Source organism: Parvimonas sp. oral taxon 393 str. F0440, from assembly GCA_000223315.2.
GTDB lineage: Bacteria > Bacillota > Clostridia > Tissierellales > Peptoniphilaceae > Parvimonas.
In genome coordinates this window covers 346,029-461,371 of sequence record AFUS01000004.1, presented here as the reverse complement: position 1 = coordinate 461,371, position 115,343 = coordinate 346,029, and the positions used below count along the sequence as shown (strand labels likewise).

136 protein-coding genes, 1 tRNA gene, 1 other RNA gene and 5 pseudogenes (2 of these 143 cut by a window edge) are annotated in these 115,343 nt (G+C 27.8%); 22 read left to right on the top strand and 121 right to left on the bottom strand.

The genetic code is table 11. The features are described 5' to 3' along the window. The 5 genes in view from HMPREF9127_RS03215 to trkA are tightly spaced (at most 20 nt apart) and all read right to left on the bottom strand, a layout consistent with a single transcriptional unit that may run on beyond the window. Positions 1–761, bottom strand: the 5' portion of a protein-coding gene (locus HMPREF9127_RS03215) for an L-threonylcarbamoyladenylate synthase (protein ID WP_009448374.1). It extends 265 nt beyond the left edge of the window; only the first 761 of its 1,026 coding nucleotides appear in the window; its start codon is at positions 759–761; its stop codon lies off the left edge, out of view. A gap of 3 nt (positions 762–764) precedes the next feature. Then, positions 765–1,385 carry a ribonuclease H1 domain-containing protein gene (locus tag HMPREF9127_RS03210; RefSeq protein WP_009448371.1) on the bottom strand — a complete coding sequence of 207 codons (621 nt, stop codon included), beginning with the start codon at positions 1,383–1,385 and terminating at the stop codon, positions 765–767. A 12-nt stretch (positions 1,386–1,397) separates the two neighbouring features. Further along, positions 1,398–2,696 carry a TrkH family potassium uptake protein gene (locus HMPREF9127_RS03205; protein WP_255261678.1) on the bottom strand — a complete coding sequence of 433 codons (1,299 nt, stop codon included), beginning with the start codon at positions 2,694–2,696 and terminating at the stop codon, positions 1,398–1,400. Between the two features lie 20 nt (positions 2,697–2,716). Continuing rightward, positions 2,717–2,842 carry a hypothetical protein gene (locus tag HMPREF9127_RS08935; protein ID WP_255261677.1) on the bottom strand — a complete coding sequence of 42 codons (126 nt, stop codon included), beginning with the start codon at positions 2,840–2,842 and terminating at the stop codon, positions 2,717–2,719. 7 nt (positions 2,843–2,849) lie between these two features. Further along, positions 2,850–4,205 (bottom strand): Trk system potassium transporter TrkA, encoded by a 1,356-nt coding sequence (trkA, locus tag HMPREF9127_RS03200; RefSeq protein ID WP_009447903.1) that lies wholly within the window; start codon positions 4,203–4,205, stop codon positions 2,850–2,852. A 177-nt stretch (positions 4,206–4,382) separates the two neighbouring features. Between trkA and HMPREF9127_RS03195 the strand changes: the two genes are divergently transcribed. Then, entirely contained in the window at positions 4,383–5,027 is a 645-nt protein-coding gene (locus HMPREF9127_RS03195) for a superoxide dismutase (RefSeq protein WP_009448216.1), read from the top strand. Between the two features lie 146 nt (positions 5,028–5,173). On the opposite strand, the gene HMPREF9127_RS03190 is transcribed toward HMPREF9127_RS03195, so the two are convergent. Continuing rightward, positions 5,174–5,647 (bottom strand): flavodoxin, encoded by a 474-nt coding sequence (locus tag HMPREF9127_RS03190; protein ID WP_009448465.1) that lies wholly within the window; start codon positions 5,645–5,647, stop codon positions 5,174–5,176. A gap of 19 nt (positions 5,648–5,666) precedes the next feature. Then, positions 5,667–7,373 (bottom strand): 1-deoxy-D-xylulose-5-phosphate synthase, encoded by a 1,707-nt coding sequence (locus HMPREF9127_RS03185; protein ID WP_255261702.1) that lies wholly within the window; start codon positions 7,371–7,373, stop codon positions 5,667–5,669. Between the two features lie 177 nt (positions 7,374–7,550). On the opposite strand from HMPREF9127_RS03185, the gene HMPREF9127_RS03180 reads away from it, so the two are divergent. From HMPREF9127_RS03180 to HMPREF9127_RS03170, 3 genes are all read left to right on the top strand, one after another. Further along, on the top strand, positions 7,551–8,180 hold the full coding sequence (locus tag HMPREF9127_RS03180; protein ID WP_009448286.1) for a thiamine diphosphokinase: 630 nt from the start codon (positions 7,551–7,553) through the stop codon (positions 8,178–8,180). 97 nt (positions 8,181–8,277) lie between these two features. Further along, the gene (gene pdxS, locus HMPREF9127_RS03175; protein WP_009448132.1) at positions 8,278–9,135 is read left to right on the top strand and encodes a pyridoxal 5'-phosphate synthase lyase subunit PdxS; all 858 of its coding nucleotides are present in this window, start codon (positions 8,278–8,280) and stop codon (positions 9,133–9,135) included. A 148-nt stretch (positions 9,136–9,283) separates the two neighbouring features. Further along, a complete protein-coding gene (locus HMPREF9127_RS03170; RefSeq protein WP_039849419.1) occupies positions 9,284–10,783 on the top strand; it encodes a C69 family dipeptidase in 1,500 nt (499 codons plus the stop codon). Positions 10,784–10,886: 103 nt separating this feature from the next. Here the strand turns inward: HMPREF9127_RS03170 and HMPREF9127_RS03165 are convergent, their stop codons facing one another. Next, positions 10,887–11,087 (bottom strand): hypothetical protein, encoded by a 201-nt coding sequence (locus tag HMPREF9127_RS03165; protein WP_009448043.1) that lies wholly within the window; start codon positions 11,085–11,087, stop codon positions 10,887–10,889. A 129-nt stretch (positions 11,088–11,216) separates the two neighbouring features. On the opposite strand from HMPREF9127_RS03165, the gene HMPREF9127_RS03160 reads away from it, so the two are divergent. Beyond that, entirely contained in the window at positions 11,217–12,242 is a 1,026-nt protein-coding gene (locus HMPREF9127_RS03160) for a M42 family metallopeptidase (protein ID WP_009447949.1), read from the top strand. 50 nt (positions 12,243–12,292) lie between these two features. Here HMPREF9127_RS03160 and HMPREF9127_RS03155 read toward each other — a convergent pair whose 3' ends face one another. The 15 genes and pseudogenes from HMPREF9127_RS03155 to dltD (HMPREF9127_RS03090) all read right to left on the bottom strand — a co-directional run bounded on the left by HMPREF9127_RS03155 (position 12,293) and on the right by dltD (HMPREF9127_RS03090) (position 24,381). Next, positions 12,293–13,327: an ABC transporter substrate-binding protein gene (locus HMPREF9127_RS03155; protein WP_009447899.1), complete on the bottom strand. Its 1,035-nt coding sequence runs from the start codon at positions 13,325–13,327 to the stop codon at positions 12,293–12,295. Continuing rightward, complete coding sequence (locus HMPREF9127_RS03150) at positions 13,320–14,096, bottom strand: ABC transporter permease (protein ID WP_009447791.1); 777 nt, start codon at positions 14,094–14,096, stop codon at positions 13,320–13,322. Before HMPREF9127_RS03150 ends, HMPREF9127_RS03155 begins: the two co-directional genes overlap by 8 nt. Next, positions 14,086–14,913, bottom strand: coding sequence for an ABC transporter permease (locus HMPREF9127_RS03145; RefSeq protein ID WP_009448183.1), 828 nt, complete (start codon positions 14,911–14,913; stop codon positions 14,086–14,088). Before HMPREF9127_RS03145 ends, HMPREF9127_RS03150 begins: the two co-directional genes overlap by 11 nt. After that, positions 14,914–15,963 carry a spermidine/putrescine ABC transporter ATP-binding protein gene (gene potA, locus HMPREF9127_RS03140; protein ID WP_009447861.1) on the bottom strand — a complete coding sequence of 350 codons (1,050 nt, stop codon included), beginning with the start codon at positions 15,961–15,963 and terminating at the stop codon, positions 14,914–14,916. 9 nt (positions 15,964–15,972) lie between these two features. Beyond that, a complete protein-coding gene (locus HMPREF9127_RS03135; RefSeq protein WP_039849361.1) occupies positions 15,973–16,515 on the bottom strand; it encodes an XRE family transcriptional regulator in 543 nt (180 codons plus the stop codon). 186 nt (positions 16,516–16,701) lie between these two features. After that, a pseudogene (locus HMPREF9127_RS03130) lies at positions 16,702–17,576 on the bottom strand (DNA-3-methyladenine glycosylase family protein). Between the two features lie 136 nt (positions 17,577–17,712). Further along, positions 17,713–18,051 (bottom strand): hypothetical protein, encoded by a 339-nt coding sequence (locus HMPREF9127_RS03125; protein ID WP_009448240.1) that lies wholly within the window; start codon positions 18,049–18,051, stop codon positions 17,713–17,715. Positions 18,052–18,095: 44 nt separating this feature from the next. Further along, positions 18,096–20,030: an ATP-dependent zinc metalloprotease FtsH gene (ftsH, locus tag HMPREF9127_RS03120; RefSeq protein ID WP_009448401.1), complete on the bottom strand. Its 1,935-nt coding sequence runs from the start codon at positions 20,028–20,030 to the stop codon at positions 18,096–18,098. Between the two features lie 18 nt (positions 20,031–20,048). Then, positions 20,049–20,609, bottom strand: coding sequence for a hypoxanthine phosphoribosyltransferase (gene hpt, locus HMPREF9127_RS03115; RefSeq protein ID WP_009448302.1), 561 nt, complete (start codon positions 20,607–20,609; stop codon positions 20,049–20,051). After that, on the bottom strand, positions 20,597–20,743 hold the full coding sequence (locus HMPREF9127_RS08930) for a hypothetical protein (protein ID WP_009447806.1): 147 nt from the start codon (positions 20,741–20,743) through the stop codon (positions 20,597–20,599). The genes hpt and HMPREF9127_RS08930 overlap by 13 nt, the downstream gene beginning before the upstream one ends. A 35-nt stretch (positions 20,744–20,778) precedes the next feature. Further along, a complete protein-coding gene (gene tilS / locus HMPREF9127_RS03110; protein WP_009447755.1) occupies positions 20,779–21,969 on the bottom strand; it encodes a tRNA lysidine(34) synthetase TilS in 1,191 nt (396 codons plus the stop codon). A 51-nt stretch (positions 21,970–22,020) separates the two neighbouring features. After that, on the bottom strand, positions 22,021–22,308 hold the full coding sequence (locus HMPREF9127_RS03105; RefSeq protein WP_009447698.1) for an FtsB family cell division protein: 288 nt from the start codon (positions 22,306–22,308) through the stop codon (positions 22,021–22,023). Positions 22,309–22,368: 60 nt separating this feature from the next. Then, entirely contained in the window at positions 22,369–22,608 is a 240-nt protein-coding gene (locus HMPREF9127_RS03100; RefSeq protein WP_009447707.1) for an RNA-binding S4 domain-containing protein, read from the bottom strand. Then, a complete protein-coding gene (locus HMPREF9127_RS03095; protein ID WP_009447829.1) occupies positions 22,608–23,126 on the bottom strand; it encodes an adenine phosphoribosyltransferase in 519 nt (172 codons plus the stop codon). The genes HMPREF9127_RS03100 and HMPREF9127_RS03095 overlap by 1 nt, the downstream gene beginning before the upstream one ends. Before the next feature lie 97 nt (positions 23,127–23,223). Beyond that, positions 23,224–24,381, bottom strand: coding sequence for a D-alanyl-lipoteichoic acid biosynthesis protein DltD (dltD, locus tag HMPREF9127_RS03090; protein WP_009448313.1), 1,158 nt, complete (start codon positions 24,379–24,381; stop codon positions 23,224–23,226). 531 nt (positions 24,382–24,912) lie between these two features. On the opposite strand from dltD (HMPREF9127_RS03090), the pseudogene dltD (HMPREF9127_RS03085) reads away from it, so the two are divergent. Further along, positions 24,913–26,054: pseudogene (dltD, locus tag HMPREF9127_RS03085) on the top strand (D-alanyl-lipoteichoic acid biosynthesis protein DltD). 362 nt (positions 26,055–26,416) lie between these two features. Here dltD (HMPREF9127_RS03085) and dltB read toward each other — a convergent pair. The 25 genes and pseudogenes from dltB to uvrB all read right to left on the bottom strand — a co-directional run bounded on the left by dltB (position 26,417) and on the right by uvrB (position 50,398). Beyond that, positions 26,417–27,589, bottom strand: coding sequence for a D-alanyl-lipoteichoic acid biosynthesis protein DltB (dltB, locus tag HMPREF9127_RS03080; protein ID WP_009448193.1), 1,173 nt, complete (start codon positions 27,587–27,589; stop codon positions 26,417–26,419). Positions 27,590–27,591: 2 nt separating this feature from the next. Further along, complete coding sequence (gene dltC / locus HMPREF9127_RS03075) at positions 27,592–27,819, bottom strand: D-alanine--poly(phosphoribitol) ligase subunit DltC (protein WP_009448002.1); 228 nt, start codon at positions 27,817–27,819, stop codon at positions 27,592–27,594. 81 nt (positions 27,820–27,900) lie between these two features. Next, positions 27,901–29,343 (bottom strand): D-alanine--poly(phosphoribitol) ligase subunit DltA, encoded by a 1,443-nt coding sequence (gene dltA / locus HMPREF9127_RS03070; RefSeq protein WP_009447909.1) that lies wholly within the window; start codon positions 29,341–29,343, stop codon positions 27,901–27,903. Between the two features lie 347 nt (positions 29,344–29,690). After that, positions 29,691–30,062, bottom strand: coding sequence for a RidA family protein (locus tag HMPREF9127_RS03065; RefSeq protein ID WP_009447837.1), 372 nt, complete (start codon positions 30,060–30,062; stop codon positions 29,691–29,693). A gap of 16 nt (positions 30,063–30,078) precedes the next feature. After that, a complete protein-coding gene (rsfS, locus tag HMPREF9127_RS03060; RefSeq protein WP_009447725.1) occupies positions 30,079–30,387 on the bottom strand; it encodes a ribosome silencing factor in 309 nt (102 codons plus the stop codon). A gap of 18 nt (positions 30,388–30,405) precedes the next feature. Then, complete coding sequence (gene yqeK, locus HMPREF9127_RS07710) at positions 30,406–30,939, bottom strand: bis(5'-nucleosyl)-tetraphosphatase (symmetrical) YqeK (protein ID WP_255261700.1); 534 nt, start codon at positions 30,937–30,939, stop codon at positions 30,406–30,408. A 68-nt stretch (positions 30,940–31,007) separates the two neighbouring features. After that, a complete protein-coding gene (gene nadD / locus HMPREF9127_RS03050) occupies positions 31,008–31,535 on the bottom strand; it encodes a nicotinate (nicotinamide) nucleotide adenylyltransferase (protein WP_009448157.1) in 528 nt (175 codons plus the stop codon). Between the two features lies 1 nt (position 31,536). Beyond that, positions 31,537–31,830 carry a ribosome assembly RNA-binding protein YhbY gene (gene yhbY, locus HMPREF9127_RS03045; protein ID WP_009447733.1) on the bottom strand — a complete coding sequence of 98 codons (294 nt, stop codon included), beginning with the start codon at positions 31,828–31,830 and terminating at the stop codon, positions 31,537–31,539. Positions 31,831–31,842: 12 nt separating this feature from the next. After that, positions 31,843–33,108, bottom strand: coding sequence for a GTPase ObgE (gene obgE, locus HMPREF9127_RS03040; RefSeq protein ID WP_009447900.1), 1,266 nt, complete (start codon positions 33,106–33,108; stop codon positions 31,843–31,845). Positions 33,109–33,177: 69 nt separating this feature from the next. Next, positions 33,178–33,835: pseudogene (gene rpe, locus HMPREF9127_RS03035) on the bottom strand (ribulose-phosphate 3-epimerase). After that, the gene (rsgA, locus tag HMPREF9127_RS03030; RefSeq protein ID WP_009448145.1) at positions 33,836–34,711 is read right to left on the bottom strand and encodes a ribosome small subunit-dependent GTPase A; all 876 of its coding nucleotides are present in this window, start codon (positions 34,709–34,711) and stop codon (positions 33,836–33,838) included. 1 nt (position 34,712) lies between these two features. Then, entirely contained in the window at positions 34,713–35,321 is a 609-nt protein-coding gene (locus tag HMPREF9127_RS08925) for a PASTA domain-containing protein (protein ID WP_255261676.1), read from the bottom strand. Positions 35,322–35,365: 44 nt separating this feature from the next. Beyond that, positions 35,366–36,652 (bottom strand): Stk1 family PASTA domain-containing Ser/Thr kinase, encoded by a 1,287-nt coding sequence (gene pknB, locus HMPREF9127_RS03025; protein ID WP_009448396.1) that lies wholly within the window; start codon positions 36,650–36,652, stop codon positions 35,366–35,368. Continuing rightward, on the bottom strand, positions 36,646–37,398 hold the full coding sequence (locus HMPREF9127_RS03020) for a PP2C family protein-serine/threonine phosphatase (RefSeq protein ID WP_009447742.1): 753 nt from the start codon (positions 37,396–37,398) through the stop codon (positions 36,646–36,648). The genes pknB and HMPREF9127_RS03020 overlap by 7 nt, the downstream gene beginning before the upstream one ends. Before the next feature lie 278 nt (positions 37,399–37,676). Next, positions 37,677–38,834 (bottom strand): S41 family peptidase, encoded by a 1,158-nt coding sequence (locus tag HMPREF9127_RS03015; protein ID WP_009447957.1) that lies wholly within the window; start codon positions 38,832–38,834, stop codon positions 37,677–37,679. A gap of 50 nt (positions 38,835–38,884) precedes the next feature. Beyond that, the gene (locus HMPREF9127_RS08920; protein ID WP_009447754.1) at positions 38,885–39,520 is read right to left on the bottom strand and encodes a M23 family metallopeptidase; all 636 of its coding nucleotides are present in this window, start codon (positions 39,518–39,520) and stop codon (positions 38,885–38,887) included. A 59-nt stretch (positions 39,521–39,579) separates the two neighbouring features. Further along, entirely contained in the window at positions 39,580–40,080 is a 501-nt protein-coding gene (locus tag HMPREF9127_RS08915; protein WP_009448451.1) for a murein hydrolase activator EnvC family protein, read from the bottom strand. A gap of 10 nt (positions 40,081–40,090) precedes the next feature. Next, the gene (ftsX, locus tag HMPREF9127_RS03000; protein ID WP_009447823.1) at positions 40,091–40,987 is read right to left on the bottom strand and encodes a permease-like cell division protein FtsX; all 897 of its coding nucleotides are present in this window, start codon (positions 40,985–40,987) and stop codon (positions 40,091–40,093) included. After that, positions 40,974–41,663, bottom strand: coding sequence for a cell division ATP-binding protein FtsE (ftsE, locus tag HMPREF9127_RS02995; protein ID WP_009447864.1), 690 nt, complete (start codon positions 41,661–41,663; stop codon positions 40,974–40,976). The genes ftsX and ftsE overlap by 14 nt, the downstream gene beginning before the upstream one ends. 136 nt (positions 41,664–41,799) lie before the next feature. Continuing rightward, positions 41,800–43,464, bottom strand: a complete 1,665-nt coding sequence (gene ptsP, locus HMPREF9127_RS02990; protein WP_009448055.1) for a phosphoenolpyruvate--protein phosphotransferase — start codon at positions 43,462–43,464, stop codon at positions 41,800–41,802. A gap of 46 nt (positions 43,465–43,510) precedes the next feature. Next, positions 43,511–43,771, bottom strand: a complete 261-nt coding sequence (locus HMPREF9127_RS02985) for an HPr family phosphocarrier protein (RefSeq protein WP_009447970.1) — start codon at positions 43,769–43,771, stop codon at positions 43,511–43,513. Between the two features lie 202 nt (positions 43,772–43,973). Beyond that, a complete protein-coding gene (gene rlmN, locus HMPREF9127_RS02980) occupies positions 43,974–45,023 on the bottom strand; it encodes a dual-specificity RNA methyltransferase RlmN (RefSeq protein ID WP_009448282.1) in 1,050 nt (349 codons plus the stop codon). Then, positions 45,013–45,603, bottom strand: coding sequence for a DJ-1 family glyoxalase III (locus HMPREF9127_RS02975; protein WP_009448153.1), 591 nt, complete (start codon positions 45,601–45,603; stop codon positions 45,013–45,015). The genes rlmN and HMPREF9127_RS02975 overlap by 11 nt, the downstream gene beginning before the upstream one ends. Continuing rightward, a pseudogene (gene uvrA / locus HMPREF9127_RS02970) lies at positions 45,596–48,432 on the bottom strand (excinuclease ABC subunit UvrA). Before uvrA ends, HMPREF9127_RS02975 begins: the two are co-directional and overlap by 8 nt. Beyond that, complete coding sequence (gene uvrB, locus HMPREF9127_RS02965) at positions 48,425–50,398, bottom strand: excinuclease ABC subunit UvrB (RefSeq protein ID WP_009448254.1); 1,974 nt, start codon at positions 50,396–50,398, stop codon at positions 48,425–48,427. Before uvrB ends, uvrA begins: the two are co-directional and overlap by 8 nt. Positions 50,399–50,617: 219 nt before the next feature. On the opposite strand from uvrB, the gene HMPREF9127_RS02960 reads away from it, so the two are divergent. The 4 genes from HMPREF9127_RS02960 (at position 50,618) to HMPREF9127_RS02950 (ending at position 54,490) form a co-directional block, all read left to right on the top strand. After that, positions 50,618–51,316: an ABC transporter ATP-binding protein gene (locus HMPREF9127_RS02960; protein ID WP_009448377.1), complete on the top strand. Its 699-nt coding sequence runs from the start codon at positions 50,618–50,620 to the stop codon at positions 51,314–51,316. Position 51,317: 1 nt separating this feature from the next. Next, positions 51,318–53,027, top strand: coding sequence for an ABC transporter permease (locus HMPREF9127_RS02955; protein WP_009448438.1), 1,710 nt, complete (start codon positions 51,318–51,320; stop codon positions 53,025–53,027). A gap of 113 nt (positions 53,028–53,140) precedes the next feature. Further along, positions 53,141–53,626 (top strand): FtsX-like permease family protein, encoded by a 486-nt coding sequence (locus HMPREF9127_RS08910; protein ID WP_009448187.1) that lies wholly within the window; start codon positions 53,141–53,143, stop codon positions 53,624–53,626. A 186-nt stretch (positions 53,627–53,812) separates the two neighbouring features. Beyond that, a complete protein-coding gene (locus HMPREF9127_RS02950; RefSeq protein ID WP_009448234.1) occupies positions 53,813–54,490 on the top strand; it encodes a PSP1 domain-containing protein in 678 nt (225 codons plus the stop codon). 264 nt (positions 54,491–54,754) lie between these two features. Here the strand turns inward: HMPREF9127_RS02950 and HMPREF9127_RS02945 are convergent, their stop codons facing one another. The 7 genes and pseudogenes from HMPREF9127_RS02945 to HMPREF9127_RS02910 all read right to left on the bottom strand — a co-directional run bounded on the left by HMPREF9127_RS02945 (position 54,755) and on the right by HMPREF9127_RS02910 (position 59,793). Then, a complete protein-coding gene (locus HMPREF9127_RS02945) occupies positions 54,755–55,180 on the bottom strand; it encodes a deoxycytidylate deaminase (RefSeq protein ID WP_009447952.1) in 426 nt (141 codons plus the stop codon). A gap of 14 nt (positions 55,181–55,194) precedes the next feature. Continuing rightward, positions 55,195–55,983: a DpnI domain-containing protein gene (locus HMPREF9127_RS02940; protein ID WP_218015491.1), complete on the bottom strand. Its 789-nt coding sequence runs from the start codon at positions 55,981–55,983 to the stop codon at positions 55,195–55,197. Then, positions 55,973–56,224 carry an NYN domain-containing protein gene (locus HMPREF9127_RS02935; RefSeq protein ID WP_083814272.1) on the bottom strand — a complete coding sequence of 84 codons (252 nt, stop codon included), beginning with the start codon at positions 56,222–56,224 and terminating at the stop codon, positions 55,973–55,975. The genes HMPREF9127_RS02940 and HMPREF9127_RS02935 overlap by 11 nt, the downstream gene beginning before the upstream one ends. After that, positions 56,212–56,493, bottom strand: a complete 282-nt coding sequence (locus HMPREF9127_RS02930) for an NYN domain-containing protein (protein WP_009447906.1) — start codon at positions 56,491–56,493, stop codon at positions 56,212–56,214. Before HMPREF9127_RS02930 ends, HMPREF9127_RS02935 begins: the two co-directional genes overlap by 13 nt. Continuing rightward, the gene (gene rlmB / locus HMPREF9127_RS02925) at positions 56,483–57,220 is read right to left on the bottom strand and encodes a 23S rRNA (guanosine(2251)-2'-O)-methyltransferase RlmB (protein ID WP_009447766.1); all 738 of its coding nucleotides are present in this window, start codon (positions 57,218–57,220) and stop codon (positions 56,483–56,485) included. Before rlmB ends, HMPREF9127_RS02930 begins: the two co-directional genes overlap by 11 nt. Before the next feature lies 1 nt (position 57,221). Beyond that, positions 57,222–58,606, bottom strand: a pseudogene (gene cysS / locus HMPREF9127_RS02920) (cysteine--tRNA ligase). Positions 58,607–58,896: 290 nt separating this feature from the next. Further along, positions 58,897–59,793, bottom strand: coding sequence for a glycerophosphodiester phosphodiesterase family protein (locus HMPREF9127_RS02910; protein WP_009447798.1), 897 nt, complete (start codon positions 59,791–59,793; stop codon positions 58,897–58,899). 151 nt (positions 59,794–59,944) lie between these two features. Between HMPREF9127_RS02910 and HMPREF9127_RS02905 the strand changes: the two genes are divergently transcribed. Genes HMPREF9127_RS02905 through HMPREF9127_RS08345 form a run of 5 tightly spaced genes read left to right on the top strand, consistent with a single transcriptional unit; the run spans position 59,945 to position 63,014 of the window. Then, positions 59,945–60,811, top strand: coding sequence for a YitT family protein (locus tag HMPREF9127_RS02905; protein WP_009448423.1), 867 nt, complete (start codon positions 59,945–59,947; stop codon positions 60,809–60,811). A 12-nt stretch (positions 60,812–60,823) separates the two neighbouring features. After that, complete coding sequence (locus HMPREF9127_RS02900; RefSeq protein ID WP_009448352.1) at positions 60,824–61,654, top strand: aminoglycoside 6-adenylyltransferase; 831 nt, start codon at positions 60,824–60,826, stop codon at positions 61,652–61,654. 32 nt (positions 61,655–61,686) lie between these two features. Next, positions 61,687–62,115, top strand: a complete 429-nt coding sequence (locus HMPREF9127_RS02895; protein WP_009448267.1) for a GNAT family N-acetyltransferase — start codon at positions 61,687–61,689, stop codon at positions 62,113–62,115. A gap of 54 nt (positions 62,116–62,169) precedes the next feature. After that, positions 62,170–62,862 (top strand): amidohydrolase family protein, encoded by a 693-nt coding sequence (locus HMPREF9127_RS07425; RefSeq protein WP_009448185.1) that lies wholly within the window; start codon positions 62,170–62,172, stop codon positions 62,860–62,862. Then, positions 62,850–63,014 carry an amidohydrolase family protein gene (locus HMPREF9127_RS08345; protein ID WP_009447737.1) on the top strand — a complete coding sequence of 55 codons (165 nt, stop codon included), beginning with the start codon at positions 62,850–62,852 and terminating at the stop codon, positions 63,012–63,014. The genes HMPREF9127_RS07425 and HMPREF9127_RS08345 overlap by 13 nt, the downstream gene beginning before the upstream one ends. 1,369 nt (positions 63,015–64,383) lie before the next feature. On the opposite strand, the gene HMPREF9127_RS02880 is transcribed toward HMPREF9127_RS08345, so the two are convergent. From HMPREF9127_RS02880 to HMPREF9127_RS02735, 32 genes are all read right to left on the bottom strand, one after another. Next, positions 64,384–64,842 carry a methylated-DNA--[protein]-cysteine S-methyltransferase gene (locus tag HMPREF9127_RS02880; RefSeq protein WP_009448040.1) on the bottom strand — a complete coding sequence of 153 codons (459 nt, stop codon included), beginning with the start codon at positions 64,840–64,842 and terminating at the stop codon, positions 64,384–64,386. A gap of 7 nt (positions 64,843–64,849) precedes the next feature. Next, entirely contained in the window at positions 64,850–65,431 is a 582-nt protein-coding gene (locus HMPREF9127_RS02875; protein ID WP_009448422.1) for an HD domain-containing protein, read from the bottom strand. Between the two features lie 40 nt (positions 65,432–65,471). Next, positions 65,472–66,566 (bottom strand): DNA-processing protein DprA, encoded by a 1,095-nt coding sequence (gene dprA / locus HMPREF9127_RS02870; protein ID WP_009448198.1) that lies wholly within the window; start codon positions 66,564–66,566, stop codon positions 65,472–65,474. 2 nt (positions 66,567–66,568) lie between these two features. Next, on the bottom strand, positions 66,569–68,095 hold the full coding sequence (locus HMPREF9127_RS02865) for a YifB family Mg chelatase-like AAA ATPase (RefSeq protein WP_009448061.1): 1,527 nt from the start codon (positions 68,093–68,095) through the stop codon (positions 66,569–66,571). Positions 68,096–68,102: 7 nt separating this feature from the next. Next, complete coding sequence (locus tag HMPREF9127_RS02860; RefSeq protein WP_009448265.1) at positions 68,103–68,594, bottom strand: MogA/MoaB family molybdenum cofactor biosynthesis protein; 492 nt, start codon at positions 68,592–68,594, stop codon at positions 68,103–68,105. An 8-nt stretch (positions 68,595–68,602) separates the two neighbouring features. After that, positions 68,603–68,947 carry a YraN family protein gene (locus tag HMPREF9127_RS02855; RefSeq protein WP_009447915.1) on the bottom strand — a complete coding sequence of 115 codons (345 nt, stop codon included), beginning with the start codon at positions 68,945–68,947 and terminating at the stop codon, positions 68,603–68,605. After that, entirely contained in the window at positions 68,937–69,569 is a 633-nt protein-coding gene (locus HMPREF9127_RS02850) for a ribonuclease HII (RefSeq protein WP_009448470.1), read from the bottom strand. The genes HMPREF9127_RS02855 and HMPREF9127_RS02850 overlap by 11 nt, the downstream gene beginning before the upstream one ends. Continuing rightward, on the bottom strand, positions 69,559–70,440 hold the full coding sequence (ylqF, locus tag HMPREF9127_RS02845; RefSeq protein WP_009448142.1) for a ribosome biogenesis GTPase YlqF: 882 nt from the start codon (positions 70,438–70,440) through the stop codon (positions 69,559–69,561). The genes HMPREF9127_RS02850 and ylqF overlap by 11 nt, the downstream gene beginning before the upstream one ends. A 124-nt stretch (positions 70,441–70,564) precedes the next feature. After that, positions 70,565–70,813, bottom strand: coding sequence for a hypothetical protein (locus HMPREF9127_RS02840; protein ID WP_009447860.1), 249 nt, complete (start codon positions 70,811–70,813; stop codon positions 70,565–70,567). Positions 70,814–71,634: 821 nt separating this feature from the next. After that, complete coding sequence (locus HMPREF9127_RS02835) at positions 71,635–72,165, bottom strand: hypothetical protein (RefSeq protein WP_009447800.1); 531 nt, start codon at positions 72,163–72,165, stop codon at positions 71,635–71,637. 255 nt (positions 72,166–72,420) lie between these two features. Further along, positions 72,421–72,777 carry a PBECR3 domain-containing polyvalent protein gene (locus HMPREF9127_RS02830; RefSeq protein WP_009448073.1) on the bottom strand — a complete coding sequence of 119 codons (357 nt, stop codon included), beginning with the start codon at positions 72,775–72,777 and terminating at the stop codon, positions 72,421–72,423. Between the two features lie 98 nt (positions 72,778–72,875). Beyond that, positions 72,876–73,142, bottom strand: an RNA gene (gene ffs, locus HMPREF9127_RS07705) — signal recognition particle sRNA large type. Further along, positions 73,142–73,232, bottom strand: a tRNA-Ser gene (locus HMPREF9127_RS02825). The genes ffs and HMPREF9127_RS02825 overlap by 1 nt, the downstream gene beginning before the upstream one ends. A gap of 67 nt (positions 73,233–73,299) precedes the next feature. Next, a complete protein-coding gene (mnmM, locus tag HMPREF9127_RS02820; protein ID WP_009447969.1) occupies positions 73,300–73,836 on the bottom strand; it encodes a tRNA 5-(aminomethyl)-2-thiouridylate-methyltransferase MnmM in 537 nt (178 codons plus the stop codon). Continuing rightward, positions 73,820–74,206 (bottom strand): hypothetical protein, encoded by a 387-nt coding sequence (locus HMPREF9127_RS02815; protein ID WP_009448048.1) that lies wholly within the window; start codon positions 74,204–74,206, stop codon positions 73,820–73,822. Before HMPREF9127_RS02815 ends, mnmM begins: the two co-directional genes overlap by 17 nt. Then, positions 74,206–74,898: a pseudouridine synthase gene (locus HMPREF9127_RS02810; protein ID WP_009447709.1), complete on the bottom strand. Its 693-nt coding sequence runs from the start codon at positions 74,896–74,898 to the stop codon at positions 74,206–74,208. The genes HMPREF9127_RS02815 and HMPREF9127_RS02810 overlap by 1 nt, the downstream gene beginning before the upstream one ends. Further along, positions 74,885–75,466: an SMC-Scp complex subunit ScpB gene (scpB, locus tag HMPREF9127_RS02805; protein ID WP_009447749.1), complete on the bottom strand. Its 582-nt coding sequence runs from the start codon at positions 75,464–75,466 to the stop codon at positions 74,885–74,887. The genes HMPREF9127_RS02810 and scpB overlap by 14 nt, the downstream gene beginning before the upstream one ends. Further along, complete coding sequence (locus HMPREF9127_RS02800; RefSeq protein ID WP_009448027.1) at positions 75,459–76,193, bottom strand: segregation and condensation protein A; 735 nt, start codon at positions 76,191–76,193, stop codon at positions 75,459–75,461. The genes scpB and HMPREF9127_RS02800 overlap by 8 nt, the downstream gene beginning before the upstream one ends. Next, a complete protein-coding gene (locus HMPREF9127_RS02795) occupies positions 76,193–76,804 on the bottom strand; it encodes a site-2 protease family protein (protein WP_009447959.1) in 612 nt (203 codons plus the stop codon). Before HMPREF9127_RS02795 ends, HMPREF9127_RS02800 begins: the two co-directional genes overlap by 1 nt. A 1-nt stretch (position 76,805) precedes the next feature. Continuing rightward, entirely contained in the window at positions 76,806–77,324 is a 519-nt protein-coding gene (locus HMPREF9127_RS02790; RefSeq protein ID WP_009448239.1) for an NUDIX hydrolase, read from the bottom strand. Between the two features lies 1 nt (position 77,325). Next, on the bottom strand, positions 77,326–78,408 hold the full coding sequence (locus HMPREF9127_RS02785; RefSeq protein ID WP_009448138.1) for a DNA repair protein RecN: 1,083 nt from the start codon (positions 78,406–78,408) through the stop codon (positions 77,326–77,328). A 68-nt stretch (positions 78,409–78,476) separates the two neighbouring features. Then, entirely contained in the window at positions 78,477–78,776 is a 300-nt protein-coding gene (locus HMPREF9127_RS02780) for a hypothetical protein (protein ID WP_009448406.1), read from the bottom strand. Positions 78,777–78,790: 14 nt separating this feature from the next. Further along, a complete protein-coding gene (locus tag HMPREF9127_RS02775; RefSeq protein WP_009447708.1) occupies positions 78,791–79,024 on the bottom strand; it encodes an AAA family ATPase in 234 nt (77 codons plus the stop codon). Positions 79,025–79,031: 7 nt separating this feature from the next. After that, positions 79,032–79,484 carry an arginine repressor gene (locus tag HMPREF9127_RS02770; protein WP_009447810.1) on the bottom strand — a complete coding sequence of 151 codons (453 nt, stop codon included), beginning with the start codon at positions 79,482–79,484 and terminating at the stop codon, positions 79,032–79,034. An 8-nt stretch (positions 79,485–79,492) separates the two neighbouring features. Next, entirely contained in the window at positions 79,493–80,227 is a 735-nt protein-coding gene (locus HMPREF9127_RS02765; protein WP_009448253.1) for a TlyA family RNA methyltransferase, read from the bottom strand. Next, positions 80,227–81,075, bottom strand: a complete 849-nt coding sequence (locus tag HMPREF9127_RS02760) for a polyprenyl synthetase family protein (RefSeq protein ID WP_009448383.1) — start codon at positions 81,073–81,075, stop codon at positions 80,227–80,229. Before HMPREF9127_RS02760 ends, HMPREF9127_RS02765 begins: the two co-directional genes overlap by 1 nt. After that, positions 81,075–81,332, bottom strand: a complete 258-nt coding sequence (gene xseB / locus HMPREF9127_RS02755) for an exodeoxyribonuclease VII small subunit (RefSeq protein ID WP_009448109.1) — start codon at positions 81,330–81,332, stop codon at positions 81,075–81,077. The genes HMPREF9127_RS02760 and xseB overlap by 1 nt, the downstream gene beginning before the upstream one ends. Further along, positions 81,322–82,521 carry an exodeoxyribonuclease VII large subunit gene (xseA, locus tag HMPREF9127_RS02750; protein WP_009448426.1) on the bottom strand — a complete coding sequence of 400 codons (1,200 nt, stop codon included), beginning with the start codon at positions 82,519–82,521 and terminating at the stop codon, positions 81,322–81,324. Before xseA ends, xseB begins: the two co-directional genes overlap by 11 nt. A 15-nt stretch (positions 82,522–82,536) precedes the next feature. Further along, positions 82,537–82,683, bottom strand: a complete 147-nt coding sequence (locus tag HMPREF9127_RS08905) for a hypothetical protein (RefSeq protein WP_009448432.1) — start codon at positions 82,681–82,683, stop codon at positions 82,537–82,539. Between the two features lie 26 nt (positions 82,684–82,709). Then, a complete protein-coding gene (locus tag HMPREF9127_RS08900; RefSeq protein WP_009447720.1) occupies positions 82,710–82,880 on the bottom strand; it encodes a hypothetical protein in 171 nt (56 codons plus the stop codon). A gap of 22 nt (positions 82,881–82,902) precedes the next feature. After that, positions 82,903–83,310: a transcription antitermination factor NusB gene (gene nusB, locus HMPREF9127_RS02740; RefSeq protein ID WP_009447721.1), complete on the bottom strand. Its 408-nt coding sequence runs from the start codon at positions 83,308–83,310 to the stop codon at positions 82,903–82,905. Positions 83,311–83,319: 9 nt separating this feature from the next. Next, a complete protein-coding gene (locus HMPREF9127_RS02735; protein WP_009447979.1) occupies positions 83,320–83,658 on the bottom strand; it encodes an Asp23/Gls24 family envelope stress response protein in 339 nt (112 codons plus the stop codon). Positions 83,659–83,994: 336 nt separating this feature from the next. On the opposite strand from HMPREF9127_RS02735, the gene HMPREF9127_RS02730 reads away from it, so the two are divergent. Next, the gene (locus HMPREF9127_RS02730) at positions 83,995–85,230 is read left to right on the top strand and encodes a dicarboxylate/amino acid:cation symporter (protein ID WP_009448095.1); all 1,236 of its coding nucleotides are present in this window, start codon (positions 83,995–83,997) and stop codon (positions 85,228–85,230) included. 99 nt (positions 85,231–85,329) lie between these two features. Here the strand turns inward: HMPREF9127_RS02730 and HMPREF9127_RS02725 are convergent, their stop codons facing one another. Further along, the gene (locus tag HMPREF9127_RS02725; protein ID WP_009447953.1) at positions 85,330–85,929 is read right to left on the bottom strand and encodes a response regulator transcription factor; all 600 of its coding nucleotides are present in this window, start codon (positions 85,927–85,929) and stop codon (positions 85,330–85,332) included. An 81-nt stretch (positions 85,930–86,010) separates the two neighbouring features. Continuing rightward, a complete protein-coding gene (locus tag HMPREF9127_RS02720; RefSeq protein ID WP_009447772.1) occupies positions 86,011–86,955 on the bottom strand; it encodes a sensor histidine kinase in 945 nt (314 codons plus the stop codon). Positions 86,956–87,120: 165 nt separating this feature from the next. On the opposite strand from HMPREF9127_RS02720, the gene HMPREF9127_RS08895 reads away from it, so the two are divergent. From HMPREF9127_RS08895 to HMPREF9127_RS08870, 6 genes are all read left to right on the top strand, one after another. Then, positions 87,121–87,546, top strand: a complete 426-nt coding sequence (locus HMPREF9127_RS08895) for an ATP-binding cassette domain-containing protein (RefSeq protein ID WP_009448453.1) — start codon at positions 87,121–87,123, stop codon at positions 87,544–87,546. After that, positions 87,504–88,049 (top strand): ATP-binding cassette domain-containing protein, encoded by a 546-nt coding sequence (locus HMPREF9127_RS08890; protein ID WP_083814271.1) that lies wholly within the window; start codon positions 87,504–87,506, stop codon positions 88,047–88,049. The genes HMPREF9127_RS08895 and HMPREF9127_RS08890 overlap by 43 nt, the downstream gene beginning before the upstream one ends. Further along, the gene (locus tag HMPREF9127_RS08885) at positions 88,049–88,627 is read left to right on the top strand and encodes a hypothetical protein (RefSeq protein WP_009447888.1); all 579 of its coding nucleotides are present in this window, start codon (positions 88,049–88,051) and stop codon (positions 88,625–88,627) included. Before HMPREF9127_RS08890 ends, HMPREF9127_RS08885 begins: the two co-directional genes overlap by 1 nt. Positions 88,628–88,767: 140 nt before the next feature. Continuing rightward, positions 88,768–89,100, top strand: a complete 333-nt coding sequence (locus HMPREF9127_RS08880; protein ID WP_255261674.1) for a hypothetical protein — start codon at positions 88,768–88,770, stop codon at positions 89,098–89,100. After that, complete coding sequence (locus HMPREF9127_RS08875) at positions 89,090–89,716, top strand: ABC transporter permease (protein ID WP_009448082.1); 627 nt, start codon at positions 89,090–89,092, stop codon at positions 89,714–89,716. The genes HMPREF9127_RS08880 and HMPREF9127_RS08875 overlap by 11 nt, the downstream gene beginning before the upstream one ends. A 5-nt stretch (positions 89,717–89,721) precedes the next feature. Continuing rightward, positions 89,722–90,204, top strand: coding sequence for an ABC transporter permease (locus HMPREF9127_RS08870; RefSeq protein WP_009447801.1), 483 nt, complete (start codon positions 89,722–89,724; stop codon positions 90,202–90,204). Positions 90,205–90,220: 16 nt separating this feature from the next. On the opposite strand, the gene HMPREF9127_RS02700 is transcribed toward HMPREF9127_RS08870, so the two are convergent. The 32 genes from HMPREF9127_RS02700 to HMPREF9127_RS02555 all read right to left on the bottom strand — a co-directional run. Next, positions 90,221–90,907: an SdpI family protein gene (locus HMPREF9127_RS02700; RefSeq protein ID WP_009448221.1), complete on the bottom strand. Its 687-nt coding sequence runs from the start codon at positions 90,905–90,907 to the stop codon at positions 90,221–90,223. Positions 90,908–90,909: 2 nt separating this feature from the next. Next, complete coding sequence (gene tgt / locus HMPREF9127_RS02695; RefSeq protein WP_009447980.1) at positions 90,910–92,028, bottom strand: tRNA guanosine(34) transglycosylase Tgt; 1,119 nt, start codon at positions 92,026–92,028, stop codon at positions 90,910–90,912. Then, positions 92,028–93,071, bottom strand: a complete 1,044-nt coding sequence (gene queA / locus HMPREF9127_RS02690) for a tRNA preQ1(34) S-adenosylmethionine ribosyltransferase-isomerase QueA (RefSeq protein WP_009447935.1) — start codon at positions 93,069–93,071, stop codon at positions 92,028–92,030. The genes tgt and queA overlap by 1 nt, the downstream gene beginning before the upstream one ends. 158 nt (positions 93,072–93,229) lie before the next feature. Next, on the bottom strand, positions 93,230–94,237 hold the full coding sequence (gene ruvB, locus HMPREF9127_RS02685) for a Holliday junction branch migration DNA helicase RuvB (RefSeq protein WP_009447872.1): 1,008 nt from the start codon (positions 94,235–94,237) through the stop codon (positions 93,230–93,232). Positions 94,238–94,245: 8 nt separating this feature from the next. Continuing rightward, the gene (gene ruvA / locus HMPREF9127_RS02680) at positions 94,246–94,848 is read right to left on the bottom strand and encodes a Holliday junction branch migration protein RuvA (RefSeq protein ID WP_009448079.1); all 603 of its coding nucleotides are present in this window, start codon (positions 94,846–94,848) and stop codon (positions 94,246–94,248) included. A 7-nt stretch (positions 94,849–94,855) separates the two neighbouring features. Beyond that, the gene (ruvC, locus tag HMPREF9127_RS02675; RefSeq protein ID WP_009448181.1) at positions 94,856–95,350 is read right to left on the bottom strand and encodes a crossover junction endodeoxyribonuclease RuvC; all 495 of its coding nucleotides are present in this window, start codon (positions 95,348–95,350) and stop codon (positions 94,856–94,858) included. 131 nt (positions 95,351–95,481) lie between these two features. After that, entirely contained in the window at positions 95,482–96,000 is a 519-nt protein-coding gene (locus tag HMPREF9127_RS02670) for a hypothetical protein (protein ID WP_009448261.1), read from the bottom strand. Positions 96,001–96,112: 112 nt separating this feature from the next. After that, positions 96,113–97,042: a DMT family transporter gene (locus tag HMPREF9127_RS02665; protein ID WP_009448355.1), complete on the bottom strand. Its 930-nt coding sequence runs from the start codon at positions 97,040–97,042 to the stop codon at positions 96,113–96,115. Further along, positions 97,043–98,773, bottom strand: a complete 1,731-nt coding sequence (locus tag HMPREF9127_RS02660) for a glucosaminidase domain-containing protein (protein ID WP_009448320.1) — start codon at positions 98,771–98,773, stop codon at positions 97,043–97,045. Between the two features lie 202 nt (positions 98,774–98,975). Continuing rightward, on the bottom strand, positions 98,976–100,430 hold the full coding sequence (locus tag HMPREF9127_RS02655; RefSeq protein WP_009448420.1) for an alanine/glycine:cation symporter family protein: 1,455 nt from the start codon (positions 100,428–100,430) through the stop codon (positions 98,976–98,978). A gap of 248 nt (positions 100,431–100,678) precedes the next feature. After that, a complete protein-coding gene (msrB, locus tag HMPREF9127_RS02650) occupies positions 100,679–101,749 on the bottom strand; it encodes a peptide-methionine (R)-S-oxide reductase MsrB (RefSeq protein WP_009447851.1) in 1,071 nt (356 codons plus the stop codon). A gap of 117 nt (positions 101,750–101,866) precedes the next feature. After that, positions 101,867–102,511 (bottom strand): deoxyribose-phosphate aldolase, encoded by a 645-nt coding sequence (deoC, locus tag HMPREF9127_RS02645; RefSeq protein WP_009447962.1) that lies wholly within the window; start codon positions 102,509–102,511, stop codon positions 101,867–101,869. After that, positions 102,511–103,209 (bottom strand): purine-nucleoside phosphorylase, encoded by a 699-nt coding sequence (gene deoD, locus HMPREF9127_RS02640; RefSeq protein ID WP_009448231.1) that lies wholly within the window; start codon positions 103,207–103,209, stop codon positions 102,511–102,513. Before deoD ends, deoC begins: the two co-directional genes overlap by 1 nt. An 80-nt stretch (positions 103,210–103,289) precedes the next feature. Beyond that, a complete protein-coding gene (gene folK, locus HMPREF9127_RS02635; RefSeq protein WP_009447938.1) occupies positions 103,290–103,757 on the bottom strand; it encodes a 2-amino-4-hydroxy-6-hydroxymethyldihydropteridine diphosphokinase in 468 nt (155 codons plus the stop codon). Between the two features lie 8 nt (positions 103,758–103,765). Then, entirely contained in the window at positions 103,766–104,740 is a 975-nt protein-coding gene (gene folP, locus HMPREF9127_RS02630) for a dihydropteroate synthase (RefSeq protein ID WP_009447922.1), read from the bottom strand. A 117-nt stretch (positions 104,741–104,857) separates the two neighbouring features. Beyond that, the gene (gene pepD / locus HMPREF9127_RS02625; RefSeq protein WP_009448019.1) at positions 104,858–106,246 is read right to left on the bottom strand and encodes a beta-Ala-His dipeptidase; all 1,389 of its coding nucleotides are present in this window, start codon (positions 106,244–106,246) and stop codon (positions 104,858–104,860) included. 1 nt (position 106,247) lies between these two features. Continuing rightward, entirely contained in the window at positions 106,248–107,459 is a 1,212-nt protein-coding gene (gene pepT / locus HMPREF9127_RS02620; RefSeq protein ID WP_009448171.1) for a peptidase T, read from the bottom strand. 76 nt (positions 107,460–107,535) lie between these two features. Then, positions 107,536–108,321: a J domain-containing protein gene (locus tag HMPREF9127_RS02615; protein ID WP_009448444.1), complete on the bottom strand. Its 786-nt coding sequence runs from the start codon at positions 108,319–108,321 to the stop codon at positions 107,536–107,538. 1 nt (position 108,322) lies between these two features. Next, positions 108,323–108,544 carry a YdbC family protein gene (locus HMPREF9127_RS02610; RefSeq protein ID WP_009448329.1) on the bottom strand — a complete coding sequence of 74 codons (222 nt, stop codon included), beginning with the start codon at positions 108,542–108,544 and terminating at the stop codon, positions 108,323–108,325. A gap of 62 nt (positions 108,545–108,606) precedes the next feature. Then, on the bottom strand, positions 108,607–109,179 hold the full coding sequence (locus HMPREF9127_RS02605) for a hypothetical protein (protein ID WP_255261673.1): 573 nt from the start codon (positions 109,177–109,179) through the stop codon (positions 108,607–108,609). A 29-nt stretch (positions 109,180–109,208) separates the two neighbouring features. Then, positions 109,209–109,370 carry a hypothetical protein gene (locus HMPREF9127_RS08865; protein WP_009447770.1) on the bottom strand — a complete coding sequence of 54 codons (162 nt, stop codon included), beginning with the start codon at positions 109,368–109,370 and terminating at the stop codon, positions 109,209–109,211. Beyond that, positions 109,367–109,654: a GIY-YIG nuclease family protein gene (locus HMPREF9127_RS02600; RefSeq protein WP_009448100.1), complete on the bottom strand. Its 288-nt coding sequence runs from the start codon at positions 109,652–109,654 to the stop codon at positions 109,367–109,369. The genes HMPREF9127_RS08865 and HMPREF9127_RS02600 overlap by 4 nt, the downstream gene beginning before the upstream one ends. Next, on the bottom strand, positions 109,651–109,710 hold the full coding sequence (locus HMPREF9127_RS09730; RefSeq protein WP_482198144.1) for a hypothetical protein: 60 nt from the start codon (positions 109,708–109,710) through the stop codon (positions 109,651–109,653). Before HMPREF9127_RS09730 ends, HMPREF9127_RS02600 begins: the two co-directional genes overlap by 4 nt. Positions 109,711–109,715: 5 nt before the next feature. After that, on the bottom strand, positions 109,716–109,922 hold the full coding sequence (locus HMPREF9127_RS02595) for a regulatory protein RecX (RefSeq protein WP_218015490.1): 207 nt from the start codon (positions 109,920–109,922) through the stop codon (positions 109,716–109,718). Beyond that, the gene (locus HMPREF9127_RS02590; protein ID WP_009448037.1) at positions 109,903–110,265 is read right to left on the bottom strand and encodes a regulatory protein RecX; all 363 of its coding nucleotides are present in this window, start codon (positions 110,263–110,265) and stop codon (positions 109,903–109,905) included. Before HMPREF9127_RS02590 ends, HMPREF9127_RS02595 begins: the two co-directional genes overlap by 20 nt. Before the next feature lie 99 nt (positions 110,266–110,364). Beyond that, positions 110,365–111,478 (bottom strand): peptide chain release factor 2 gene (prfB, locus tag HMPREF9127_RS02585; RefSeq protein WP_255261672.1). Its coding sequence is split into 2 segments (ribosomal slippage): positions 110,365–111,402 and positions 111,404–111,478, totalling 1,113 coding nucleotides; the frame shifts between segments, so codons are not numbered across the junction. A gap of 156 nt (positions 111,479–111,634) precedes the next feature. Continuing rightward, positions 111,635–111,949 carry an ATP-binding cassette domain-containing protein gene (locus HMPREF9127_RS09650; RefSeq protein ID WP_009448398.1) on the bottom strand — a complete coding sequence of 105 codons (315 nt, stop codon included), beginning with the start codon at positions 111,947–111,949 and terminating at the stop codon, positions 111,635–111,637. A gap of 32 nt (positions 111,950–111,981) precedes the next feature. Further along, on the bottom strand, positions 111,982–112,572 hold the full coding sequence (locus HMPREF9127_RS02575; RefSeq protein ID WP_009447705.1) for an ATP-binding cassette domain-containing protein: 591 nt from the start codon (positions 112,570–112,572) through the stop codon (positions 111,982–111,984). After that, entirely contained in the window at positions 112,566–113,228 is a 663-nt protein-coding gene (locus HMPREF9127_RS02570; RefSeq protein ID WP_009448391.1) for an ABC transporter transmembrane domain-containing protein, read from the bottom strand. Before HMPREF9127_RS02570 ends, HMPREF9127_RS02575 begins: the two co-directional genes overlap by 7 nt. Positions 113,229–113,392: 164 nt before the next feature. Beyond that, positions 113,393–114,235: an AraC family transcriptional regulator gene (locus HMPREF9127_RS02565; RefSeq protein WP_009447960.1), complete on the bottom strand. Its 843-nt coding sequence runs from the start codon at positions 114,233–114,235 to the stop codon at positions 113,393–113,395. Positions 114,236–114,356: 121 nt separating this feature from the next. Beyond that, a complete protein-coding gene (locus HMPREF9127_RS02560; protein ID WP_009447876.1) occupies positions 114,357–115,052 on the bottom strand; it encodes a DNA alkylation repair protein in 696 nt (231 codons plus the stop codon). 16 nt (positions 115,053–115,068) lie between these two features. Continuing rightward, on the bottom strand, positions 115,069–115,343 hold the 3' portion of the coding sequence (locus HMPREF9127_RS02555) for a nitroreductase family protein (protein ID WP_009448214.1). It continues 244 nt past the right edge of the window; only the last 275 of its 519 coding nucleotides appear in the window; its start codon lies off the right edge, out of view — the gene reads right to left on this strand; it ends in the stop codon at positions 115,069–115,071.

The window sequence follows — 115,343 nt, the reverse complement described above, 5'->3', positions numbered from 1 at the left end:
ATTTTTTCAATCTCAATTGATGATTTTTTCCTATCTTTTACTACAATCACGACAACTTTTGCCTTTGGAGCATAATGTTTATACTTTTGTCCCGGCGATTTTGGAATTGTGTTTTCTGTTACAATGGCATCATCAATTAAAATTTCATCTTCATATTTCAAAAAATCTTCCTTTGTGTAAAAACCCGGTCTTAAAATCGTATAAGGTTTTTTAGTCAAATCCAAAACCGTTGATTCTATTCCGATATTGCAAAGTCCACCATCTAATATTACTGAAATTTTACCATTCATATCAGTAAAAACATCTTCTGCAGTCGTTGGTGAAGGCTTTCCTGAAATATTTGCAGAAGGCGCAGCTATTGGAACACCACATTGTTTTATGAAACTTCTTGCAATTTCATTATTCGGCATTCTAATAGCAACGGTATCAAGTCCACAGCTGACAGCATCAGGAATTATATCTTTCTTTTTCATAATAACAGTCAGTGGTCCAGGCCAAAAATAATTTAAAAATTCTTTTATATCATCATTTAATTCATAAACCAATTTTTCCATCATTTCATAATCTGAAATATGCAATATTAAAGGATTATCCTGTGGTCTATTTTTTGCCTTAAAGATTTTTGAAACCGCAATATCTGATAACCCATTTGCTCCTAAACCATACACAGTTTCTGTTGGAATTGCAACAATCTCATCATTTAATATTAAATTTGCAGATTTTTCTATATTTTCTTTTGTCGGTTTTAATATCTCAGTCATAAACTATTTTTCAATTCCCAAAGATTTTTTTGCCAAATGGTCTGCAAGGTCATTATATTTATCATTAGAATGCGCCTTAACCTTTACAAATAAAATCTCTATTTCCTTTCTAAACTCTTTAATTTTATCTCTATATCCTATAGTAAGGGGCAAATTACATTTCCATTCTCCATTAGCCCAAGATGAAATGCCTTGATAATCATGAAAAACAATTATCTTTTTCTTTCTTAACTTTATCGCCTCACTGATAGCTCTAATCGAGCCAAAAAGTTCTCCTGTTACATTTCTACTCTTTGCAACTTCAGGATTTTCTCCCTTTCCAAAAAGTTCAATAATATCATCCTTTAAAATGAGAACAACTCCATAACCATATTCTAAAGTATCTTTTTTATAAGAACCGTCAACATAGGCTAGGATTTCATCATCTGCAACATCTTCAAAAGTAATATTTTTACTTTCAATTTCGTTGCTTTCATTATTCAAATATTCTTTAGCTTCTTCGAAAGTTGGAAAAGATTTATAAATTGCTCCCGAAAAACCTGTAACTTGTTTTTTACAGTCTTCCCAATTATTAAAAACTCCTGTTGTTTTTCCAACCTTAACAGCATAATATTTTTTCGCCAAAAATATCTCCCCCTATTTCTTTTTCCAAGTTGTTGATGAGAATAAAATTAGTATTGGAAATATTTCAAGTCTCCCTGCTAGCATTGCAAGTGACAAAACTATTTTATTAAAATAAGTAAGACTTGCATAACTTCCTGTAGGCCCTACAACAGAGAGTCCCGGTCCAATATTGTTAAAAGTTGCCATTACTGCTGAAAATGCAGTTAAGAAATCCGGAACAGTAAAGGATATTAAAACTGTAAAAATTATAATTAAAAATATATAAATTACAAAGTAACCCTTTACCTCCGCCAATACTTCATTTCCAACAAGTTTATTATCTACTTTTACACTTAAAACTCTTTTTGGATTTATAGCCTTTCTAAATTGTAAAATAGATGACTTAACCAAAATTATAAATCTTGAAATCTTCAAACCACCTGCAGTTGATCCCGCACAGGCACCTGTAAACATCAGGAACAACAAAATCGCATGAGAAAAAGTAGGCCATTTTCCAAAGTCAACAGTAGCGTATCCGGTAGTCGATATTATTGAAGAAACTGTAAAGAATATATCTTTTACAGCAGTAAGATATGAAGTATAATTATGTCTTATATTGAAGAATATTAAAACAACACTTCCAAAGACTATAAGCAAATACCATCTTAATTCTTCACTCTTAAATCCGTCTCTTGCTTTTCCTATTAAAATTACATAAAATAAATTAAAATTAATACCAAAAATTATCATTGCAGTTGCCAAAATCATCTCAACTACAGGACTATTATAATATGCAATTGAATTTGCCCTTATTCCAAAACCACCAGTTCCTGCAGCTCCAAAAGCATGAACGAAAGAATCAAAAACAGGATGACCAACTAAAATTAGTAAAATTATCAAAATTCCTGTCATAGCAAAATAAATTTTATACAAAAGTCTAGCAGTATAACTCATTTTTGCAACAAATTTTCCAAAAATCGGTCCAGGAACTTCTGCTTTCATAATATGAGAATTTCTATTTGAACGAGGTAAAATCGCAAGTGCAAAAACTAAAATTCCCATACCTCCAATCAAATGTGTAAAACTTCTCCAAAATAGCATTGAATGACTAAGTTCTTCAACATTGGTTAAAATACTAGCTCCTGTAGTTGTAAATCCACTTGAAGTTTCAAAAAATGCATCAATAAAATTAGGAATTGAACCCGAGAAAACAAATGGCAAAGCTCCAAAGGCAGATAAAAGTATCCAAGATAATGAAACTATTATAAAGCCCTCTTTTTCATAAAAAGCTCCACTTGCATCAGATTTATATCCTAGTAAATAACCACTCAACAATAATAAAAATATTGTTACTAAAAACTTAAAATATTACTATAATTTTCTTTATATATGAGAGAAACTATAACAGGTAAAAGTAAAAATCCTGCCTCAATATATAAAATTTTACTTAAAATATATCTTATAATTTTATTATTCATAATACACCTATACTAAGATTGAATCTATATTTTGTATCAAATTTGCCTTTGAAATAACAATTACAGTATCTCCAACCATAATAAAATCACTACCGGAAGGAAAAATTAGTTTGTTATCTCTAATAATATAAGCTATAAGTACATTTTCCTTGATATCCAAATCTTTTAGAGGAGTCTCTATTGCCCTTGATTTTTTGTTTACTTTTATCTCTAAAGCTTCTACATTATTTGATAATCTATGTAAAGTTTCTATATTAGATCCTTCACTATTGATAATTGATCTAACTACACTTATTATTATATCTGAAACCAATTTTTTAGGTGTAACAAAGGAAAAACTATCTGTAGGAGGAATAATATTTAAAAGAGAAAGTCTACTAACTTTTGCTACTGACTTTTTAACATTAAGTTTTTTTGCAAACATTCCTAACATAATATTTTCTTCATCAATTCCTGTTAATGCTACACAAGCATCATAATTTTTCAATCCTTCCTCATCAATAACATCAGAATCAGAACCATCTGCACAAATTACCTTAACTTTTGAAGGAAATTTTTCGCTAAATGATGTTGCTATTTCACGATTAACTTCAACTAATTTTACCTTTATATTTTCCTTAATTAAATTTGAAATTAAATAATGAGAAATTCTACTACCACCTATAATAAATACAGATTCTATTTTTTTCTCTCCAACTTTTAACATATTATAGAATTTATATACAAATTCATCAGTTCCTGTAAAATGAACCTTATCTCCTTCTCTTATAATAAATTCACCCGAAGGAATAAAAATTTCACCCTGTCTTTCAACGATTCCAATTAAAACTTTTATATTGAATTTTTGTTGCAAATCCTTAATTTTAACATCTTTTAAAGGACTATCTTCTCCAACAGAAAGTCCAATAAGTTTTACTCTACCGTCAACAAAAGTTTCAACAGAATGAGCAAAAGGATACTTTAATCCTCTTGAAATTTCTCTTGCTGCAACAAATTCTGGATTTATAACTAAATCAATTCCCAATGCGTCTTTTACAAAATCATATTTAGCATAATATTCAGGATTTCTAACACGTGCAATAGTATATTTTGCTCCCATATTTTTTGCAAAAATACAGGATATAATATTTACTTCATCACTTTCAGTAACGGAAATAAAAATATCACTATCTTCTACTCCTGCTTCTTCTAAAAGATCATAGTTAGTTCCACTTCCGGAAATCCCCATAATATCATACTTAGATAGCATTTCGTTTAAAATTTCTTGTCTTTTTTCTATTAAAATAATATCATTATCTTCTGTATTTAAATCAGTAAATAAATACTCTCCAACCTTACCGGCTCCAACAATTATAATTTTCATAAATACCTCCAGCTCATAGTATATCATATTTTAAAAAAACTTCAATAGAGACGATTTTTATAAAATAATTATTCAATTATTGATATTTATTATTAAAGTTTTAAAAATATTCCTATGGGTAAAATAGATTTGAAAACAAATAAGTTTTTAATATTTTATAATTTTAGGAGGAATAAAATGGCATTTGAATTAGTAAAATTAAATTATGCTTATGATGCATTAGAACCTGTAATAGATAAGGAAACTATGGAAATTCACCATAGCAAGCACCACCAAACTTATGTAAACAATTTAAACAACTTCATTAAAGACACAGTTTTTGAAGAAGCTACATTAGAAGAAATTTTAACTCATTTAGAACATGCTCCAGAAGACAAAAAGAATGGAATTAAAAATAATGTTGGTGGAGTTTTCAACCACAATTTATTCTGGGAAAGCATGACACCGGGTGGATCAAATGAACCTGTTGGTGAAGTTGCTAAGAAAATTGCTGAAAAATTTGGAGATTTTGAAACTTTTAAAGAAGAGTTCAACAAAAAAGGTGCAGGACAATTTGGTTCAGGTTGGGTATGGTTAGTATCTGATAAAGAAGGAAATATCGAAATAATTGCAACTCCTAACCAAGATTGTCCAATTTCTTGTGGAAAAGTTATTCTTTTAGGAAATGATGTTTGGGAACATGCTTATTATTTAAAATACCAAAACAGAAGAGCTGAATACCTAAAAGAATGGTGGAAAGTTGTAAACTGGGATATAGTTGAAGCAAGATACCAAAAAAGAAATCCTGAATCTTGTGGCTGTGGCTGTGGTTGTGGATGTTAATTAAAATATTAAGAGATTTCAAACGAAATCTCTTTTTTTATTGTACAATAACGGGTTTCCGCATTTCCGCTCAATGTGAAATATCGTAGAAGGATGAGGTTCTTCTATACAAAAATAGCCGACTTGAAATTAAGTCGGCTAACATTTTATAAACTTTCAATCCAATTTTTAATTATTTCATCACTATCTTTAATGTCAAATCTTCTTCCTTCTTTTAGAACTGAACCCTTACAGGAATTTTTCAATTCTTTGTTAGTATTTCCCATTAAACTTTCTTCTGAAGTCGCAAAAGGAATAATAGTTTTTCCTGTTAAATTATAACTTTCTAAAAAAGTATTTATGATTGTAGGTGCAACATACCACCAAATAGGAAATCCTACATAGATAGTATCATAGTCATCAATATTATTAATCTTGTTTGCTATTTCAGGTCTAAATGATTTGTTTTTCATTTCGATACTGCTACGACTATTTTCATTCATCCAGTTTAAATCTTCATCTGTGTAAATTTCCTTAGGCACAATTTCATGTAAATCCGCTCCTGCAATTTTTGAAATTCTTTCTGCAAGTTTTTTTGTTACTCCACTTGCACTGAAATATGCAACTAATTTTCTACTCATAACCAGTACCTCCTATCTCCTATTTATTCAATATTTCCTTGATATCATTGATGATTAAATCTTTTGAAATTCCATTTTCTATAAGAAATTCTTCCACAATAAATCTATCGGGAAAACTCTTTTTAATTCCATAATTTTTAACTTTTACATCAGATGTTCCGAAAAATCTTGCAATTTTTTCTCCAAAACCACCTTCTATAACACTATCTTCTAAAGTAATTACCAATTTATGACTTTCTTTTAATTCTTCAAGTAATTCTTCATCTAAACCTGTAATATATACCGGATTAATTAGAGTAACATCCCCTAATTCATCAGCTATTTCTTTTCCTAAATTATAGAAATTACTTAGAGCTATAATAGCTACATCTTTTCCTTTTTTAGTTACTTTAGATTTGTTTAAAATTGAATAATCAGTTTTATCTGCTTCACCAGTTGATACAACATCAACTACAGGAACTCTTATTGCAACAGGATGTTCTGTTTGATTTAATCCCCAATCCAGCATCTTAAAATATTCTTCTTTGTTTGTAGGTGCAAGATATACTAAATTTGGAATATTCGAAATCATTGGTATATCAAAAAATCCAAGATGTGTAGCATCACTTTCTTCATAAATGGATGCTCCATAAACCAATATTAATGCAGGATTATTGTTTAAGCACAAATCATGAGAAATTTGGTCATAAGTTCTTTGCATAAATGTACTATATACGCAGAAAACTGGTTTTGCCCCATTTTTTGCAAGTCCTGAAGACATTGCAACCGCATGTTCTTCAGCAATTCCAACATCAATATATTGCTTACCCATTTTTTCTCTTATTTCCTTAGAAAATCTAAAAGCCCCTGGTGTTCCAGCATTCAAAACAGCAACTGTTTTATCTTTTTTAATAGCATTCAATAAATAATCAACAGTCAAGTTTTTATAGTTTTCTACATTTTGTCCATTTCCAAAATTTTTAAAATCCCCTGTTTCAATATCAAAAGGCGCTCCATAATGAAATTTCTCTCTATTAATTTCTGCAGGCTTAAATCCCTTTCCCTTTGTTGTTGAAATATGAACTACAATAGGATTTTTTAAATCTTTAACTGACTTAAATGCTGAAATTAATTCTTCAATATCATTACCATCATCAACATAGATATAATCAAGACCCATTGCTTTAAAAAGATTATCTTCTGCCTTTCCTTTTGTTTTTCTTAAATCATAAAGATTTTTATAAAGGCCGCCATGATTTTCCGCAATAGATTGGTCGTTATCATTTATAACCACAATCATATTACTTTTAAGTTCAAAAACATTATTAAGCCCTTCAAGAGCTTCTCCTCCACCTAATGAGCCATCTCCTATAACAGCTATAATATTTTCATTATCTCCTTTTAAATCTCTAGCCTTTGCTAAACCACAAGCAAGACTTATAGAAGTTGAAGTATGACCTATTGTAAATAAATCATGTTTGCTTTCTTTTGGAGAAGTAAATCCTGTAACTGATTCATATTTTTCAGGAATCATAAAAGCATCTTTTCTTCCTGTCAACATTTTATGAACATAAGTTTGATGAGAAACATCAAATACAATCTTATCTTTTGGAGAGTCAAAAACATAATGAAGTGCAACTGTAAACTCCAATGATCCAAGATTAGGACCTATGTGTCCTCCCTTTTCACTAAGTCTTTTTAATAAATATGTTCTAAGTTCTACGACTAACTCTTTTAATTCATCAATAGATAATTTTTTAAATCACTTGGTGAATTGATTTTTTCTAAATACATAGCATCTCCTCCTTTTATGTAAAATTTTAACTTCAATTTATTAAATTATACTATTAACAAATAAATTATTCAATAGTTTAAAAATTTTAAAATTATGTTAAAATATAATTAAAAAATTAGGAGAAAAATAATGAAAATTGCTTATATATTTTTTAATGGAAAACTTTTAGGAAATAAAAATTATTTTAAAAATTTCTTTATGATGAATAAGGGTGATATCTACTGTGCAGACGGTGGAACAAATCTCTGCTATGAACTGAATTTAATTCCAAATGAAATTTGGGGAGATTTAGACTCAATCAATAAAGATATTTTAAATTTCTATAAAGTAAAAAATGTAATTATAAAAGAATTTTCTAAAGATAAAGATTTTACAGATTCAGAATTAATTTTAAAATTCATTAAAGATAAAAATTACGATAAAATCTATTGTATAGGTGCATTAGGTGGAAATTTAGATCATGAACTTACAAATATTAATTTAATGTTTAAATATGATAATTTATATTTTTTAAAAGAGACTGAAATACTTTTTAAAATAGAAAGAAAATTTGAATTTAATAATCTATTAAATACAAAAATTTCTTTTATACCTTTTTCAGAAGAAATAAAAAATTTGACATTGTCCGGTTTTAAATATGATGTGAAAAATATTGATCTTAAAAAGGGAGATTCTCTTTGTATAAGCAATATTATAGAATCAAATTCTGCAAAAATATCTTTTGAAAAAGGAAAGATTTTATGTGTAATTAAATCTTAATCTGATACCATTTTTTATATAGGTTTTGACCCTTTCTCTAGTATCAAAAATATATTATACTGTTTATATAAAATATATTTAAGGAGAAAGGAATATTATGAAAAAGAAAGATTTAACACAAAATTTCGTAGGCGGAGTTATAATGGATGTTACTACACCCGAACAAGCAAAGATAGCTGAAAAAGCAGGAGCAGTTGCGGTAATGGCATTAGAGAGAATTCCTGCAGATATTCGTGTTGCCGGAGGGATTTCAAGAATGAGCGATCCTGCAATGATTAAAAGTATAATGGAAGCTGTTTCAATTCCTGTTATGGCAAAATGTAGAATCGGACATTTTGTAGAAGCTCAAATATTGCAAGAAATAGGAATAGATTATATTGATGAAAGTGAAGTCTTATCCCCTGCAGATAATATTCATCATGTTGATAAAACAAAATTCGATACACCTTTTGTATGTGGTGCAAGAGATTTAGGAGAAGCTCTAAGACGTATTCAAGAAGGTGCAAGAATGATTCGTACAAAAGGAGAAGCAGGTACAGGAGATGTTGTTCAAGCAGTTTCACATATGAGAAAAATTCAAGGTGAAATTCGTCAAGTAACTGCGATGGCAGAAGATGAATTATTTGAAAAAGCAAAAGAATTTAAAGTTCCTTATGAATTATTAAAATATGTTCACAAAAACGGAAAACTTCCTGTTGTCAATTTTTCAGCAGGTGGAGTTGCAACTCCAGCAGATGCAGCGCTTATGAGACAATTAGGTGCTGAAGGTGTTTTTGTAGGCTCGGGTATTTTTAAATCAGGAAATCCTGAACAAAGAGCTAAGGCAATAGTTGAAGCTGTTAAACATTATAATGATCCTAAGGTTATTGCAAAAGTTTCTGAAAATCTAGGAGAAGCTATGGTAGGAATAAACGAAAATGAAATTGAAATAATTATGGCTGAAAGAGGAATTTAAAAAATATTAAATTTATTTTTTGCTCTTTTTGATATTTATTATTAAATATATTTACTTTTATTTTTTCGGAGTATAATATAATTGTAATATGAGTAAAAATGTTACACAATTTATGAAAAAAGATTATATTTTGAAAGGAGATTTTATTATGGCTTGTACTACAATTTTAGTTGGAAAAAATGCTACTTATGATGGATCAACAATGGTTGCTCGTAACGAGGACTCTCCATCAGGTCAATTTTGTGAAAAGAAATTTATAGTTGTTCATCCAAAGGAACAACCTGTGAAATATAAATCAGTTTTATCTCATGTTGAAATTGATTTGCCTACTAATCCTATGCGTTATACTTGTATGCCTAATGCAGTTGATGAATCAGGAGTTTGGGGTGCTTGCGGTGTTAATGAGTTAAATATTTCTATGACTGCAACAGAAACTCTAACTTCAAATGAAAGAGTTTTGGGTGCTGATCCTCTTGTAAATTTCATTCCTGCTGTTGGAAAAGAAGGAGATAAAGATTATGTTCCTGAAAAAGTTGGCGGAATTGGTGAAGAAGACATGGTTACTTTAGTTTTACCATATATCAAATCCGCTCGTGAAGGTGTAATTAGACTAGGAGAAATTTTAGAAAAATATGGCACTTATGAAATGAACGGTATAGCTTTTCAAGATGTAAATGAAATTTGGTGGTTGGAAACTATCGGAGGTCATCATTGGATTGCAAGACGTGTTCCGGATGATTGTTATGTAATTATGCCAAACCAACTTGGTCTTGATTATTTTGACTTGGAAGATGCTTTTGGAGAACAAAAAGAATATATGTGTTCTGCAGATTTAAGAGAATTTATAAACAGATATCATTTAGATCTTTCTCTAGACGGAAATTTAAATCCTAGAGATGCTTTTGGTAGCCACTCTGATGCAGATCATACTTATAATACTCCTCGTGCTTGGGTTTTACAAAGATATTTCAATTCACTTACAAATTATTGGGATGGAATGGAAGCAGATTATGTTCCTGAATCAGATGATATTCCATGGTGCAGAACTCCGGACAAAAAAATAACTGTTGAAGATATTAAATATGCACTTTCTAATCATTTCCAAGGAACTCCTTATGATCCTTATGGAAAATTTTCAGATGAAAAAGGAAAATTCAGACCAATTGGTATTAATAGAAATAATTTCTTAGGACTTGTTCAAATAAGACCTGACATGCCTGAAGCAATCAGAAGTATTGAATGGCTTGCTCTTGGTTCAAATGTATTTAATGCAATGATTCCTTTCTATGTAAATATAGATAAGACACCGGAATATCTTGCAAATACTACAGGGGAACTTACAACAGAAGATTTCTATTGGACAAATCGTTTAATAGCAGCTTTAGCAGATGCTCATTATGCATCTTGCAGTTCTCATATTGAACGTTATCAATTGTCTATTCAATCAAAATGTACTGAAATTTTAAATAAATATGACAATAAATTCTTAAGTAAAAAAATAGCTAAAGGAAAAGTTGTTGAATTTTGTGAAAATGCAAATGAAGAAATTGCAACAGAATTAAGAAAACAAACAATTGATGTATTAGGTAAAGTTCTTTACACAGCAAGCTGTGAAATGAAAAATGGTTTTTCAAGATCTGACGCTTAAAAATTAAACTTAAAGGGAGCATTATTTTGCTCCCTTTTTATTGTGAAACAACAAGGTTCCCGGGAACCCACCCGATGCGAAGCATCGTGGAAGGGTGGGGTTCTTATTTTTCGTTTCTTGATTTATTTTCTACTTTTTTATTTTTAAAATGATCTAAAATACTAAATAATTTTAAAATTAAAATAGTTGCAATTATAATTTTTTTAAAAAAATCTGTTTTCAAAAATACTAACATTAAAATACAAATAACTACAATTAATACATTTACCACTAAATTTAATTTTCTATAAACAAATAAATTCATAATATCCCCTCATTCATTAGAAATCAAGGAAAGTATAACATTTTATTTTTTCATTGTCAATTTTAGAATAATTTACAATAGTTTTAATATCGTGTATAATAAACATATAAAATAAATTTGGAGGTTGTTATGGATAGAAATTATGTTACAAATTTACTTGAAGGGTTATTAAATATCTACAGCCCTACTGGAGATACTGAAAATGCAATTTGGTTTATGGAAAAAAAGTTTAGAGAATTAAATATTCCTACGAGAAGAACAAATAAGAATGCTCTAATAGCTACAATAGAAGGAGAAAGTAAAGAGGCTATAACTTTTTCCGGTCATGTTGATACATTAGGCTTAATGGTAAAAGAAATAAAATCAAATGGACGTTTAGCTTTTAGCTTAGTTGGTGGATTTTCTCCAACAAGTGTTGAAACTGAAAATGTATTTATCAAAACTTTTGACGGAAAGTTAATTCCGGGAACTGTTCTATATAACGAAGCATCAGTTCACGTTTATGATACTACAACAACTGCTCAACGTTCTATAAAAAATATGGAAGTAAGAATTGATGAAGTTGTTGAAAATGCAGAAGACGTTAAAAAACTTGGCATTTCTGTTGGAGATTTCATCTATTTAGATGCAAGATGTAGAATTTATGAATCCGGTTTTGTTAAATCAAGACATTTAGATGATAAGGCTTGTATAGCTGCTATGATGGGAGTTGCAAAATATTTAGTTGATAATAAAATCAAACCTAAAAATACAATTAATTTCTTTATAAGTAATTATGAAGAAATCGGTCATGGTTCAAGCTTTATTCCTGAAAATACTGTTGAATTCTTTGCTGTAGATATGGCAGCACCCGGAGTTGGACAAGAATCTGATGAAAGAGCTGTAACTATTTGTGCAATGGATTCTTCAACACCTTATGATTTAGGAATGAGAAATAAATTGAGAAAGATTGCTGAAGAAAAGAAAATTGATTATAGAATTGATATTTATCCTCATTATGGATCAGATGCAACTGCTGCACTTAGAGCAGGACATGATATTCGTTGTGCATTAATCGGACCTGGTGTTGATGCAAGCCATAGTTATGAAAGAACTCATATCTTAGGTATCGAAAATACTTGTAAATTAATGATAGAATATTTATTAGCTAAATAATTTCTAAATAAAAATTTAAAGGCATAGATTTTAAATCTATGCCTTATTTTTTAATCAGCTTTTACATCTGTCCAGATATTATCATATTCTTTTATAAAATCTGATGGATCTTTAAAAACTTCCATTTTTTTGAAATATTTATCGTCAATTTTTGTTACTGATTTTATTAATTCATTTTCATCAATTACTTCTTGATTTGGAACTGCATAATATGTGTACTCCATATTTTTTGATAAAATTTCTTTTCTGATTAAGAAATCAATCAACTTATGTGCATTCTCTTTATTCTTTGAATTTTTTAAAATTACCATTGAGTCAAACCAAAGGTTTGTTCCCTCTTTAGGTTTTACATATTCGAACTTTTCATCTGCATCCAATAGTTCAGTTGCATCTCCTGAGTACATCACTGCAATTGCAGCATTTTCAGCTAACATATTATCTTTTGCTTCATCTACTAAATATGCAAGTATAGATTTTTTTTGTTTTATTAAATCTTTTTTTGCAATTTCCAATTCTTCTTTATTTCTTGAATTCATCGAAAATCCATTTTTTAAAAGTGCCACTGCTAAACTATCTCTTGAACTGTCCAACATAACAATTTTGTCCTTATGCTTTGCATCCCATAAATCAGCCCAAGAATTAATCTCACCATCTACCAAATTTTTATTATACAAAATACCCAAAGTTCCCCAATACATAGGAATTGAATATTTTGATTCGGGATCATAGTCCTTATTTAAAAATTTCTCATCAATATTCTTATAGTTCGAAATCTTACTTTTATCTATCGGTTCCAACATATCTTCTTTAATCATCTTTTCAATCATATAATCTGAAGGAACAACTATATCGTAATTACTTCCACCCTGTTTTATCTTTAAATACATATCCTCATTCGTAACAAAGGTTTCGTAATTAACTTTTATTCCGGTTTCCTTTGTAAACTCATCTAAAACCTCTTTATCTATATACTCTCCCCAATTATACATATTTACAACATTACCTTCTCTTTTATTACAAGACGAAAGTAGAAATATCATACAAAGTGAAAAAAGTACATTTAAAAATATATTCTTTCTAGTCATATAAAATACCATCCTCACTTTTCTTATTTATAATTAGTAAAAGAACTAGCATTGCAATAAACATCAATGTTGAAAGAGCATTTATTGACGGATTTATTCCTTTTCTAGCCATAGAATAAATTTGTGTACTAAGGTTAACAACCCCGTTTCCACTGTTAAAATAAGCGATTACGAAGTCATCCAATGAAAGAGTGAATGCAAGTAATGCTCCCGCAAAAACACCTTGCTTTATTTCAGGTAAAATTACTTTCCTTAGAGCATAAAAAGGTGTTGCTCCCAAATCCATTGCAGCCTCAGGTAAAAATTTATTCATCTGTTTCATCTTTGGATAAACCGAAAGTATCACATAAGGTGTTGCAAGCACTATATGTGAAGCAAGCAATGTCAAAAATCCGTAGTCAATATTGAAAACTTTATATAATACCATTAAAGAAATGGCTATTACTATATCAGGATTTAAAACAGGAATATAGTTTAAATTTAAAACTACAAACTTTTCACTTTTTTTCATGTAATATATCCCGATAGCTGCAACAGTTCCTATAAAAGTTGCAATTATAGTAGTTAAAACCGCAATCAATATTGTATAATAAAGAGCTGTCAAAACCTCTTTATCATTAAATAATTCAACATACCATTTAAAAGTAATTCCTGTAAAAGAACCACGAAGTTTAGAATCATTGAATGAATACAATATAAGCACAAAAATAGGTGCATAGATAAAGATAAATACAAGTGAAATATATAATTTTCTAAATTTATTTTCCATTTTCCACCTCTTTTGAATACTCAGGATCAAACTTATTCATAACGAAAAGTGAAACTAAAATCATAACTAAAAGCACCATACTCATAGAAGACCCAAAATTCCAATTACCCGTAACTCTAAATTGTTGCTCAATTATATTTCCTATTAAGTTTTCTTTATTTCCACCTAGTAGAGCGGAAATTTCAAAAGTAGAAATTGCAGGAATAAATACCATTGTAATTCCTGTTATAACACCAGGTAAACTCATAGGAAATATCAATTTTGTAAAAGTTTTTACTCTATTTGCACCCAAATCATGAGATGCTTCAATGTATTCTTTATCTATCTTAATCAATGTCGTATAAATCGGTAAAATCATAAATGGTAAAAAGTTATATACCATTCCTATTAAAATGGATGTATTGGAATACATAAGATTTACAGTAGGTAATCCAAAAAATTTCAAAATGGAGTTTAAAAGACCATTTTTACTTAAAATACTAATCCAAGAATAAGTTCTTAATAAAAAGTTCATCCACATTGGAATTACAACCAACAAAATCATCATATTTCTTGTTTTAAGCTTAAACTTTGTAATAAAATATGAAAAAGGATAACCGATTATAAGGCACAAAATCGTAGATAAAACTGCCATTTTTAAAGATCTTAACAAAACTTTTATATAAGTCGGGTTAAAAAATCTTTGATAATGTTCCATTGAGAAAACAAAATTTTCTCCACCATAGTCAACAGAATATTTTGCTATGAAAACCAGAGGAACAACAATAAAAATTACTAACCATACAACATATGGATATGCAAACCTCTTAAATTTCATCTATATTTCTTTAGCTCCTTTTTTCATAATATGAATATTATCAGGTATAACTCTAAGTCCAACTTTTGATCCTATAGGCTTTGTAATTGTGGAATGAACCATATAATCAAAATCTCCAACCTTAACAAGTAATTCATAATGAACCCCTTTAAAAATCTCTGACTTTACAATACCAACTAACATTCCTTCTTCTTCATCTACAAGCTCTAAGTCTTCCGGACGAATTACTACATCAATTTCTTCATTTGGTATAAAACCCTTATCAACACATTTGAACTTTCTATTTGAAAAACTTACAACAAAATCTTCATTCATAACTCCGTCTAAAATATTACTTTCTCCTATAAATGAAGCTATAAATGCATTTTTAGGTTCATTATAAATATCTATCGGAGTTCCAACTTGTTGGATTTTACCATCGTTCATAACCACAATTGTGTCACTCATTGTTAGAGCCTCTTCCTGATCATGAGTTACATAAACAAATGTAATCCCTACTCTCTTTTGAATATTTTTAAGTTCAACTTGCATGTCTTTTCTAAGCTGTAAATCCAATGCTCCAAGTGGTTCATCTAAAAGCAAAACTTTTGGTTCATTTACTAAAGCTCTTGCAATTGCAATTCTTTGTTGTTGCCCCCCACTTAAAGATAAAATAGATCTTTTTTCATATCCTTTTAAATTTACAAGTCTTAACATTTCTTTAACTTTTTCATTTATTATACTTTCTGACATTTTCTTTATTCTAAGTCCAAAAGCAATATTTTCATAAACATTCATATTCGGAAAAAGTGCATATTTTTGAAAAACTGTATTTATATTTCTCTCATAAGGAGGAACATTTGAAATATCTTTCCCTTCAAATAAGATTTTTCCACTTGTAGGAGTTTCAAAACCCCCAATAAGTCTTAATGTAGTTGTCTTACCACAGCCTGATGGACCTAAAAGAGTTAAAAACTCTTTATCTCTTATATATAAATTTATATTATCAAGAACGATATTATCTCCAAATCTCTTATTTATATTAACTAATTCAACAGCATGATTCCCCATATTTTCCTCCTAAAAACTTGGTGGATTTGTAATCCACAAAACTTTTGATTCTTTTTTAGATAAATTTATTATACTTCTTTCGAATTGACCACTTGTATAAAAACATTCACCCTCATTTAAAATATATGTCTTTGTACCAAGGTGAAGCTCAATTTTACCCTTTAAAACATAACCGAATTCTTCCCCTTCAAAAGGTTCATAAGTCCTTGAATAACTTTTATGCCCGTTTAAAGTTACTATTATCGGTTCCATTGAATTCTTTTGTGCATTTGGAACAATCCATTCTAATTTACTATTTCCATTTTCAAAAATAGTTTCAAAAGCATCAATTTTTTGAAAAACAAATTTTTCTTCTTTCTCTTCTTTAAAAAAATCTGAAATATTAGTTCCAAGTGCCTCTAAAACATCTTCCAAAGAACTAATTGATGGTGAAGTAAGTCCTCTTTCAAGCTGAGAAATAAAGCCTTTAGTAAGCTCTGCTCTCTCTGCAAGTTCTTCTTGTGTAAGTCCCAAAATGGTTCTTAAATTTTTTATTTTTCTCCAATATCCAATTTTCTTTCTCCTATTTTATAACACTATATTAAACAAATAATATCTCTATATTAAACAATAAATATTATATCACAAATAAATCTTTATTCAATAGATTTTTATTGAAAATTTAAAATTTTTTATAAAAATTTTAAAATATTAAACAAAAAAACATAAAAAAAGTACCGATTTAATCGGTACCTATTTCTATTTCCCTATTTTTTCTTCTCTTCCATAATAGAAAAGATATTGTTGTGCATAACCTGCGTATTTGCCAAATATTCTATCAGCTTCTTTTGAAATTTTTTTTACTGGAGTTTCTTCTTTTATAAATAGTTCTTCCATCACCCTTTTAATCCACACGTCAACCGGAAAAACCTCTCCCCTTTTGTATGAGAATAACATTATACAATCTGCAACTTTATTTCCAACCCCTGCAAATTTTAACAATTCTTCTCTTAAAATATCCGTTTCTAAATTTTCAAAATTATCTAAGTCAATTTTTTCATTTAAAATCATATTCACTGTATCAAAAATTCTCTTATCTCTAAAGCCAACTTTTGCAAATTCTCTTAAGTCTTCTACAGTAGCCTTACTTAATTCTTCAACAGTTGGAAAAGAATAGTATTTTCTATTTTCATCTTCACAGATATATTTTCCATATCTCATAGAGATTACTTCAATAGATTTTTTATTCTTGGAATCATATTATTAGCTGAAATTATAAAACTTATTAACATTTCAAAATGATTTTGATTTAATATCCTAATTCCTTTTCCATAATCCATTGCATTTGCCAAAATTTCGTTGTTTGACAATGTTTTTCTTATCTCCTTATAGTTTGTATTCAAGTCAAAATAATCTATCCAAATTTCGTTAAATTCTTCCAAATTAGTGCCTTTAAATATAACCTTATTATCATCATTTAAAACATTTAAAACTCTTCCTAAATGTACTGTTGTAAAACTTCCATCAGTTTCTTCATACCATCTAAAAGCCTGTCCACAAGTAAAAATAGCTTTTGCATCAAAATTTTCAACATTTTCTAAAATTACTAAATTATCTTTTTCATAAAGTTTCATTATTTTTTCGCCTTTGTCTTAGATTTATGTTGTTTAATAATTGCAGATAATTTTTCAACATTTTCCTTATCTAGAGGAATAGTTAGAACTTCATCTTTTAAATCTCCTGAAACTACAACTTCATAAAATTTATCACTTATAGCTCCCCATTTTTTAATTTTTTAAATTCTCCAAATTTTCCGTCAAAGCAGAATCCATTTTCCCCTATATATAATTTATCAAGAGAAACTATAGAATAAGTTACACCTATCAAAACATATACTATACTATATAAATCTTGAATTTTTACTGCATATACAATTCCAAAACCAACTAATGCTATAGATAGTCCGAATAATACTTTTCTACCCCTAAGACTCATAGTTGTTATTTCCCCGGTTAATTTTTTTCTAGTTTGAAAAATCGCTACTATTTTTTTAATTACATATATTAAAATTATACCAAATACTATTAATAAAAAATCATTGCTTCCCATAAATCCTCCATATAAATTAAGTAGAAGCGAACTTCTACTTAATTTTAATTTTCTTCTTTTTCAGTTTTTTCTACAATATTTTCTTCAACATTTTCTTCAGTAGAAACTACTTTTTCAACTGAATTTTGTTCTTCAATTGTTTCTTCTTGAACTTCTTCTTCAATACCCATATATTTATTATACATAGTTTCAAAGTCTTTTCCACTAATAGTTTCCACTTCAAGCAGTTTTTTAGCTATTATGTGTAAAAATTCGATATTATCTCTTAAAACTCCTTGTGCAGTTTCATAAGCCTCATCAAGTAAATCCTTAACCTCTTCATCAATAAGTTTTGCAATATCTTCAGAATAAGTTCTTCCCTTTCCAAAGTCTCTTCCTAAGAAAGTTTCTTCTTCTCCCATATCGTAATTTATAGGTCCGATTTTGCTACTCATTCCGTAAGTTGTAACCATACTTCTAGCAAGTTTAGTTGCTCTTTCAATATCATTAGATGCACCTGTTGTAAAATCTTCAAAAATTATAAGTTCTGCCGAACGGCCACCTAGCATCATTGCAAGTCTAGATTTCATAGCTTTTACAGTCATATATTGACTATCTTCATCTTGAGAATAAGCTGTAAATCCCCCGGCTCTTCCTCTTGGAACAATAGTTATCATTTGAACAGGATCTGATAATGGTACAAATCTTGAAACAATAGCATGTCCCGCTTCATGATAAGCTGTAATATTTCTATCTCTATCAGTTACAACAGCAGATTTCTTTTCAGGTCCAGCAACAACTTTTATAGCTGCTTCTTCAAATATTCTCATAGGAATACTCTTTAAATTTTGTCTTGCAGATAGTAGAGCCGCTTCATTACACAAGTTTTCAAGATCTGCAGGAGTAAATCCTGTTGTATGTTTAGCAATAGCCTTAAGATCAACATCCGGATCCAATCTTTTATTTCTAGTATGAACCATAAGTATTGCTTCTCTTTCTCTTACATTAGGAATACCTACATAAATTTGTCTATCAAATCTACCCGGTCTTAAAATAGCCGGATCCAGAATGTCAGGTCTATTTGTTGCAGCCATAACTATGATTCCTTCATTAACACCAAAACCGTCCATTTCAACAAGCAATTGGTTTAATGTTTGCTCTCTTTCATCATGTCCACCGCCAAGTCCTGCACCTCTTCTTCTACCAACAGCATCAATTTCATCAATGAAAATAATACAAGGAGCATTCTTTTTAGCTTCCTCAAACAAATCTCTAACTCTTGAAGCTCCAACCCCAACAAACATTTCAACAAAGTCGGAACCACTTATACTAAAGAATGGAACTTTTGCTTCACCTGCAACAGCTCTTGAAAGATAAGTCTTACCAGTTCCCGGAGGACCTACAAGCAAAACACCTTTTGGAATTCTAGCACCTATATCGCTATATTTTTTAGGAGATCTCAAAAAATCTACTATTTCCTGTAATTCTTCCTTTTCCTCTTCAAGACCTGCTACATCATTAAATGTAACTTCATTTTTCTTATCCTTATGAAGTCTTGCCTTGCTCTTTCCAAAATTCATTACCTTGCCCCCACCTTGAGCTTGTCTCATAAATAGGAACCATAGGACTCCAAGTCCTACTAAAATTATAAGAGTTGGTAATATTTCCAGATAAAAAGGCTTTGTGGGCTCAGCTTTTCCATTATATTTTAAAGTATTATTATCTACCTTAGCTTTTAAATAATTTTCATAAAATTGTAGTCTAAATTCTTGTGGTAGATAAGTTTTAAATTCTGTTTTATTTTTATCATTTAACTTTCCAGTTATATATGAACCCTGAGTTGTTATCTCAGAAACTTCATCATTCTTTATTTTTGATACAATCTCTGTAACTGTATATTCCTTAACTACAGGAGCTGAAGTTTTTATGACAAAGAAATATGCAGTTAAAAACAAGATTGGTATCAAATATATAAGATACGCTTTTGTTTTTTTATTCACGCTTTCCCTCCTATTATTTTATTTATAAACTTCTTCTTTCAAAGAAATAATATATGGTAAATTTCTATATGACTGATTATAATCTAGTCCATAACCAACTATAAAATCATTTGGAACTTCAAAACCTACAAAGTCACCTGAAATTTCAACAAGTCTTCTTTCAGGCTTATCTAACATACTTGCAACTTTAACAGTTTTCGCTCCTCTTTCTTGAAAATAATGTAATAGATATTTTAAAGTTTTTCCGGTATCTATAATATCTTCAACTATTAAAATATTCTTTCCCGTAACATCTGCCTCTAAATCTTTTACAATTTTTACAATCCCACTTTGAGATGAATTCCCATAAGATGAAATTGCCATAAAGTCTATTGAAATAGGTAAATTTACAAATCTGATTAAATCAGCAAAAAATAAAGTAGACCCCCTTAAAATACCAACTACTACAAGTTCAGCTTCATCGTTTTCATAATATTTGGTTATTTCTGTCCCTAGTTCTTCAACTCTATTTTTTATAGTTTCTTCATCAAATAACAATTCTTTCATATCTGACTTAACGACACAATCTAATCTCTCCATAAAATCTCCTTTGATAAAACTCTAATTTTTATAATATCATCCTGATTATCAACTAAATACTTATTGGCTCTTCTAATATTAGGAAGCCAAATAATATTATTATCAATTTCAAAAACAGGTATATTATCTCTCATATCCTTGCTAATTTTTTTATCAATAAATATATCTTTTAATTTTTCTTTCCAAATTCAAATTCTAAAAAATCTCCATTTTTTCTATTTCTGATTTTCAACAATTTAAGATATCTTTTATTAATAAAAAGCATATCCTTGTTTTGTTTTAATTTATTAAATTCTTCAAAACATGACTGCTCTATAATTATATCAAAAAACTTAGTAGAATACAAAGAAAAATCTAAATTTTCATAATAAAAATCTGTTTTCAAATTTATAAAAACATTTTTATCATAGATAAGAAGTTTATTATATTCATTTTTAAAGATTACATTTTTTATCTCTATATATTTACCCGTTTTTGTAAAAATCAAATTGTCAATTTCTTCAATTATTTTATAATTTATACCATCCGGATCTTTACTAATAAACTCATAAAATTCCCTATACATAATATTTCTAAAGGACTTAGATTGATGTTTTAATTTTTCTATATCAACCAATATTTTTTCTTTATTAAATTCCCAAAGAATTCCTTCTTTTGAAGCAATATATTCTCTTGAAATATTACTATAGTCAAAAGCAATATTTGAAAGTCTTGAAAGAGAGTCAAGAATTCTAGGATTATATTCATTTTTTAATATCGGAAATAAATTTAATCTAATTTTATTTCTTAAATACATATCTTCAAAATTTGTTTTATCTTCAACAAAAGGAATTTGATTTTCTTTTATATAGTTTTCAATCTCATCCCTTGAAAAATCCAAAATTGGTCTAATTAAATCTCCTCTTTCGGATTGAATTCCTATTAGCCCATTAATCCCAGTTCCTCTTAAAATTCTCATAATAACAGTTTCTGCCAAATCGTTTTTATTATGAGCTGTTGCAATATAGTCAAGATTTTCAATTCTTTTTATTTGATCAAAAAATTTATATCTTAAAGTTCTTGCCCCTTCTTCAATAGACAATTTGTTTTCATTTGAAAAAAGAAGAACATCTTCCTTTTTAGAATAAAATTTTAAACCATATTTTTCACATTGAGATTTAACAAATGTTTCATCTCTATCAGCATCATCTCTTAAAGAATGGTTAAAATGACAAACTACTAAGTTTAATTTTAATTCATCTTTAAAAGCATTAAACAAATCCAACATAGTCATAGAATCTTTTCCACCTGATATGGCAAGTAAAATTCTAGAACTATCAAGATTAAAGTTTTTTAAATTTTTAAAAAATTTATTTTTCATAAAAATTAAAAAACCGAGTAAAAACTCGGCTCCTTTCTTTACTAAATTAAACTAATCGTTATCCTTATACTTTACTACTACTTCGTCTTTTTCTATCATCCTAAGTTTTTCTCTAGCTACTTTTTTAATAAATTCTTCACTATCAACTTTTTTAAGATTATCTTTTGCTTCTGTAATTTCAGCATCCAGCTTTTCTTTTCTCTCTGTTAAAGTTTGAATTTTACTATTTAGTCTGTTTTTTTCCTTAACTTGATAAATAAAAGTTTTTCCAAAAACGAGACAAAAAGTAAAAAATATTAAACTATAAAATCTAATTCTATTTTTATTTCTCTTATTCATCAAGTCATCACCTCTTTCTACTATAAATTATATAACAAACACTATAATTTTTCAATACTTTCACAGATTTTCATACATTTTCTGTGCATCTTCTTTCTTTTGGCTATCAGTTATATCTAAAACTCTAATTTTAACTTCAGAATTTCCAAATTTCAATTCTATAATATCTCCAACTTTAACTTCATCGGAAGGTTTCATAGCTTTACCATTTCTAAAAACTCTTTCTTTTTCACAAGCCTCTTTTGCAATAGTTCTTCTTTTAATCAGTCTTGAATTTTTTAAAAATTTATCGATTCTCATTAAATATTATACTCCAAAACAGCATCTATTTGATATTCTTTATTTCTTTCTCTACCTTTCAAGTCTGTCAATTCCATTAAAAATTGCATTGAAACAACTTCCGCTCCTTGAGACTCAATCAATTTTGCACAAGCATTAATTGTTCCACCGGTAGCAAGCAAATCGTCAACTATTGCAACTCTATCTCCACTTTTCAATGCATTTTTACAAATTTCAAGAATATCTGTTCCATATTCTAATGCATATTCAAAAGATACAGTTTCTCCAGGTAATTTACCGGGTTTTCTAACTGGAATAAATCCTATATTTAGAGCATAAGCTACAGCAGAGCCAAAGACAAAACCTCTTGCTTCCGGTCCTACTATATAATCTATATTTCTATTTTCTAAATGTTTTTTCATAATATTTACAGCTTCTTTAAAAGCTTCTGCATCACTAATTAAAGTAGTTATATCTTTAAAGCTGATTCCTTCTTTTGGAAATCCTTCTATAACTCTAATCTTTGATTTTAAATCCATAATTTCCTCCTAAATTTATGTTGGCTACTCATTATATAACATTTTAACTTTTTTTGCAATAATTTAGGAGAATTTATTGAATTAAAATATATTTCTATTAATCATTATTATATTTTAATAAATCTTCCTGTAATTGTAAAAGTCCAAGCCTTCCTAAATGTGTAGCATCTTTGAAAAAATATTTTGTATAAGAATATTTACTATAGTCAATTAAATTTACATTATTTTTTGCTGAAATATCTCTAATTCTTTTATAAAAATATTCTATCTCATCCTTTGGAACACCTGTATAGTCAGCCCAATGTCCTTGAAGCGGAACTAAAATAAGATTAACTTTAAAGCCCAAATCTCTTGCAACATCCAAGAACAATTGTAAATCTCTATATTCTTCTTCACTTCTATACTTTGTATTCTTTGCAGAGTTTTTTAACTTTGCAAAATTTTTTCTGAAATTCTTATCAAAATATTTATTATACATAAAAAATTTATTTTCATTAGATTCTTCTTTTGCAGTATCTAGTGCTTCTTTTCTAAGTTTTTCCCAGTCAAATCTTTCAGGAGCTTTTTTATCATTTACACTGTCATCTCTATGATATGATTTTAAAAACTTACTATTTGCAATCAATTTGTACTTTTCAGCATTAGCATTGTTTATTGTCTTATCCACAGGATTATCTCTTTTTAATCTTTCAACTATTCCAGTTACAATATTATTATTTTTTGAAAGCTCCAAAATTCTATTATAGATTTTCTCTTTTGTTTCTTTAGAAATCTTTTTGTTTTTATATAAATTATACAAATGATCTATTGAAAATCTAGGTTGAAAAGCTTCAGGGCTCATTCCATTTTTTTCAAACCATTGCATAGATAATATTAAATTAACAGTTTTTACCGGTGATTTTTCTCCAATTGAACCCAAAGTTATGGCTTGAATTATAGATTGATAAAATCCCTCACCAATTTGCATAATATTTCTATCTGAATAATCCAAAAATTGTTTTGGATGTTCCTTCCAATCATTTGTTACTATAAGTTCAGAAGAACCTAAAAGTATTATAGTCCCTTTTCCTATATTTTTTATTATAGCATCATGAGATTTATATTTATTTGGAGAATCATTATATCTTATAGAATTATTCTGAACGGATAACTCATCAAACTCCTTTTTCTCCTTTTTAGTATAAAAATGTAAAAATGTAGAAGAAATAACTAAAGATAAAATTATTGCTACACCTAATGCTTTTAATCTCTTCATAAACACCCCTAAAAAATTATTATATATTAATTCACGACATTAACATCGTACAATACTCAAAAAAATTATAGATTTTTAAAAAATCTATATAAATATTAAAATTTTTAAAAACTCCACAAAAATTTTTAAAAACTCCACAAAATTATCCTAAATAATTTTACAGTAGAAACTTTAAATAAAACTAAAAAATCATCAGAATAATATTAATCATATTAAAGATATAATACCATCTGTATAATTAAATTAACTAAAAAACAAGAATGAAAGTCTCTTTTGAGAATAATATTATATCACAAAATTATAAAAAACAAAAATCAATATTAAGTAACTCTTATGATTTGATATGATAATATTTAAGCTTGATAGTATGTGTTGAAAAAAACACCCTATATGATATAATTTATCCGTTAATTATGGAGTATTTTAGGTTTTTTAGCTACTTTTTAAAAATATGAAACCTAAAATTTTTTACATAATATATGAATTTAATTTTATATAAAAATTTATATATGACAACTTTTAGGAGACATTATGAAAAGATTAAAAGCATTAGCAATTTCACTAATTTTATCTATTTTTATTTCTTCTTCCGTACTAATATTTTATTCAAAAAATATTGAGAAAAATATAATTGTGAAAAATAATAGTATAAAATATAATACTTTGTATTCAAAGTATAATTCTTATGATGTATTGACAAAAAATATAGATAAAAATACAATTTTACTTATGGGATCGTCAGAACTTGTAGCAACATTGGAAAACGAAGAACATCCAAAACAATTATTAAATTACTCTGATAAGAATATTATGCAAATAGGTGGAGGTCATTACCAAAGTTTATTGCAAGCTATTATTTTAGGTTCAATAGGAAATGATATACCCGTAAAAAAAGTTAATTTAATAATATCTATGCAGTGGTTCGAAAAAAAAGGTTTAGAAAAAGAAGCTTTTGAAAGTAGAGTTTCATTAGATCATCTTTACCATTTCTTTGAAAATAAAAATATTTCAAAAAATACAAAAGAAAAACTTTATAATAGAATAAAAGATTTGACTGATTCAACAAGTTTTATACTATCAAATGTTGAAAATGTTTATAAACCTAATTATTTATATCAATTTATAAATCCTATTTTAAAATATAAATATAATTTAAAAGAAAAAAGAGACTTTGTAAAAAAATATAAATATGATAATTCTATAAATAAATTAGAATTCAAAGGAATAAATTGGGAAACTTTAGAAAAGGAAGCTACTAAAAGAGCAGAAAAAGAAACAGATAATAACAAATTTTACGTAGAAAATAAATATTATAATGAATATATAAGAAATGATTTTAAAAAATATGAAGGTTATATGAGTAACCAGAATTATTCGGAAAGTCCTGAATATGATGATTTGAAATTATTTATTGAAATAGCAAAAGAACTTGGATTTGAAGTGAATATAATAATGATTCCGTTGCAAGGATATTGGGCGGATTATACCGGAATACTAAAAAAATCCATAGAAGAATTTTATGATAAAATAAAAAAATAGTGAAAGAAAATCAAGTACATCTTACAGATTATAGTATGTATTCATATAAACCGTATTTTTTTAACGATATAATGCATTTAGGAAGATTAGGTTTTATACAATTACAAAAAGATTTATTAGAATTTAACAAATAAAATTAAGATAAAGGAGTAATATTATATTTACTCCTTTTTCAAGTGAAAATTTACAAAAAATAGAATAACTTGACATTACATTATTCTTTACGTCCAGTGAGTTTCTAAGAATATTCTTATTTAATAATAAGAACCCCACCCTTCCACGATGCTTCGCATCGGGTGGGTTCCCGGGAACCTTGTTGTTTCACAATAAAAAAGGTTGAGAATTTGAAAAACTCAACCTTAAATTTTATCATTAAAAATTACTATATATAAAATCTTTTACAACATTAAAATCATACAATACACTAAAAATAATTAGTGAGGAAATCATTAATGTATAAAATGCAACTCTAAATATAAATTCCTTTGTTTCTTTTTTACCATAATCTACCTCTTAATACTTTTAAAATATATACAAATTGTTCAGAGAATATAAAAAATCCGAACATAACTAAATTAAAGGTAACAAAGATAGATGAGTACTCAAACCATTTTTTACTCTTATTAGCCTTATAAAATTTAGTTTTTTGGAAATACTCAGTAAATGCAAGAATAATCCCATGATATAAACCATATAAAAGATAACTTAAGTTTAATCCGTGCCATATCCCCATAACTGTCATATTAACTATATATGCAACCATTGCTGTTATTAAAGAATTTTTTATAATTTTTTTCTTAAACATAGCAAAAACAAGTCTGCTAAAAATAAAATCTCTAAACCAATGTGATAAACTGATATGCCATCTATTCCAGAAATCTTTCATATCTTTTGCTAAAAACGGTTTATTGAAGTTCATTGGTGTTTCAATTCCAAATATTTTACTAACTCCAACAGCCATTAAACTATATCCGGCAAAGTCAAAAAACAAATAAAATCCGTATAGATACATATACATTAACATATTAGGAATTGTATAGCTTGCATCTAAAATAGCACTTGACTTATCAAAAATTAATTGTGATAAAATCATTTTATAAACAAGCCCTTGTAAGATATATTCTATCCCTTTTCCTAAATTGTCCAAATATTCATTTTTACTAATTGTTTTTTCCAAATCTTTAAAAAATCTTCTACTTCTGTCAATCGGACCTGATGAAAGTGTTGGAAAAAATATCATAAAAGATAGATAGTCGACAAATTTTACCTCTTTTATCAACTTATCTTTTATCTCTATAAGCATTTGCATTACTTTAAAAGTTATATATGATATCCCTAGAAAACCCAATTTATAATTAATTTTTGTAAAAGGTAATACACGAGCTAGAATAAGTGGTAATAAACTTAAAATTATAAATATAGAAACTCTGTCAAAATTTTTCTCAATTTTCAACTTTAAATATATTTTTATCAACACGAACTCATATATTACAAAAATAATTAATGATATTAGTGAATTTATATTTTTTGAATATACTAAAAAACAAAAAACTAATGAAGTTGCAAGAATATAATATTTACTTTTCTTTTCTTTAATGCCTAGAAATATCGCTGGTATGGTCATTAAAATAAGCACCAACCAAAAATTTAAGCCACTAAAAAACTCCATCTTTAATCCCTACTGTTTAAAAATTCTATTATTTTATTTGGTGTATTAACTACTTCCTTATCTAATTCCATTATTCCTAAAGTAATTCCCAGCTGTTCTTCTACTTCAACAATAAATCTAACAAGTCCTAGTGAATCCATAAGACCTTCTTCAAAAATATTAACATCTGGAGTATTTCTTAAATCTTCTTCACAAATATCTTCTAAAATTTCAAAAACTTTTTCTCTCATAATAATCTCCCTATCTCCTTTCCAATATTTTATTTAATTCTTTTCTATCAACTTTTCCATTATTATTCATTGGTAATTTTTCTAAAAATTTGAATTTTTTGGTATCATATAACTCGGAATATATTTTTGTAACTCTTCTTTTAAAAATTTTGTATATTCTTTCTCACCATTGATTTCATTACTTACAACAAAAGCAGTAATACTCTTTACTTTATTGTCCGAATCATAATTTGGCAATGCACAACAGGAGCTTATTCCACTAATATTTAAAAGATTGCTTTCAATATCTCCAAGTTCAATTCTATATCCATTTAACTTAACTTGAAAATCTTTTCTATTTGAGAAAAACAATTGTCCTTCTTTATAAAATCCTAAATCTCCTGTTCTATAAGCTCTTTCATTATTTTCAGTAACAAAAAAAGCTTTTTCAGTTTGAATAGGATTTTTATAATATCCACTACTTACCGTATCTCCAATTATTACAATCTCACCAATTTCGCCATCATCAAGAATTTTATCTTCATCTCTTATTTCGATTCTACTTCCCTTTTTTACATCTCCAAGTGGAAGAGTCTCATATTTTTCTATAACCTCATCTGTAATCAAAATATCTGTAACACAAACTGTTGATTCAGTAGGTCCATAAGTATTAATTACTTTTGCATTTGGAAATCTGTTATTTAATCTTTGAGCAGTCTTCTTTGTCAAAACTTCTCCGCAAAATAAGAAATACTCTATATTTTTAATATTTTCAGAATTAAATTCCTTCATAGACAAACACATATCTGCAAATGACGGTGTAGAAACCCAATTTGTAATACCTGATTTTTCTAAATTTTCATAAAGTTTAGCAAAATCTTGTTGATCTTCTTTAGTTATCGCAAATAAAGTGGATTCAGAATACAAAGATAAATACAAATCCATCACAGATAAATCAAAAGAAAAAGGAGCTTGATTTAAGTAAACTTTATTCTTTCCATTTCCTACTACATTATGTATCCAATCAATATAATTATTCAAATTGTCATATGTTATTTGAACCCCTTTAGGCTTTCCGGTACTTCCTGAAGTGAAGATTATATATACAATATCTTCAGGTTCAATTTCATATAGTCCTTCATTAGAAATATCATCATATTTTTCATTATAAATAATATCTAAAATTTCTTTTTTATCCAATATATTAAATTTGTCATCAACTGTCAAATCCTCTGTAAAAATTGAAAATTTTGAATCTGTTATACTCAATACATCTTCAACTCTATTTTTAGTAAAAGAAATATCCATAGGACAATAAGGATGTCCTGACTTTGTACAAGCTAAAAAGCTTACTAACATTAAAAAATCCTTATGTCCATAAACGGCAATTGCATCTTTATTACCAATTCCAAAATTTTGTAAAATATATTTTGCAAGTCTATCTGAATATAGCATAAGTTCTCTATATGTAATAGAGTTTTCATTACAAATATAAGCAATTTTTTCTGAATTTTTATAACTATTAAATGTTTCTAAATACTTCACAAAAAATCCTCCCAATCATTAAATTTATTTATACTAAACTTTATCCTATTTTAATGAAATTAATTTATTATTAAAATAATTTAATACAAAATGAAACATAATAGGACCATTATATTTTAAAACATAAACTTTAAATAAAACTAAAATAAATAATAACTTATTTTCTATTATAATTTTACAATTTTACGAATTATATTATAACAAAATTACAGTAAAAATAAAACCCCAAAAATACATATAAAACACAAATCTGTTAAATATTTATTAAAATAATTAAAGATTATTTATAATCAACTCATTTTTAGACAAAAAAATACTGATGTATTTAAACATCAGTATAAAAATTTTTAAACAGCAGCTACTGCTTCAATTTCAATTAAAGCATCTTTTGGTAATTTAGCAACTTGAACCAATGCTCTTGCTGGCTTATGATTACCAAAGAATTCTGCATAAACTCCGTTAATTGCTTCAAAGTCATTCATATCTTTTACAAAAACATTAACTTTTGCAATACTTTCTAAACATCCACCACCTGCTTTAATAATTTCTAAAACATTTGTTAAACTTGCAAGTGTTGCTGCCTTTATTTCAGTTTGTAATTCTCCGTTTGTTATTGGTAATTGTCCTGAAACAAATATTAAATTACCAACTTTTCCAGCTTGTGAATAAGGTCCGATTGCTGCAGGAGCCTTATCAGTTTTTAAAAATTCTACGCTCATTTTTTCCCTCCTAAATCTATGCCCACAATCTTTCAAGATTGTAATAGCTTCTATAATCTTTTGTCATAATATGAACTATAATATCTCCACAGTCCAATAAAATCCAATTTCCTTCTTTATATCCTTCTGTACTTAAAAAGTCCATATCATTCTCTTTTAATTGGAATTCAATTTCATCACAAATAGCTTGATTATGATTAACTACATTTCCTGTTGCAATAACAAAATATTCAGCGATTGAGGATTTTCCTCTTAAATCAATGCTTACAACATTTTCTGCAATCTTATCATCTAATGCTTTTAAAATAACGTCAAGTTTTTCCATAAAATCACCTCATATTTTCTAAATAATCTCTTGCTTTAACAGATAAAGGATGAATTTTTTGAGATTTTTTTCTAAATATTCAAAACTATCATTTAAAAACTTAATTATAGCCTTGTCAATATCATAATCTGCAATTTTCCTAAGTTCCTCAACTGTATCATACTTTCTGTTAGGCTCAATTTTATCTGATATAAATAAAATCTTTTCGATTAAAGACATATTTTCTCTTGCTGTCGTATGATAACGAACTGCTGAAATTACTTCATCGTCAGAAATACCATACAAATTTTTACAAACAGCCGCACCTATCGGTGCATGTTGAATATTTTTACTATTCTTTTCATCATTATCAAATATTATATCAGAATTAAGATTTTTATTCAACATATAATACTCTTCCAAATTCTTTGCACAATCGTGAACAAGACCTGATAAATAAGCCTTATTTTCATCAGCATTATATATTTTAGCAAGTCTTTTACAGTAGTCAGCGACTCTTAAGGAATGTTCATATCTGTTTTTTGAAAGTTTATCTTTTAAATCTTTTTTTATACCTTTTATATCAAAGTAATTAAGCTCTTCATAAATATATTTACTTACCTTATTAGGAACAAGATATCTTATAGATTTTTTTCTTTCATTCTATTTCTAATATCTGTTGAAGAAATAGAAATAATAGAATTTTTAATAATATTTATATCATATTTTTCTATTATTTCACTATTTTTCTCTAAAATATAATTTAAATCAAATTTTCTTAAAAAAACTATAATTGAAGTAATCTCTAAAAATTTTTCATATTCATTCCAAGACTTAATACTTAAGAATTCATCATCTCCCATAATAAAATAAAATTTATCTTCACAATTACAAAAATTATCTCTAATTGTATTATATGAATAATGAACCTTGTTTGAATCACTTTCAACAAGTGAAATTTCAAAATTCTCATTATCTTCTAATGCTAATTTTAACATTTCAATTCTCGTATCAAAAGAAAATTTTTCAACAAATCTATGTGGCGGATTTGAATTCGGAAGAAAAATAATTTTATCAAGTCCCATTTCCAACAAGCAGTCCTCGGCAATTTGTAAATGTCCATTATGAATAGGTGAAAAACTTCCACCTAAAATTCCAATTTTTTTCATTTTATGGCAACTCTATTCTATTTTCATCTTTTCTTTTTCTTCTATAGATAACAAATTTATTTCCTATATGTTGAACAAATTCTGCTCTAGTTTTTTGTAAAACTAGGTCAACTATTTCTTTATTGTCATCTAAATTATTATTTAATATTTTTATTTTTATAAGTTCTCTTTTCTCTAAAGCTAAATCTAATTGTCTTATAGTTTCATCGTTTACACCATATTTTCCAATATTCATAACAGGTTCCATATTATGAGCTAAAGACTTTAAAAAAGCTCTTTGTTTTGGGTTTATCATATTATCTCCTTATTATTCAAAAAATTCAAATTCCATTTCTCCTATAACAATTGTTTGTCCTTCTTCTGCTCCTCTTTGTTTTAAATCTTCAATTACACCCTTATCAGTTAAAACTTTTTGGAAATATTTTAATGAGTCATAATCTTCAAAATTAGTTATATAAACTAAATAGTCAATAAGAGGTCCTTCAACATAGAATGTTCCATCTTCACTATAAATTTCATATGCATCTTTTTCAACTTCTTCTATATATTCATATTCTTCATCAAAAGTTTCATAATCTATTTCAATTTTTGATAATTCTTCAAATATTTTATATTTTAATTCCTTTACTCCCTTTTGAGTCACTGCTGAAATTTCTAATACAGTTCTATCTTTGAAGTATTCTTTTACTCTTTTTAAATTTTCATCAGAAGTTAATAAATCTATTTTATTAGCAACAATTATTTCTTTCTTATTTTTAATATTTTCATTATAGAGCTCTAATTCCTTATAAATTGTATTGTAATCTTCTATCGGATCTCTTCCTTCTATTCCTGAAACATCTAAGACATGAACTAAAAGTCTAGTTCTTTCAACATGTTTTAAAAATTCAAAACCAAGTCCTATTCCCTCACTTGCTCCTTCAATTAAACCTGGAATATCAGCTATTACAAAGGATTTATTTTCTTCAACTCTACAAACTCCTAAATTCGGCTCTAACGTTGTAAAATGATAATTTGCAATTTTAGGTTTTGCATCACTCAAGACAGAAAGCAAAGATGATTTCCCAACATTTGGCAGTCCAACAAGTCCAACATCAGCAATCAGTTTTAATTCCAATTTTATTGTTCTTTCTTCTCCCTTTGTTCCGGGTTGTGCAAAACGAGGTGCTTGTCTTGTACTAGTGGCAAATCTTGCATTTCCCTTACCACCTCTACCTCCTTTAGCAACTATAAATTTATCATCCTTAACTTTAAAATCGTGAATAACCCTATTAGTTTCAAAATCCTTAATTAATGTTCCAACGGGTACTTTTACGATTAAATCTTCACCTTTTTTACCATATTGTCTTTTAGTTTTCCCATTTTCTCCATTTTGAGCAAAGTAGTGTTTTTTATATCTAAAATCCATAAGAGTTCTTACTCCCTCATCGGATATAAAAATTACACTTCCTCCATCTCCGCCGTCGCCACCATAAGGTCCCCCATCCGGTTCGTATTTTTCTCTTCTAAAAGAAACGCAGCCATCTCCACCTTTTCCGGCTCTTAATTCTATTTTTGCAATATCTATAAACATATTTACCTCTTTTTCTTTCTTAATTACAAAAAAGATTGAGAACTCAATCTTTTTTATTATAGCTCATAACTATTTTTCAAAACTTTTAAAAATATCTTTATAAGCCTTAATTCTATTTTCTTTATCAGCAAAAATATCTGAACCTGAAACTATCAATTCCGCTCCAGCTTCAATTACATCTTTAACATTAGTAGTTTTTACTCCACCGTCAACTTCAACTATAACATTCAATTTTTTTCTTCTATTTTTTCTTTAAATTTTTTATTTTATCAAGAGCAGAAGGAATAAAACTTTGTCCGCCAAATCCGGGATTTACACTCATAATTAAAACTAAATCTAAATCTTCCAACACATAATCCAAAACGTTAATATTAGTCGCAGGATTTAATGAAACTCCGGCTTTCATTCCCAATGATTTGATATAAGAAATAGTTCTATGAAGATGCTTACAAGCTTCATAATGAACAGTTAAAATATCAGCTCCTGCATCTTTAAAGTTTTGAATATATCTATCAGGATCTTCTATCATTAAATGAACATCAAAAACCATATCTGTTAAAGGTCTCAACTGTTTAATTATCATAGGTCCAAAAGAAATATTTGGAACAAACATTCCATCCATTACATCTAAATGTAAATATTTAACTCCGTTTTTATCTAAAATTTCAATATCTGATTTCAAATTTGTAAAATCAGCTGATAACAATGATGGTGATAATTCTAACATTTAATACCTCCTATTTTTTAAATACTCATTTAAATAAAATATATAACTGTCATATCTACTTTTACTTATATTTCCTTTTTCTAATTCATCTTTTACAAAACAATTCGGTTCATTTATATGCTTACAATCAGAAAACTTACATTTAGAACCTAACTCGAACTCCACAAAGGCATCCCTAATCTGAGTTTCGTTATCTATAAATTTTGTCAAGTCAAGAGAAGTAAAGCCCGCAGTATCTATAATAAATGAATTATCAAAAAATTCATATAAAGTTGCCGCTCTTGTGGTATGTTTACCTCTTTTTGTCTTATTACTTATCTCTCCAACCCAGATATTATATTTAGGATTAAGAAAATTTAAAATTGTACTTTTACCAACACCAGACGGTCCTGTAATAACTGAAATTTTATCCTTACAAATTTCTTCAAACAATTTTTTGTTATCCAAACTTATGCTATTAAAAATTATTTTATATCCAAGTTTTTCATAAGTATTTTTAAAATCTATTTCCAATTCTTTATCAATCAAATCACATTTATTCAAACACAAAACTATTGGAATTTTCATTATTTCATAATACATTATATATCTATCGATAATTTTATATGAAATTTCAGGTTCTTTCATTGAAAAAACTATAATAGCTTGATCAACATTTACAACCGGTGGTCTTAAGATTTCATTTTTCCTTTCAAACACCTCTACTATATAAGCTGTATCATCTTCAAAGATTTCAATCTTAACATTATCCCCAACCATTGGAGATAATTTTTTGTTTCTAAAAACTCCTCTAGCCTTTGACATATATTTTCCACTATCAGTTTTTACATAATATAAATCTTTTGAAATATCAAATATCACTCCTATTTCAAACATATTAATTCTCACCTGATAAAATAAGTTCTCCGTTTACATAAACATTGAATTTATCGGTAGATTTAGCCTTTATATTTATTGTCAGCTTTCCTCCACCGGTAACCATTGTTTTTTCATATAACTTAGTTTCACCATTTTCAGTGTTTTTAGTAACTAATAAAAGATAATTCTTACTTGGCTCATTTATAGTATATTTTTTTGTAACAGAATCTGATTCGCTATAAGAAGTTAAATTTAATACATTATCAGTATTTGATTTTCCTGAACTTACAACGATGTCAATCTTAGTTTCTGCATCAACCTTTACTCCTTTTCCATAAGATTGCCAAATTACAGTTCCTGCTTTTTGGGAATCTGCTTTCTTTTCAGTTCTACCAACAGCTAAACCGCTATCATAAAGAGCCTTAATTGCCTCTGCTTCAGTTTTTCCAATTAAATCAGGCACTTCTACCTTTTTATCTTCTTTACCTCTACTTACTACAATATCAATTTTAGTTCCTTTTTCAACTTCTTCACCATAGTTTACACTTTGGCTTACTACTTTATTTTCATCTACTTTATCATCATATTTTCTTTCAACTTTACCCAATGTCAAATCACTCTTCTTCAACAGTTCTTCAACTTTTTCAAACTCAACATTTGATAGGTTTGGAACTATCGTTTTATTTTTCCTACACTTACAGTTAATTCAACATTAGTTCCCTCTTTTGCTTCGGCATTAGGATTAGGAGATTGTTGAACAATCTTTCCGGCTTCAACAGAGTCATCATTAACAGTCTTTACGATTAGTCCATTAAGCTTCTTTTCTTTTAATAATTTTATAGCTTCATCTTTATCCAAACCAATAACTGCCGGTACTTTTACAGTGTTTGTAGCTTTGTTGGAAACTGCTAATCTGTAAATAAAGAATACAGAAGCAATTATTAATAAAGCTAGAACAACATAAGTTACAGTATAGTCAAAAATTCCTTTTTTCTTATTTAACTGTTCTCTATTTTTATTATTATTTTTTATAATCGGTTTATTAACATCTTTATTTTTACTTGTTTTATAAACAGACTCCTTATATAGTGCTCTATTAGAATTATCATTAAAAGTAACCTTTTGATTATTTTCAATACGCTTATCATCTAATGCTTTGATTAAACTTTCAGCACTTTCAAATCTATTTTCCGGATTTTTTTCCATACATTTAACAATAATTGCATTCAACCAAGGCTCTAAATTTGGCACAAACTTAATCGGCTCAACCAGTGGTTCATTTATATGTTGCATCGCTATTCCAACAGCATTATCAGTATCAAAAGGAACTTTACCTGTCACCATTTCATACATAACAACACCGAGAGAATAAATATCTGATTTTTCATCAATAAATTTCCCCTTTGCCTGTTCAGGTGAAATATAATGTACAGTTCCAAGCACTGATGAAGTGTAAGTTATAGTTGAACTTGTAGCAATTCTTGCAATTCCAAAATCAGTAACTTTAACATTCAAATTTTCATCTATAATAATATTATGTGGCTTTATATCCCTATGTATTATATGATGTTTATGTGCACAATCTAAAGCATTTGCTATTTGTTTAGAAATAGAAACCACAGCATTGGAATTTAATCTACCTTTGTCCTTTATTAATTCATTTAAAGTTTTTCCTTTTATATATTCCATAACAATATAGTTATGTGTTTTACCATCTTCTATATGTTGTCCTACATCATAAATTTTAACAATATTTTGATTATTTAGATTAGCAACAGATTGAGCTTCTATAACAAATTTTTTGATAAATTCTTTATCTTCAAGATATTGTTCCTTTAAAACCTTAACAGCAACAATTCTTTTTAAATAAATATCTTTAGCTTTATATACAATGGCCATTCCGCCAATTCCAACTTTTTCAATTATTTCATATCTGCCATTTAAAATTGATCCTAACATAAAATCTCCTCATCATTTTTAAAAATTCCTACAGTAACATTATCTCTTGCTAAACCATTCTTAACAGTAAATATAATATTATCTACCATTTCTTTTGCACTATATTTAAAATCTAACATTTTTGAAATTTCTTCATTATTAAGTTCGTTTGTAAGTCCATCAGAACAAACAAGCAAAATATCTCTTGGCTTAATTCTAATTGAGTCAACATCAACTTCTACATATTTTTCAATTCCAATTGCTCTTAATATGGAATTTTTATCATTATAATTTTTTACTTCCTCTTCTGTCAATGCTCCACTTGAATATAAATATTGAACCAATGAGTGATCCTTTGTTAACATTCTAAAATCTACATCTTTTATATATATTCTACTATCTCCAACATGAGCAAAATACAAAGTATCCCCATCTATTAGAAGTGTTTCTAGCGTAGTCCCCATAAGTCTTTTAGAAATTTCATCTTCTCCGGAAATTTTTTCTAAATTAAGTTCATATATAATTTTATTAGCCTCGCAAAATGCGTCTACTAATAAATGAGAATAATTAGAATACAGTTTATAATTATCTTTTATGTATTTCATAACTACATTAACTGCTTTTTCTGATGCTACTTCTCCATGTTCATGTCCTCCTACACCATCAGCTAGAATTAATATATTCAATTTTTCAAACTGTTCAAAAAGAAAACTGTCTTCATTATTTTTTCTAACATTTCCTTTATCTGAATTCATATAAAAAGACATAAAACACTCCTTAAAAAAACTATATGAAAACATCTAGTTTCCATAAAAATATTATATTCTAAATATTTCAATAAGTCAAGTTTGAATTTTTTAATGTTGATATTTCAATATCTTTATTTAAAATTTTTTGAAATAATTTTTCTATCAACGCTAAAAAATTAATAATTTATAAAAAATTAACTAAAAACATCAATATAATTATTTTATAAATTTTACTTTATTTTTGTACAAAAAAGCAACTATAAAAAATTACAGTTGCTTTTTTAAAATCCAAAATATTACTTCAACAATTCTATTGCCTTTTTCAATTGTGAATCTGTATCTAAATGTTCTATTCCAATTTTAGAATTATTACTTTGTTCAACCTTATAATCAGGTTCCAATCCGACTTTATGAATTTTTGTTCCATTAGGTCCAAAATATTCAGCAACAGTCATTTTTATTCCTTCAGTCTTTCCACCATTACTTATAGGAAAGATTGATTGAATAATTCCTTTCCCGAAAGACTTTTCTCCAACTAATGTAGCTTTCTTATTATCATGAAGTGCAACACTTAATACTTCAGATGCAGAAGCTGAGCCTCTATTAATCAAAACTACTATAGGAATATCAATTCCTTTTCCACTTGCCTTTTCAACAGTTTCTTTTCCTTTGCTATCTACAATTTTCATAATTGTAGAATCAGGTAAAAGTTTGTCTGCAACTTGTTTAACCGCTGTTAACAATCCTCCCGGATTATTTCTAAGATCAATTATTAAAGATTTTGCTCCTTTACTTAGACCTTCATCTATAGCTTTTTCAAAATCCGCTCCCGTTTTTTCAGCAAAATTAGTAATTTGAACATATAATATTCCATTATCTAAAAGTTTTGAAATTACAGATTCAGTAGTTATTTCTTCTCTTTTTATAGTAAAATCAATAATCTTTTCTTCAGAATCTACAACTCTTTTAATTGTAACCTTAACCTCTGAACCTATTTGCTCATTTCCTCTCATAAGTTTAACAGCTGATTCTAAATCATTTTTATTTAACTCTTCGTCATTAATTTTTACTATAACATCCTCAGACTGAATACCCGCCTTTTGACTTGGACCTCCTTTTATAGGAGCTACTACAACTACTTCTCCTTTATCATTAACACTAACCTGAACACCTATCCCAATGAATTTTCCAGTACTAGTCTTTTGAAGTTCCTTCATATCCTTTTCAGTCATATATTGAGTATAAGGATCTCCTAAAGAAGAAAATATTGCTTTTTTTATTTCAGTATTCATTTTTTCATAATCAATATCGAAATAATATTTATCTTTTATTGCATCTACAAATGATTTAAAACTACCATAATCAGCAGTTTCTCCACTCTTTGTATTCTGTATTGTTACAACTGAAGAATTCTGTCCAGCCTTGAATGATATAAATGAACTTAAAAATATCATCAAGACTAAAAAAATCGTAATTTTTTGTTTTTTATCATAAATTATTGCTCCTAGTGATTCAAATATTTTAGAGGATCAACTGGATATCCATTATATCTTACTTCAAAATGTAAATGTGGTCCTGTTGAATTTCCTGTAGAACCTACTAAAGAAATAACTTGTCCCTTACTTACTCTTTGTCCTGCTGAAACAACTAAACTAGAATTATGTCCATATACAATAACAATATTATTTGTATATTTTATCATAACAGCATTACCGTAACTTCCATTCCAACCTGATGAAATTACAACACCATCAGTTGCAGAATACACAGGAGTACCTGTAGGAGCAGGAATGTCAATTCCCCTATGTCTTTCTCCACCACTACCAATCGGTGCATTTCTCCAACCAAATGGACTGGAAATTCTATGGTAACCTTTAAGTGGCCACATCATTTCTCCATTTGATGGACGAGCATCTATTTTACCGTCATCAATATCTTTTTGAATCTTCTTTTCGTTCATTCCTCTTAAAATATCCGCTTTTACTTTTTCTTCAAAACTTATATTTGCGTCTAAATTCTTAACTTTATTTTGTAATTTATCAACTTCTGATTTTGTAAACTCTATGCTTTCTTCCAATTTTGCAATACGTTGTTTATTCTTTTCAACTTCTTCAGTATAAGCTTGATATTTTACTTCCATTTCTTTTTTCTTAACTACTTTTTCTTCTTTTCTTGCTTCAAGTTGTTCTTTTTCTTTTACTAAAGCAAGCTTATCGTTTTTAAACTTGTAATTAACTTTTTATCATAATCAGCAATTGATTGCATCATAAAATATCTTGATATAAAATCTCTTATATCTGATGCAGAGAATAATACTTCAATAGAATTCAAATCTTTATTACCATACATTACACGAACTCTCTTCTTAAAAAGTTCTTGTTTTTCGTAGATTCTATCTTCTAAAATTGTTATTTTTTCTTTTGAAGCTTGAATTTCTTCAGATAGTTTAGTAATTAAATCTTCTAAATCGGTAAGATCTTTATCTAACTGATCAATAATTTTTTGCTTTTCAACAATTTCCTTAAAAGCTGAATCTTTTTGAGTAGTCATATCTTTAATAGATTTTTTCTTGCTTTCTAAATTTTGTTCTTGATTTTGTTTTTCTTTCTTCAAATCATCAACTTTGTCAGCATGAGAAATTATTCCTGAACCTAACATTGAAAACAAAAGTATTAAAGCTATAAATCTTCTTTTTTTCATACAAAACCACCTAAACCTTCATATATTTTCTACTTGAGAATATTGATGCTAAAATTCCAATTCCAATACCTATTCCAAAATATGCTACTGCAACATAAAACCCGAAAACATTAACAGGTAAAAGATAATTAGAAAATAAATTATTTACTCCCCAAGCAAAGCTATTATAAACATATTTATAAGCAAAGAATATCATCGCAAAAGATATCCCTGCACCAAGCAACCCGAGAACCATACCCTCTACAATGAAAGGTCCCGTGATACTCATATTTGTCGCCCCTATATATTTCTTTATACTTATTTCTTTTCTTCTTGCAATAACTGTCAGTTTAATAGTTATTGACATTATAAAGAAACTTACCAATAACAAAACACCAACTAATGTAATTCCTACATATTTAACCATTTCTGACATCTTTGTTATTTTATCAACTATATCTTTATAATATACAACTTTTTCAACACCTTTAATATTATATATATTAGAAGCAACTGTATTTGAATTTTCAATATTTTCAACTTTTAATTCATAACTTTCAGGAAGTGCTGATTCCATTCCGTCTAATAAAAATGAATTCTCCTTCCACTGTTCTTTCATTTTTTCTAAAGCTTTTTCCTTTGAAACATAATTTACTTCTTTTACATTTTCAATTCTTTTTAACTCTTCTTTAATTTTTAAAACTCTTTCTGATGTAACTTCCGGTTCCAAAATAACATCAATTTGGTCAACCTTTGTCTTCATATCTTCTACTACATTATTTGCTACAAAAACCCCAAAAGTAATTCCTCCAAGAATTAAAAGCATTGAGCAAATAGAAACAATTGAAGCAACACCCATAGATTTGTTTCTCCAAAGACCAACTAAGCCTTCTCCTATTGCAGAAAAAAATCTTCTAATTGAACTCATCGAAATAACCTCCACGTTCTTCATCATTAATCATTGCACCATGATCCATACTAATAACTCTCTTCTTAAGTTTATTAACTATATCTTTATCATGAGTAGAAACTATAACTGTAGTACCTTTAGCATTTACATCTAAAAGTAGCTTCATAATTTCCTCTGAAGTATTCGGATCTAAATTTCCTGTAGGTTCATCTGCAATTAAATATTTCGGTCTATTTATTAGAGCCCTTGCAATACAAACTCTTTGTTGTTCTCCACCGGATAATTGGTTTGGAAAAGAATCTGCCCTATCAGACAATCCTACTAATTCCAAAATTTCTTTAACTCTTTTATTTATCTCTTTTTTAGAAACTCCTAAAATTTGTAATGGATATTTTATATTATCAAAAACTGTTTTTCCTTCTAATAATCTAAAATCTTGAAATACAATGCCCATTGTTTTTCTAAGTTGAGGAATTTTTCTATTTCTTAACTTGACTATATTTACATTATCAACGATTATTTCACCTGTTGTAGGTTTTATTTCTCTTAAAAGCATTTTTATAATACTTGTTTTACCGGCGCCACTGGCTCCTATTAAAAAGACGAACTCTCCGTCTTCAACCTTGAAACTAAGATCCTTCAAAGCACAAACATCGTTTTTATAAACTTTATTTACTTCTATAAATTCTAACAAATTATCACCTCAATTATTATTCTATATAACTATCAGGACTATTATAACATAAAATTTACAAAATGTAGTAAAAAAAGCATAAAAAGTTACAAAATAATTACAATAATATTACAAAAAAGTAATATTTTAATTTTTTCTATTTGTTATCAAAGTAATTTATTACTGATCTACCGGTTTTAAATTTATTTATATTATCAAAAAAGTCTAAATAATTATTATGGTCAAATAATTTTATTCTTTTCTTTATTCTTTGTAATACATCATTAGTAACACTAAATTCATCAATTCCAAGTAAAATTAATAATTCAACTGCGTCTAATTCACTAGCGAAATTACCACACATTGAAACTACTTTTCCATTTCTATGTGCAATATCCACTACACGATGAATAGAACGAATAACTGACGGACTATAGCAGTCATAAAGTTGTTGCATCTTAGAATTTTCTCTATCACAAGCCAACATATATTGAACTAAATCATTTGTCCCTATACTTACAAAATCAACCTCTTTAACTAAAATATCAAAAAGAAAAACTGAAGCGGGAGTTTCTATCATTATTCCAAATTCAATATTTTCATCAAAATCTATTCTTTCCTCTCTCAATTCATCTTTAATTTTCAAAATTTCATTTTTAATCCATAATACCTCATCTAATGTTGTTATCATTGGAATCATAATTTTTATATTTCCATAAGCTGAGGCTTTTAAAATGGCTCTTAGATGCTTTCTTAACTCTTTATGGAATTCTTTATAAATTCTAAATCCACGAAGTCCCAAAAATGGATTTTTTTCCTCATCCAATCTGAAAAATTTTGACTTTTTATCTGCTCCTATATCAAAAGTTCTAATTATAATAGGCTTATCTGTACTCTCTGCTAGTTTTTTAAAAACTTCAAATTGATATTCTTCAGTTGGCGAATCATCGGACATATATAAAAATTCAGTTCTAAACAATCCACAACCATCCGTTCCGTTCTTTAGAGAAACTTCAAATTCTTCAAAACTTGAGATATTACTGCAGACTCTTATATATCTATTATTTTTTGTCCTTACTATACTATTATCTAAAAACTCTTTTTGTGAAGACTTTAATAATTTTTTATACGAATTAATCATTTCTTCATCAGGACTTAAAATTAATTTTTCTTCAACACAGTCTAAAATACAATCAAAGTTTTTATCTTTTAATTCTTCCAAATCTAAAGAATCACAGATAATATACGGAATTTGCAAATTTTTTGAATATAAAGAAGCATGAGAAGTTTTTCCCCCATTTTTTGAAACAATTCCCACTAATTGTTCTTTATATTTATCAATAATCTTTGGAGATAAATTTTCTGTAAAAAGTATAAATTTATTTTCAAAAATTTTAACATCCTCAACAGAATTTAAAGTTTTCATAAATTCTTCTTGAATTGAAATATAATCATAAATTCTATCTCTCATATAGTCGGAGTCAAGATTATTTAACTCATAACAAATATGAGCAAAAGTTTCCTCTATTGCTTTTTCTAAAGACTTATTTTCTTTTAATATTTTATTCTTTATTGTATCTTTTAAAAATGGATCATCAATCAATTCAGTATGAACATTTAGTAAGTTTTCAAGTTTTTCATCTTCTGCTTTAATTCTATCAGCATCTAAATAAGTTGAAAACAAATTTTCAAATCTTTTTATTTCCTTTTCTTTTTCATCATCAGATATATTATCTTTAATAAAATTCTTTTCATAAAACAAAGTTATAGCTTTGCCATATGCAATTCCGTCCGAAACAGAAAAACCATTATATATTCTCATAATAACACACCAAAAAAGCTCCTCTTTCGAGAAGCTATCCTTAAAATTAATCAGCTAAATTTTCTATGAAGTTTACAACTTCCCCTAAAGTTTTTTCTTCATTTTCTCCATCAACTCTCAATGTTACTTCAGTTCCTTTAGAAATCCCTAAACTCATAACATTAAAAATACTTTTCGCATCAGCCACTTTGTTATCCAAAATAATTTCAATGCTTTCATCAAATTTCTTAACAAACTGAACTAAAGATGCAGCAGGTCTTGCATGTAATCCTGTCTCATTCTTTATTGTAACGTTTTTTTCTATCATAATTAGCCTCCTAAATCTTTTCATATTTAAACTACACATATATTTTACCACTAATATCTAAACAATTCAATAGTTTTAAGGAAATTTTTACAAACGTTTTTATAATTTTTATCCTATTAAAAAATTATCACAATAAAAAACTCATAGAAAATGAATATTAAATTTTAATATACTTTATCTATGAGTTATAACTAATATTTGATTAGTCTTCTTCTTCTTCTAAAACGCCCTGTCTAAGTTGTCCACAAGCTCCGTTTATATCATCGCCTTGTTTCTTTCTTATCGTAGCATTTATTCCATAATTTTCTAGCATTGACTTAAATACGTAAATATATTTTGTACTAGGAGCCTCTCCATCAAACTCTTTTATTGAGTTTAAAGGTATTATATTAATATGACAATTTAAGCCTTTCAAAATATTCTTAAGTTCTAAAGCGTGTTCTCTTGAATCGTTTTGTCCTTTGATTATTGTATATTCAAAACTCACTCTTCTTGAAGTTTTATCAAAATAATATTTACAAGCCTTTAATATTTCATCAATTGAAAAATTGTCGGAAATAGGCATTATCTCTCTTCTTTCCTTTTGGAACGGATTATGTAGCGAAATTGTAAGTGTTATGGGTAATTTTTCATCAGCTAATTTGTAAATATTATGAACAAGTCCACATGTTGAAATTGTAATATTTCTTAGGCTCAAATTTTTACCTTTTTCAGAATTTATAATTTTCAAAAATCCTATTACATTATTATAATTATCAAGTGGTTCTCCAATTCCCATAATAACAACATTATTTATAGTTAAATTCAAATCATTCTCTATCAAATAAATTTGATTTAACATTTCAGCAGAAGTTAAATTTCTTTTGAAATTTTCTTTTGTTGACGCACAAAATGTACAGCCCATTCTACAGCCTACTTGACTTGAAATACAAACAGTACAATAACTTCCATAGTCCATAAATACAGTTTCAATTATTCTATTATCAAATAATTTAATTAAATATTTTTTTGTATTATCCAGCTTTGATTCATATTTTGTATAAATTGAAGAAGTATTTATATATCCTATTTCCTTTAGTTTTTCAATTAAAACTTTAGGCAGTTGTTTGCAATTTTCTATTTCAAAGTTTTTCTTTTGGTGCATAAATCTAAAAAATTGTTCAGCCCTAAACTTCTTTTCTCCCAAACTCAAAAATAAATCTTCAAGCTCTTCAATTTTCAAAGAGTTAAATTCTATTTTTTTATTTCCCATTCTTTTCTTCCTTTAGAATAAAATCCCTCAACAAATAATCAACAGACATAAAACGAACTTGTTTTTCTTGAACTTTTCCTTTTATTTTTCTAATCAATGTATAAGCAAGTTCTCCCGCAAGTCCAGCTCCTCTTGCGGTAATTATATTGTCATCTATACAAATTGCATCTTCTTTTACATTTGCATCAAGCAATTCATCTTCCATTCCAGGATAAATTACTGCATTTCTTCCGGATAAAACACCTGCTTTTGCAAGAACTGAAGGTCCTGCACAAATTGCAGAAATTAATTTATGCTCTTCGTCAAATTTCTTTATTATTTCTAAAACTCTTTTATCCTCTCTGATGTCAAAAGCAGCAGGAAGTCCACCAGGAATAATAATACCTGCATATTCTTTTAAATTTATATTTTCAATCAAATCATCTGCTAAAACTGTTATTCCTCTATTACTTGTAACTTGAAGTTTTCCTGTAATTGAAATCATATCGACCTTAATATCCGCTCTTCTAAGATAATCAACTTGAGTAAGTGCTTCAATTTCTTCAAAGGTATCTGTTAAAATTAAAATATATCTATCCATTTTGTCCTCCTAATATTTTTCTTAAAAATTGTCCTGTATATGATTTCTCACATTTTGCAACTTCCTCAGGTGTGCCTGTTACTACAATGGTTCCTCCACCGTCGCCACCTTCAACACCTAAATCAATTATATGATCTGCAATTTTTATCATATCTAAATTATGTTCTATAACAATAACAGTATTTCCTTGTTCAACTAAGGTATTTAAAACTTCAATCAATTTTTTTATATCATCAATGTGTAATCCTGTAGTTGGTTCATCTAAAATATAAACAGTTTGTCCCGTTCCACGTTTAGCAAGTTCAGATGCAAGTTTAACTCTTTGAGCCTCTCCACCTGAAAGCTCTGTTGAGCTTTGACCAATCTTAATATAATCCAATCCTACATCATATAAAGTTTGTAATTTTCTTTTTATTGAAGGATGATTTTCAAAGAATTTAAGTCCATCTTCAACAGTCATTTCCAAAACATCTGAAATATTTTTTCCATTATATGTTACTTCCAAAGTTTCTCTATTATATCTTTTACCACCACAAACTTCACAAGGTACATATACATCAGGTAAAAAGTGCATTTCAACCTTTATTGTTCCGTCTCCTTTACAAGCTTCACAACGACCACCATGAACATTAAAACTAAATCTACCTTTGCTATATCCTTTCATTTTTGCCTTTGTAGTCATAGCAAAAACATCTCTTATATTATCAAAAACTTTAGTATAAGTTGCAGGATTTGAACGCGGAGTTCTCCCTATCGGACTTTGGTCAATTTCAATAACTTTATCAAGCTTTTCATAGCCCTCAATCCTATCAAACTTTCCTGTTTTTTGTTTACTTCTATTTAATTTGTTAGACAATTCTTTATTTAAAATAGAATTTACCAAACTGCTCTTTCCACTTCCGGAAACACCAGTTACACAAGTAAAAACACCGATAGGAAATTCAACATCAATATTTTTTAAATTATTTTCTCTTGCTCCAAAAACTTTAATTGTATCTGTGTATTTTCTTCTTTGTTTAGGAACTTCTATTTTACTTTTTCCTGAAAGATATGCTCCTGTAATAGATTTTTTACTCTTCATAATATCTTTAAGAGTTCCCTGTGCGACGACCTCTCCACCATGAATCCCTGCTCTTGGTCCAATATCTACAATATGATCAGCACAACGAATAGTATCCTCATCATGTTCTACTACAATCAAAGTATTTCCAAGATTTGTTAAATTTCTTAAAGCATTTAAAAGTTTTTCATTATCTCTTTGATGTAAACCGATACTTGGTTCATCCAAAACATAAACAACTCCAACAAGCCCGGAGCCGATTTGAGTTGCAAGTCTAATTCTTTGACTTTCCCCTCCTGAAAGAGTTCCTGCACTTCTTGCCAAAGTTAAATATTCAAGTCCTACATCTTTTAAAAACTTAAGTCTTTCTCTAATTTCCTTTAAAATTCTTTCGCCAATAATACTTTCAGTTTCTGTTAATTCTAAATCATTAAACCATTCATTTAATTTTTGAACAGACATTGCAGTAACATCAGAAATATTTTTATCTCTTATAAAAATTGAAAGAGCTTTTTCATTAAGTCTTTTTCCTTTACAAGTTTCACATTCCATTTCAGACATCACCGTTTCAATTTTTTCTCTCATAGAAGACATTGGAGAAGAAGCATATCTTCTTTCCAAATTCTTTACTATTCCTTCAAATGGTTTATTAAAAGTTTTATTTTCATTTGTGAACTTACTTTCAAACCTAAATTTTATATTTCTTGATCCTGTCCCATAAAAAAGTTCATCTATAGTTTCTTTACTTAAATCTTTAAAAGGAGTATTTTCATCAAAACCGTTATATTTTATGATTTCGTGAAATATTTTGTAATAGTATCCATCTTCTCCGGTAGTCATGTTGTAACATTCAATAGCTCCATCTAAGAGTGATTTATTCTTATCAGGAATCACCAAATCTGGATCTATAATTTTATGGCTTCCAAGTCCATTACAATCATGACACATTCCAAAAGGACTGTTAAAAGAAAAAGTTCTAGGTTCAATTTCATCAAATGAAATATGCCCGTTAGGACAGGACATTTTTTCAGAAAATAAAATTTCTTCTCCATCAACAACTTTAACTTTTACAATACTATCACTAAATTTAAAAGCAGTTTCTAAACTCTCTGTAAGTCTTGACTCAATTCCTTCTTTTACAACAAGTCTATCAACTACAATATCAATATTATGTTTTTATTTTTATCTAATTCAATTTCTTCTGTAAGTTCAAATTCTTTATCATCGATAATTACACGAACAAAACCTTGAATTTTTATATTTTCTAAAAGTTTTTTATGCTCTCCCTTTTTTCCACGAATTACAGGAGCTAACACAAATATCTTACTTCTCTCTTCAAGCTTCATAACTCTATCAACCATTTGGTCGATACTTTGACTTTTAATTTCAGTACCACATATTGGACATTTTGGAATTCCAATTTTTGCAAAAAGCAATCTTAAATAATCATAAATTTCTGTAACTGTTCCAACTGTAGATCTTGGATTTCTATTTGTAGTTTTTTGATCAATAGATATTGACGGACTTAGTCCATCAATATATTCAACATCAGGTTTATCCATTTGACCTAAAAATTGTCTTGCATAACTTGATAAGCTCTCAACATATCTTCTTTGCCCTTCGGCATAAATTGTATCAAAAGCTAAAGATGATTTTCCACTTCCACTAAGTCCTGTAAAAACAACCATTTTATCTCTTGGAATTTCTAAATCTATATTTTTTAAATTATTTACTTTTGCTCCTTTAATTCTAATTGTATTTTTAGACATCTAATCCCCACATTTCTTTTAATCTCTTTATTTCATCTCTTATTGATGCTGCTCTTTCAAAATCTAAAGAATCAGCAGCAGATAACATCTCATTTTTCAAATCTTCAATGAAACTTTCATAATCTGTGATTTCTACATCTTCTGTTTTATAATCCACATTATCCTCAGCAACCTTTGTAGCTTGAATAATCTCTCTAATATCTTTCTTAACACTCTTCGGAGTAATATTATGCTCTATATTGTATTTATTTTGAATTTCACGTCTTCTATTTGTTTCCTTAATTGCCACATCCATTGACTTTGTAATTCTATCTGCATACATAATAACTCTTCCGTTTACATTTCTTGCAGCACGTCCGATTGTTTGAATCATAGAAGTTTCAGAACGCAAAAAACCTTCCTTATCTGCATCCATAATTATAACCATACTTACCTCAGGCAAGTCAAGTCCTTCTCTTAACAAGTTTATTCCAACCAAAACGTCAAACTTTCCGACACGTAAATCTCTAATTATTTCCATACGTTCAATCGTATCAATATCGCTATGCAAATAAGTTGTTTTTATTCCTACATTTTTTAAATAGTCCGTTAAGTTTTCAGCCATTTTTTTAGTCAAAGTTGTAATTAAAACACGTTCACCTTTTTTAATAACTGAATTCACTTCCCCAATTATATCATCAATTTGTCCTTCTGTTTTTCTAACTTCAATTAAAGGATCCAAGAGTCCCGTAGGTCTTATAATTTGTTCAACTTCTTCTAAATTATGGCTCTTTTCATACTTGCCTGGAGTTGCAGATACATATAAAATTTGATTTACCATACTTTCAAATTCTGTAAATTTTAATGGTCTGTTATCCAAAGCAGAAGGTAATCTAAAACCGTAATCAACCAAATTTTGTTTTCTACTTCTATCTCCTTCATACATTGCTCCAATTTGTGGAACAGTAACATGACTTTCATCTACAATAATTAAAAAGTCATCAGGAAAATAATCAATCAAAGTATAAGGTCTTGAGCCTCTTTCTCTACCGCTTAAATGAGCAGAATAATTTTCTACTCCACTACAAAATCCAATTTCTTGTAACATTTCCAAATCATATTTTGTTCTCTGTTCAAGTCTTTGCGCTTCAACTAATTTATTTTCTTGATTTAAAACTAAAAGTCTTTCTTCCAATTCTTTTGAAATTGTACCAACAGCTCTTTCTATTTTTTCCGCACTTGTAGCAAAGTGAGAAGCAGGATAAATTGCAACATGCTCACGAGTTCCTATTACATTACCTGTTAAGGCATCAATTTCTGAAATTTTATCTATTTCATCTCCAAAAAATTCGACTCTAATACTATTTTCAGATGAAGAAACAGGAAATATTTCTAAACTGTCTCCCCTTACACGAAAAGTACCACGAATAAAATTAATATCATTTCTTACATATTGAATATCTACAAGTTTTCTTATAACTTCATCTCTATCTTTTATCATTCCAGGTCTTAATGAAACTACTAAATTTTCATAGTCTATTGGATCGCCTAAACCGTAAATACAAGAAACGGAAGCAACAATGATTACATCTCGTCTTTCAAAAAGAGACATTGTAGCTGAGTGTCTAAGTTTATCTATCTCATCATTTATTGAGCTGTCTTTTTCTATATAAGTATCGGATTGTGGAACATAGGCTTCCGGTTGATAATAATCATAATAGGACACAAAAAACTCAACAGCATTGTTAGGAAAAAATTCTTTAAATTCACTCGCAAGCTGATAAGCCAAAGTCTTATTATGCGCAATCACAAGTGTTGGTTTTTGCACTTTTTCAATAATATTTGCCATTGTAAAGGTCTTTCCACTACCTGTAACACCCTTTAAAATTATTTCTTTATTACCTTTTTTAATTGAATCCGAAATTTTTTCAATAGCCTCAGGTTGATCTCCCGTAGGCTTAAATTTTGAATTTAAAACAAACTCCATAATGTACTCCAATTTATATATTAAACAAAATTTTTTATATTAAAAATAATTCATCTATATTATACTATATTTTTATCTATAATATAACTAATATACCGCAAAATTTTAATTCATAATCAAATTAAAAAGCACTTTCTATTATAAAATTTTATTGTTGATAATAAATATCGAAAGTGCTATAATTGGTTTATAGTTAAATAAATTTTTATGGAGGTATTTATGTTTTTAGTTGTAAAAAATTTAAACAAATCTTATGGAACAAATGAAAATAAAATTTCCGTTTTAAAAGATATAAATTTTTCTTTAGAAAAAGGAGCACTTTGTACTCTATTAGGACCATCTGGTTCAGGAAAATCGACATTGCTTAATGCTATTGGTGGACTTGAAAAAATTGACAGCGGATCTATCATAATAAATGAATGTGAAATTTCCGGTTTAAAACAAAATGCTCTTTCAAATTTTAGAAGAAAATATTTAGGCTTTATTTTTCAATTTTACAATTTAATTCCGGACTTAACCGTAACGGAAAATATTCAAGTGGGTTCTTTTATACACAATGATCCTATGGATATTGAAAAATTAATAAAAGATTTAGGTCTATGGGAACACAAAAATAAATATCCAAGACAATTATCAGGTGGACAACAACAAAGATGTGCAATAGGACGTGCTTTAATAAAAAAACCTGAAATACTGCTTTGTGATGAACCTACAGGTGCTCTTGATTACAAAACTTCAAAAGATATTTTATCCCTACTTCAAAGAATAAATAAGGAATATAAAACTACAATTATTCTTGCAACTCATAACGAAGAAATAACAAAGATGTCTAATATAATTATAAGACTTAAGGACGGTATTATATCTCAAGAAATAGAAAACGAAAAGGTATTGGATGCACAAGAATTGGAGTGGTAGTATGAGAAACTTAAATAAAAGAATTTTTCGAAGTTTAAAAACTCAATGGTCAAAAAATTTATTGCTTTTTATCCTTATGTGTTCTATGATTTCCATAACTTCAGGTATGTTAGTTGCATCAGGAAGTATAAAAACTATATATTATGAACTTATGTCTAAAGGAATTGTAGAAGACGGAAAATTATTATTTGCCTTTAATCCGACAGATGAAATTATAAAATCTATTGAAGATGAAAATGTAAAAGTCGAAAAAGCTACTTATGTTGATGCAAAAATTAAGGAAAATAAGTATAATAAAGACGAAAAGACAATTAGGCTTTATACAAATAGAAAAAATATAAATCTTCCAGTTATAAATGAAGGTGTTCTTGCGACAAAAAAGGGTGAAATCACCATAAACAAATTATTCGCTGAAAAAAATAATTTAAAAATCGGCGATACTATAACATTTCAAAAAGAATTTTTTAAAGACAATAAGGAACATACTTTTAAAATAGTCGGATTTGCCACTCTTCCGGATTATAATTCATCCTTTCAAAAACATAGCGATTTAATATTTAATGCAACAGATTTCGGAACAGGATTGATATCTGAAGAAGAAAAAGATATTTTTAATGAAAGCAAATTAAAATATCAAGTTTCTTATAGATTTAATGATAGGAACTTAAGTGAAAAAGAAATTGACGAAAAGAATAAAGATATAGTAAAATCAGCAAATAAATCAAAAACAGTTTTGGAGCAGATTACAAAAAAAGACAATAATGCCATAAGTTATTTGATAGACGATATGGGTGGAGATAGACCTATGATGATTGTAATGCTATGTCTTATGGTAATTTTACTAAGTTTTATATTCGCACTTTCAATTGTAAGTAAAATACAGGAAGAATCTGAAATAATCGGAATACTACTTGCAAACGGATATAAAAAATCGGAACTCGTTTTAAATTATATTGCAAATTCAGTAATAATAACTTTTTTGGCGGCAGTTTTAGGTAATATTTTAGGTTACACATATTTTACAGATTCATTCAAAGATGTTTACTACAAATCATTTAACTTGCCTAACTTTACTCCTAGTTTCAACTTAGAAGCATTTATAATAACTACTATAATTCCGATTTCTATAATTTTGATTTTTAATTACTTATATATTTACAGAAAATTAAATTTTTCACCTTTAGATTTTTTAAGAAAGAATTTAAAACATTATAAAAATAAAACAAAATCAAAACATGAAAATGAATTAAAAATCAACAAAAACTTTTTAGCTTCATTTAGAAAATCAATTATTAAATCCAATAGAGGTGATTATGTAGCTATAATACTTGGAATTTTTATTACTTCAATCTTATTTATTTTCGGTTTTTCTGCAAAGCCAACATTTGACAACTATGGAAATAACTTAAAGGAGAATTTGTTTTGCAAGTATCAATATGTCTTAAAAGCACCCATAGAAATAGAAGATAAAACGGCTGAAAAATATACAACAATATCTGCAAGTGTTTATCACCCTATCAGAAAAGCAGATGATGATATATTGTTATTAGGAATTAGTGAAAATTCAAAGTATTTTCAAAATACAAAACTGCCGGAAAATAAAAATGAAATCATTGTAAGTGAATATCTTTCAAAAAAACTTAGAAAATATGTAGGAGATGAAATAACTATAAAAAGCAAATTGTTAGATAAAGAAAAACTTATAAAATAGTTGGTATTTACAAAAAATCTTCTACTCTTTCAGCTTTTGTAAAAAAAGAATTCCTAAACGAAGAAATAGAACAAAAAAAGGAATTCTTTAATGGATATTTCAGCAAGGAAAAATTGGATATTGATGAAAAATACATCGCAACTACAATTGATGAAAATTCAATAACCGATGTTTCCAAACAATTATCTGAAATTATGGAACCTCTTATAAATACTTTTATATTTTTATCTGCAGTATTTTTGGCAGGTTTTATGTATAGCCTTATGAAAATAATAACTGATAAAAATACTATACAAATAGCCTATTTAAAAATCTTCGGATATACTAATAGAGAAATTTCAAAAATTTATATAAGACCTGTAACGATAACTTTATTGATAAGTTTAATAGCTTTAATACCGCTTGAATTATATATGGTAAAAGAAATAATGTACTACTCTATGCTTAAATTTTCAGGATATTTAGAGCTTTATATCTCTCCAAAAATAGTAATATTATCAATTCTAATTACTATTACAACATATATATTTGTAAGTACATTACAATTTTATAGAATATCAAAGATGAATTTCAGTGAAGTTTTAAAAAACAGAGAATAGAAATACAAAACCTTATATGATACTTAGCATAAGTCAAGTATCCTAATTTTAAAAAATTGACGGACTTTTTGTCCGTTATTTTTTTGAATATTTTGTCCCACCGGTTTTCCCTTTATTAAGTCTATATATCTAGTATTCAACAGAAAATTATGATATAATATGAATGTATAATTTTTAGGAGGAACTATGAAAAAAGTAGTTGGGATAAGATTTAAAGAAGCCGGAAAGATTTATTACTTCGATCCCTGCAACTTTAGTATAAATAAAAATGACAATGTAATCGTAGAAACTTCTCGTGGTATAGAATACGGAAATGTAGCAATTGAGCCTAGAGAAGTTGAAGAATCAAAACTCGTTTCCTCATTAAAACCTGTTTTGAGAATTGCAGACAGTATGGATAATTATATCCACCAAGAAAACAAGAAAAAAGCTAAAGATGCTATCGAAATTTGCAAAATAAAGGCAAATGAACACGGCTTAGATATGAAATTGGTTGATTGCGAATATACATTTGACAATCAAAAAGTAATTTTTTATTTTGTTTCTGATAATAGAATTGATTTTAGAGAATTAGTTAAAGATCTTGCATATATATTTAAAAACAGAATAGAGCTTAGACAAATAGGAGTTAGAGACCATGCAAAAATTATTGGTGCTATTGGCTCTTGTGGTCAAGTATGCTGTTGTAAAAGATTTTTAGGAGAATTTGCTCCTGTAACAATCAAAATGGCAAGAGATCAGTCCTTATCTTTAAATCAAAATAAAATTTCAGGAACTTGTGGAAGACTTATGTGTTGTTTGAAATATGAACAAAATGTCTATGAAGAAAAGTTAAAAAAATACCACCTTGTGGAACTTATGTAATAACAAACGAAGGTAAAGGTATTATTGTAGACAGTTATACTCTATCTGAGATTGTAAAGGTAAAAATAGTAAATGAAGAAACTAATACTGAAACTGTTAAACCATTTTTTGTAGATGATATTGCAGTTACAAAAGAAAGAGATATGGCTTATGCTAAAAAAGACGAAGATATTCAATTTGAATATATTGAGCAATTATTATAAGAATTAAAAAATAGAGTTGAAACCAACTCTATTTTTTGTTCAATTGATAAATTTTTATAATTTATTCTCCAATTTTTACATATTCTATTTTATTTCTTTCCAACAATTCTATCGCATATTCATCCATTCTATAACTATTTTCATAGTAAATCTTTGAAATTCCAGCTTGAATTAATGCCTTAGTACAATTTAAACAAGGAAAATGAGTTACATAACAAGTACAGCCCTTTACTTTTATACCTTCTCTTGCACAATATAAAAGTGCATTTTGTTCTGCATGGATTGTAGCAATGCAATGTCCATCTCTCATTGTATGCCCTATTTCATCACATTGAGGATTTCCTGAAATTGAACCGTTATATCCCGTTGAGATAATTCTATTATCCTTATTAACTAAAACACAACCAACATAAGCCCTATCACAAGTTCCTCTAGTTGCGACCATTTTCGCCAAATCCATAAAATATTCGTTCCAAGGTTTTCTCATATTCCCTCCTATTTTTAAAATAATTTTCTGTATTTCCCTCTTTTCAAAAATTCTATAACTTTTCTATCTCTTAAAATTTGTAATTGTTGTCTAATTTTAGCTCTTATATTATTATTGTTTAAAAATTTTCCGTGTAAATAATCTTCAAAATTATACATATCCGTCAAACAAAACTCAACTGTTGGAATAAGATTTATACAATTTAATATTTCCATTAACCAACCTCTACTATTTATATCTTTAGTTATAAGTCGATTACTAATATTTACATGATTAACAATATCAGTCTTATTGCAAATTTCTCCATTCGAAATAATAAATATTTTCCCTTGAGTAGGAATTTTATTAACTAAAATATTACAACCTATCCACCCTGCTCTTTTTGCACTTTGAGATAAGGGCTTTCTCTTTTCTATTATGTCAGGTACAAAAAAATGCTTTGGAACAAATATTAAATCATTAACTTTCCATTCTACATTAGAATACTTCATAAACAAAAAATCCGGATTTTTATTACTTGTTATTCTCCTTATCATAGTTTCATAAGAACCATCATTAATTTTTAGACTTACATTTTTAGTATTACTTTTTAATTCATATTCATTTTTACAAGAAGGACAAAAAAAGTCAGCAACCGGTCTGTTATTTTCAAAATGATTTAAATTAAAATTTCCACATCTAGGACAATACATATTTTCATAAACCCAATTTTCGGTTAACACTCTAGCTTTTTGAGAATTTGATTTGTAATTTTTAATTTTTTCAATATCAAATTTTAAATTCATAGTTCTTCTACTTTCCAAATAATTTTTTCTCTATTTCATCCAGTTGATTTAAAGTTTTGTCATCTAGGGTATTGAAATAGCTTTTGTTTGTAATTCTGTTTTTAGTTTCATAACGATTACTTTTGTTTTTCAAATTTTCGTAACGATACAATAATTCTTTTGCGGTTAGTACAATTCCACCTCTTTGTGTTACGAGTTTTTGAATAAGAGTGTCGTCTGTTCCGACAGAAACCAAAATTTTTCTTCCTATTTCATCCAATTTTTTTCAATATATTGGTCTGCGGTTTCATTCTGTTTTGTATAGACAACTTCAATTCCCTTTATAACTTCTGAAGTACCTTTGAAGTTAATCTTATATGCGTCAAAGACAAGTAACAAATCAATTCCTATTAATTTTGAATATTCTCCCATATCATATATTAGCTCATGTCTTGCATTTTCAAAACTCAAATTTAAAAATGGTTTGTATTTTTCCCAAGCATTTAAAATATTGTAACCGTCAATTATAATTAATTTTTTAGTTTTCATCTCTCTGTCTTAATGCCTCATAAACTAAAATTGCACAAGCATTTGATGCGTTAAGGCTTGAAACTTTACCTTTCATTGGAAGTTTGGTTAAAAAGTCACATCTCTTTCTTATAAGTTGACCTATTCCATTTCCTTCATTTCCAATTACTATTGCAATATTTCCTTTAAAATCCATATCTGTATAAATTTTTTCAGCCTCTCCACAAGCGCCATAAACCCATACATTTTCTTTTTGTAATTTTAAAATTGTATCTGCAATATTTGCAACTTTTGCTATTTTAATATGATTTACAGCTCCGGCAGATGATTTTTGAACAATTGATGTAACAGGTGCTTGATTTCTCTTTGAAACTATAATTCCATGAACACCAACAGCTTCACAAGTACGAATTATTGCTCCAAAATTATGTGGATCTTCAATCTCATCCAGAATTACTAAAAACAAATCTTCATTTTTATCTTTTGCACTTTGTAATATTTCTTCAACAGTTGAATACTCAAAACTTGAAATTAAGGCACAAACTCCTTGATGAACAACTCCGTCAGCCATATTTTCTAATTTGTTTTTATCAATTTCTGAAATTAAAATACCATTTGCCTTTGCTTTTCCGATTATTTTATTTATTGAGCCCTTTAAATCACCTTTTAAAATATATATTTTCTCTACTTTTCTATCGCTTTCCAATGCCTCTAAAACAGCATTTCTTCCGAATATATAGTCGCTCATATTACACCCTTTTCCAAACAACACCATTTCTAGTGTCTTTTAATTCAATATTCATTTCTTTTAAAATATCACGAATTTCATCCGCTCTTTTAAAATCTTTATTCTTTCTTGCTTCTTCTCTTTCTTCAATAAGTTTTTCAACTTTTTCATCTAAATTATCATCTTCCTCTTTATAAAGAAGTCCTAAAACTGAAGCAAAATCAGATAGCAACTTAACAGCTCCTTTTACAACTTTCAAATCAGTATTTTCATCAAATGTATTTGTATAACGAATAAGCTCATAAACTTTAGAAATTGCATCTGCAGTATTCAAATCATCATCCATAGACTCTAAAAATTCTTTTTTTAGCTCAACTAATCTAGAAATATCTCCATCTTCTCTTTCTTCACAAATTTCTAGAAGTCTTTCCAAATGTTCTTTTCCATTATACATTCTTTCAAGCCCGTTTTTAGTTTGTTCCATAACTTCTCGACTGAAATTTAATGGATTTCTATAATGAGTTGATAAAATCCAAAGTCTAATCACTTCCAAGTTATATTCTTTTTGAATATCTTTAACTGTAAAGAAATTTCCTTTTGATTTACTCATCTTTTCATTGTCAACATTAATCATTCCATTATGCATCCAGTAGTTTGCAAAAACTTTATCATTGCAACATTCAGATTGAGCAATTTCATTTTCATGATGTGGAAATTGTAAATCTTCTCCACCTGCATGAATGTCTATTGTATCTCCTAAATATTTCTTTGCCATAACGGAACATTCAAGATGCCAACCCGGTCTACCCATTCCCCAAGGACTTTCCCAAGCTGGTTCACTTTCATCTTTTCTTTTTTTCCAAAGTGCAAAATCAAGAGGATTTTTCTTTTCATCAGAAATATCAATCCTTGCTCCTGCTCTTAAATCATCAATATTTTTTTTAGATAATTTTCCATAATCTTTGGCTTTTGTAATATCAAAATATACATTACCGTCGACATTATATGCAATGCCTTTTTCTTCTAAAACTTTTACAAATTCTATCATCTCATTGATACATTCAGTAGCCTTTGGATGAATTGTATGACTTTCAAAAAGATTTAAACCATAACTATCTTCAAGATATGCATCAATATATTTTTTGTAATATCTGTAAAAGGTACATTTTCTTCTTTTGCTCTATTTATAATTTTATCGTCAATATCTGTAAAATTACTTACAAATTTTACATCATATCCAATGTATAAAAGATATCTTCTTAAAGTATCATATACAATCATAGGTCTTGAATTTCCGATGTGAATATAATTATAAACTGTTGGACCACAAACATAAATCAATGCCTTTCCAGCTTGAATAGGCTTAAAATCTTCTTTTTTTCTAGTTAATGTGTTGTAAATCTTCATATTACACCTCTCTATTTTTTAAATTTCATAGTATTTTACTACTTAGATTATTTAATATAAAACAAAACGCCTCTTGAAAAACAAGAGACGAAAAAATTCCGCGGTTCCACTCTAATTGAAAAAATCCACTTAAATTGCTATAAAGTAGCAAACAATACTCCAAGGACGCACCTTCAACATTGATGTATTTCACCACATAACATCTCTCTAAAATTCGTTGTTTCTCTTCCTCTTCAACATATATATTCATTTATAATAGGATACTAAATTATTAAGAAAAAGTCAATATTCTAATTTGACATTTCCTCTTTTATTTTTAAAAGCAAATCAACCCTGTCAGTTATAATCCCATCAACTTTTTTATTTATAAGTTGTCTCATCTCTTTTTCAGTATTTATTGTCCAATAACAAACTGCAATATTATGCTTATGGAATTTATAAATCAAGTATTTTGTATCTAAAGGAAGTTTTTCAAATCTTGGAATCATCATTGCATGAGTATTAAATTTTTTAAAACTATCATATCCAAAATATGATGCAAATACAACTTCTTTAGTCTTTTCCATAGAACCGGATACAATTATTTCTCCATGACTTATTTTTCTTAAATATTTAAGATTTTCTTCATTAAAACTTGAAAAAATTACATTTTTTTCTAGCTTATATTTTTTTACACATTTGTATAAAAGTTCTGCAGACTTTAAGCCTACTTCTCCATCGTCCTTAACATCTATACTGTAAATAACAGAATCACCAAATTTTTCAAAAAGTGAAGAAACTTCCATCGGATATAATCCCTTTACTCTATTTTCAGCATAAGGATAATTCCCATAAATATCTTTAAATCTATAGCCGAAATTAAACTCTTTAATTTCATCAAAAGTATAATCTATTACCTTACCTGTTCCGTCAGTAGTTTCATCAATATCTTCATTATGTTGAGTTATTATTTTTCCGTCTTTTGTAAGTCTTATATCCGTTTCAAAAGCATCAACGCCCATTTCAAAAGATTTTATAAAAGCCAATTCAGTATTCTCAGGAAACAAATCACTGGATCCTCTATGTGCAAAAACAAGTGGAAAATCTCCATTTCTAAAAATTTTTCTTGCCTTTTTTTCCTTTTTAAAACATGAAAATTGTAATAAAATATAAATTGCTACTATTAAAATAAGTAAAAATAAATACATAAACCCCTCTCCTAAAATTAAATACTAAATTAATCTGATCATTTATAAAGAAAAATCTGATATAATCAATATAATTATATCATATAAAGTAAAATTATGATATAATTATATTGTTATTATTAACTAAATACATTAGAAGAGGTTGGTGTTTATGTTAGAATCTTTTTTTGGAGATAAAAAGTACTTCTTTAGAACTATTTTTTATATCCTTTTAGGTGATTTAATTTGCTCATTTGCAGTAGTTAAATTTTTAGTTCCTGCTGGACTACTTTCCGGTGGACTTGGTGGTATAGGACTTATGATAGAATACTTAACAGGACTTCCTACAGGGGTTTCAGTATTTGTCTTGAATTTACCTATGATGATTGTTGGGGCATTTTTCTTAAATAAAAAATTTATGACTTATGCTTTTTTATCAACTTTCATTTATTCATTTATATTAATTGCTATGCGTCAAATCCCTATTAATTTCAAGCTTGAAAATAATATGTTATATGCAGTTTTTGGTGGATTTATTAATGGTCTTGGAATGGGAGTTCTATTCAAGCATGGTGCTTGTCAAGGTGGACTTGATATTTTAGCTACTATCTTTAAAACAAAACTTAATGTAAATATTGGATCATCTTTAATGGCTATAAATGCACTTATAATAGGAGTTGCATCTTATATCTTCAGTCTTGAGAGAGGTCTTTTAACCATTGTAGCAATGTATGTAGCATACAAAATGCTTGATAAAATACAAATGGGTTTTGGAGATACAAAACAAATCATGATAATGACAGCAAAGCAAAGAGAAGTTACAGACAAAATTTTATCCGATCTTCATAGAGGTGTTACACTTCTTCATGGAGAGGGGGCTTTTACACATAAACAACAAAATGTTATATATTGTATTGTTAGTACTAGACAAGTAGTAACTATTAAGAGAATATTGAACGAAGTCGATCCGGCTGCATTTTTAATAATTTCCGACGCTTATGAAGTTAAAGGTAGAGGATTTAGAGTACAAGAGATTTAGGAGGGGTTTATTTTGAAAAATATTTTAACATTTAATGAACTTAAAGAAATAGCAAAAAAAATCGCAATGGATGATGATAGAGTTGAAAAACTTTACATAGAACAACTTGAAACACAAAGCATGTCAAGTGATGTAAACTTTTTTAATGTTTTATATTTAGTAAAAGATTTATCTTTTGATGATGCTTCATTTGAATTCATCGAACATTTTGGTGATGTTTTAACTATGTTTGAAAACACAGAAAATGAAAATGTAATAGAATATAGAATAATTTATGAAAACTTTACTCAAGGTATTTTTAGAATTGTATCTAAAAAATCAATAGATGTTTTAGAAGAACTTGAAGAAAAATATATTTGTGTACTTAATAAAGATGAAAACAAAAAAAGTGGAGTATATATTGACAGAAAAATAAATAAACTTACTGAAGATGAATTTTTAGTAAATACTTGTGAATTTTTCTGGAATATTTTAAAATTCGGAAACAAACTATACACAAAAGAATTTTTGAATATATCGGAAGAATATAGAAAAGTTTTGTCTTTACTAGACGATCATTTAAAACACTATGTTCTATCTGAAAACAAATACCTTATAGAATTAGGAAAAGAAAATAAATTAGTATTTAATTATGTTGATACTGAAATTTTTGAAATGTATCTAAATTGTTATTCAAAATTGGAATTAGATTCTCTATGGGTTGCCCTATTTAATATCTGTGGACTTTTCAGAAAAATTTCTCTTCAAATAGCAATTAATTTAAGATTTGACTATGCCAAAGAATTGGATAGAGATACAGTAACACACTTGAGAGAATTAAAACAAAAAGCAAATAATAGATAAATCTGATAATTATTTTTTCAGGAAAATAAAGTATGGATAATATGAAATTTATAAAAATAACAAATGATAAGTTTGACGAATTAAAAATTTTACAAACAAAATATAAATCTGAAATAGGTGAAGAAGAACCTACTTATGAAAATTTTCTAAATTTAAAAAGAGCAATATCAGACGAAAATATTCACTTTTTTGGTTGTATGTGTAATGGTAATTTAGTTGCTTGTTGCTCAATAAGTATGATATTTTCTACTTTCAACTACGAAAAAGGAGGAATCCTTGAAGATTTTTTCATTATCAAAGAATATAGGCACAAAGGAATAGCTAAACAATTAATAAAATTTGCATACAAAGAAAGTAAAATAAGTTCTTTGATAGTTGGTTCTGCAGATTGTGATGTTGATATGTATAAATCATTAGGATTTAAAATTTTAATTGGAAATATGTTAGCATTTGAAAATTAATTTTAACTTTTATAATTCCATACTTGTCTATAAATTTTTTACAAAGGAGAAAATATGATTAATTGGAAACAGCTTCCCAAAATTGATGCTCATATTCATCTAACTCCACAAGATGTAATAGATGCAAATATCGAATATGACGGTGTATTTATTACAAACGGTTCTATTGATGATTATATTGAAATAATGAAAAAATATAATATAGAATGCGCTTTTATCATGCCATTCAATGACCCATATGTGTTATCTATGGATTTTACAGTAGAAACATCTCATAAAAATCTTTCAAAAATGATAAAAGATAAGAATTCAAAATTTTATTGTTTTGCTGATATTGACATTAGAAAAAATTTAAAAGACACAATTAAAGAAATAGAAAAAGTCTTAAAACTTGAAGAATTTATAGGGATAAAAATTCACTCAACGAATACTTATTACCCTGTTGATGGTTTTTATTATGAAAAAATATTTGAATACGCAAGTAAAAATAATATTTTAATAGAAATTCATTCTTATCCCAGAGACCATTTGTTTGATGATGTATGTTCTCCAAGCAGAATAAAAAATATTCTTAGTAAATATCCGAATTTAAGACTATCAATAGCACATTTAGGCGGTTTTCAATATGAAGAATTAATTGGGCTAAATGCGTATTTTAATATGTCAGCAATTTTGCCTGATATGGTTAATAAATTAGGAATAAAAAAACTAATAATATATTACGCTCGTTCGGTGTGGATAAATTAATTTTTGCTTCAGATTATCCTGACAGCAGATGCTTAAAACCAAACGAAATTTATGATAAATATTTTGAAATATTGGAACAAATGGATTTTTCACAAGAAGAAGCTGAAAAAATTTGTAAATATAACGCTCTAAAGATGATAGGTAAAATATAAAAATAAGAACTCCACCCTTCCACGATGCTTCGCATCGGGTGGGTACCCGGAAACCTTGTTATTTCATAATAAGAACTCCACCCTTCCACGATGCTTCGCATCGGGTGGGTTCCCGTGAACCTTGTTGATACGCAATAAAAGTGCATCAATTATAAAATGATGCACTTTTTATATCTAAATATTAAATTTTAGTTTTAGCGAAATCCAAATTTCTTTACACTTGAACCTCAATTTTAGTTTTTGTAAATCTATCAATTTAATAATACTTTAGCATAAACTAGCTAATCACCGATAAACTTTTATATCAATAACCTTCTCTGTCTTTCCATACTATATAGATACAATCTTATGATAAATTTACAACCACATTGCGTGTAATATCTTTTGTGTTCTATATTACTTCACATTGTATCTTTAGTATAATCTAATTTCACTAATCTTTAATCTTTAGTATCAGTCTATACAATTTTAAAATTAATATATTTTTCAAATACTTAAATATCCTTACATTATTATATTTAATCTTATTAATAATCAAAGATTTCAATACTCTTATATTTAATTTTATAAATATGCAAATTTCTTAATACTCTTATATTTAATTTTATAAATTCTTAAAAGTTTTATATTATTATATCTAATTTTATAAATATGCAAATTTCTTAACATCTAAGCATTCCATACAAATATCTATATCTTATATTATCATATCTAATTCAATAAATATAACAATACTTTAACGATTTTAGATTTTATATTGTAACTACTCAAATATCTCAATTCTCTTATATTTAATCTTATAAATATTCAAACAACTTAATACTTTTAGATTTAACTTTATAAATACTTAAATATTTCAATTCTCTTATATTTAATTTTATAAATATTTGAATACTCCAATATCTTCAAACTTAATTTTATAAATATTTAAATTATCTGATATCCTTATATTTAATTATATTTAATTTTATATTATCTTATCATACAACTTAATACAGTGATTTTTTTCAATTAGTTTTTAATAAAAGTAAATAAAGTTAATTATACTATTTTCCAATCTTTACATTCACAAAATATATTATCTGCTGTTCAAGTTGCTGGAATCGTAAGTTTTTTCTAAAAACCAATGATTCAGCAACTCTGATGAAATTGTTTTTAATACTTTCATTGGTCTTACCTCCAGTCTTCAAACTATTTAACGCGTTATCTTGTTTGTTGAGTATATTATACCCCATAAAAATACATTTGTCAACACTTTTTTTAAACTTTTTTCAATTTTTTTCACTTTTTTTGCGATTTTTTTGAATTTTTTTACATTTTTTTAAATTTTTATTGTTTTTTTATACTAAATTTATGATTTTAAAATATTTTATTTTAAATTTTTTCTTTCCAACTCCAAAAGTTTTTGTTTTATTTCTAATCCTTCAGCATAACCAACAAGTTTTCCATTACTTCCTATAACTCTATGACATGGAATTACAATCGGTAATTTATTTTTATTATTCGCTCCTCCTACTGCTCTTTGCGAATTTTCATTTCCAATTTTTCTTGCAATATCTTTATAACTACAAGTTTCTCCATAAGGAATTTCCGTTAAAGCCTTATATACCTTTAATGCAAACTCGCTTCCATCCACTTTAAATGGGAATGTAAAGTTTTTTCTTTTCCCACAAAAATATTCTTCCAATTCTTTTTTTGCCAATTTTAAAATTTCAGTTTCAGGATTAATAACTTTTTCATCTTTTACAAATTTTATCTCAATTATTTTCTCCTGATCTTCAACAACTTTTATTTCTCCAATTGGACTGTTAAAAACTATATAATTCATAATTCACCTATTCTATATTTAAAAGTTTGTATATATCAATATTACATTTTTCATCAAAATATCTTTTTAGTTCTAAAAACTTTTTCCATTTTTCAATAGTATACTCGTTTATTCCATTTCTGATTGCAACATCAAACAGCCTAATTTCCAATCTTACAAATCCTTCAGCAGCTCCTAAAGCATCACAGAGTTGAATCAATCTATCATAATCATCATAAATAATTTCTTTCAATTTGTTTTCAAGAAAATCCAACTTTTCTTTGGGTAAATCTAATTTTCCATTATAGCAATATATAGTTTGAATAGGAAATGAATGTGTTAAACAAATTCTTGCACCTTCATAAAAATTTTTTTCATCCAAAAAAATCATTCCATCATATACATGTTTTATATGTGAAAATCCGAATCTTCTACCAATATCATGTAACAATCCCAGTACAAATGCTTTTTCAGAATCTAAATATTCAGTATTTTTTGCGATAATCTCCGCACATTTTGCAACATTTAAAGAATGTTCAAACCACCTACCACAATTTAATTTATTGGCTTCATTCAATAAAATCATAGCATATTCTCTATCTATATTCATAATTACCTCATCAAAAAAAGATGAACATCATCTCTTAAAACTAATCAACTACAAAAATTCCTCCATTAAGCTCCTTTATAAATCCCTTTAGCTCCAATGCAGTTAAAATTGTATTTGTTTCTATGATTGAAAAACCTGTTATAGTAGAAATTTTATTTTGAGATTTCGGTTCTTCATTTATTAAATTATAAATTAAAAGTTCTTTTGCATCTAAAATATCCAAATCTTTTTCCTCTTTATTTTTATTCAAAATAAATTCGGAAAAATCAATAACTCCATCTATAATATCCTGATAATCCGTAGCAATCAATGCTCCATCTTTTATCAATTTATTCGTTCCTCTACTATATAAACTATTTATATTTCCAGGAAGAGCAAAAATCTCTTTTGATTGTTCATTTGCAAATCTTGAAGTTATAAGTGTACCTGAACGATCTTGTGCTTCGATAACCAATAATGCTTTTGAAAGTCCTGAAATAATTCTGTTTCTAACAGGAAAATTATGAGCTAAAGGTGGCATTCCAATAGGAAACTCACTCATAACTGCGCCATTTTCTATAATTTCATCATACAATCTGTAATTAGTTTTAGGATAGGCTATATCAACTCCACAACCTAAAACGGCTATCGTTCTTCCACCTGATTTTAAAGCAGCTCTATGTGAAATGGAATCAATACCTAATGCCATTCCTGAAACAATCCTTATTCCAAGTTCTGAGATTGACCTTGCAAAATATTCTGTTGCCCAAGCTCCATAATTGGTACATTTCCTAGAGCCTACAATTGAGAGAGCAAATTCATCTTCAGGTAAAATATCTCCCTTATAGTAAATAACTTGTGGAATATATTCAATATCTTTTAGATTAATAGGATAATTTTCACTCAAAATACTTACATATTTAACCTTCTTTTTCTCTAAAAAATCTCTATAAGCATCTGAATTAAATTTTTTTCTCTCTTCAACTAATTTTTCAATATTATTCTTAGTTAAAAGTTTATTTTCTTTAAAATATTCTCCCGATAAATCAAAAATCTCCTGAATATGTTCCAAAGTAAAATGATTTAACAATTCATCTTTAATTTTATAATCAAAATTCAAATAACTTAAAAATAACAAAGCATCTTCATTTCTCATAACTAACTCCAATATTTATTGCTCAAACTTCTATATCTGATTGCTTCTAACAGATGTTCTTCCTTAATTTCTTCACTTCCGTCCAAGTCTGCAATTGTTCTTGTCAACTTCAAAATTTTATTAAAAGATCTCGCTGAAAACTTAAACTTTTTAAATGCAAACTCTATAATTTTTTCAAGTTTTTCATCTAAAACAATATATTTCTTAATCTGTCTTGCAGAAAGATTTGCATTGTTATATATTTTTTCATTTTTATATCTTTCAAGTTGAATTTTTCTAGCTTTTTCAACTCTTTTTCTAATATCAGCAGAAGTTTCTAAAACTTCTTTTGAGGATAAATCGTCGAATTTTACAGGTTCAACTTCAACTTGAATATCAATTCTATCAAGTATTGGCCCTGAAATTTTGCTCAAATATCTTTGTATTTGTAACTGTGAACAAGTGCATTTTTCTGTTTGTGATCCATAATTCCCACAAGGACAAGGATTTAATGCACAAACAGTTACAAAGTTTGAATAATAAGTAATTGACGAATTAGCCCTTGAAATCGTAACTTTTCCATCTTCCATAGGCTGTCTTAAAACTTCAATTGCCTGTTTTGAAAACTCTGGAAATTCATCTAAAAATAAAACTCCATTATGAGCAAGTGAAACTTCCCCGGGTTTTGGAATTTTACCCCCACCAACAAGAGAAATAGGACTACTTGTATGATGTGGAGATCTGAAAGGTCTTTGAGTAACCAATTTATTATTTTTAAGTTTTCCTGCTATTGAATAAATTTTTGTACATTCAATACATTCATCAAAAGTTAATTTAGGTAGAATTGTCGGTAATCTTTTAGCAATCATAGTTTTTCCACTCCCCGGAGGACCAACCATCAGCAAATTATGTCCTCCTGCAGCAGAAATTTCCATTGCTCTTTTTAAATTTTCCTGACCTTTTATGTCTGAAAAATCTATATCATACTTTATTTCTTCATCTAAATTTACTTTTGCGATTTCTTCTTTTTTTATTTCGATAACTCCATTTAAACAATCAACTAATTCTTTTAAATGTGAAATTGGATAAATCTCAATTCCTTGAACTATATTAACTTCATTTTTAATAGCATTAGGAATAAAGAACTTTTTAAAACCAAGTTCTTTTAAAGAGATAATCATAGGTAAAGCTCCGTCAAAAGTTATAACTCTTCCGTCAAGAGAAAGCTCACCTAAAAAAACAGTTTTTTCATCAGGTAAATACTCAATAACTCCAATAGCAAGTAACATACTCACAGCTATTGCCAAATCAATTTGAGAGCCGTCTTTTTTTAAATTTGCAGGAGCTAAATTTATTGTAACTCTCCCCGGTGGTATTGAATATCCACTATTTGAAATTGCAGATTTTACTCTTTCCTTAGATTCTCTTATAGATAAATCAGGAAGCCCTACAATATTAAAAGCCTGAAGTCCACTTGATAAATCTGCTTCAACATCAATATCATAACCATTTAATCCATTTAACACACAAGTCTTAGTCTTTGAATACATATCTTACCTACTTTCTAGCACATTCGGATGCCGTTCCCAAAAGTATTTGAAGTCCATGCTCTACAGAATCTATAATATACTCCAAAGATTCTCTAACAGCTTTTGGACTACCGGGTAAATTTATAATTAAGCTGTCGTTTCTAATAACTGAAACAGCTCTTGAAAGCATTGCCCTCTTAGTGATTGTCAAACTGTATTGTCTTATAGAATCACAAATTCCAAATGCGTTTTTAGTTGCAACATTCAAAGTTGCTTCAGGTGTAACATCTCTCTTACTAAAGCCTGTTCCACCTGTTGTTAAAATTAAATCAGCTTCTAAAATATCACAGGCATATTTTAACTTTTTTTCTATTGTCGCTTGATCATCCGGAATAATAATCTTATCAATAACTTCATAATTATTTTCTTTTAATATCTCAACAATTACTTCTCCTGAAGTATCAACTCTCTCCCCGACTGAACCCTTATCAGAAACGGTAATTACATAAGCAGTAAACATAAATCCTCCTAAAAAGCATTTTCTATATGTGTAATTTTATGATTGTCAAAAATTATTTCTATAACATCAAAACGAATTTTTGTTCCAAATAAATTTTTTTCCATCATATAAATCTGAGCAACATCTTGTATCTTTTTTATTTTACTTCCATTTACAAACTCTCTGGGAAGACCAAAATTTATATTTTTTCTAGCCTTAACCTCAATAAAAACTAAAAAATCTTTATCCTTTGCTATTATATCAATCTCTCCAAAAGGTTTTAAATAATTTCTCTCAATAATTTCATATCCTTTTTCTAAAAGAAATTTAACAGCCATATCTTCCCCTAAATTTCCAATATCTTTAGCTTTCATATTCTTTTTTCTTTTCAAAATATTTCTTCAAAAAAGTTACTCTATGAATAGGAGTAACTCCATTTTCATCAATCCCTTTGTAATGAGCCTTTGTTCCATATCCTACATTTTTTATAAAATTATAGTTCGGATACTTTTTCTCATACTCAATGAACATACTATCTCTATATTCCTTTGCGATTATTGAAGCACAGGAAACCACATAAGAAAGCTCATCTCCGTGAATCAAATTAATCTGTGGAATATCAACATCAACTTTTTCTGCATCAGTTATCAAAAAATCGCCGGAAACTTTATTTCCGTCTAAATCCTTTATATTTGAAATGGCAATCTTCATAGCAAGCCTACTTGCCTGTTTTATATTTATTTCATCAATTTTTACATTATCTACAATTCCAATTCCATAGCCTACACATTCTTCTAAAATTTTATCATAAAGTGCCAGTCTTTTCTTTTTAGAAAGTTTCTTACTGTCCGTTACTCCCTCAATCTTACTATATTTTTTCATAATAATTGCACAAGAAACGACAGGACCGGCAAGACAGCCTCTTCCAACTTCATCAACACCGATAATTAAATTATATTTTTTGTAGATATTTTCAAGTTCTTCTCTAATTTCCATTATCTTCCTCAAATTTTTCAATATCTTCCACAGTTTCTAAAGTTATTCTTCCAAGTTTTACTTTTCTAAAATCATCTAAAACTAAATTTGCAACCTTAAAATAATCAATTTCATTCTTCTTTAAAATTGCTCCTCTATTTCTTCCGATTTCATCCATTAAATACAATGTATCTTCATAAGAATCTTCAGATAGATTATATCTATTTTTAAGAATATTTACATCTCTTTTATTTAACTCATCAATAAAACGAAAAGCTAAATTTTCAATATCCATAATCTCATCCTTAATTGCACCTGTAAAAGCCAAGTGCAAACCGATTCTTTCATCTTCAAACTTAGGCCAAAGAACTCCCGGAGTATCTAAAAGCTCTAAATCATTCTTTGTCTTAATCCATTGCACCTGTTTTGTAACACCGGGTCTATCTCCTATTTTTGCACTCTTTCTCTTTGAAATGGAATTAATAAAAGTGGATTTTCCAACATTTGGAATTCCTACAATCATCATTCTAATTGTCTTTGCAGAAAGATTTTTTTCTTCAAGCTTTTTAAATTTATCAGCCAACATCTCTTTAGCAACTGAATAAATCTTATCTAAACCCTTTGAATGAAGTGCATCTACAACAACAGCTCCATAACCTTTTTTTCTATAATAACTGAGCCACTTTTTAGTCTCATTTTCATCAGCCATATCCGATTTGTTTAAAATCATAATTCTTGGCTTATCCTTTAAAACATCATCAATAACAGGATTTTTACTGCTTATTGGAATTCTTGAATCAATAATTTCTCCAACAATATCAACCAATTTCAATGACGCTCTTATATTATCCATAGTCTTTTTCATATGACCCGGATACCAATTTATATTCATTATTTCCTCCAAATTTGTAAATCAAAATATATTAATTGTTAAAATATTTAATAGTATATAAGTAAGGAGGTAAGAACTCTATCTCCCTCCCTAAATTTTTTGAAATCATAATTACAGTATTAAACTATTTTTCTCTAATCTTTTTTAAAAAAACAAAAGCACCTAATAACATTATAATTAAAATAAAACTGCATAATACAACCCCTACAATTTTCATAGTATCCATTTCACCATTAGTAAAATTATAATAAATAGTATAAATAAGAATTAATGATACCGCAATAGAAAATGCAAACCAAATATAATCTCTATATTTACTATTTTCTATACTATTTGCTATTGAGTTAGCAATTAATCTACTTAATCCTCTCACAATGTTAACCTCCAATTATAATACTATTATAAAAATTAAATCAATTTTAATACAATAACACAACTAAATTATAAATCTATACATACTTTTTGTCAATATTTATAATTTTTATCTTATATTCAATAAAAAACAGAGTTAGATTGTATAACTCTGTTTTTAACTGTTTACTTAAACTTTATATTATTATATAATTATTTTGCATTCTATATGTAAGGAGGTGAAGCTATTGACCTCTATTGATGCTATAATTTTATTAACGTTGTTGATTGCGTTATTAAAATTGCTAAAGAATTTTAAATAATCAACATAAAAAGCAAGGTCTGCCAACCTTGCTTTTTTATTTACATTCTATTATGTGAGATGAATTCGACCTCTAAAGAATTATAATCTCAACTATATAATACCACAAATCGCAAAAAAGTCAACTCTTTTAGAAAAAATAAATAGTAATTTATATTTTAGTATCAATGAAGATTACATTACTCTCAAACTTAATGGCTTTAGTACTGTTATCATAAGAGTCTTAGTCCCTATATGGATTACATTACGAGTTCAAATAAAAATTTATTCAAACCGCCAGTAATGGCTAACCTAAGTCGTTTAGGTCAACTCACAAAAGTGAGTTTTTTTTGCAAAAAAATAATATTGTCAAATAATCAATTAATAATATTATTAAAGAAAACCTTTTATTACAACACAATTAGATTATAAAGCTATAAATACTTTTTGTCAACGTTTATAATTTTTATCTTATATTCAATAAAAAACAGAGTTAGATTGTCTAACTCTGTTTGGAAATGTTTATATTTTATTTTTAAGCACTAACCCAAAAACTTGTGAACTATTGCTGTTGGAGTGTAGAATAAATATGGAGCTGTAAAGATTGCCATATATAATGCTAATTTTTTCTTGTCTTTTTCTTCCATATCTACATTTTTAAAACTTACCTTTAAGTTTAAGTAATAGATACATAATCCGGATATTGCAATTGCTATTGTCATTAATACAAATGCATATATATTTCCAAAAGGATTTTCCATCATAATCTCAATAATACTATTGTTAATCCATTTAAAAAATCCGGAAGCCTCATACCCCATTCCGACTAAAGTTGCCATTAAAAACAAGAAAATTGCACCAACAAAATCTGCAAAAAATCCAAATAAAAATACTTTTAGAATTACTTTTTTATACTTTTTAAAAATATCATCTATCTTTAAGAATTTTAAAGATAATAGGATTACAATTGAGTCTATAACAAAATTTACAGGCATTGCAATAATCCAAGTTACAGGAAACAACAGCAAAAACCAAATTGGAAAGAAGACATTATAAAGTTTAATATTTTTCATATTTACCTCCTAATTTTAATATGCAGTTTTTACAACTTATAAAACAATTTTCAAATTACAAAGTTCAAAAACTAAACTATGGTTTAAAATTATTTGCCTACAAAAAAAGAGTTAGACTTCTCCAACTCTCATAAAGTTCAATTAAGTAGTCGGTTGGTCGGTGTATCCAACATCTCAGATACCTTGTTGAAGGTGCGGCAGGAACCATTTCTGCCCTCAACTACCTCTTTACTTAACTATAGTATACCCAATTTTTTACTTTTTGTCAACCTTTTTTAGCCTTCCACTAAATTTTCTGCTATTTAATTTATAATCATTTATACTATACATACTTATAATAAAAAACTTATCCTTAGTTTTATTAATCTTCAAAACAAGTAGAATATTCTTTTTATAACATTTTACATATTCTAAAGCCATTTTATTTCCATTTGTATTAAGTCCAACATAATCCGGATTTTCTATTATCTCTTTAATATGGTTTAAATATTTTAAAACATCATAATGCTTTCTTTTTTCTAGATGCCGTTTCAATCCATGCTTGGAATATTCTATTTCTGATATTTCGGTCTTAAGACCTACTAATTCCTTAATACTATCCGTTACTATCATAGCTATACCTCTTGACTATATTTTATCATAAATTAAATATAAATCAAATAGATTCTCACAAAAAAAGAGCTATCTTTACAGATAACTCTTTAATATGTAAGCACACCCAAGGTCGCTTAACAAGAAATGCACGATGCCTTTGCAGTTAGCTCTAAGTAAGCAATCTTACGGCACATAGAGTACTTTACTTATGGCTGCTTCCGTCAAGACCTGACCAGATTCGTAAAGCTCTATTGCGTAAGGACCCACTTGTCAACACCACTTACAAAAGTCGGCTACACCCCTTGAAAATCTAACTTGGGAATTCAGCCCTGCTATAGCAGATTACAGGTTACAAGGTACTGCTAACACCCCGCCTAGTGCCTGGCGGAGAGCGAGGGATTTGAACCCTCGAAACGCTTTTGACGTTTACACGATTTCCAATCGTGCTCCTTCGACCACTCGGACAGCTCTCCAAGACACCCATATATTATAATGTATTTTTAAATTTTAGTCAATATAAAAACATTTTAAATTTTTGTATCATAACCACATAAGGTGGATTATTTTTTGATTTTCAAATGTGAATTTAAGAATTGTATATTCTTTTTGATTCAAACTTTCCAAATACTTTGATAATTCCAAACTCTCCATTTGCCCGGATAAATGACCTATGTAAAAAGTTATAAAAATAGTTCCTTTAGAATTTAATTTTTCCAGTAATTTTTTCAAACTTTCTTCTACATCAATTGCATTTGTTGTTATAAACTTATCCCCTTTAGGTAAATAACCCAAATTATATATTGCAAAATCAATGTTTTCTTTTACAAATTTATCAAAATTTTTATGATTTTCTAAAATCAATTCATAATTAGAATATTGCTCAAGTAATTTTTTAGAATTATCCAAAGCTTCTTGTTGTATATCAAAGCAATATAGTTTTTCCGGTTTTAAAATTTCTAAAATATTTTTAGAGTCAAATCCATTTCCAACTGTCATATCAACTGCGATTTTAACATCTTTGACATAATTACGCATAAAAAATTCTATTAAATTTTTTGTATTATTTATTACAGCCACTACAACACTTTCCTTGTTCTAAAATTTCTTCAACATCATAAATGTATAAATCATCTTCTATTTTAGTTACTCCTGAAATTCCTTCAAAAAATAATCTAGAATAGAAACTCTTCTTTTTCTTGGTATATACTTTATAAGCAATACATTTTATGAAAAATCTATTAAATCTTTCCATTCCTTCATCATATTTTATTTCTTCCAAGTAATAATCTTCATCTCTAAAAGTTAATTTTACATATCCGATTATATTTTCTTCCATAACTAAACTGAAATAAAAAGTTGGAATGGATAAGTCTATGCTTCCACCTATTCCATATTTGACATATAGTTCTTCAAATTCTTCAGAAGTGGCATTTTTTAATCCTATCATTATAAACTCCTTAAATATTCTATCTCTTCTTTATTTAGCTCTCTGTAACTTCCTAATTTTAGTTTTCCAAGTTTAATTTTACCAAAGGCAACTCTTTCCAGTGAAATAACATTATAACCTAAAGTTTTAAACATTTTTCTTATCTGTCTATTTCTTCCTTCTTTTAGAAAAACTTTTACAATATTATTTTTAAAGTCAAAAATTTCAAATCTTGCTTCTCTTGTAAATCTTCCCTCAAGCATTATCCCGGAAGATAATTTTTTTAAATCACTTTCTTTTAAAGTTTTATCAACCTTTACTATATACTCTTTTTCAACATTATGACTTGGATGAGTCAGCTTAAAAGCTAAGTCCCCGTCATTTGTTAAAAGTAAAAGTCCAAAGCTGTCCTTATCAAGTCTTCCTACAGGATAAATTCTCTCTTTATAATCTATTAAATCCAAAACAATTTTTTCTTCAAACTGAGCTTTAGCTGTACTAGAATATCCAATAGGCTTATTTAAAAGATAATATTTTTTAGCTTCTTCTAAGCTAATTTTTTTACCTTCAATTAAAACTTCATCATTTTCTGAAATATCAATTCCTTTGGTTGCTATTTTCCCATTTACAAAAACTTTCCCCTGTTCTAAAAGTAAATCTGCATTTCTTCTTGAACAGTATCCGCAATTTGCAATAAATTTATTTATTCTCATCTTTTATTTCCACATCATTTTCGTCTTCAACTATTTGGTTTTTTTCTTCATCAGAAATAAATTTTTCAATATCAGGTAAATCTTTTAAAGATTTTAAATTAAATTGATTTAAAAAATTTAAAGTTGTCTTATAAATAATAGGTTTACCAATTCTATCAAGCCTACCTGCCTCAGCTATGAAGTCCTTTGAAATCAAAGTATCGATAGAACTGTTACATTTAACCCCTCTTATCTCTTCAATTTCCTGTCTTGTAATTGGTTGCTTATAAGCAATAATAGCCAAAGTTTCTAAAGTTGAATTAGTTAAATGTTTCATCGTAACTTTTTCAAAAAGTTTTGAAATAATATCATGATATTCTTTTCTCGTTTTTATCTGATAATGATTGGAAATTTTTTGAATAATAAGACCTCTTTTTTGAAATTCAAACTCTTCCACAAGTTCATCAGCTAAAACAGTAGCATCTTTTACAGGAATATCTAAAACTTTTGCGATATCATCAATCTTTAAAGGATCTCCGTAAACGAACAATAACTGTTCAATAACTTGTTTATATTCTCTACTATTCAACTTCATCACCCACTAAATTAAGTTTAATATTTTTATCTTTATCTTGAAAAATCTTGATAATATTATTCTTTACAAGCTCTAAAATAGATATAAAAATCGTGATAAGCTCACTTTTTGTTCCATTTTGAAAAATTAAATCCTCAAAATAAAGTTCTTTTTTTTCATAGATTTTGTCCTTTATCATTGAAATATATTTTTCTATCGGAAATAAGTCCTTTTCTATGATTTTATCAAAAGAATTATCATCACTTTTGTTTCGATACTGACTTATAATATTTTCCATTAAATTAACCAAAACATCAACATCCGTATTTAAAATAATTTCCTTATCTTCTACCATATATTCAGTTATATCGGACTGCATTTTTGAATATGCTTTACTTCCTTCTGCTTCCAAGTTTTTAAAGTACTCTCCAACTTTTTTAAACTTTCTATATTCAATAAGTCTTTCAATTAATTGCTCTTTTGTAACTATTTCATCGTCATCTTCATCCGTATTTTTCGGAATTAAACTTCTGGATTTTATTTCGACCAATGTGCTCGACATAAGCAAAAAAGCCGATATGTCAGTATCTTCACTATGTATAGAATTCTCTATTACATCAAGGTAATGTTTAGTTATTTTGCTTATTTCAATATCGTAAATATCAACTTTTTGTTTTGAAATTAAATCAAGTAACAAATCTAAAGGACCTGAATAAGCATCTAAATTTACTACTAATTGCATTACATCACCAACATATATGCAATTCTTATTATAAATTGCCCAACTGTACTAACTACAGGTGATAAAAATGTTCCAAAAGTTCTTGTAAGTATCAATGCAAGTAAAATAAGAGTAGTATAATTTGAAAGTTTAAAATATTCATATTCTACTTCTCTTGATAAAAAAGCACTTATAAAAATTGCACCGTCAAATGGTGGCAAAGGCATCAATCCTATAATTCCAAAAACTATACTGATTGTAAATATATCTCTAAAAAGTATAAATAATAAGCCACTATTAGAACCTATAAGTATATATATTATTGCTGAAATTAGTGCTATTAAAAAGCACATAAAAGCATTGGATAAAGAATAAATTATTTTACCCCAAAATCTATTTTTAAACTTAGATACATTTACTTCTAAAGGTTTTGCCCAACCGAATTTAAAAACCAAAAAACAAATAAAACCCATTAAATCAATATGATTTACAGGATTTAAGCTGGTTGATCCATTTAATTTCGGTGTGTCATCTCCCAAAGCTAAAGCAACATTTGCTTGAAAAACTCTACAAACTATAATTACAAACATTACTGCAATTCCGACCATTAAATGTTCCATTAAAAAGTCCATACTACCCCCTATTTATTTCATTTAAAATAGCTATAGCTGTTTTAAAATCTTTTATTTCTCCATTAGAATACATCTTTTTTAAATCGTCAAAATGAATTTTAACTATACTCAAATTTTCATCCTCATCTTCAGGTAATTTTGAATAAAATAAACTATCAGCTCTAAAGATAACAACTTTTTCATTGCAAAACCCCACACTTGTATAGCCTTCAAAAATTTTCTCCAAATTATTTGAACTAAATCCAATTTCTTCTTGCAGTTCCCTAAGAGCCGTCTCTTTATAATCTTCTCCTGCTTCTACAAGTCCTGCAGGAATTTCTAAAAAGTCTTCTTGAATTGGAAATCTGTACTGTTTAACCAAATAAACATATCCCTTTTCATCTATGGGAAAAATTGCAACAGCATCCTTATGCTCTACAATTTCTCTTTTTAAAATTTTATCATCTTTTTCAAAGTATTCAAGTTTTAAATTTAAGATTTTACCTTCAAAAATTTCTTCTGATTTTACTTTTCTATACATCTTAATCTTTCCTTTTTTCATTTGCAATTTCAATCATTTCCTTAGATTGTCTTATAGTTGTTTCATTAATATTTGCTCCACCTATAAGTCTTGAAATTTCCATAACTTTTTCATCATAATTTGCACATAAAACTTTTGATAAAGTTACATCTCCAACAGTTTCTTTGCTTATTATGAAATGTGTATCCGATAAAACTGAAATTTGTGGCAAATGAGAAATTACAAGAAGTTGATGATTTTTTGAAATTTCTGCAAGTTTTTCTCCAACAATTTGAGCAGTTACTCCACTTATACCCGTATCAATTTCATCGAAAACAAGAGTTGCAATCTTATCTCTATCGGATAAAACTTTTTTAAAACCTAACATAACTCTGCTAAGCTCTCCACCTGAAGCTATTTTATAAATTTCTTGAAGCTCTTCGCCCTTATTTGTAGAAATTAAAAAAGTAACTTCATCAAAACCATTATTGGTAATTTTATTATTAGTCTTAATATCTATTTTAAAGATTGAATTCTTTAAATCCAAATCTAAAAGTTCTTTTTCAATTAATTTTTCAATTCTCTTTGCTACTTTTTTTCTTAAATTTGAAATTTCTGTTGCAAGTTTTCTATATTCTTCACTTAAAATCTTAAGTTTATTATTTTCTTCAAATAGTAAATCTTTTGAATGTTCAAGCAAATATAAATCTTCCTCTAATAAATTTTTATATTTTATAAGTCCATTTTTATCTGTTTTATGTTTTCTTTTTAAATCATTCAAAAGATTAAATTTTTCCTGTAAAATATCCAAACTTTCTTCATCAATATAAATATTAGAATAGTAACCTTGGATTTTACTAAAAATTTCCTTTAATCCAAAAGAAATATTTTCAAAATCTTCACTTAATTTTACATTCTTATCATTTTCTTCCAATAGCAAAATATTTCTATTTATCTCATTTAAAATAGAAAATTCATTTACTTCTGAATTTTCTCCGTCAAAAAGCTCAACTAAGTTTCCACAACATCCTAAAATTGTTTGGCTGTTATTAAACTTATCAATTTCATTTTCGATATATTCTTCATCCAAAGTTTCTAATTCCAAACTGTTAAGCTCTTCAATTTCTGCTTTTATTTCTTCAACATTTTCATCAAAATTACTTACTCTATTCTTTAATTTTTTAAGTTGTAACTTGTCTTTTTTATTTGTCCATAGAGTGTTTCTAATTCTTTAAGTTTATTTCTAAAATTATCATCACAAAAACTGTCCAAAATTCCAACAAAATCAGTTCTGTTAAATAGAGTATAACTGTCGTGTTGCCCACATACATTTAAAATATTTAACATAATATCTGATAAAATAGAATTATTTACAGTTTTATTATTTATCTTTGAAACTGATCTTCCATTTTTGCTTATTGTTCTTGAAATAATCAACATATTATCTTCAATTTCTATATCTAAATCCAGCAATTCAAATTTATCTCTTAAAATTTTTTCATCATAATCAGAAAGAAAAAAACTCCTTCAACATAAGCATTATCACTACGTTTACCAATAGATGAAGTGTTTGCTCTTCCTCCACAAAGCAAAGAAATGGCACCGATAATAATAGATTTACCGGTTCCCGTTTCTCCTGTTAAAATATTAAGTCCTTCAGTAAAGGAAATTTTTATTTCATCAACAATTGCTAAATTTCTTATATATAATTCAGATAACATAAAATCCCTACCTTACAAGTTTTCTTATATCCTCAACAACAGAATCTAAATACTCTTTGTCATCTACTGCAATAAAAATAGTATCATTTCCCGTTACAATTCCGCTAACCATTTTTATCTTGGCATTTTCTATATATGAACCGCAAATACCGGCAGTATGTGGAATTGTCTTTACAAGAACTATATCCCCATTATGCTTTATAGATAAAATTGCAAGTTTACATATTTTATTTAATCTTTCATCTAAAGAATCATAAATAGAATCAACAACCTTATACTTATATTCGCCATTCTTAGTTTGTACCTTTAAAATTTTTAATTCCTTTATATCTCTAGAAACTGTGGCTTGTGTGGAACGAATTCCCTTTTTTTCCAAACATTCTGAAAGCTCTTCCTGTGTTTTTATTTCATTATTTTCAACTAAATCTAAAATAATTCTCTGTCTTGTATATTTTTTCATAAAACCTCTTAAAAAATCCCTTTAATAAGTGCTAATTTTTCCTTATTTCCATCTCCTCCAAGTATCGGAGAATCAATTACGGAAATAATTTCTAGTTTATTTCCAAGTGCATATAGTTTAACTTTTTCAATTATATTTTCTATAACTTTTTCAGATTTAACTATGCCCTTTTTATTTAAACTTTTTCCTTCACATTCAAATTGTGGTTTTATTAATGCCACAATCATACTGTCTTCTTTTAAAAATTTATACAAATTTTCAAAAATATATTTTAAAGAAATAAAAGAAACGTCGATAGAAATAAAATCAAGTTTCTCTCCTATAACTTCAAAATCTAAATATCTAAAATTTGTATTTTCCAAACTTACTACTCTATCATCATTTAGTAAACTCTTTGCAAGTTGGTCTGTACCTACATCTATAGCATATACTTTTTTCGCATTTTCATTTAACATAATTTGTGTAAATCCACCGGTTGATGCTCCAATATCCATACAAACCAAATTATTCAAATCAAGCTTAAAGTTTTTAATTGCAGAGTCTAATTTTATAGCTCCTCTTCCAACATAACTATCTTCAAAAGTTGAATTTATAGTTATTAAGCTCGGATTTTCAATAATCATAGAAACTTTTTCTATAACTTTTCCGTCATAAAAGGCTCTTTTTTCTGTAATAATCCTTTTAGCATGAGTTCTTGACTTTGCAAGACCAAGATTTACTATACAAATATCCACTCTTTCCATTAATAAGTCCTTTTTGCCATATAATCTATAAAATCCACAAAAAACTCTTTTTGTCCTGAAATTTTATTAATCTCTTGAAAAGAAATTCCATTTAATTCTTGAATTTTCTTTTCAACTTCACTCTTTCCTAAAACTGTTGCAAAAGTTTTTTTCTTTAGTCTAATATCCTCATCATAGTCAAATAAATCATCTTGAAGTTGGAAAACAAGTCCTAAATTTTTAGCATAGATTTCTAAATGCTTCAAATCTTTATCACTTGCTCCGCCAAGTTTTGCTCCTGCTAAAATTGATGCCTTAAAAAGTTCACCTGTCTTTAATGCATTTATCTTTTCAATATCAGTTAAATTCTCTATATTATTTTTAAGATCTAAAAACTGGCCATAAATCATTCCATTTATTCCACTTGAATTTAAAATTATTTCACTCGCAGAAATAGCATTCTTTATTTCATCAATATTTTCAAGTTGTTTAATGGCTTTAAACATAATTAAATTTGCATTATTTAAAAGTTCATCTCCAACTAAAACCGCATTTGACTGTCCATATTTACCATAAACAGATAAAACTCCTCTTCTGAATTTATCATTATCCATTTCAGGTAAATCATCATGTACTAATGAATAATTATGAATAAGCTCGATAGCAACTGAAAAGTCTAAAGCTAAATCGGAAATAGCTTTATAACTCTTAAAAGACTCTAAAAGTAAAATTGCCCTTATCCTCTTTCCACCAACCGAAAAAGAATAAGCACACATTTTTTCAAACTCATTAACATCTGAATAAACTTTACCTAATCTTTCTTCAATTATGCTTTTATCATTAAGAATTAATTCGTTAAAATCTTTCATTATAACTCTAAACTCACCTGTCCATCTTCTAAAGTTTTTTCTACAAATTTTTGATTTTCATCTTCCGCTTTTTCATCAAATAAGAATAATCTGCCTTCTTCTTTTTCTAAAATTTCAACTAATTCTTTATGAAGTTTCATTCCCTTTTTATATAATTCAATACTTTTTTCAAGACTTAATTGTTCTTTTTCTAAAGCATTTACTATTTTTATAAGTTCTTCAATTCCCTTATCATAATTTTCCAACTTAATTGCCATCTATAATCTCCTTAACATCGGAAATAATCTCTCCATTAGAAACTTTAAGTTTCAAAGAATCTCCTACATTTACATTCTTAATATCCTTTACAATTTCATTTTTTTCGTTATAAATTATGCTATAACCTCTATCTAAAATACTTGTAGGATTTATAATCTCCAAAGACTGTCTTTTAAAATCAAGTAATTGTTTATTATATTTAAAAACTGATGTAATTTTTTCATCTAAAGATTTTCTTAAATTATCAAGATTTTCTTTCAATGTAGTTATTCTATTAACCGGATTGTAATATTCCAATTCTTTTTTGAAATGTTCTAACTGGATTTTTTCAGCAGAAATTTCTTCTAAAATATTTTTATTAAGTTTTTTCTCAGCTTGATTTAAAAATTCTTTTAACTCATCCATACTTACAGATGAAAGCTCTGCTCCCGCTGTAGGAGTAGCTGCCCTTCTATCTGCAACAAAATCCGTAAGCATAGTATCTATCTCATGTCCTACTGCTGATATAATAGGTTTTTTACAATTAAAAATGGTTCTAACGAGATTTTCATCATTAAACGCATTCAAATCTTCAAAAGAACCACCACCTCTACCAACTATAATTGTATCAATAAAATCAAGTGAATCTAAATATCTTACACCTTCAGCTATTTCTTCACTTGCTCCAATTCCTTGAACTTTTGCAGGATAAAAATATATATTTGCAATCCTGTATCTTCTTCTCAAAGTATTTAAAATATCACGAATTGCAGCACCGTTTTTAGCTGTAACAACTCCGATATTTTTTGGAAATCTAGGAATGGGCTTTTTAAATTTAACATTAAAAAGGCCTTCTTTTGAAAGTTTTTCTTTAAGAGCTAAAAATTGCTCATATAAATTTCCACGTCCAACCTCTTCAACATTTTTACAAAGAATCTGATAGTAGCTTCCTTTTTCATAAGTCATAACAGTCCCTGTTACGACAACCTTTTGTCCGTCAGTAAGATTTAAGTTTTGTGCAATCGGTACAGTTTTAAAAACTACACATTTAAGCATAGCTTCATCATCTTTTATACTGAAATAACTATGTCCGCCCGATTTTTTAAAATTAGATACTTCGCCTTCAACACTGATATTGGATAAAAAAGAATCCCTCCTAAGTACATTTGCAATGTACTTACTAACTTCTTTAACCTTAAATGTTGTCATCAAAATTCTCCTATTTTAGAATAACATTAAAAGAATACCACCAATTGTAAATATACTTACTGCAGGAAATATACTTTCTTTTAATGCTTTTAAAGATGTTTTAGGAATAGCTATAAATGCCATTAGAGTACAAACTACAGGAACATAGAATGTAATAATCAAATATGCATTTCTCCATGGTAGAAAGTTTATATGCATTGTATATTTAAAAAACAAAATATACCAATACAAATAGCACTAAAAACCGGATAAACTATCCATCTTTTTGTCCCTTCAGTTCCAACTAAATAAGTTGAAACCGCTAATCCTGAAAAAACAATACCAACAAATACAATTAACAATAAAGTATTAATTAACATTATAACTACCTCCTAAAATGAATTATTTATTTTTTGCTCTAACTATAGTCCCTAAAATTCCATTTATGAATTTATATGAAGCATCAGTAGAATACTTATTTGCAATTTCTATAGCTTCATTAATTGCAACACTTTCAGGAATATCGTCTAAATAATAAATTTCATTAACTGCAACTCTAAGAATTGCCAAATCTATTTTAGCTATTCTATTGTAATTCCAACATCCTTCTAAATTTTCTTTTATTATATTATCAATTTCATCAATATGATCTATTATAGATTTGCAATTTTTCCTAATATATTTTAGCTCATTACTAGGTAAATCAAAATATTCTATAAAACTTTCTATTTCATCAGATTTAAAACTATTCTGTATGCTAAGTTGATAAATCAGCTTCATACACCACTCACGTGCTTCACTTCTAGTCATACAAACACTCTACTTTTCAATAGACTCAATACAAATATTCACACCTAAAACCTTAATACTTGTCATCACTTCTATTTTTAATTTTATATTTTCTTGAATTTTTTTAACTATTTCTTCAAATTTTTGTCCATATTCTACAGAAATTCTAACACAAAGTTGAATTCCTTTTTCTAAAAATTCTATTTCAATTCCCTTCTTAGAATTTTTTGCATTAATTTTTTCAACTTCAGCAGGAATACCAACAATTGATTTTACTCCTTCAACTTCTTTAGTTGCCATTGCAGCAATCATATAGAAAATATCATTTGATATCTTAATACTGCCATTTTCAAATTTACTCTTTGTCATAATTAATACACCTCCACTTAATATGTATTATAACAAAATTTGTAAATTTATTCAAATAAAAATAAATATTTATACAATATTTTTACAAATCTATAATACTTAAAAAGATAAAGTAATATTTATTAAAATATTATGGTAAAAATTTTTATACAATTTTATATATTTTAATATATTTTAAAAAATATGCTGGTTTTTTATAAAAATTTCATTAAAAATTACAGGAAAACAATTTATCACGAAAATTTTATTAATAAATATATTTTATTTTGATTTAATATATGTTATAATATAAGTGCATTGTGTTATAGTGCTAAATTATTTATAGGAGGAATAACCATGAAAACAAGAAAGAAAATCTCGTTACCCTTACAGATTATAATCGCACTTTTCATTGGTGTAGCTTTAGGTCTGTGTTTACAATCAAACCCAAAGGTTGCTGATACTTATCTAAAACCTATAGGGACAATATTTCTTAATTTAATTAAATTGGTAATAGTTCCTTTAGTATTTTCATCTTTGGTTGTCGGAGTTGCTGAATTAAAAGATATAAAAAAACTTGGCAAAATCGGTTTAAAAACTTTTATATTTTATTTTTTAACAACTACATTTGCCATCATTCTGGGTTTAGCATTTACTAATGTTTTAAAACCCGGTTCAGGATTCACTCTACCTACAACTTTAAAAGAAGTAAAAGTAAATGAAGCACCTAATTTTATAGATACTCTAATCAATATAATTCCATCAAATCCTATGAAGTCAATAGTTGATGGAAGTATGTTACAAATTATAGTATTTGCATTGATACTTGGCGGTGGACTTCTATCATTAGGAGAAACAAAATCAAAACCGGTATTTGCATTTTTTGACGGAATATCAAATGCGATGATTGCTATTACTAATGGAATAATGAAACTTGCTCCAATTGGGGTATTAGGTTTAATTACTCCAGTTATTGCAAATAATGGTCCAAAAGTTATAATTCCATTAATTAAGGTAATTTTTATAGTTTATTTAGCTAGTATAATTCATGCACTTTTAGTGTATTCATCATCTATAAAAATCTTTACAAAGATGAAAGTTAGAACATTTTTTAGAAAAGCGTCAACTCCATTTTTTGTTGCTTTTTCAACTGCTTCTTCCGCTGGAACACTTCCTGTTTCTATGGAAACTGCAGAAGAAGAAATGGGTGTTTCAAAACCAATTGCAAGTTTCGTTCTGCCTTTGGGTGCAACTATAAATATGGATGGAACTGCAATATATCAAGGTGTATGTGCACTATTTATAGCACAGGTTTATGGAATAAATTTATCAATGCAACAACAATTTGTAATTGTACTTACTACAACACTTGCCTCGGTTGGAACAGCTGGAGTCCCAGGAGCAGGAGTAATTATGCTTACAATGGTTCTGCAAAGTGTTGGCCTTCCTATTGAAGGAATCGCATTGGTAGCAGGAATTGACAGAATTTTTGATATGATTAGAACAGCAATTAATATACTAGGAGATATAACTTGCTCAGTTGTTGTTGCTCACTCTGAAAAAGAATTAGATTATTCAAAACATAATGATTAATTTGCAATTTACTATATGTTTTATATAACAAAAATCTGAAACCTCCTTGTTTCAAGACAAAAAGCCAACAAAATGTTGGCTTTTTGTGTGCTTGTTTATTTACTTCGTATAATAATATATTGCAAGTTGAGTTCTATCTCTAAGTTCTAACTTTTCTAAAATTCCTGAAATATAATTTCTCACTGTTCCCTCACTTAAAAATAATTTTTCAGAAATTTCTTTATTAGATAATCCCTTTGCAATTTGTTCTAAAATCTCAATTTCTTTTTGTGTTAAGAGTTCAAAATCTTTTTTTGTAGTATTAAAAAGATTTTTTAAATTCAGTTCATTATCTAAAATTTTATTTCCAAGACTTACAGATTCTATTGCAGGAATTAGCGATGCAACATTGTCCTTTAAAATAACTCCCAAAACTCCCTTATTCAAGGCTCTAATTATATCATCCCTATCATTAAAAGTTGTTAGTAGCATTATCTTAGCATCTTTGTCAAAATCTAAAATTTCTATTGCAACATCAACCCCATTTACATCTTTCATTCTGATATCCAAAATGACTACATCAATTTTATTTTCTTTATAAGTTTCAATAGCTTTTTTAGAATCCGTTGTTGCAAGTACAATTTCATAACCACTTTTTCCCAATATGGTACTTAGAGCATTTAATACTAATAAATCATCATCAACCATTAAAATTTTCATTATTCTCTCCCTTATCTATTGCAATATTTATCTTAAATCCATCATCTGTAATAACATTGAATAGCCCATTATATTTTTTTGCTATTTCTTCCATCGATAAAATACCAAGACCGTCATTTTTTCTATATTAATATTTTTTCCATTGTCAAAAATCGTAATTATATAAGAATTTTCATTTTCTATTATTCTTACGGTAAAACTATCTCCATTTGAATGTTTAATAAAATTAGAAAATGCCTCTTTTACAATGCTTAAAATGTCAAAACTTAAATTTTCATTCATCTTTGTTTTAACTCTATATATTAATTTTGACTTTACATTTGGAACATTTATAATTTTTTCAATAGAGCTTTCTAAGTCAAAAGCAGATTTATACATATTATGAATTATTTTTCTTATATCAACTAATCCACCTGATAAATTCTCCCTAATTCTTATAACTGAAGTTTTTATCTCTTCATCATCACATATTAATTCCAATGCTCTAAGTTCCAAAATAGAAGCTGAAATTGTATGTCCTATTGAATTATGCAATTCTTTTGAAATTTTTTCTCTTTCTTTTAAGATGCTCTCATAATTCTTTTTTTCTTCTTCAAGATACATACTTTTTAAGTTCTTTTGTAATTTATAATTTGTCTTATAAAAATTTAAAAATTCTCTATGGTAAAAAACTTTTCTTTCATATAGCTCCCTATCATATTGAGATAGACAAACAATTAGTAAAGACAATGTTAAAAAGTCAACTTCTTTTGTAATTAAAAACACAAAAAATATTGGAATATTGTATATTGACTTGCTATAAATTGCATAAATGAAAGAGAACATAAAAAATCTAAACTCCGGAAAATAGTAAATTATTATCAAGAAAATTACTGACAAAGCTAAACTATAATATATATTTTCATTAATTTCAACTATAAGCACAAAGATTAATGAAATCAAGCTAAAAATTGCAACATTAGCAAAACTCATTTTTTCTGAAAATAAAAACAAAAAGTTTAATAAAAAATACTTTAAAAATACCATAATATCTCCATCTAATTTAAAATAAATAAAACAATAATCATTTAAAAACTATTATAACTATTTTACCATATTTTTCAAAAAATTACATTTGTCATATTGATAAAATTACATAATACACTAATTTTTAAAAAAATTTGTTGATATAATATTGGTGAGGTGATAATTATGATTATAAAAATAGAAGATTTAATAAAAAAATTTAAAGAAAAAATTGTTTTAGACCATTTTAATTTATCTCTTGAAAAAGGAGATGTACTTGGACTTATAGGTCCAAATGGTTGTGGAAAGACGACTTCAATAATGTGTATGCTTTCTCTTTTGAAATATGACAGTGGAACTATTGAAGTTTTTGGAAAAAAAGATATTTCTAATGAATATGAAATTAAGAAAAAAATTGGAATTGTTCCTCAAGAACTTGCTGTTTTTAATAATTTAACTGTAAAAGAAAATATCGACTATTTTTGTGGTCTATATATATCTAATAAAAATGAAAGAAAAAGGCTTGTAAATGAAGCTATTGAATTTACAGGACTTCAAAGTCATGAAAAATGTTGGAAAAGAAGCTATCAGGTGGGCTTAAAAGACGTTTAAATATCGCTTGTGGTATTTCACATAAGCCTGAACTTGTAATTTTAGACGAGCCAACAGTTGCAGTAGATGCTCAAAGCAGAAAGTTTATCTTAGATGGAATTAAAAATTTAGCTGAAAATGGATCATCAATTCTTTATACTACTCACTATTTAGATGAAGCTGAATATCTTTGCAATAAAATTTCTATTATGGATAATGGAAAAAATATCTTAACCGGAGATATGCAAACTTTGATTAATGGAGTAAGTGTAAAAGAAAAGATTACAGTTGTAGGTTTTATAAAGCCCGAAATTATTTCTATTTTGGAAAAACAAGACGAAGTAATTGATATTGAAACAAAGGAAAATCAAGTAACTTTTAACTATTCAACTGATACAGGAAATATTAAAAAATTAATCTACCTACTTGATGAAAATAATGTAGTATATGAAGAAATTTTTTCAAAGAAACCAAAACTGGAAGATATTTTCTTAGAAATGACTGGAAAGGAGCTTAGAGAGTAATGGGAATTATATCTGCTTTAAAAGTAAATTTGTTAAATTTAACAAGAGATAAACTAGGTTTATTTTGGAATACTTTTTTCCCTATAATTTTAGCTACGTTTTTTTGTCTTATAATTCCTAATATAGGTAAAAATTTCGATAAAGTAAATGTTGGAATTAACAAAAACAATCCCCATGAATACATTTTAAAACAAATACCATATCTTAATCTTAAAGAAGTAAAAGAAGATGTTCAAACAGACCTAAAAAACAAAGAATATAAAGCTTTTATAGAAGATGATTTATCTTTAAAAATAATATCATCTAATTCAGAAGTTATGGTTGTTAAAAATATCCTTGACCAAATAAAACAAATGTATGAAACTAAAATTAATCAGGAAGAAATTATAAAAAATATTGATAAAGACTTTATAGAAGATAAGAACCATGGTGTTACAGGTGTCGAACCCATACTTTTTTCAATAATTATCTTGACAAGTCTATATACTATGTTTGATGGCGTTATCTATATAGATAATATATTATATGATTCGTCTGATTTTGCGGTAAGAATGTTAGTTTCTCCAATAAAAAATTAACTTATTTAATAAATGGGATATTATCTTCACTTATACTCTCAGGTTTAAATACTACAATATTGATTATTTATTTGAAACTAGTATTTGGGATAACCTTAATAACAAACTATTTTGCTTCAATTATCACTATACTTTTAATTATGATTTTTGGAATAACTATGGGAATGTTCCTTGCAGTTGCTCTAAAGGCAAAAACCGAAACTAAAACAATGGTTGGACTTGGATGTATTCTTCTAATGAATTATACTTCAGGAATGATGGGCTCAAGTGTAACAAATGCTATAACTTCAGCTTTCCCTATAATAAAAAAGATAAATCCAACATTCTATATGGAAAATGCACTATTAGGTGTAAATATCGCAAATGACAATAGCTACTTGATTACAATGGCTAAATTTATAATTCCATTTACTATAATTCTATTTGGAATTGCATTAATATATTTGAGGAGGCATAAGTATAATGATATTTAAAAATTATATGAAAATATTTATAAAAAATATAAAAGCAGTTTTATTTTCTTTCATAATTTTTATGGTTATGTTGATTATATTTACCAGCTCAAAAGATAATAATGTTGAATTTAAACCTATGAAGCTGGACTTAATGATAAATGATGAAGATAAAAGCGAAGAATCAAAAGCCTTAATAAATTATCTAAAAGAAAAACATAATGTAAAAGAAGAAAAAATTACAGAAAGTGAAGCAAGAAAACAAATTGTTGAGGATAAAATTATAGCTTATATAGTAATTAATAAAGATTTTAAACAAAATTTGTTAAATAATAAAAAAGCAATTTCAATTTTAGCACCAACAAAAACTTCATATATAACCTTTTTAAAAATAGATTTAAAAAGTTATCTCAATTACACATTGTCTGCAATAAATTCAAATGTTGATCAACAAGAGGTAATAAATACATTAAAGAAAGAGATTGATGTAAAGATAATAGATACTAAATTATATAATCAAGAAAAAGGAAAAGAAGCCTTTAAAACTACTTTTTTAATCCTAAGTTATATAGTTTTTATGAGTATAATTTCAATAATTATAAATATTGATGCTGAATTTAAAAAGAAAGCCTTTTAAAAAGAATGGCTTTGTCCCCTTATAGTCAAAAATCTCAAACTTTACAACAATTTTTAGCTCAGATAATAATATCTATATTAATATCAAGTTTTTATTTAGTTGTTTCAATTTCAAGAGTGAATGAATCAATAGCTAAAATTGATTTAGTATATATGAGTTTAGCAGTATTTATATTTTCATTTACTGCAATTTCACTTGGACAATTATTTGTATCAATCTCTAAAGATGTAAAAGTAGTAAACGGTGTAAATTCAGCTTTCACATTAATAATGGCATTTTCATCAGGAGTATTTTTACCGATGAAATTCTTACCACAAGCCCTAATTAATGTTTCTAAATTTATGCCACAATATTATTTTGTAAAGTTTTTAGAAGAAATAAATTTTGAAAAATTTTTACTATTTGTTGCATCACAAGTTGTGTTCATAGTTTTTTATACACTACTAGGAATATTCATAAAAAGATACAAATTAAAAGAAGTCGCTTAGGACTTCTTTTTTTAATCTATATTTTCTTGTCTTTTTCCTTATACATCATTTTGTATTTCATACCTATTGTTCTACTTATATAGTTTGATGATATTGCACAAATTATTAGTGTAAACAGTGTTGTTATATATAATTGACTTTGATTGCCTATTATCCAAGATACTATCGAGATAAAAATTCCACCTGCAATAAAGACAATTCCTGAAAATTTATTTGCAAATCCGAAAACTATATCATTATTCATTGTCCATTTATTTCTTATTGCAAATTCACTTTCTTTATTTACTCTTCTTAAATAAATTCCATATATTGTAGTCAAAATTGCAATTAAAGTGAAAACTATTCTAATTACATAAAATGGAATTTCCATTTTTGAATTTCTTAACATAAGTTTTAAAACTGAAAATGTAAAGTAATTACACATAATAGAAATAAGCAGATTTACAAAAGCTACAACAGTTACTCCTGTTGGGTAATTTTCATCATTAAATTTCTTTCTAACTCTTCTTAAATATGTTATTCCAAAGAATGATAATACTACATTTACCAAAGCAAATGTATAAATCATAAAGGAGCCTATAAAAACTTCTTTACCGTCTTTAATATAAGCAAAAACTGATGACGGTAGTACAGCAAAACCTGCTGTTGCCAAAATTATAGGTGTAATCGCTAAAATTAACAATAATTTTAAAAATTTATTCATTTCTAGTCCTCATATCCATACTTTTTATAGAATTCTTTTTTATATTCTAAAAATCTATCTTCTCTAATAGCTTGTCTTATATTTTCCATTGTTTTAAGTAAAAATCTTAAATTATGGATTGAAAGAAGTCTTGCCCCTAATATTTCATCAACATTTATCAAATGTCTTATATAAGCTCTTGTGTGATTTCTACAAGCATAACAATCACATTCATCATCAAGTGGAGCAAAGTCCTTTGCATATTTAGCATTTTTTATAACTAATTTCCCCTTTGAAGTCATTGCAGTTCCATTTCTTGCAATTCTTGTTGGAAGAACGCAGTCAGCCATATCAATCCCTGCTTCAACGGCTTCAAATAAATAATCCGGAGTTCCTACTCCCATTAAATATCTAGGCTTATTTTCAGGCATAAATTGTGTTGTATAATTTAGATATTCAACCATAATTTCTTTAGGTTCTCCTACACTAAGCCCACCAATAGCATATCCCGGTAAATCCATATCTATTGTAGCAAGTGCAGACTCTCTTCTTAAATCTTTGAACATTCCACCTTGAATAATTCCAAAAAGTGCCTGATTATCTGTATTTTTATGATAATCTTTACATCTCTTTAACCAACGTAAAGTTCTTTCCATAGAATTTTTTACATAATCATAACTTGCAGGATATGGTGCACATTCGTCAAAAGCCATCATAATATCAGAACCTAAATCATTTTGAATTTCCATTGATTTTTCAGGAGAAATAAAATGCTTTGAACCGTCAATATGAGATCTGAACTCTACACCCTCTTCAGTTATCTTTCTAATATCTCCAAGACTGAAAACTTGAAAACCACCACTATCCGTTAAAATTGGCTTATCCCAATTCATAAACTTATGAAGTCCACCAGCCATTCTAATAATTTCTTGCCCGGGTTTTAAATATAAATGATAAGTATTCCCTAAAATAATTTGTGAGCCTATCTCTTTTAACTCATCTACATTCATAGCCTTTACAGTTGCTCTCGTTCCTACGGGCATAAAAATCGGAGTTTCAATAACACCCCTACTTGTATATATTTTCCCAAGTCTTGCATTACAATCCGAAGACTTTTTTATCAATTCGTATTTTAATTCCATTATTTCTCCTTTTTAATAAGCATTGCGTCGCCAAAACTGAAAAATCTGTATTTGTTTTTCGTAGCTTCATTATATGCATTCATTATTATCTCTTTTGATGCAAAAGCACTGACAAGCATAATTAATGTTGATTTTGGCAAATGAAAATTTGTAATAAGGCAATCAACAACCTTAAACTCAAAACCCGGATATATGAAAATATCCGTATTCCCCTTACAAGCTACAAGTTCTCCGTATTTTTTATAAACTGTTTCCAAAGTTCTTACACTTGTTGTTCCAACTGCAAAAATTCTATTTCCTTGTTCCTTTGCTGTATTAATTATTTCAACACTTTCTTCTGAAATTTCATAATACTCATCATGCATTTTATGTTCCAAAACATTATCAACCTTAACAGGTCTAAAAGTTCCAAGTCCGACATGAAGAGTAACTCTTGCGATTTTAACTCCCTTTTCTTGAAGCTCTTTTAAAAGCTCATCTGTAAAATGAAGTCCTGCAGTCGGTGCTGCAGCTGAGCCATTGTGTTTTGCATAAACAGTTTGGTATCTATCTCTTTCTTCCAATTTTTCGTGAATATATGGAGGAAGTGGCATTGTTCCAAGTTCGTCCAAAATTTCTTCAAAAATTCCATCATAAGAAAATTTTACAAATCTTTCTCCCTCTTCACTTATACCTACAACTTCTCCAAGCAATTTTCCATTTCCAAACTCAACTTTTGAGCCTATCTTCATTTTCTTTCCGGGCTTAACCAAAGTTTCCCAAGTATTATCCTCGTGCTTTTTCAAAAGCAAAACTTCTATAGCCTCATCTTTACCGGGTCTTGCTCCAAAAAGTCTTGCAGGAATAACTTTAGTATCATTAATTACCAAAACATCATCTTTTTTTATATAATCAACAATATTTTTAAAATTTTTATGTTCTAAATCAAAATTTTCTCTATTTACAACTAAAAGTTTTGAACTTGATCTATCCTTAAGTGGAAACTGAGCAATCAAAGACTCATCAAGCTCAAAATCAAAATCATCTGTTTTTAAACTATTCATTAACTCTCTTCCTTTTATTAAATTATAAAATACATCTACAAGCTTATATTATATATTGTTTTTCAATATTTTTCAAATTTTTTTAAAGTAAACAACCATTTTTAAAATAAATTTATTTACATCTTCTTAAACACAAAAAAGTAACAATCAAATAATCGTTACTTTTTTATCCTTCCAAAATGTTTATATGCTTTTTCAGTTACAATTCTTCCTCTGCTTGTTCTACTTAAAAATCCTATTTGTAGCAAGTAAGGTTCATAGACATCCTCAATTGTAATTCTCTCCTCGCCTGTGGAAGCAGCTATTGTATCAATTCCAACAGGACCTCCTGAGAAATTATCTATTATTGTAGTTATTATTTTTCTATCTATTGTGTCAAGTCCAAGAGAATCCACTTCTAAAATATCAAGTCCGTCTTTACTAGTTTGTAAATCAATTTTTCCATTTCTCTTAACCTGAGCAAAGTCTCTAACTCTTTTTAAAAGTCTGTTTGCAATTCTAGGTGTTCCTCTGGAACGTCTTGCGATTTCTAGCGCTCCATCAGGTTCAATTTCAATTCCCAAAATTCCTGCAGATCTTGTAATTATCTTTTGTAAGTTTTCAATACTGTATAATTCAAGACTCAACATAATTCCAAATCTGTCACGAAGTGGTCCTGTAAGTTGTCCTGTTCTTGTCGTTGCCCCTATCAAAGTAAATTTTTCAAGATCAATTCTAAGGCTTCTGGCACTTGGACCCTTTCCAATTATTATATCAAGTGCATAGTCTTCCATTGCAGGATATAAAATTTCTTCAACACTTCTATTTATTCTGTGAATTTCATCTATAAACAAAACATCATCTTTACTTAAATTCGTCAAAATACTTGCAAGGTCGCTTGGCTTTTCTATGGCAGGACCTGAAGTAACTCTGATATTAACGCCCATTTCATTTGCAATGATATTTGCAAGAGTTGTTTTTCCAAGTCCCGGAGGACCATAAAGCAAACTATGGTCAAGAGGCTCATTTCTTGTTTTTGCAGCCTCAATAAAAATTTTAAGTCTTTCTTTTGCTTTTTCTTGACCAATATATTCATCAATCCATTTCGGTCTTAAACTGGTTTCTATTTCAATATCTTCTCTTGAAAAACCTGTACCGATAATTCTATCTTCATAATCTTCAAACATACTAACACCTATAATTTTTTCATACTAAGTTTAATTATATCTTCTATTTCCATTTCATCAATATTTATACTTGAAAGAAATCTCTCAATATCATTTTTAATAAATCCTAAATTAATTAAAGCGTCTGAAACAAGTTCTCTTTTTTCCAAGTCTTTTCCACTATCTAAAGTTGAAACTTCCATTCCTGAAATATCTTTACTACTTATACTGTCAATAGAAATTTTATCCTTTAATTCCAAAATGATTTTTTGTGCAGTTTTCTTTCCCACACCTTTAGCTGTGGCAAGAGCAACTGCATCTCCATTTACAATAGTCAATTTCAAACTATCAACAGACATTGATGATAAAATTCCACATGCCACCTTTGGACCAATACTATTTACACTTACAAGTAGTTTAAACATTGAAAGTTCATCCATAGTTTTAAATCCGAACAGAGCGACATAATCTTCTTTTACTATGTAATCTGTATAAATTGTATAAAAATCTCCAACAGTTACATTAAATAATGTATTGTTGGAAGTAAAAATCTTATAACCTATTCCACCATTATCTATAACAATATAATCATTATAGATAAATTTAAGTTCTCCACTAATATATTCGTACATAAAACACCTATTTCATTCTAAATTGTTCTTTAAATTTCAAGCTAAAAAAATGACAAAGTGCAATTGCCAAAGCATCAGCTGCATCATCAGGTTTAGGAACAGATTTAAGTTTAAAAATCATCTTAACACTCTCTTGCATTTGCTTTTTATCCGCTCTACCATATCCCGTAATAGCTTGTTTAACTTGTAAAGGAGTATATTCATAAGCCAAGATATTTTTCTTTATAAAAGATAATATTTCAACTCCTCTAGCCTGTGCAACATTGATTACAGTTTTTACATTTTTGTTAAAGAAAAGCTCTTCAATAGCCAGTTCATCAACATTATGTAGTTCTATCAATCTATTCAATTCTTCATCAATAATTTTAAGCCTATCAGGAAGTGGAATTCCTGCTTTTGTTTCAATTACTCCATAATCTATAAGTCTTACTCTATTCCCGATAGCCTCTATAATTCCATAACCAACAATTGCAATTCCGGGGTCTAATCCAAAAATAATCACAAAAAATCCTCCAATACTATCAAATATGATAACATAAAAAACAATTTTTTCAATTAAGATTATTTTAGAATTTTTTCATAAAGTAATTTTATGCACAAAAAAAGCAAGAATCAAATTCTTGCTTCTTAATCTTATTCGTAATCTTCACAGCTTAGTAAATCTTCTCTCTTAACTTTTCCTTTTTCATCATAAGTCATTTTACTAAAGTTGATTAAATGTGGAATACCATCTAATTTTCTACATTCGATTAAATGAACAACTTTGCTTAAATCTCCAACTTCTTTAGCTTGAACTTTCATAATTTTCATCATTGAATATTTAAGTTCAGTTTCTTTGAAAGTAATAGTTCCCATACCTTTTTTATTGAAAGCAGCTTGAACCATTGATTCACAATTTTCTTCTGTAAGTGCAGGAATTAAAATATAATCTACATCACTTGCAGCTTCGATTCCAGCTTCATCTTTAACTTGAGCAGTCTTATGTGAACCTTTAGCAACAGCCATTATAGCTGCCATAAATGGTCTTATTCCGGCAGATCTATGTCCTGAAATAATTAAAGTTTCTCCTTTAGCAATAGCTTCTTCGATATATAGACCATGTTCTTCTTTCATGTAACCTGAGTCTACACTTTTTTGTAACATTGGATGCATACAAATTTCCTCCTTTTATTTTTCATATATATTTATTATACTACATTTTCAGTTTTAAATAAATACTTTATCATCAAATTATTAAAATAATTTATCTATTTTTGCATAATCTCTAACCGCTAAATGATAAAGCTATTACTGATATGGTTACAATAACAACACCTATCAATAAAGTTACAGTAAGTGGTGTAGATAAAAATATTACTGATAATACAACACTCCATAAACTAAAAGTGCTATTTAGAGCCATTCCTTTTGGAACTCCATTTAATTTCATTGCTTTATAATAAAGCAAGTAACTTAATCCAGCAAAAAATCCTGCAAAAAGCAGATATTTTATTACATTCAAACTTTGTATTGTTGTAATAAAACCACCAAATAAACCTGATACAGGTAAAACTATAAATAATATACTTAATCCAGAAATTAATTCCCTAATATTTAAAATAATTTCTTCCTCAAGTTCCTCTTTAGTTGCAAAACTTACAATAGTGGCTTCAATTCCCCAACTAAAACTTGCAAGTAAAGAAAATAAAACTCCAAGATAAAAATATGGATAATTTCCTGTAGGTTTTGTATATGAAAGAATAAATGTTCCTACAATACAACATACAATACATATAAATGTTTTTAAATTTATTTTTTCTTTCAAAAATATGAAAGATAAAATTGTTCCAAACATTGGACATAATGCGGAAATTGGAATCGCATAAGCAGGACCTGCTAGAGAAATGCCCATAATATATGAGCATTGTCCAACAGGCCCTCCAATTAATCCCGCAAAGCAAACCCATTTTCCGGTATTTGTTTTTAAAGCGGGTAATATCATTTTCAATTTCCTTAAAATTCCATTGTATCCAAGAACAAATAATCCTGCAAATAAATCGTTAAATCCCGCAAAAACTAAAGGTAGAAAAAATATAATTTTCCCATTATAGTTTTTAATCAGTTCGCTTTTCATAAGCAGAGATAGTACCATACCATTTACTGCCCAGATAAAGCCTGATGAAAGCCCAATAAATTCGTTCTTAATTTTTTTCATCTAAGGTTTTACTCCGTTCGGAAAAATTTGCTTATCTAATTCTCTTAATCCATGCTTATCAATAATATTGAGTAACTTTTGTCCATATCCTGGATCAGTAGCATAAGTTCCTGTTAATGCCCTTGCAGCTTCTTCAGGAGTTTTCGCAGCTAAAACACCTGAATAATATTCAGTAAGCCATTTGTTTTTTGTAAATAACTTTGCATAATATTCAAAAGTTTCATCATATCCAGTAAATTTCATAAATTTAGCTATTATATAATATTTTTTACCGTTTTTATATTCCGCAGTTCTTATTTCATAATATCTTGAAGGAGGAGTATCTTTAGCAGCTTTTATTCCAAAAAGATTATAGATAGGTGGAGGAGATAAACTGTCAGTTCCATAACCTGTTTCCAAACAAGCTTGAGCAACTGCTATTGAAGGGAATAATCCTTTACCCTTAATAGATTTTAAAACTCCAGGAGAAATCTTATCTATAAACTCGGATTGATATGTTTTTCTCTTATATTTTCCATTTACAAAATCTCTATATCCTGACTCATCTTTTGCTCGTCCGGTAAATTTTTCTCCATCTTGAAAAAAGTACCAATCATATCCATCATCATACCATCCATTAGTATATTTTCCGTTATAGAAGTATTTTCTTCCATTACCATCTATTCCATAACCAGTATGTTTAACTCCATCTTGGAAAAAGTACCAATCATATCCATCATCATACCATCCATTAGTATATTTTCCTTCATAAAAATATCTTTTTCCATTGCCATCTATTCCATATCCGCTATATTTTTTTCCATCTTGGAAAAAGTACCAATCATATCCGTCATCATACCATCCATTAGCTAATTCACCATTTTTAGTATAAAATACTCCATCTATATAGCCATTTTCTGTTTTTGCATATTTTCCATTTATAAAATCTTTATAACCTGATGCATCTTTTGCTCGCCCGGTAAATTTTTTTCCATCTTGGAAAAAGTACCAATCTTCGCCGTCATTACACCACCAATTTGCATATTTTCCTTCATCAAAATATTTTTTCCCTGAAGCATCTTTTCCATAGCCTGTATGTTTCTTTCCTTCTTGAAAAAAATACCAGTCTTTTCCGTCATTATACCACCAATTTGCATATTTTCCTTCATCAAAATATTTCTTTCCTGATGCATCTTCTCCATAGCCTGTATACTTTACACCGTTTTGGAAAAAATACCATCCTTTGCTATCATCATACCACCAGTTTGCATATTTTCCATTGTCAAAATATTTCTTTCCTGATGCATCTTTCCCATATCCATTATATTTCTTTCCTTCTTGGAAAAAATACCAATCTTTACCATCATTACACCACCAGTTTGCATATTTTCCATTGTCAAAGTATTTCTTTCCTGATGCATCTTTCCCATACCCTGTATGCTTTACACCGTTTTGAAAAAAGTACCAATCTTCCCCGTCATCAGACCACCAATTTGCATATTTTCCATTATCAAAGTATTTCTTTCCTGATGCATCTTTTCCATAGCCATTATATTTCTTTCCGTTTTGAAAAAAGTACCAATCTTCTCCATCGTCATACCACCAATTTGCAGGTTTTCCATCGTCTCCATAAAAAATTTTATTTTTATACTCTGCAGCTTCAACTTTTTTTTCATTACTGTATGAATTTTTAATAATCAGTACACTTAATAATAACATCGAAAAAATTAAAATTTTCTTGCTTATTTTCATAAATACCTCCTAATAAATATTTTAAATTTACCATCTGATGTTAATAATTTTATCATATTTTTCATACAACATCAATAAATAGCTAAAAATAAGCAACAAAAATTACAAAATTATTACAAAACTGTTACAAAATTTTAAGACTTAATTTTTTATAATAAAAAAAGGAGAGATAAAATCTCTCCTTAAATCTTAATCAAATTAACTATTTTACTTCATAATCATAATGTACATCATTATTTAATAGACATTGATTGTAATCTTTCATAATAGCTCTAGCTTCAAATGATAACCAAAGAATTGCAATTAAGTTTGGTAATACCATTAAGCTGTTGAAGATATCTGCTAATGACCAAACAATAGCAACTTCTCCAAGAGAACCGGCTACGATACAAATAAGAACTATAGCTCTATATGGTAAAAGTCCTGCTTTACCGAATAAATATTTAATATTTGATTCTCCGAAATAATACCAACCAACGATAGTAGTAAATGCAAAGAATGATAAACATACTGCTAAGAAAATAGCTCCACCTGAACCAAATGCAGTTCTGAATGCTTGTTGAGTTAATTGTGCTCCGGCTAAGAATTTTCCGTCAGCTCCCTTAACATTGTAAGCACCTGTTACTAATATTGCAAGTGCTGTTGCAGAACATACTAATACTGTATCAATGAATACACCAATAATAGCTGTTAAACCTTGTTCAGCAGGGTGTTTTACATTTGCAACTGCGTGAGCATGAGGTGTAGAACCCATACCGGCTTCGTTAGAGAATAAACCTCTTGCAACCCCTTTTTGAACAGCAACTTTAACTGCTGCCCCAGCGATACCACCGGCTACTGCAGTTCCATTAAATGCACTCTTGAAAATCCATGCAAAAGTAGGTCCAATTTCACCTGCAAACATAACCAATATAACTATACTTCCTAAAATGTAAACTACTGCCATTACAGGAACTACAAGTTCAGCAAATTTTGCAATTCTGTCAATACCACCGATGAAAATTAGAGCAGCCAAAATAGCAATAACTACACCGATAATAGCCGGGTTAATATTTTCAAGTCCTTGAATACCTCTAATACCTGATGCTATTGAGTTTGATTGAACGGCATTACCCATAAATCCTAAGGCTAATACTATCGCAATCGCGAAAAATCCGGCTAAAATTTTAGCAAATACTCCAGTTTTCTTAAGACCTTTTGATATGTAATATGCAGGTCCTCCTACAAATTCGCCATCAATTTTAGATCTGTACTTTTGAGCTAAAACTGCTTCTACGAAAATTGTTCCCATTCCAAAGAATGCTGATAGCCACATCCAGAAAATTGCTCCAGGTCCACCCGCAGTAATAGCAGTTGCAACCCCTGCAACGTTACCTGTTCCTACTTGCGCAGCTACTGCTGTAGCTAATGCTTGGAATGAAGACATTGAACCTTCTTCTTTAGGTCCTTCTTTTTTCTTGAAAAGTCCTCCAAAAACTAATTTAAAAGCCTTTCCTAATTTTGTAATTTGTGGGAAGCCCAAAATAAATGAAAGGAATAATCCCGCAAATAACAAACCATACATAAGTATATTACCAGCGATAAAATCGTTTATTTTGTTAATAGTATCAACAAGATTTGAACCACTTAGTAATACGAAACTAGATAATAAGTTCATATAATACCTCCTATAAAATTAGTCACTTGTATTATACCTTTTATTAATTTATAAGTCAATATGTTTTGGGAAAACTTTTAAGTTTTTGCTACAATTTTATCATTGATAAACAAGATTAAAATCGTCTATTTTTTCAACAATTTGCATAATATTAATATTTTAGAAGCATATTATTTTAAAACAAAAAAGGTATAAAATTAAAATAACATAATTATATACCTTTTCCCAACTAAATCTCAAAAATATTTTTATTTAACTTTATCAATATATTTTCCATATCCTTCTTTTTCCATGTCTTCTAAAGGAATAAATCTTAAGGAAGCTCCATTAATACAATATCTCTTTCCACCCTTATCTTTTGGGCCATCATCAAAAACATGACCTAAATGAGAATCTCCTCCTTTACTTTTTACTTCAATTCTCTTAAGACCGTGACTATCATCTTTTTTGAAGTTTATATTATCATCTATTGGCTTTGTAAAACTTGGCCAACCACAGCCGGCATCATATTTATCTCTTGAAGAAAAAAGTGGTTCTCCTGTAACAATATCAACATATATTCCCTTTTTATCAAATTTATCATATTTGCTTGAAAAAGGCCTTTCAGTTGCAGCATTTTGAGTAACATTATATTCCAATTCGCTCAATTTATTTTTTAGTTCTTCTTTGCTTGGTTTTTTATATTTTCCGTCTTTTCTTTCAAGAGGCTTATCAGCAAGACCTAAGTCAATATGACAATATCCGTTTGGATGTTTCTTTAAATAATCTTGATGATATTCTTCGGCAACTACAAAATTTTTAAGTTTTTCAACTTCAACAGTTATAGGTTTGTCAAAATTTGGTCTTTGATCATCAATAAATTTTTCTATAACAGATTTATCCTTCTCGTCAACAAAATATACCCCTGTTCTATATTGTCTACCGGCATCATTTCCTTGTTTATTAACACTTGTAGGTTCAATTATTCTAAAATAATGTTGTAAAATTTCCTCAAGTGAAATTTTATCCTTATCATAAACTATATGCACAGTTTCTGCATGATCTGTACTTTTAATTTTCTCATAGCTTGTCTCAGAGCCGTTTCCATTTGCATATCCAACAGTTGTATCTGCAATGCCTTCTATTTTTGAAAAATATCCTTCAACACCCCAGAAACAACCTCCTGCTAAATAAATTTCTCCCTTATTTTTAATTGAACTTAAATCAACTTTTGGCTTTTCCATAACTTTCTCTCCTTTTTTACCATTTCCCATAAATCTTATTGCAATTCCAATCACTATAAAACAAACTATAATAAAAGGTATTACAACTTTTTTCATAAAAATCATCCCCTTTCTGATTTTATAAAAGATATACCCTCTAAAAGATAATAATACTCAAATGTATTTAAAAAATCGTAATTATAAAAAAAGGAAGTTGTTTCCAACTTCCATAAATTATTCTGAAATTATTTTCACACTTGCACTTACACCCAATCTGTCAGCACCTAATTCAATCATTTTTAAAGCAGTAGCCTTATCTCTAATTCCTCCACTAGCTTTAACTTTAGCATTTTCTCCTACAGTTTTTTTCATAAGTGCAACAACATGTTCATTTGCACCTGAAGTGCTAAATCCTGTTGAAGTTTTTACAAATTCTGCTCCTGCCTTAACACAAAGTTCAGAAACTTTTACAATTTCTTCATCAGTTAAAAGACAAGTTTCTATTATAACTTTTAAAAGTGCTTTTCCTCTTGTAGCATCTACAAGTGCCTTTATATCATTATATACAAAGTCCAAATCATTTGATTTTAATGCACCTATATTAATTACCATATCAATTTCATTTGCACCGTTTTTAATTGCATTTTCAGTTTCAAAAACTTTACTTTCAGTTGTCATTGCTCCTAGCGGAAATCCTACAACAGTACAAACTTTAGTATTTGAACCTTTTAAGTTTTCAGCACATCTTTTTACATGACAACCATTTACACAAACAGAGAAAAAGTCATATTTTTTTGCTTCTTCACAAAGTTTGTCTATCATTTCATAAGTAGTATCTGCCTTTAATGCAGTATGATCCATATATCTATTTAATTCCATTATGCTATCTCCAATGCTAATTTCATCATAGTTGTAAAACTATTTTGTCTTTCTTCAGGAGTTGTAATTTCTTTAAAATGGAATGAGTCTGAAACAGTTAAAATTGTAATTGCATTAACTCCTGCATAATTAGCATTACAATAAAGAGCATAACTTTCCATATCTACTGCTAAAACTCCCATTTGTGCCCATTTTTTCCAATCTTCAGGTGAAGCATTATAGAAAATATCAGAACAGAAAATATTACCTACATTGATATCAATATTTTGTTCTTTTGATGCTTCATAAGTTTTTCTTAAAAGTTCCCAAGAACAGTTTGCTGAATATGTTCCATCCAATTTATATTGATGAGCAAAATTTGAATCTGTTGAAGCAGCCATTCCTACAACTACATCATATAATTTAAGTTTATCGCTATAAGCTCCACAAGAACCGATTCTGATTAAATTCTTAACTCCATAAAAATGGATTAATTCATAAGAGTAAATTCCAATTGATGGAACACCCATTCCGCTTCCCATAACTGAAACTTTTTTTCCTTTGTAAGTTCCTGTGTAACCTAACATTCCTCTTACATCATTAAATAATGTAACATCTTCTAAAAAATTTTCTGCAATAAACTTCGCTCTTAAAGGATCTCCTGGCATTAAGACAGTTTCTGCAATTTCTCCTTCTATCGCTCTATTATGTGGTGTCATAAAAAACCTCCTTAATTCTCTTTTATCTTACATAATATTAACATAAAAACTCTATTTTTTCAAGAATAATAGCCTAAATTCTAAATATCACAAGAGTTTAAATCCAATAATAATTGATGAACAGTCTTTTTAAATACAGGATGAATTTTATCCGGACTTATCTCATTCATAGGCTCTAAAACAAAAGACCTTTTTTGTATTTCAATATGTGGAACTTTTAAATCTTCTTCATCAATTATTAAATCTTCATAGAATAAAATATCTAAGTCGATAATTCTTGGCCCCCATTTGATTATTCTAACTCGTCCCATATCAAGCTCTATTTTCAAAAGAACTTCTAAAAGCTCTCTAGGACTAAGCTTTGTCTCAGCTATACAAACTGCATTTACAAAGTTATCCTGTTCTGTATAACCATAAGGCTCAGTTTCTATATAAGTTGAAACTTTTTCAACTAAAACTCCTCTTTCGTTCATCATCTTAATTGCTAAATCAAGATTTTTCCGACCTTCTCCCATATTACTACCTAAAGCAATCCAAACTTTACTCATAAGTCCTCCTATTTTTTATATGCTCCAAAATTAATATCTTCGCTTTTATCTGCCATTCTAATTGCATCTCCAATTAAAATTGCTGAAAAATGTTTATCAAAATCATGAACTCTTAGTATATTTACACCTTTAAAAGATGCAATCGCACTTAAATATGCAGATGCCAAATCTACATTAGAAAGTCCCTCTTCTGTTTTTATATCTGAGTCAATATTATTTTCAGTTAAAATATTTACTACAAATCTCTTTCTGGAAACTCCTAAAAAGGATAAATATCCCATATTATGAATTCTATCTATTCCCTTAATCAATTCTAAGTTTTCTCTTTTCGTAAGTGCAAAACCGATGCCGGGATCCAAACAAATTCTTGACTTATCTATGCCTTTTGAAATAGCAATCTTCAAAGTTTTATTAAAACACTCTTCCATCATATCTAAAATATCTAAACTTTGGAAATATTCCAAATCTTTATCCGTTATAAAAGCATTTTTGCCAAACTTTGGAAAAATTTTAGAGCCTTCATGTTCTGGCCTTATGATTACGGGATTAAACATCATTATATATCCGACATTTGAATTTGCAATCACATCAAGCATTTTTTCATCGCCGAGTAATCCTGTAATATCATTAATAATATCAGCTCCTGCATCTATTGCTGCCTTAGCAACTTCAGATTTCCAAGTGTCAACTGAAATTACAACATCCATTTCAGACTTAATTGCCTTGATAATCGGAACAATTCTTTCAATCTCTTCTTCTGCGGAAATTAATTTACTTCCAGGTCTTGTTGACTCTCCGCCTATATCAAGCATATATGCACCTTTTGAAACAAGCTCTTTTGCTCTTTTTACAGCTCTGTTAATATCAAAGTATTTTCCACCATCTGAAAAAGAATCTGGTGTCACATTCAAAATTGAACATAACTTTGTACTTTCTCCATTTTTGATTGACTTACTCCCAAATTTAAATTCAATATCACTCATAAAGACCCTCATATAAAATAATTTTTAATTATTATATATTTATTATATTAAATAAAACTTAAAATATCAACAAAAAATCAGCTAATAGCTTAGCTGATTTTCAGTAAAATTTTAAAATTAATTTTTTGCAATTTCTTCAATTAATTTTAGTGTAAAGTCATAAACTCTTTCTGTTGAAGGAATTGAAAGATTTTCTTGTGGAGTATGTGCACCTCTAATGTCAGGTCCAAATGAAATCAATTCAAGATTTGGATATTTTTCATAAATTGCTCCACATTCAAGTCCTGCATGAACTATAATATTTTCAAATTCCTTTCCAGTTAACTCTTTATAAACTTTGTTTGCATATTTTTGTAGTGTTGAATTTTCTTTCTTTTCCCATGAAGGATAACCACCTGAAAATTCATAATTCAAGCCAAATTTTTCTCCGATTTTACTAAAAGATGACTTCATATCTGCTAAAATACTCAATGAAGATGAACGAATAGAGTCACGAATTATAATTTCATTTTCAGTAGTTTGAACTATTGCAAGGTTTGATGAACTTATAATTCCAGTTTCATCTTTTGAATTTACCCCTGTTGGCAATTCTTCTAAAATTTCAACTAATGTATCTCTTAATGCATTTGTCAAAACCTTCCCAATGAAAACTTCTTTTTTATCTATTGTAAGTTGTTCTTCCCCATTGTATTTTTCTGTAAATTTAGCAATTAATTCATCTAATTTTGATGAATTTTCAATTACAATTTCTCCAACTCTAGGAATTGCATTATCTTTATTTCCACAGTTTACACTGGAAATTGAAAGTCCACTCTCTTTTATAAATTCAGCAATTGTTTTAATCATATTTCTTCTATTCTTGCCGATTTCCATTCCTGAATGTCCGCCTAGATATCCGTCAAAATGAAGTTTAACAAGCTCTACTTCCTTATTTTCAAATTTTAATTCCAAATTTGTTTTAAATAAAGTACCACCAGCGGAACCAAGAGTTAAAATGCCTTCTTCTTCGGAATCGATATTAAAAAAGTATTTTCCTTTTAAAAGACCTTTTTCAAGTCCTAAAGCTCCTGCCATTGTTGTTTCTTCAGTAACTGTAATAAGCACTTCAAGTTCTGGATGAACCAGAGTTTCATCTTCTAAAATTGCCATTGCCATTGCAACTGCAATTCCGTCATCTGCTCCAAGTGTAGTATTATTTGCAAAAAGTAAATCATCTTTAACTACCCATTCAATTTTATCTGTTGCAAAATTATGTTTTGAGCTTGTAGCTTTTTCACAAACCATATCCATATGTCCTTGTAGGATTATTCCCGGTTTGTTTTCATAACCTTTTGTAGCAGGTTTTCTTATATAGACATTAAGAATATCATCTTGCTTTGTTTCAAGTCCTAATTTTTTACCAAAATTATAGATGTAATCAGATACTGCCTTTTCATTATGTGATTCACGAGGAATATCTGAAAGTTCTCTAAAATAGTGAAAAACTCTTTCCGGTTTTAAATTCATATTATTCTCCTTTTACGATATTTTCTACAATTTTAACTAATAATTCTGATCCTTTTTCCATATATGAAACAGGAACAAATTCAAATCTGCCATGGAAATTAAATCCACCTGCAAAAATATTCGGACAAGGAAGTCCCATATAAGATAGTCTTGAGCCGTCAGTACCTCCTCTAATTGCTTGAATTTTTGGAGTAATTCCGATTTCAACCATTGAATTATAAGCAAGGTCGATTATATCTTTTCTATCTTCCAATTTTTCTCTCATATTGTAATATGAATCTTTAAGTTCTAAAGTAATTGAATTATCATATCTGAAATTCAAAACTTCAACTATTTTTTTCATATATTCTTTTTTATATTCAAATTTTTCTCTATCAAAATCTCTTATGATAAATTCCATATGAGTATTTTCAGTATCTCCGTTCATTTCCAATAAATGATAGAAACCGTCATATCCTTCAGTATGTTCAGGTCTTTCATTTGCAGGTAACATTGATAAAAGATTATGAGCAACCATAAGTGAATTTCTCATAATATCTTTTGCTGAACCCGGATGAACATTTTTTCCTTTAATATCTACAACTGCACTACAAGCATTGAAACTTTCATATTCAAGTTCTCCAATAGGTCCACCGTCAATTGTATAAGCAAAATCTGCACCAAATTTCTTAACATCAAAATGGTCAGCTCCACGTCCAATTTCTTCATCAGGAGTAAAGCCTATTGAAATATCTCCATGTGGTAAATTATTTGATGTAATTTTTTGAATTGCATCCATAATAATTGCAATTCCTGACTTATCATCAGCACCCAATAAAGTATTTCCATCAGTTGTTATAAGTCTTTCTCCTACAACTTCATTTAAACAAGGAAATTCTTTTACGGACATAGTAAATTCATCATTTAATTTTATATCTCCACCCTTGTAATCAACAAATTGCGGATTTACATTTGCTCCGGTAAGTTCTGTTGCAGTATCCATATGTGCAATAAAACCGACTTTTTTAAGATTTTTTTCTACATTTGATTTTAAATGTGCATAAACGTAACCCTTTTCATCAATATGGGCATTTTCAATTCCCATTTCCTTTAATTGTTTCACAAGTAAATTTCCCAAGTTTTTTTGTTTCTCTGTTGAAGGAACAGTTTCAGACTTAGGATTTGATTGAGTGTCCATTTTTGCATATTCCACAAAACGATCTACTATATTCATAACTACCTCCAAATATTTTATTATATATATATTTTACCACATTTTTAAAATTAAAAAAGATAGCGATTATCTTCTGCTATCTTTTCATCTGATTATATCTTTTTATATTTTCTTCTGTTAAAAATTCAAAAGCTGAATTAATTTCTTGAAATTTTTCTGTGGTATCTCTATCTCTATTCAAATCCGGATGATATTTTTTAGCAAGTTTCCTATATTGTAACTTAACTTGATAAAAATCTATATCATAAGTATTAAACTCTAAAACCCTACAAGCATTTTCAAATTTGTTTTTAAAATCGCTATATGGATCATAAGTTGTACCTGCATTTTGATAGCCATAGCCCTGATATCCTTGGTATCCTCCATAGTATCCGCCTTGATTTGAAAAATATTCATTAAAAGCTTTAAATCTTCTTTCCCATTCTTCCTGTTCTCTTCTTTGTCTTTCTTCTCTTTCTCTTTCATATTGTTCTTCTTGAGCTCTTTCATATTTTCTTTTATATTCTTTAAATGATGAATAACCCTTGTTGTTTCCTAATAAAAAATTCCCATAATCATTCAAATATTCACATAATGAATAATTAATATATCTTAGAAAAGAAATAAATTTCTTTCCTAAAAATGGAACTATGAAAAACACGAATATAATTAGCCAAAAAAATGGACTGGAAAGCAAAAATATAAGCAATAAAGGAAGTAAAAACGAACCTAAAGTTAGAAATCCGATTCCTATCAATACTAAAAATACTGAAATACTGCTCAATAAATTTACAATATAAGATAAACCGTTTACTACTGCTCCTAAAATTTTATCTAAAAATTTTGATAATCCTATAATAAATTTTCCAAAAAGTTTTTTCACACTATTCTCCAAATTCTTCCTTTAAGATTTCATAAAGAGCTTTTGCTTCTTCCTTTGTAAGAGTTATCCCTTTTGACATTCTCTCATGAGTCGGATTCCAATCTCTTATATCATACTTAGCTTCTCTTTCATTCCAGCTTACTAAATTTAATTCTTTTCTCCATCCTTTTTCATTTTCGGATAAGATACCTAGTTCCTCTGTAATTTCATACTTTAATTCCATATTCTCCTCCTAATTTAACATTCCATTTTTATTTGTAGGTAAAGATGCAATAAAACCGTCCATCAAACCATTTTTATTTTTGTTAAAATCTCTATTGAATGATTTATATCAGCCTTTTTATTCTCAACTTTTTTCAATAATTTCTCCATTTTTTCAACCTTCTTTGCATCTAAAGTATCTTTGCAAGATTCTCCAAGATTTTTTACCTCTCTTTGTAAAAATTCCAAATTATTTTCCAAAGTGCGAATATTTTCTGAATACTCATCAATATTAAAATTTATCGGATTTTTTGACAATCTCTCTTCCTCAATTGTCTTAAAAATTTTATTCATTGTTCTTTTGCTGTCATCAGCTTTTGCCTTTAGTGTCTTTTTCCAAAGTTCCTTATCCCAATTTTTACTATTTGTTTGCGGTGAAATTTCCTTTGCAATCGCCTTAAAGACATCATCACAAGTCTTATCCTCATCATAATCAAGCTCATCAAATAGTCCAACAAAATTTTTAACTTCGTTAGAATTAAATCTTTTACTATTTTTATTTTCCGAATCTATAATTGAATAAACTTGACTTACATCTACAAAATTATCTGCAAATTCAAGATTTTTTAAAATTTCTCCGGCTCTAAAAAGATTCATAACATCTCTTTCAAGAGTTTTTTGAATTTTTAAAAGGCTTTCCATATTTTTTTATATAAAAGTTTAAATTTTTCCTCATCTTCTAAAACTAAGTCATTTCTAATTGAAATAATTTCCTCTTTCAAAAGCAATAATTCCGCTAAATTTTCTCTTAAATCATTATATTTTTCATATAAATTATCATTAATCATAAAACATCACCTTCCAAATAAGTAGAAAATTTGCTTTTATCAAAATTTAATACTAATCTCTCTTTTCTTAATCTACTCATCTTTTTTATTTTAATCTCTCTCTTAAGCGCTTCAGACTTTGTTTCAAAAATTTCAAAATAAACGAGTTTTACAGGAGTTCTCCCTCTCGTATATTTTGCACCGCAACCTGAATTATGTTTCTCATATCTGGCTCTTAAATCAGTAGTATAACCTGTATAAAAACTTCCGTCCTTACACTCCAACATATAAACAAAAGTCATCATAAAATTTCCCTTAAAACATCATTTATTACATCAAATCCAAAACCCCTATAAGCCAAATAATTTATAATCTTTTGCTTTTTTTAAAATTATCCTCTTCATTTGACAGTAGATTCAACTTTTTTATACCCATTTTAAGAGCATTATCAAATTCATCATCGTATTCAAACTCATCCAAAAAGTCTTCAAAAATATTTTTGGAAACTCCTTTTTGAATTAATAAAGTTTTGATTTTATTTTTCCATATCCATTTAGTTTTTCTTATCTTCAATAAATATTTCACAATAGACTCTATCATTCAAATATTCCTCTTTTTCTAAAATATCTAAAACTTCGTCTATAATATCTTCTGCAAATCCATTTTCTTTTAGTTTTAATCTAACTTCATATTTTGTTTTTAATTTACCAGAAATATAATTTATTGCTCTTGACTTTGCTCTTTCAATATCTGAAAAATACTTCATTTCTAAAATTTCAGCTTCAGAAAAATCCATATCAACTGAAACCTTATACTTTTCAAAAATATTGTAATTCAAAAGAAGTCTTGTTTCATCTTCAAAAACTACTTCAAAAACTTCTTTAGATTTACTATAATTTATATTTACAACTTGCATTACTTAAATAGCCCTATAATTGCCGGTATTACTCCAACTACCATCATTAAAGCCAATACAAGTGCAACGATTCTAGTTGCTGTTTCTCTTTTCATAAAATCACCTGCTCTTTTTTATTAATTCACATAAATATTGATTTATAAATTCATCAATATTCCCATTCATAACAGACTCGACATTTCCTGTTTCATAACCTGTACGATGATCTTTGACAAGTGTATAGGGTTGAAAAACATAAGATCTTATCTGTGACCCCCATGCAATTTGGGAATATTTTCCCTGAATATCTTCTATTTTTTCTCTATTTTCTTCCTGCTTTATAATTAAAAGTTTTGCAATAAGCTGTCTCATAGCTGTATCCCTATTAAACATTTGACTTCTTTCGGATTGACAAGAAACAGTTACTCCCGTTGGAATATGGGTTATTCTAACTGCAGAATCCGTTTTATTTACATGTTGTCCTCCTGCTCCTCCGGATCTATAAGTATCAATCCGCAAATCTTTAGGATTTATTTCAATATCGGTAATTTCTTCAATCTCCGGAAAAACATCTACACTTGCAAAACTTGTATGTCTCTTATTTGAAGAATCATAAGGAGAAATTCTAACAAGTCTATGAACTCCTTTTTCCCCTTTTAAAAATCCATAAGCATTTTTGCCATCAACTTTTAAAGTAACAGATTTAATTCCTCCTTCAGTATCAGAATTATAATCCAAAATTGAAAATGAAAAACCTTTACTGTTAATCCATCTTGTATAAAGACGTTGTAACATTTCAGTCCAATCCTGAGCATCTGTACCACCAGCTCCGGCATGAATTTCTAAAATAGCATTGTTTGAATCATATTCTCCAACCATTAAGGTATTTAACTTTAAAGATAAATATTCCTTTTCGATATTATAAATATTTTTTAACGCTTCTTTTTCATATTCCATAAATTCTTCATCAGATAAAATTTCTAAAAATTCTATAGAATCTTCAATTTTTCGACTTAGACAAGTAAAAGTTTCAATCTTAAATTTTAAATTTTTCATATTATCCAAAATTGACTTTGCACTTTTGGAATCATTCCAAAAATCTTCCTTAAAGCTCTGAGATTCAAGATTTTTATACTCATCCTCTAACTTGGAAATGTCAAAGTGAATCACCAATTTCTGATAAATTTTGTTGCAGTTTTTTTAATCTTTCGATTACTGTACTTAAATTTTCCATCTCTCCTCCAACGACAACAATAAAATACAACATTTTTTATTTAAAAATAGTGTTAATTACACTTTCAATTATGAAAATATAATTACAGTTAATTTTATACTATTAAGATATTTTCGTCAAGTCCAACAAAAAAGAGCCAATGGCTCTAATTTATTTTTAATATATTATTTTTCTGATTTCTAAAATATCATCTACAAAATTTAACAAATTTTTGCTATTGTGAGTTATCACTAAAAATCCTATATCTAATTTTGACAGCAATTCTTCAATATATAATATATTCTCTTTGTCTAATCCTGTAAATATCTCATCCAATATCAAAAATTTATATCTTCTTAACAATAGTCTAGCAAGTAAAAATCTTTGCCTTTCTCCACCGGATAAATTAAATGAATTCTCACTAATTACATCATCTAAACTTTTATTTGAAAACCAGTCTGACAATCCTACATTTTTTATAGCTAAAATCAAATCTTCATCTTTAATCTTATTATTAAAAACAGTTAAATTTTCTCTAATACTATTATTAAAAATATAATTTTTTGTGGAAAATACCCGATGTTATCGAATAATTGACTTCTATCTATTTTTCTTATGTCTATATCATCAATAAGAATTTCGCCTGTAAAATCAGATTTATTATTAAATAATAAATTTACGAAAGTTGATTTTCCTGATCCAGATTCTCCCAATAATACATACTTTCTGTTAAATTGTAAGGACAAATTGACATTATTTAAAATTTTTACATCATTTATAGAAAAGTTTAAATTTTTTATAGCAATTTCTTTAAATTCAATCTCATTGCTATTTTTTCTTCTTTCAAAATTGAAATTTATATATTTTTCTAAATATTTTTTAACTTCCTTTCCGTTATAATAATCACTCGTTAGCCCCAAAACCATATGCAAAGGAAATGATATACTGCTAACTAATTGTGTAAATGCTATAATCTGTGCTAAATTCATATTTCCGATTATTATAAAATATGAACCGACTAGCCATATTCCATAATACAATATTGCACTGGAAAATTTATTAAACATATCCGTTTTTGCATTAACTTTAGCACCTTTTAATTGTGATTTTAACATATTTTCCTTATTTCTAATAAATTTTTATATATCTCATCTTTAGAATTAAAATATATTATATTTCTACTTCCTTGAATAAAATCAACAGTACTAGAAATAAATTTTTCTTGATTTAAAATAACATCTTTTCTACATTCAGAAATTGGTTTCTTTGAAAGAATAACTACAGATAAAGAAGGGACACTCAAAATTAAGATAATTATAACAAATACCGGTTTTATTATTAAACTTGCAATAACTGCTAGTAAAAATTGGCAAAACAAATATTCCCCCCATAAAATTGTATTTAAATAACTGACCTCAAAAGTTTCTAATTGTGTAGTCAATGCAACTATTTCTTGTGAAATATCATCATCTGTATTTGTTAACCCTTTAGTATCAAATATATTTATAAATATATTTTCTCTCAAATCCGAACTAATCAATTTAATTATTTTTTCACTCATATAACCTTGTAAAAAATAACCAAAAGCTTGTAAAATAATAAAAATGGCAACAAAAAATACAATAGTACTAAAATTTTTAGAACCATTAAAAGAATTTGTAACAATAAATTGCAATAAAAAAGAGTCTCCAACTATAAATAATGCAAGAAAAATACACACAACAAAATATAAAATAAAATGTTTTTTATATTTACCTTTAAATAAATACATCATGTACTGCCTCCAACGACAACAATAAAATACAATCTTTTCATTTAAAAATAGAGCTAATTACATTCAATAATGAAAATATAATTACAGTTAATTTTATACTATTAAGATATTTTCGTCAAGCCCAAAAAAAGAGCCAATGGCTCTAATTCATTTTTAATATATTACGCTTTTACAATTGGAATCCATAATTCCATTTTATAATCTTTACTATCCATATCCCCTTCATAGTAATATTCAAAGTCAGGAGTTCCCGAATGAACATATCCATGTTCCGGAAAAAACACTTCCATTACATACTTCCAACCATTGTGAATACATTCAGGAACTACTCCTTTTAGTTCAACAATAGCATATTCAGCCTCTTCTAATTCTAGGATATCAAGTCCCATACTTCTTGCTTTATCTACATCCGTAACAATATATCCTGCCATGTAATCTATTACATTTGGACTTTCTACGTCATGACAAATACCTACACTTTCTCCATCTCCTAGACTTGCAAGTTCTTCTTGGCTATATTTTTCATATAATTTATTCCAAACTTTTGGACATAATGATGAATTAATATTTTCTTCATTGAAACCTGCAACTGTAAATGAACCTTTCTTTTGAATTGTAACATTCATACTTCTTCCTCCTTTAACTGTTAAAGCTAATTGAATTCTGGAAACCAATTTGAATGGTTTTCCATTTCTTACTTCAGAAGGAGTAAATCCATGAAAATTCTTGAAAGCTGTTCCAAAAGAGTCTGATGACTCATATCCAAATCTAAATGCAATTTCAATTACTTTTTCATCCGTATCCCTTAAAGCAATCGCAGCCTCTGTTAATTTTCTTCCTCTCAAATATTCTGAAAGTGTTGTTTCAGTCAGAATAGAAAATAATCGACTAAACATCGCATAAGAATATCCAGATAAATGAGTTATTTTCTTTTCATCAATTTCATCTTCTAAAACAGTTTCTATATAATCTATCGTACTATTAAAAGATTTTATTATACTCATTTGATTTCCCCTTTCTAGATATAGTTTAACAACTTTTAGATTGTACTACCCTATAATGTAGGTACAAATTTTAAAGGATATTTTTTATTTAAATGAAAAAGAGCTGTTCGCTCTTTTCATTCTATTTTACTATTTTAATTTTTAAACTTCTTAGATATGTTTTATCTTCTTCAGTAATTCTTCTGCTTTCAATTGCCTTTTGAATGGCTTTATTATGAGTCCAATCATCAAGTTTTTTATTTTCTATAAACTTTATAGCATACTTTTGTTGTTTAGCAAGAGCAGTTGCAAAATACCAAGCAATCATCATATTTACATAATACTCTTCGGACTTTATTTTTGAAACAATTTTCAAATGTTCTTCTTTAAAATTTTCATCCAAATAATTTGAAAGTAAAAGTCCGATTCCGTATCTTATAACATAAGTTTTTTCATCTTCTATCCAATCTAAAATATATCTATATGTCTCATTTGGATATTTTTTAAAAACTTTTGGAGAAAACAAGTCGCAAGTTGCCCAATTATCAATAAATGGGATAAATTTTTCTGTATATTCCATTGCTAAATCAAAATCTTTTATTTGCTCAATTAAACATCCATGTAAATTATTTTCTTCATAGTATTTATGCGGAAGATTATTTAAAAATTCAAAAGTTCTTTTTTCATCTTCTTTAAATAATTTTTTTGCATAATTTCTTAATTCCGGTGTTCTAACTCCGATTATTAAGTCTTTATCTACTGTTGGAATAAGTTTAGCATTAAAATTTTTATATTCGATATCTTGAAAAGAAAATAAATAATTCAATATTTTATCCATATATTTTCCTTTCCGATTATCTTATTTTTAATTCCTCAAATAATTCTTCGTCTGATTTATAAGTTTCATGCATTGGTGAAGGCATAGCATTATCAGATTTATATCCCATGAATAAAAGTAACTCTACTTTGTTTTGTTCCGGAATATCAAATTTTTCCTTAACTATTTCAGATTTAAATGCTTTGATGATAACTGAACCTAATCCTAAATCTTCAGCTTCAAGAACCATATGTGTTGCAACAATTGCAGAATCAACAACTCCACTTGGAATTCCGTCTTCATATTTCCAAC

What these genes read in the sequence shown, in the direction of transcription:
- HMPREF9127_RS02765 (WP_009448253.1), bottom strand. Translation starts at nt 80,227, where the DNA reads ATGGAAAGAGTGGATATTTGTATAGTAAATCTTGGTCTTGCAAAGTCA.
- HMPREF9127_RS02910 (WP_009447798.1), bottom strand. Translation starts at nt 59,793, where the DNA reads ATGTATTTATTTTTACTTATTTTAATAGTAGCAATTTATATTTTATTA.
- folK (WP_009447938.1), bottom strand. Translation starts at nt 103,757, where the DNA reads ATGAGTAAAGTTTGGATTGCTTTAGGTAGTAATATGGGAGAAGGTCGG.
- HMPREF9127_RS02775 (WP_009447708.1), bottom strand. Translation starts at nt 79,024, where the DNA reads ATGTTATCTGAATTATATATAAGAAATTTAGCAATTGTTGATGAAATA.
- dltC (WP_009448002.1), bottom strand. Translation starts at nt 27,819, where the DNA reads ATGAGAGAAAAAGTTTTTGAAATTTTAGAAGATATTTGTGAAGAAGAT.
- HMPREF9127_RS02700 (WP_009448221.1), bottom strand. Translation starts at nt 90,907, where the DNA reads ATGAATAAATTTTTAAAATTATTGTTAATTTTAGCGATTACACCTATA.
- HMPREF9127_RS02815 (WP_009448048.1), bottom strand. Translation starts at nt 74,206, where the DNA reads ATGATAGGATTAAAAAATGCCACTTCTGAAGAATTTGAAGAACTATAT.
- HMPREF9127_RS02975 (WP_009448153.1), bottom strand. Translation starts at nt 45,603, where the DNA reads ATGGATAGATATATTTTAATTTTAACAGATACCTTTGAAGAAATTGAA.
- HMPREF9127_RS03020 (WP_009447742.1), bottom strand. Translation starts at nt 37,398, where the DNA reads ATGTCTTTTTATATGAATTCAGATAAAGGAAATGTTAGAAAAAATAAT.
- HMPREF9127_RS02960 (WP_009448377.1), top strand. Translation starts at nt 50,618, where the DNA reads ATGTTTTTAGTTGTAAAAAATTTAAACAAATCTTATGGAACAAATGAA.
- rlmB (WP_009447766.1), bottom strand. Translation starts at nt 57,220, where the DNA reads ATGAGCGACTATATATTCGGAAGAAATGCTGTTTTAGAGGCATTGGAA.
- HMPREF9127_RS03015 (WP_009447957.1), bottom strand. Translation starts at nt 38,834, where the DNA reads ATGATATTTTTAAGTTCATTTATATCATTCAAGGCTGGACAGAATTCT.
- rsfS (WP_009447725.1), bottom strand. Translation starts at nt 30,387, where the DNA reads ATGGAAAAACTTGACGTTATTTTAAAAGCATTAGATGATAAGATTGCA.
- HMPREF9127_RS02565 (WP_009447960.1), bottom strand. Translation starts at nt 114,235, where the DNA reads ATGAGTATAATAAAATCTTTTAATAGTACGATAGATTATATAGAAACT.
- HMPREF9127_RS08895 (WP_009448453.1), top strand. Translation starts at nt 87,121, where the DNA reads ATGATTATAAAAATAGAAGATTTAATAAAAAAATTTAAAGAAAAAATT.
- HMPREF9127_RS08865 (WP_009447770.1), bottom strand. Translation starts at nt 109,370, where the DNA reads ATGATTAATGATAATTTATATGAAAAATATAATGATTTAAGAGAAAAT.
- HMPREF9127_RS02600 (WP_009448100.1), bottom strand. Translation starts at nt 109,654, where the DNA reads ATGATGACTTTTGTTTATATGTTGGAGTGTAAGGACGGAAGTTTTTAT.
- hpt (WP_009448302.1), bottom strand. Translation starts at nt 20,609, where the DNA reads ATGGAGAGATTAGATTGTGTCGTTAAGTCAGATATGAAAGAATTGTTA.
- HMPREF9127_RS02930 (WP_009447906.1), bottom strand. Translation starts at nt 56,493, where the DNA reads ATGAAAACTAAAAAATTAATTATAATTGACGGTTACAATATTTTAAAT.
- ylqF (WP_009448142.1), bottom strand. Translation starts at nt 70,440, where the DNA reads ATGAATATAAATTGGTATCCGGGTCATATGAAAAAGACTATGGATAAT.
- xseB (WP_009448109.1), bottom strand. Translation starts at nt 81,332, where the DNA reads ATGGCAATTAAGTTGGAAAATTATGATAAGGGAATTGAAGAACTTATA.
- HMPREF9127_RS02760 (WP_009448383.1), bottom strand. Translation starts at nt 81,075, where the DNA reads ATGAAAGATTTTAACGAATTAATTCTTAATGATAAAAGCATAATTGAA.
- HMPREF9127_RS02560 (WP_009447876.1), bottom strand. Translation starts at nt 115,052, where the DNA reads ATGGATAAAATATTGAATTATTTATTTTCTTTTCAAGATATCGAATAT.
- HMPREF9127_RS02830 (WP_009448073.1), bottom strand. Translation starts at nt 72,777, where the DNA reads ATGATAGTAACGGATAGTATTAAGGAATTAGTAGGTCTTAAGACCGAA.
- uvrB (WP_009448254.1), bottom strand. Translation starts at nt 50,398, where the DNA reads ATGGAGTTTGTTTTAAATTCAAAATTTAAGCCTACGGGAGATCAACCT.
- HMPREF9127_RS08930 (WP_009447806.1), bottom strand. Translation starts at nt 20,743, where the DNA reads ATGAGAGATAATATACCTGTTTTTGAAATTGATAATAATATTATTTGG.
- ruvA (WP_009448079.1), bottom strand. Translation starts at nt 94,848, where the DNA reads ATGTACGAATATATTAGTGGAGAACTTAAATTTATCTATAATGATTAT.
- HMPREF9127_RS03190 (WP_009448465.1), bottom strand. Translation starts at nt 5,647, where the DNA reads ATGAGTAGAAAATTAGTTGCATATTTCAGTGCAAGTGGAGTAACAAAA.
- HMPREF9127_RS02735 (WP_009447979.1), bottom strand. Translation starts at nt 83,658, where the DNA reads ATGACAAAGAGTAAATTTGAAAATGGCAGTATTAAGATATCAAATGAT.
- ruvB (WP_009447872.1), bottom strand. Translation starts at nt 94,237, where the DNA reads ATGTTTGAAGATTATGAAGATAGAATTATCGGTACAGGTTTTTCAAGA.
- HMPREF9127_RS08875 (WP_009448082.1), top strand. Translation starts at nt 89,090, where the DNA reads ATGATATTTAAAAATTATATGAAAATATTTATAAAAAATATAAAAGCA.
- rsgA (WP_009448145.1), bottom strand. Translation starts at nt 34,711, where the DNA reads ATGTTTGAAATAGGAGTGATATTTGATATTTCAAAAGATTTATATTAT.
- HMPREF9127_RS08935 (WP_255261677.1), bottom strand. Translation starts at nt 2,842, where the DNA reads ATGAATAATAAAATTATAAGATATATTTTAAGTAAAATTTTATATATT.
- pknB (WP_009448396.1), bottom strand. Translation starts at nt 36,652, where the DNA reads ATGTTAGGATCAATTTTAAATGGCAGATATGAAATAATTGAAAAAGTT.
- HMPREF9127_RS03145 (WP_009448183.1), bottom strand. Translation starts at nt 14,913, where the DNA reads ATGAAATTTAAGAGGTTTGCATATCCATATGTTGTATGGTTAGTAATT.
- HMPREF9127_RS02800 (WP_009448027.1), bottom strand. Translation starts at nt 76,193, where the DNA reads ATGCAATTAGTAGTAAATTTAGATGCTTATTCAGGTCCTTTAGATTTG.
- tgt (WP_009447980.1), bottom strand. Translation starts at nt 92,028, where the DNA reads ATGGAATTAAAATACGAATTGATAAAAAAGTCTTCGGATTGTAATGCA.
- HMPREF9127_RS08900 (WP_009447720.1), bottom strand. Translation starts at nt 82,880, where the DNA reads ATGTTAATTAATACTTTATTGTTAATTGTATTTGTTGGTATTGTTTTT.
- HMPREF9127_RS02725 (WP_009447953.1), bottom strand. Translation starts at nt 85,929, where the DNA reads ATGAAAATTTTAATGGTTGATGATGATTTATTAGTATTAAATGCTCTA.
- HMPREF9127_RS03165 (WP_009448043.1), bottom strand. Translation starts at nt 11,087, where the DNA reads ATGAATTTATTTGTTTATAGAAAATTAAATTTAGTGGTAAATGTATTA.
- HMPREF9127_RS08890 (WP_083814271.1), top strand. Translation starts at nt 87,504, where the DNA reads ATGTTGGAAAAGAAGCTATCAGGTGGGCTTAAAAGACGTTTAAATATC.
- HMPREF9127_RS02605 (WP_255261673.1), bottom strand. Translation starts at nt 109,179, where the DNA reads ATGAATCTTTTTAGAGCCGGAGAAATTTTAAAAAATCTTGAATTTGCA.
- queA (WP_009447935.1), bottom strand. Translation starts at nt 93,071, where the DNA reads ATGAATAGTTTAAAAACAGATGATTTTGATTTTGAGCTTGATGAGTCT.
- HMPREF9127_RS03160 (WP_009447949.1), top strand. Translation starts at nt 11,217, where the DNA reads ATGGATAGAAATTATGTTACAAATTTACTTGAAGGGTTATTAAATATC.
- HMPREF9127_RS08880 (WP_255261674.1), top strand. Translation starts at nt 88,768, where the DNA reads ATGATTTTTGGAATAACTATGGGAATGTTCCTTGCAGTTGCTCTAAAG.
- folP (WP_009447922.1), bottom strand. Translation starts at nt 104,740, where the DNA reads ATGAGTGATATTGAATTTAAATTTGGGAGTAAGTCAATCAAAAATGGA.
- HMPREF9127_RS08920 (WP_009447754.1), bottom strand. Translation starts at nt 39,520, where the DNA reads ATGGAAGTAAAATATCAAGCTTATACTGAAGAAGTTGAAAAGAATAAA.
- HMPREF9127_RS03065 (WP_009447837.1), bottom strand. Translation starts at nt 30,062, where the DNA reads ATGAGCGTAGAATTTTTAAAAACTGATAAGGCTCCTGCAGCAATCGGA.
- HMPREF9127_RS02835 (WP_009447800.1), bottom strand. Translation starts at nt 72,165, where the DNA reads ATGAAAAATATTAAACTTTATAATGTCTTCTTTCCAATTTGGTTTTTG.
- pepT (WP_009448171.1), bottom strand. Translation starts at nt 107,459, where the DNA reads ATGAATATAGTAGATCGTTTTGTGGAATATGCAAAAATGGACACTCAA.
- pepD (WP_009448019.1), bottom strand. Translation starts at nt 106,246, where the DNA reads ATGAATTTAAAACCGGAAAGAGTTTTTCACTATTTTAGAGAACTTTCA.
- HMPREF9127_RS02570 (WP_009448391.1), bottom strand. Translation starts at nt 113,228, where the DNA reads ATGTATTTATTTAAAGGTAAATATAAAAAACATTTTATTTTATATTTT.
- HMPREF9127_RS02770 (WP_009447810.1), bottom strand. Translation starts at nt 79,484, where the DNA reads ATGAAAAAATATACAAGACAGAGAATTATTTTAGATTTAGTTGAAAAT.
- ptsP (WP_009448055.1), bottom strand. Translation starts at nt 43,464, where the DNA reads ATGAGAATATATAATGGTTTTTCTGTTTCGGACGGAATTGCATATGGC.
- dltD (WP_009448313.1), bottom strand. Translation starts at nt 24,381, where the DNA reads ATGAAGAGATTAAAAGCATTAGGTGTAGCAATAATTTTATCTTTAGTT.
- HMPREF9127_RS02855 (WP_009447915.1), bottom strand. Translation starts at nt 68,947, where the DNA reads ATGAAAGCTAAAGATATTGGAAATTTAGGGGAAGATATGGCTGTTAAA.
- rlmN (WP_009448282.1), bottom strand. Translation starts at nt 45,023, where the DNA reads ATGGGAAATAAAAAAATAGAATTTAACTCTTTGAAAATTGAAGAGCTT.
- HMPREF9127_RS02795 (WP_009447959.1), bottom strand. Translation starts at nt 76,804, where the DNA reads ATGGACTTTTTAATGGAACATTTAATGGTCGGAATTGCAGTAATGTTT.
- pdxS (WP_009448132.1), top strand. Translation starts at nt 8,278, where the DNA reads ATGAAAAAGAAAGATTTAACACAAAATTTCGTAGGCGGAGTTATAATG.
- HMPREF9127_RS03195 (WP_009448216.1), top strand. Translation starts at nt 4,383, where the DNA reads ATGGCATTTGAATTAGTAAAATTAAATTATGCTTATGATGCATTAGAA.
- HMPREF9127_RS03150 (WP_009447791.1), bottom strand. Translation starts at nt 14,096, where the DNA reads ATGGAAAATAAATTTAGAAAATTATATATTTCACTTGTATTTATCTTT.
- tilS (WP_009447755.1), bottom strand. Translation starts at nt 21,969, where the DNA reads ATGAAAAATAAATTTTTTAAAAATTTAAAAAACTTTAATCTTGATAGT.
- HMPREF9127_RS02790 (WP_009448239.1), bottom strand. Translation starts at nt 77,324, where the DNA reads ATGTATAGAAAAGTAAAATCAGAAGAAATTTTTGAAGGTAAAATCTTA.
- msrB (WP_009447851.1), bottom strand. Translation starts at nt 101,749, where the DNA reads ATGAAAAAAGTTGTAATACCTTTTATTATAGTTTGTTTTATAGTGATT.
- HMPREF9127_RS02610 (WP_009448329.1), bottom strand. Translation starts at nt 108,544, where the DNA reads ATGGAATTAAAGTATGAAATTACAGAGGAACTAGGTATCTTATCCGAA.
- HMPREF9127_RS02860 (WP_009448265.1), bottom strand. Translation starts at nt 68,594, where the DNA reads ATGTTTACTGCTTATGTAATTACCGTTTCTGATAAGGGTTCAGTCGGG.
- HMPREF9127_RS02945 (WP_009447952.1), bottom strand. Translation starts at nt 55,180, where the DNA reads ATGAGAAAACCTTGGAACGAATATTTTATGGATTTGGCGAAAATGGTC.
- HMPREF9127_RS02880 (WP_009448040.1), bottom strand. Translation starts at nt 64,842, where the DNA reads ATGAATTATATAGTTTTTAACAGTCCAATTGGAGAAATAAAAGTTGTT.
- HMPREF9127_RS02950 (WP_009448234.1), top strand. Translation starts at nt 53,813, where the DNA reads ATGAAAAAAGTAGTTGGGATAAGATTTAAAGAAGCCGGAAAGATTTAT.
- HMPREF9127_RS02985 (WP_009447970.1), bottom strand. Translation starts at nt 43,771, where the DNA reads ATGATAGAAAAAAACGTTACAATAAAGAATGAGACAGGATTACATGCA.
- HMPREF9127_RS03170 (WP_039849419.1), top strand. Translation starts at nt 9,284, where the DNA reads ATGGCTTGTACTACAATTTTAGTTGGAAAAAATGCTACTTATGATGGA.
- HMPREF9127_RS02810 (WP_009447709.1), bottom strand. Translation starts at nt 74,898, where the DNA reads ATGAGAATAAATAAATTTATTGCAAATTGCGGATACTGTTCAAGAAGA.
- HMPREF9127_RS02665 (WP_009448355.1), bottom strand. Translation starts at nt 97,042, where the DNA reads ATGAAAAAAATTAAGAACGAATTTATTGGGCTTTCATCAGGCTTTATC.
- HMPREF9127_RS03180 (WP_009448286.1), top strand. Translation starts at nt 7,551, where the DNA reads ATGAAAATTGCTTATATATTTTTTAATGGAAAACTTTTAGGAAATAAA.
- potA (WP_009447861.1), bottom strand. Translation starts at nt 15,963, where the DNA reads ATGGGGAATCATGCTGTTGAATTAGTTAATATAAATAAGAGATTTGGA.
- yhbY (WP_009447733.1), bottom strand. Translation starts at nt 31,830, where the DNA reads ATGATAAACCCAAAACAAAGAGCTTTTTTAAAGTCTTTAGCTCATAAT.
- HMPREF9127_RS03105 (WP_009447698.1), bottom strand. Translation starts at nt 22,308, where the DNA reads ATGAATAAGAGAAATAAAAATAGAATTAGATTTTATAGTTTAATATTT.
- deoD (WP_009448231.1), bottom strand. Translation starts at nt 103,209, where the DNA reads ATGACACCACATAATAGAGCGATAGAAGGAGAAATTGCAGAAACTGTC.
- nusB (WP_009447721.1), bottom strand. Translation starts at nt 83,310, where the DNA reads ATGACTAGAAGTGAAGCACGTGAGTGGTGTATGAAGCTGATTTATCAA.
- HMPREF9127_RS02895 (WP_009448267.1), top strand. Translation starts at nt 61,687, where the DNA reads ATGGATAATATGAAATTTATAAAAATAACAAATGATAAGTTTGACGAA.
- HMPREF9127_RS08915 (WP_009448451.1), bottom strand. Translation starts at nt 40,080, where the DNA reads ATGAAAAAAAGAAGATTTATAGCTTTAATACTTTTGTTTTCAATGTTA.
- trkA (WP_009447903.1), bottom strand. Translation starts at nt 4,205, where the DNA reads ATGAAAATTATAATTGTTGGAGCCGGTAAGGTTGGAGAGTATTTATTT.
- obgE (WP_009447900.1), bottom strand. Translation starts at nt 33,108, where the DNA reads ATGTTTATAGATATTGCAAAAATAGAATTAAGAGCCGGAAAAGGTGGA.
- HMPREF9127_RS02730 (WP_009448095.1), top strand. Translation starts at nt 83,995, where the DNA reads ATGAAAACAAGAAAGAAAATCTCGTTACCCTTACAGATTATAATCGCA.
- xseA (WP_009448426.1), bottom strand. Translation starts at nt 82,521, where the DNA reads ATGACAACATTTAAGGTTAAAGAAGTTAGTAAGTACATTGCAAATGTA.
- nadD (WP_009448157.1), bottom strand. Translation starts at nt 31,535, where the DNA reads ATGAAAAAAATTGGAATTTTAGGTGGAAGTTTTTCACCTATTCATAAT.
- HMPREF9127_RS08870 (WP_009447801.1), top strand. Translation starts at nt 89,722, where the DNA reads ATGGCTTTGTCCCCTTATAGTCAAAAATCTCAAACTTTACAACAATTT.
- HMPREF9127_RS07425 (WP_009448185.1), top strand. Translation starts at nt 62,170, where the DNA reads ATGATTAATTGGAAACAGCTTCCCAAAATTGATGCTCATATTCATCTA.
- HMPREF9127_RS02955 (WP_009448438.1), top strand. Translation starts at nt 51,318, where the DNA reads ATGAGAAACTTAAATAAAAGAATTTTTCGAAGTTTAAAAACTCAATGG.
- HMPREF9127_RS03095 (WP_009447829.1), bottom strand. Translation starts at nt 23,126, where the DNA reads ATGGATTTAAAATCAAAGATTAGAGTTATAGAAGGATTTCCAAAAGAA.
- HMPREF9127_RS02590 (WP_009448037.1), bottom strand. Translation starts at nt 110,265, where the DNA reads ATGCAAGTTGTAAATATAAATTATAGTAAATCTAAAGAAGTTTTTGAA.
- dprA (WP_009448198.1), bottom strand. Translation starts at nt 66,566, where the DNA reads ATGAGAAATGAAGATGCTTTGTTATTTTTAAGTTATTTGAATTTTGAT.
- HMPREF9127_RS02865 (WP_009448061.1), bottom strand. Translation starts at nt 68,095, where the DNA reads ATGTATTCAAAGACTAAGACTTGTGTGTTAAATGGATTAAATGGTTAT.
- dltB (WP_009448193.1), bottom strand. Translation starts at nt 27,589, where the DNA reads ATGGAGTTTTTTAGTGGCTTAAATTTTTGGTTGGTGCTTATTTTAATG.
- HMPREF9127_RS02575 (WP_009447705.1), bottom strand. Translation starts at nt 112,572, where the DNA reads ATGTTAAAATCACAATTAAAAGGTGCTAAAGTTAATGCAAAAACGGAT.
- ftsX (WP_009447823.1), bottom strand. Translation starts at nt 40,987, where the DNA reads ATGAGTTCAATTAGAAGATTTTTTTCTGCAATAGGAGAAGGCTTAGTT.
- HMPREF9127_RS02660 (WP_009448320.1), bottom strand. Translation starts at nt 98,773, where the DNA reads ATGAAAATAAGCAAGAAAATTTTAATTTTTTCGATGTTATTATTAAGT.
- HMPREF9127_RS02875 (WP_009448422.1), bottom strand. Translation starts at nt 65,431, where the DNA reads ATGAATATAGATAGAGAATATGCTATGATTTTATTGAATGAAGCCAAT.
- HMPREF9127_RS03125 (WP_009448240.1), bottom strand. Translation starts at nt 18,051, where the DNA reads ATGGGAAGCAATGATTTTTTATTAATAGTATTTGGTATAATTTTAATA.
- HMPREF9127_RS02850 (WP_009448470.1), bottom strand. Translation starts at nt 69,569, where the DNA reads ATGGAAATTAGAGAAGAACTTGAAAATATCTACAAAAAATATAATTTA.
- HMPREF9127_RS02670 (WP_009448261.1), bottom strand. Translation starts at nt 96,000, where the DNA reads ATGCATCCAATGTTACAAAAAAGTGTAGACTCAGGTTACATGAAAGAA.
- HMPREF9127_RS03100 (WP_009447707.1), bottom strand. Translation starts at nt 22,608, where the DNA reads ATGAGAATCGATAAATTTTTAAAAAATTCAAGACTGATTAAAAGAAGA.
- HMPREF9127_RS08885 (WP_009447888.1), top strand. Translation starts at nt 88,049, where the DNA reads ATGGGAATTATATCTGCTTTAAAAGTAAATTTGTTAAATTTAACAAGA.
- HMPREF9127_RS03155 (WP_009447899.1), bottom strand. Translation starts at nt 13,327, where the DNA reads ATGACTAGAAAGAATATATTTTTAAATGTACTTTTTTCACTTTGTATG.
- HMPREF9127_RS02720 (WP_009447772.1), bottom strand. Translation starts at nt 86,955, where the DNA reads ATGGTATTTTTAAAGTATTTTTTATTAAACTTTTTGTTTTTATTTTCA.
- deoC (WP_009447962.1), bottom strand. Translation starts at nt 102,511, where the DNA reads ATGGAATTAAATAGATATATGGATCATACTGCATTAAAGGCAGATACT.
- HMPREF9127_RS02655 (WP_009448420.1), bottom strand. Translation starts at nt 100,430, where the DNA reads ATGAACTTATTATCTAGTTTCGTATTACTAAGTGGTTCAAATCTTGTT.
- HMPREF9127_RS02905 (WP_009448423.1), top strand. Translation starts at nt 59,945, where the DNA reads ATGTTAGAATCTTTTTTTGGAGATAAAAAGTACTTCTTTAGAACTATT.